Consider the following 115,343-nt stretch of genomic DNA (forward strand, 5'->3'; position numbering starts at 1 on the left):
GACTGGCACCCACCTGCAGCTTCGTGCAGAAGTCGGCATAACGCGAACATCGTCATAATCGACACTATGCCGACGTCGGCATAGCGTCGACAACGGGTCCGCGTTCGTCGATGCGTGGTTGCTGCGGGCCTGCGCCAAGCTCGGGATCAAGCTGACTCACTCCACCCCGGGTCGGCCGCAGGGCCGCGGGAAGATCGAGCGGCTGTTTCGCACGGTGCGGGAGCAGTTCCTCGTCGAGGTCACCGGCGACACGGCGGTCCATGCTGCGCAGCCTGGCCGGCATCTGGTCGACGACCTGCTCACCCTCAACCGGTTGTTCGCTGCCTGGGCCGAGACCGTCTACCACCGTCAGGTGCACTCCGAGACCGGGCAGGCGCCGCTGCACCGGTGGCAGACCCACTGGTCGGACCGGCCGTTACCGCTACCCGCCCCGACCGAGTTGGCCGAGGCGTTCTTGTGGGCCGAGTACCGCACGGTCACCAAAACCGCCACGGTCAGCCTGCACGGCAACACCTACCAGGTCGACCCGGTCCTGGCCGGCCGTCGGGTCGAGTTGGTCTTCGACCCGTTCGACCTGACCACCATCGAGGTCCGCTCCCAGGGCAAACCGATGGGCCTGGCCATCCCGCACCGCGTCAGCCGCCACTCCCATCCCAAAGCCCGACCCGAAACGCCAGCCGACCAGCCGCCTCCGGCAGCGACCGGCATCAACTACCTGCGGCTGGTCGACCAGCAGCACCAGCGGCACCTCGGCGAGCAGATCAACTACACCGCCCTGACCGACCACCCAGCTGCCGACCGGCCCCAGCCCACGGACACGCTGTGACCACCGGCATCGGTGGCCGGCCCACCATCACCGAAATCGCCGGCCTGCTGGCCTGGGCCCGAACGCTCAGCGACACCCGCGGCGACGCCGACCCCGCCGAACGGGCCGCCTACCAGGCCGCCAAGACCACCCTGCTGGCCCGCCTCGCCCACCACAACCCGACGCCCACCCTCGAGGACCCCGCGTGATCGAGAAACTGCAAGGCTTCTACGGATTCACCCGCATGCCGTTCGGCCGCGACCTCGCCCCCGGCATGCTGCACCGCCACGCCGCTCACGGCGAAGCCGTCGCCCGGATCACCTGGTGCATCACCGAACACCGCATCGGCGTGATCACCGGCGAGGTCGGCGCCGGGAAAACCGTCGCCATCCGCGCCGCGCTCGCCGCCCTCGACGCCACCCGGCACACCATCGTCTACCTGCCCAACCCCACCATCGGCGTCCGCGGCATCCACCACCAGATCGTCCAAGCCCTCGGCGGCCAGCCTCGGGTCCACCACGCCACCCTGCTCCCGCAAGCCGCCGACGCCCTCGCCACCGAACACGCCGAACGCGGACGCATCCCCGTCCTGATCCTCGACGAGGCCCACCTACTCGACCACCCGCAACTGGAATCCATCCGCATGCTCACCAACCACGACATGGACAGCCGCAGCCCGTTCGCCTGCCTGCTGGTCGGGCAACCCACCCTCCGACGGCGCATAAAACTCGGCGTCCTGGCCGCCCTCGACCAGCGCATCGGACTGCGCTACACCATGCCACCCATGACCGACCAGGAAACCAGCAGCTACCTGCGCCACCACCTCGCCCTGGCCGGCCGCTCCGACACCCTGTTCTCCGACGACGCCACCGCACTGATCCACCAAACCAGCCGCGGCTACCCCCGCGCCGTCAACAACCTCGCCGTCCAAGCCCTCATCGCCGCCTACACCGCCGACAAAACCATCGTCGATGAATCCTCCACCCGCGCCGCCGTCGCCGAAGTCACGGCAGACTGAACACCACACACGCACCCTGAACACCAAGACCCCGCCCGGCACCCAGCCGGCGGGGTCTTCTCACACCACCACGTCCTCATCCTCAACGCCGCGTTCGTGCTCATTCTCAACGCCGCGCAACAGGCGACGAACAGCACGGCGTGGTTCAAGCGCACCGGACGGATCCTCATGACGCGCGCTCCTCTCGACTACTGCATTGCTCGCTTCGGGGCGGTGATGCCGCCTGAGCGAGCTTTGCGGGCTAGACCAGGCCGAGTGCTGCATGAACCTCAGCTGGCCGTAGGTGAGTTATTTCTCGTTCATCACACGTGTTGTGCCAAATGCTGACAGTGGCCATTTGTTGGCGGCGCACTTCTTGCCGTTAGGTGGGAGGAAGCCGCCTTTGCCGTGCGGCATGGATTGGTGAAACGTGCTGGTGAGGACGCTTGTCACCGCAGTGCGGTGCCCGAGGCTATCCGCATTGGGTCGTTGACGACGCGGGTGTGGGGGCGAAGGCGAACGGGAACTTGAGGTCCTCGATGTGAAGGGCTCACGTGACCATCGGTGTAGTACTGGTCGGGCCAGTGAGCGCGCATGTTCTCCGACTGACTGTCTTGGATCCGGTCCCTCTGCTGGTCGGAGGACAACGAAATCCACACTCGTCGAAGGTCTCCGGGTTGTGTCGCTCTCGATCTGTGTGGTGCGTGTAACGGGTAGCTCCGCGATGGGCCGGTCTCGGCCAGGTTGCCCAACAGCGCGGGCGTGACCGGTGCGAATGCCAGGTCGCCTGCGGCTCCAGCGAGGTATGCAGGGGTGGCCTGGGCCGAAAGCCGGGCCCGCTGAATGTCTGCGGTGGCGAGCGGCGGCCTGGATCGCCGTCTACCGGCCCGGATGCAGGCCGAGCACGCCGGGGCTGGGCGGGCCTTGCACCTCGCCGAAGTAGAGGCTGAAGGTCTGCCGCCAGCGTTCGGCCTCGGCGCGGTCGGCCATGAAGGCCGGGAAGCCGTCGAGGTGGGCGTTGGGGTATTCCCAGATCGGCCGGAGTCCACCTTGGGGCTGGACGTCGGTGCGCACCGCCCAGCCGTCGAAGGAGGCCTGCTGTACGGGGACGGACAGCGACCAGTTCAGGTAGAGCTTCGCGGCGGCGGGGTGTTTGGCCCCGGCCAGGATCGCCGCCCGGTGGCCCCAGGCCATGAACGGGTGGCCGTCGGGGATGACCCACTTCACGCCGGGCGCGACCGGGCCGGTCAGCGAGCCGATGCCGCCGATGCCGACCTTCTTCTGCTTGCTGGCGACGGCCACGATCGGGGTGGGTGTCCCGCGGCCGAACTGGATGTCCTGCGCGGCCAGGCGCGCGACCCAGTCCCAGCCGTACGTCTGGGCGTACAGCTTGTAGAGGTAGAGGATGGCGTCGTCGTCGTTCGGGTAGGAGGACGCGATCGTGCCTTTCCACCGCGGGTCGGCCAGGTCCCGCGGGGTGGCGGGCCCGGCGTTGCCGAGGCTGTCGTCGTACATGTAGCTGAAGGCGACGACGGCGATGCCGACCCAGGCGCCGTCGGGGTCGCGGAAGGCGGGGTACAGCTCGGAGAAGCCGGCTGGTTTGTACGGCTGGAGCACGCCTAGGCTCTTCCATCGGGTGAAGTCCTGCAGGGTCTGCAGCTGGACCAGGTCGGGGACGAGGGTGCCGGTGGCGAGCTGGTTGTCGATGCGTACGTCGTGGAATTTGCTGTAGTCGACGACCATGGTGAGCTTGATGTCCGGGAACTGGGCGAGGAACGCTTGCTTGGTGGCGTCCTGCTGGGTCGGTGTGTCGCCGCCGGCGTAGATGACGAGTTCGCCGCCTTCGCGGAGGGCGTCGGCGTACAGCTGGCCGAGCGACTTGCGCTCCTCCGCCACCGGGCGGCCGAGGCGAGCGGCCGAGGCGCTGCCGGGGATGGCGGCGCCGAGCGCGGCCGCCCCGAGCACTGTGCCGGCCGCGCCGAGCGCCTGTCGCCTGCTGAGTGTGGTCATGGCTGGAGTCCTTTCCGCCGAGGTGATTGGTTGTTCCTACAAGCAACTATCACGCTAGGGCATTGTAGTTGAATGATCAATTGTTGGCCGCGCCACATCTGCGGCCGGGGTGCCGTATCGTCGGCAGGATGGAGAAGGAGCGTCTCGCCGCTGCCGGCGCCGGGTGCCCGCTCTCCGCCGTGGCTCGCCTCCCGCGGCCGGAGAGCCTGCAACCACCTGCGAGAGCCTGCAACCACCTGCGCCGGAAGTGCAAAAAAGTGCACTACTTGAGGATGACCTGGCGTCACCGGCGGCGGCGATCGGAGCCGGGTCCGGCTGGCTCGGCAGGCGCGCCGGTGGACCCCGGACCGGCTGGCGAAGGCCATAGGGGTGAGCCGCCGGATCCTGGTCGAGGTCGAGTACGGCACCACCAACCCCAGTGTGGGCACCTTGCGGAAAACTCGGCGACGCCCTCGGAGTCGGCCTACTGGCGTTGGCCGAAACACTCCAGCACGCGCCCGGTAGGTCCCCGCCGCCGCCCCTGCGCGGCGCCGCAAGCGGCGAGGCCGGTGAACGTGGAATACCGGTCGATGGCGCATCAATTCCTCGAAGGTGCGAAAGCGCGTCACTCTGCTCGAAGCCGATCAGCGACTGGGTCATCGACGCCGCCATCGGTGCCCGGTGGTGATGCTGGTGCAGGCCATCCAGCGGGGCCCGCAACTTCGAATAAAGCCGACAGCCGTCAACCGCTGCGGGGCGTCATGACGGGCGGGGTGACGGGCCCCTCGCGCGGCGGCGCGGAACGCGAGCGGGGTGGTCCCGGTGCGCTGGTGGAAGTATTTGCTGAAGTAGGTGGCGCTGGTGAAGCCGAGCCGGGCGGCGATCTGCGCGGCTGTGTGGTCGCTGTGGGCGAGCAGCCTGCGGGCTTCCAGGATCACGCGGCGGTCGATGAACTCCTTGGCGTTCACGCCGGCGGCGGCCTGCGCGGCCCGGGATAGGGTCCGGGCGGAGTAGCCGAGGGTACGGGCGTAGTCCTGCAGCCGGCGGGTGCGGGTGAAGTCGCGTTCGACGGCGTCGCGCAGGCGCAGGAACGTGTCGTTCGGATCGGGGGCCGCGCTGCCGTGTGCGGCGCCGAGGTGGGCCAGACGCAGCACCAGCACGGCGAGCAGGTGCCGCAGCACGGCCTGGTGGATTTCCAGCGGCAGCGACCCGGGGTCGGCGCAGACGCGGGCGAGGTGCTCGGCGGCGTCGGTGAGCCGCTGCTGCTCGTCGCCGCCGGATTCGTGCAGGACCGGGGCGTGCGGGTCGTCCAATCGTGCGGCGGTGCCGGTGTCCCGGGAGTGTCAAGTTAACGGCTGGTCTCGGTTAGCGCCGATTCTCACATCCGGAGTTCGCCCCTAGTTTGATCTTGTTTGAGGGGTGGACTGGGTGCGGGATGACGGTGTCCCCGGCCGGATGGTGGGGCCGCTTCGCTGCCTGCTGGGCCATGATCGTTTTGGTGTGAGAGTGGTGGTGGTTGATGGCTGCCGGGATCGCGGGTTACCGCGGGCCTGAATGTCGTTGCCTGGCATGGCCCGGTCACTCGAATCGGGGTTATCCGGTATGGGGTGATAGACGTATTTGACGGTGTCTTGTGATGCTGGGTGGGTGGAACAGGCAGCGAATCCGGCCCCGGCCCGCGCGGGTGGCGAGTTCTTCGGGCAGCCTGTTCTGCCCGCTCACCGCAGATACGAGGCGTTACGGGCCTACTTGTGGGAAGGGGTCAGCGCGGCGGAGGTGGCCGCACGGTTCGGCTACACCGAGGCGAGTGTGGTGTCGCTGGCGCGGGACTTCCGGGCCGGTGAACGGGACTTCTTCGCTCAGGCGCGTCCGGGGCCGAGATCAGCGCCGGCCAAGCAGGCCGCTCGGGGCCGGATCATCGAGCTGCGACTGGCGGGGCACTCGGTGGCCGAGATCGCCGTGGTGCTGCGCGCCGAAGGTATCGGGCTCAACCGTACCGGGATCGGTGAGATCCTGGCCGAAGGGCTGCCCCGGCTGTGGCCCCGCCCGCACGCGGCGCGGGGCCTGCCCCGGCGGGAGAACCTGACCCGTACCCGGGTCATCGACTTCAACGCGTGGCCGGCGCAGAACTCGTCCCGGCTGGCCGGGCTGCTGCTGACGCTGCCCGACCTGGTCGCCCTGGACCTGCCCGCCCTGGTCGCCGCGGCCGGCTACCCCGGCACCCGGGTCATCCCCGCGGTCGGCTACCTGCTGTCGTTGCTGGCGCTGAAGCTGACCACCGTTCGCCGGGTCTCCCACGTGGACGATCTGGCCGCGGACCCGGGCGCGGCGCTGTTCGCCGGCCTGACCACGCTGCCCAAGGCCACCGCGCTGACCACCTACTCCTACCGGCTGCAACACCGCAAGCAGACCGCGCTACTGGCCGCGCTCGGATCGGCCATGACCCGCACCGGACTGGCCGCCGGCGACGAGTTCAACCTCGACTTCCACGCCGTCATGCACTGGGGCGACGACCCCGCCCTGGAGAAGCACTACGTGCCCCGCCGATCCCAGCGCACCCGCAGCGTGCTCACCTTCTTCGCCGAGGACCAAGCCACCCACACCCTGGTCTACGCCAACGCGGACCTGTCGAAAGCCACCCAAAACCAGGAGGTCATCGCGTTCTGCGACCACTGGAAAACCGTCACCGGCCGCGACCCGGCCCTGCTGGTCTTCGACTCCCGCCTGACCACCCAGGCCCAACTGGCCACACTGGACGCCCGCGGTGTCCGGTTCCTCACCCTGCGCGGACGCACCCCTCATCCACAGCGTCGCTCAACAGGCGCCGGGACTGTTCCCGAACGAGGTGGACTGGTCCTGGTTCGCGGTGTCGCGTGACGTCCGCCCCCGCGGCTTCTGATTAATTAGAGTGCGATTCTTTCCGCAACCGTTCGGATGAAGGGCGGCCGTCGCCCCGTCTTGTTGACCGCGGGCTCGAGCATGTTGCGCTCGAAGAAGTGGATGAGCTCTGCACGTGCGCTCAGTGGCAGCACGCCCGCGACGTACTGGTCAGGTCGGACGATGACGATCGCCCCCGCGCGGCTGAGCTCTCTGTCGCGGAAGATGTCGCGACCGTGACCCGCGGCGAATATCTGATTCGTGTCGTGCAGACCGTAGGGAAACTTGACCGGTCGGAATGCATGCGGTACCTCGCCCGGGTCAAACTCCGTGTAGTCCTGCTGGTAGATCACCTTTGTGTCGAACACGGCGTCGTCGTCCACGTCGATCGGGGTGTATCTCACTCGCGGGGAAGCGGGGTCGTCGGACCACCAGTTCGCGAAGTCGGCGGTTGGCGTGCCGGACAGGGTGGGGGCGGCCTCGTCGGCGAAGACATAGATGCGCCACCGCCCGTCGGCGTCGTGGAAGTGTCCGATGTGCCGCCACCGGTTGTCCGCCCGGCGGATCGCCTCGGCGGACTTGAACCGTTTCCCCACGGGGTATCCGGGGGCGAGTGCCTGGTGTTGCGTATCGAGGGTGATCATGGATTCGGTGTATCGAGTCATGAACCCGGCGGGGAATTCCATCGTGGCGACGTAGTACCGCTCCAGTTCGGTCGGGTCTTCCCAGGCGTCCACCGGGCGAGCCATCATTTCTGCCCACTCCTTGTCGAAGTCGATGAGGTTCTGGGCAACGACTTTCCGCTCGGCCGCGTAGGTGGACAGCAGCGATGCGGGGGCGCGGCCCTCGAGAACGGCGGCGAGCTTCCAGCCGAGGTTGAAGCCGTCCTGGATCGAGACGTTCATGCCCTGGCCGGCCTTCGCCGAATGGGTGTGGCAGGCGTCGCCCATGATGAAGGCGTGTGGAGCCACCCTTCCCTCGAGGTGGGCGGGGACGTCGTCGAACCCGTCGGTGATGCGATGGGCCACCTCATAGACGGACCACCAGGTTACGGCCCGGACGTCGAGTGAGTACGGGAAGAGAATCCGGTTCGCCGTGTCGATCATCGTTTCGATGGACGTTGCCCTGACTGATCCCGCGTCGTTCGCGTCGACTGCACCCAGATCGACGTAGAAGCGCGACAGGTACCCGCCCTCGCGAGGTATGAGAAGGAGGTTTCCCCCCTCGTGCGACTGGATGGAGCACTTGACCTGGAAGTCGGGGAAGTCGGTGTTCGCCATGACGTCCATCACGCCCCAGGCGTGCATTGCGGCTTCGCCGTGCAGGCGGTGGCCGAGGGACTCGCGGACGGCGCTGCGGGCGCCGTCGCCGCCGATGAGGTACTTGGACCGCACAGTGCGCTCCTCGCCCGCCCGCGGTCCCGCGGTGTGGCGCAGGCGAGACGTCACCGGGTATTCGGCGCTCGGGTCGATCTTGCAGTCCACGAACTCCACGCCGTAGTCGGGCTCGACACGACCCGGAGCGCGGACTGCGTCCCGGAGGAAGTAGTCGAGGATCCGTGATTGGTTGACGTAGATGTGCGGGAACTCGCTGATCCCGGTGGCGTCGTCAGGTACGCGCGAAACACGCACGATCTTTGACGGGTCTGTCGGCGCTGGCTTCCAGAAACACATCTCGACGTTCCGGTAGGCCTCGTCGACAACCTCGTTCGCGAAGCCGAAGGCCCGGAAGGTCTCCACGGAACGAGCCTGGATCCCGTCCGCCTGCCCGACCTCGAGGCGGCCAGGTCGTCGCTCGATCGTCCGGACGTTGATCGACGGGAACCGGGAGAGTTGCGCCGTCACGACGGCGGCCGCCGGTCCCGTGCCGACGATGAGGACGTCCATCTCCTCGGGGAGGTCCCCGGGCCGGTTCATGCCGTACCCGGCGGCCGGCTTGATCCGGGGATCATTCGCCTCATAGCCACGGACGTGGATCTGCATGGGACGACTCCTCGATCTTGTCTCCATCGTCGAGATCCTGGAAATAGTATTCGATACTAAACGGATCGTATCGTTAGGATGGGGCTGCGGCAAGGGAGCGACCTGCGGGTTGTCGCTTCCCGTTCTGCTCGACCCCGCGTACGACCTCGCTGTCATCACCTTGCTCGGCGGCTACGACGGGGAGGTGGGCCGTCGCCCTGGGTGCGAGCGGCGTGGGCTGCAGTGTCGGCGAATCGGCATCCGGGCGACGGTAAGTGCCCTCCGCCCCGGAAAAGCGATACGATCCGTCCCGTACGTGTTCTCGGGCCTGCCTCAGAAGGAGAGACAGTGAGCAAGCAACTCGCCCCCAACGACGCGGTCGTGGTGGCCTATCGGCGCACGCCGTTCGGCCGGGCCCGGAAGGGGTCCTTCCGCGCCGAGCGGCCGGAGGACCTGACGCTTGTGGCACTACAAGGCGCGCTGGCCGACGTACCGGCGCTCCGGGCCGACATGCTCGACGACTTCTACCTCGGTACCGCCGTTCCCGAGGGCGCCCAGGGGGACAACGCGGCCCGCCGCGTCGCGGTGTACGGCGGTTACGACGGGCTCCCCGGCGCGAGCGTGAACCGATTCTGCGCCTCCTCGCTCCAGGCGGTGGCTGCGGCCGCTCGCGCGGTGCGTGCTGGGGATGGAGACGCGTTCGTCGCGGGTGGGATGGAATCGACGTCGAGCACGCCTCCGAACCCGACGAACCGCTACCCGGGTTCCGAGCAGTCGGCCGCTCGAGCGGACGCACTCTTCGCGGCGTCCGCGCCGTGGACCGACCCGCGCGAGGAGGGGCTGCTCCCGGACGTCTACATCGCTATGGGCAAGACCGCCGAGTTCGTCGCCGGTCTGACCGGCACCACGCGCCAGGACCAGGACGCGTGGGCCTTGCGGTCCCAGCAGCGCACGGCCGCGGCGATCGGACGCGGCTTCTTCGACGGGGAGATCGTGCCGGTCACGACCACCGATGGACGGGTGGTCGAGACCGACGACGGCCCGCGCGCCGACACCACGGCAGAAGGGCTTGCCGCATTGCGGCCTGCCTTCCGCCCAGACGGCACGGTCACAGCCGGCAACGCCAGTCCACTCAACGACGGCGCCTCAGCCATGGTCGTGATGAGCGCAGCCAAGGCCATGGCTCTCGGTCTCCCGCCGCTTGCGCGGATCCTCGGGGCGGGTGCCAGCGCCCTCTCGCCGGAGATCATGGGTCTCGGCCCGGTCGAGGCCAGCCGCAGGCTGCTCGGCCGCCTGGGCTTGAGCACGGTGGACTTGGATCTTGTCGAGCTCAACGAGGCGTTTGCCGCCCAGGTCGTCCCCGCGGTCCGTGAGCTGGGGCTCGATCCGGCGAAGGTGAACGCCAACGGCGGCGCGATCGCCATCGGGCACCCGTTCGGCGCGACCGGGGTCCGGCTTGTCGGGACACTCATCCGTGCCCTTCGGGAACGTGACGGAACGCTGGGGCTGGCAACCCTGTGCGTCGGCGGAGGGCAGGGAATGGCATTGGTAGTGGAGCGGATCTCATGAGGCCCGACGACCGGCCCACCGGCCGGCACATCGACCCGGTCATCAAGGAACTGATGCTCGGCGAGTCGTCGCTCGAGTGGTTCGGCTTCGAGATCCTCGAGGCTACCGGCGGTTCTGCGACGGTGACGCTTGTCGCTCGTGACGGGCAGCTCAACGGGGCGGGTGTCGTGCATGGCGGCATCGTCTTCGCGCTCGCCGACCAAGCCTTCGCCGCGGCTGCGCTGACCGTGCTCGGCGCCGCCGTGACCGGTGATGCCGCGATCCAGTACCTCGCGCCCTCCGGTGGTGAGTCGGTTCTGACGGCACAGGCGCGTACGTCGTACTGCGACGGACGCCGTGCTGTGATCGACGTCGACGTCGTCGCCGACGACCGGATCGTGGCGTTGTATCGCGGCACCGCCCGGGCGGTTCGCAGGCCTCGGTGACGGTAAGCCGGCCGGAGCGCCCGTTCCCGGCCGGCCTTCATTCTCGCTAGGCCTTGATGCGACCCTTGACGAACTCACTGTCGGGAAGGTCGGTCACCGGTAGTCCGGACGCGACCAGCGCCGCACGCGCCTGCTTCATCAGCCGGTCAGGGATGCGGGGAGCCGGTGCGCGGAGTGCTCCGCCGTTGAACCCGGCCAGCCATTCCTGGTACTTCCACCCCGTCCGGTTGATGACCGTGGTGCCGATCGCCGATCCCGTGAGGATGGCCGTGTTGGCGGCACGCGCCGGCGCGACCTGCCACCACAGCTCCATCGCCTCCTCGAACCTTCCGCTGCGTGCGAGGCTGAAGGCCTTCGGGAAGTAGTCGCTCATCCAGTTGGTGTTGCTGGTCCCGGAGAACTGGAAGTCCAGCACGGACATGAGCGGGATCGTCTCGCCCTCGATGGGGCAGGAGATGACGACCTCGTCCCGGAAGTGGTGGTACATCTCCATGACCCCGGGGATGCCCGGATTTCCCTGCTCGGCCTTGACGGCCACGATGTTCGGGATCGTGTCGAGCACGTGGCGCACCCACCGCACGGGCATCCCGGCGTTGTCGATTCGCTCGAATCCCCAGGCGGGCAGCCCGAAGAGCATGACACCGAGAGGGGTCGAGTCGGCGAGTGCTTTGGTGTAGTCGTAGACCTCTTCGAGGGTGGTCGGCCAGAACGCGGTCGGGTAGGAGAGCAGCACGCTGTCGGCGCCGGCCTTCTCAGCGAGCCGCAGGGCGGCGATGTTCTCCTCGAGCGTGTTGAACGCGGCGTGGAAGAAGAGCTGGAAGTCCGGTCCGGCAGCTTCGCGGGCAACGGCGGTGACCCGCGCGTTCTCCTCGGGGGAGATCGCCACCTCGGCCACGAGCAGGGTCCCGGAGAAGCCGAGCTCCCTGAGCTTGTGGATGTCGTGACGGATCGCGTTCTCGTTGATACCCGCGAAATCCGGGGTGTAGGACGGTATCGTCACCGCGATGGCACCCTGCCAGTGCTGCCTGGCCCAGGCGCGCGCCTCGTTCTTAGTGTAGTCGACCATGCTGACTCCCTACTTCCGAGTGGTGACGATGCCGGCCGGCAGTTGGATCCCGACCCCGCGTTCGCGGGCGAGGTTCACGAGAGCCTCGGCGACGACGATGTCCTGGAGCCCGCAGCCCGTGGACTTGTAGATGCGGATCCCTCGGTCGACGTCCACAGTGATGTCGCCCAGAAGAACCGAGTTGAGCGAGACGGTGAGCCGGTCGACGTCGATGCCGGCGGCCCGGGCGGCGATCATGTCGCCGCTGCCGTGGACCACCTCGTCGACCCCGTCCGCCACCACGACGCCGGCTCGGGCGATCAGGTCGGCCGGAAGCTCGCGCTGTGCCGGCGTGGTGGACCCGATCGAGACGACGGTCGCGGTGTCCGCCACCCAGTCCGCCTCGATCGTCGGGGACTCATCGCGGGAGCGGGCGGCGCACAGCACGAGATCGGCTCCCCGCGCAGCGGCCTCCGCCGAGTCGACCGCCGCCACCGGGACGCCGAGGCCAGAGGTGAAGCGCTCCGCGAAAGCGAGCCGATTCGCCGGCGTCGGGCTGAAGACCCGCACCGAGGCGAAGGACGCGACCAGGGACAGCGCCGAGGTGTGCGACTGGGCCTCGAAGCCGGAGCCGATGACGCCGACCTGAAGAGGCCGCCGCGGTGTGATCGCCTCCGTGCCGACGGCCGTGGTGGCCGCGGTGCGCAGGCCCGTCACACGGTTGCCGTCCACGAGCGCGACGAGTTCTGCCGTGTCCTTGTCGAACAGCGAGATGAGGTAGCTGACGCGCAGCCCGTCGGCAAAGGAACCGTTGATGGACTTCGCGCCGAACAGCTGTCCGGTCGGGGGCGCCGAGGGCATCACGCGCATCCACTCCCTCCCGCCGTTTGCGAAGATCCTTCCCGGGTTGCGCTTGTCGTCCACGCCGGTGCGGTAGGCGGCGCGGATCACCGCGATGGCGCTCGGCAGGTCCGACAGCGTCTCCACGTCGCTGTCGGTGAGGAACAGGGGGAGCCGGGTCGGCGGCTCGGCTTCAGCGCTCATCGGTCTCTCCTCCGCGGCCTCACGGCCACCGACCTCATCGTAGACGAGACGTACCGTACCGCATGTGCCTAGACTGCGGTCGGATGATGTCGCGCTAAGGAGAGAAGTCGTGGCGATCGCAACCGTGAACCCGTCGACCGGGAAGACCGAGATGGTCATCGAGGCACACACGCCGGCACAGGTGCAGGAACGGATCGGCGAGGCGGCTGCCGCGGCCAAGGCGCTGTGCCGGACCACGTACGCCCAGCGGGCCGGTTGGATGCGCGCCGCCGCCGATCTGCTCGACGACGAGTCCGCCAACCTCGGCCGGCTCATCACGGTCGAGATGGGCAAGCCCCTCGCCCAGGCGATCGCCGAGGTGGCGAAGTCCGCCAGGGCGATGCGTTTCTACGCGGACAACGCCGAGAGCTTCCTGGCTGACGTGCCGCTCGAGGACCCGGCCGAGGTGGGCGCCTCCAGGGCCTGGACCCGCTACGAGCCGCTGGGCGTCGTGCTGGCCGTCATGCCGTGGAACTACCCGCTGTGGCAGGTCATCCGGTTCGCGGCCCCGGCGCTCATGGCCGGCAACGCCGGCCTCCTGAAGCATGCCTCGAACGTCCCGCAGGCGGCGATCTTCCTCGACACGCTCTTTGAGCGGGCAGGTTTCCCGAAGGGCTCCTTCCGCACCCTGCTCATCGGCGGCGCTGAGGTGGGTGCTGTGATCGCGGACCCGCGGGTCAAGGCCGTGACGCTCACCGGTTCGGAGCCCGCGGGTCGCTCCGTCGCCGCGATCGCGGGGGACCACATCAAAAAGACCGTGCTGGAACTCGGAGGCAGCGACCCGTTCATCGTCCTGCCGTCGGCGGACATCCAGCAGGCCGCCGCCACCGCCGTGCGTGCGCGAATCAACAACAACGGACAGTCCTGTATCGCCGGCAAGCGGTTCATCGTCCACGCCGAGGTCTACGACGCCTTCGCGGCGGAGTTCGCCAGGCGGATGTCCGAGCTGAGGGTCGGCGATCCCCTGCTGCCGGGCACGGAGGTCGGGCCGCTCGCAACCGAGTCGGGACGCCGGGAGCTCATCGAGCTCGTCGAGGACGCCCAGGCCAAGGGCGCCACCATCCTCGCCGGCGGCACCGTGCCCGACGGGGACGGCTGGTTCTACCCGCCGACCGTCATCGCAGACCTGCCCTGCGACGCCCGGCTCGTCCAGGAAGAGGCCTTCGGGCCGGTCGCCTGCCTCTATCGCGCGCACGACAACGAGCACGCGTTGCGCCTCGCGAACCAGACGACCTTCGGCCTCTCGAGCGCCGTCTGGACGAACGACCCGCAGGAGCAGGACTACTTCATCGCCCACCTCGAGGCAGGCGCCGTCTTCGTGAACGGAATGACCGTCTCGTACCAGGAACTCCCGTTCGGCGGGATCAAGCGCTCCGGTTTCGGTCGTGAGCTGGCCGCCGTGGGGCAGCGCGAGTTCTGCAACCTGAAGACCGTCTGGGCGGTGTAGGCCCGGCCTGGCCAGCACGGCGATGGGCTCCGGCCGCCGTACTGAACAGGATGTCTCCTTGGCGCCCGGTGGACAGACTTCCGGACCGAAGTTGCCCCGGAGCGGAGGGTCGCCAAGAGGTGTGGCGCGCGTTACGATTCGGCAACCGATACGATACGTATAGAACATGAAGGAGTGCCGATGGCCTACGACGCGGACGTCATCGTCATTGGGGCCGGACCCGTCGGGACCGTGGCTCTGGCCCTGCTCGGTCGCCTCGGTGTCGCTGCCATCGGCCTCGAGAAGGATGTCGAGATGTGGACCACCGCCCGCGCGGTCCATTTCGATGGAGAGACCTTCCGTACGCTCCAGGCGCTCGGTATCGCCGACGAGGTCCGGGCGGTCACGATCCCGATGAAGGACGTGGACATCGTCAACACCGACGGGGAGGTCCTCGTCCACGCGGAGACCCACGAGATCGGTGGCCAGGGCTGGAACGAGCACATCAGCTTCCACCAGCCCGATGTCGAGGCTCTCGTCCGCCGGGTTGTCGAGTCGGCCCCCGGAATCAGCCTGCGGAGGGGCGTGACGGTCACCGAGGTCCGCAACGTTGAAGGCGGTGTCGAAGTCGCCACCGAGGACGACGGCGGTGCGCGGAGCGTCCTGACGGCGCGGTGGGCGATCGCCGCCGACGGCGCACGGGGCCAGTTCCGCCGAGCCTTGGGCATCGAGACCGATAAGTACGGCGAGGACGAGCAGTGGCTCGTCGTCGACGGCCATCTCGTCGGAGCACCCGGTTACCAGACCGACATGATCCAATTCGCGAGCTATTTGCGACCTGCGCTGTGGCTGCGCCTGCCAGGCACCCGCGTCCGCATGGAGTTCATGCTCGTCCCGGGTGACGACCCTGACCACGTCGCCACTCCGGAAGCCGTCGAGCTGATGAGCGCCGGGATCCTCCCGCGGGACAAGTTCACGCCCGACCGCCAGGCGATCTACACGTTCCGCGGCCGGATCGCGCAGCGTTGGCGGGACGGAAACATTTTCATCGCCGGTGACGCGGCTCATCAGGCGCCGCCGCTGTTCGGCCAGGGCCTGTGCGCCGGCCTCCGTGACGTCGCGAACCTTGTCTGGAAGCTGGATCTGGTGAGGCGCGGGCTGGCTGGCGACGAGCTCCTCGACACGTACGAAAGCGAGCGTAAGCCCCATGCGACCTACTGGGTCGAGGTGGCCGCCAACCAGGCAGTCGCCATCCAGACCCTCGATCCCCACCTCGCCCAGGGGCGGGACGAGTTCATGAAGGCCCACCCGGAGGCGTCAGCGGTGCCGATCCCGCCGTCGCTGGGCCCCGGCCTGCACGACGGAGATCGGGACGGCCGTGCCGGAAGGCTAAGCATTCAGCCGATCCGGTCCGACGGCACGCGTCTCGACGATGAGGTCGGGCCCCGCTTCGTCGTCGCCGCCGAAAGATCCCTCTACGAGCAACTGCCGGACGAGGTGAAGGCGGTGCTCGACGAGGACAGCGACACCGTCACGCTGCTCGAACCGGTCGACGCCGGTGTGCTGCTGGCCTCGGTTGACGCCCAAGCCGTCGTGATCAGGCCCGACCACTACATCCTCGGCTGCGCCGACACCGTTGCCGACCTGGAGGGACTGGTCCGCCGGATCCCGTCCATCGCGCACCTGAGCGCACCCCTGCACCGCTGAGCCCGGAGAAGGAGAACCCGGTGGCCTTCAGCCCCATTACACATATCCGTCACTTCGACATCGCTGTGCCCGACTTCGATCAGCAGATCGAGTTCTACAAAAACCATTGGGGGCTGACGGTCCAGCACGACGACGGCGACGTCGTCTACTTCGCCGCCGAGGGCTCGCCGGAGCAGTACATCACCCGCGTGCGCAGGTCGGCCGACAAGCGCCTCGACCTGGTCGCCTTCGGGGCCGCCAACCGGGAGGCCGTCGACACCCTCGGGCGGGATCTCGCCGCCGCGGGGGTTCAGCTGGTCTTCGAACCGAAGGATCTGTCGACGCTCGGCGGCGGCTACGGCTTCCGCTTCTTCGACCTCGAGGGGCGCACGATCGAGGTCTCGACGGAGGTCGAAGCACGTCAGCACCGCAAGATCGAGCCGCGGGAGGCGATCCCGGTACGGCTCTCCCACGTGGTACTGAATTCCAGGCAGCCCGAGAGCATGCGCGCCTGGTACCAGAAGCACCTGGGGTTCCGCCTCTCGGACACCCTCCACCACCCGCAGGCTGGCGACCTCTTCTACTTCTTGCGATGCAGCCCGCAGCATCACTCGATCGCCATTGCCCGGGGGCCGCACGCGTCGCTCCAGCACGCCTCCTTCGAGCTGCGGAGCATCGACGACTACATGTTCGGCAGCGGCCGGATCATTCGCGCCGGCTACCGGAAGATCTGGGGCCCGGGTCGTCACCGCGCCGGGGACAACACGTTCACGTACTTCATCGACCCCAACGGCAACACGATGGAGATGACCACCGACCTGGAAATCCTCGACGAGGACGCGTGGCACCCGCACATCTACGACGTGCGGGAGCCCGCGACCAGTGATCTCTGGGGTACGGGCGGCGACATGAACGAGTTCATCACCAAGGAGATGTTCAACGATTCGGACAACGCCCACCTCTTCGTCGCGCCGCCGGTCTGAGACATGGACAGCTTCGCGATCGGCACCTTCGAGGTCGACGGTGCCCGTTTCCCCGCACTCGTACATGGGGACGACGTCCACGACATCCGCGCCGTCCTCCCGGAGGTGCGACGGACCGGTGACCTCTTCGAGGCCTGGGAGGCGAACCTGGATGTGCTCGCCTCGTTTCTGGCCGAGAGCCCTGCCGCCCCACACACTCTCAGCCGGCGGCTGGATTCGGGACGGCTCCACGTCCTGCCCCCCGTCGACCCGGTCGGCCCGATCCTCGCTGCCGGCGTCAACTACCGGGAGCACATCATCCAGATGGCGGTCGCCCACAAGCTCGGCAACGAGGGCGCGTCCGACGAGCAGCTCCGTGCGGACGCCGCGGCCGAGATCGACGAGCGCGTCGCCGCGGGTGATCCGTACGTCTGGACGGGAATCCCGTCCGCCGTCTCCGGTGCCTATGACGCGGTCCGCCTGCCCGACTTCGGCGGGGACGTCGACTGGGAGGCGGAACTCGGCGTCGTCATCGGCCGGTCGGCACATCGGGTCCGGGTCGAGGACGCCCTCGACGTCGTCGCCGGCTACACGATCGTCAACGACGTCTCGGCGCGATCGCTGATCCCCCGGCCCGACGTCGCCAACATCGGCACCGACTGGTTCCGTGCCAAGAACCAGCCGACATTCTTCCCGACTGGACCCTTCCTTGTCCCGGCGCGTTTCGTGCCCGATCCGATGCGGCTTCGCATCCAGCTCCGCCTGAACGGCCGGCTCATGCAGGACTCCTCCACCTCCAACATGGCTTTCGGGGTGCGAGAACTTATCTCGTATATCTCCTCCGTCGCCGTACTGAACCCCGGGGACGTCATCAGCACCGGGTCGCCTGCCGGAAACGGCTCGCACTGGAAGCGTTTCCTCCAGGGCGGCGACGTCATCGAGATCACGATCGAAGGCCTCGGCGTGCAGCGGACCCCGGTCATCGCCCCGACCGGGGAGCAGCCGCCGTGGCAGGCCTCGCGCGCCTCGAGGACTCGCCGGTGACGCTGCGCATGTCCTACTTCGTCCCTCCGGCTCCGCTTGTCGAGGCCCGGGCCCGCGGAGCGCTCGACGGTTTCGACCTGGAGGAGGTCCGTACGTCGGGTAGCCCCGCGCAACTGGCGGGCCTGCTGGACGGCACTCTCGACCTGGTCGTGACCGCCATCGACAACCTCTTCGAATGGGTCCGGGCGGGAGCCGATGTGCGGCTGGTCGGGCAGGTGGAGCGGACGACCCGGCTCGGTGTCTTCGCCGACGAGAGCGTGGAGTATCTGACCGGGCTGTCCGGTCAGCCGTTCGCGGTCGATGCGTTCACGAACGGTTTCGCTCTCGTCGCCCGGCGCCTGCTTGCCGAAGCCGGAGTCGAGGTGCGGTGGATCGAGGTCGGCGGAGTCGCGGAGCGGCTCGATGGGCTTCTGTCCGGCGCGGTGACCGCGACGTTGCTCGGGCCGCCGTTCGACGGCCAGGCTCGGCGGGCGGGTAAGCGGGAGATCCTCACCGTTCAGCAGGCTTTCCCGGCGTTTCCCGGTCAGGGCCTCGTCGCCCGCACCGACCTGCTGGGTAACCCCGAGTTGGACGACCTGCTCGACGGCCTCGGCGCGGCCGGTCTCCTTCCCGTTGATCCCCAGGGTCTCGCCGTCCTGACCGACATTCGCGACTCACTCGGTCTGCTGCCGCCTGGGGTCGTGCTCGGCGATCTGGTCGCGTAAACCCCGCACGGCAAGCCCTCCGCGCCACGCCGTCCCGCCCCAACGCCGTCCAGGAGGAGTGCCATGTCGTCCCGCACCGCCGCCGAGATCCTCGGCACACCGCTGACGATCAACAAGCTCACCCTGAAAAACCGGATCATCCTCGGGCCGATGGCAGTGCTGCGGCCCACGTCCGATGGCCGCCCCAGTGACCAGTCGATCGCCTTCCTCAGCCGTCGTGCGGCCGGCGGCGTCGGCGCGGTCATCGTGGGCGGCTCCGTCGCGACCGCGCGCGCTTTCCGGGAGTCGCCCTTCGCGCCGAACATCCGCTACGACGACGACATGTTCGTCCCCGGCCTCAGGAGGCTCGTCGACGCGGTGCACGCCGCCGCCCCGGACGTCGCGATCTTCGCGCAGCTCTTTCCGTCGTTCGGCAGGATGGGCGTGCCGCGAGACGGCCACGAGATCGTCTCCGCCTCTCCTAAGCGTGTCGATATGGGCGCCCACGGGCTCCCCGACAACGTCTACCTGCCGGGGGGCCAGGCCACACCGCTACCGAACGAGGCCGGCGTCGATGAGATCAAGGAGTTGGAGCAGGCGGTCGTCGACGCCGCACGGCGAGCCAAGGCCGCCGGCTTCGACGGCATCGAGATCGCGGCACACATGTGCTACTTCTACTCCTCGTTCCTCTCGCCGCTGTCCAACTTCCGGACCGACGAATACGGCGGATCGGTGGAGAACCGCGCCCGAGCCCTACGCGACACCGTCGCGGCGGTCCGTCAGGAGATCGGCCCGGACCTGGCGCTCGGCCTGCGGCTCAGCGCCAACGACCACGCGCCCAGCGGGCAGGGACCGGAAGGCTTCGCGGCCGTCACGGCGGAGATCGCCCGGGCGGGCCTTGACTTCGTCGCCCTCACCGACGGCAACTACGAGTCCATGAGGGACAACGTGCCTCGCGAGTCCGGGAAGATGCTTCGCGAGGGCGAGCCCCAAGCCTTCCGTGACTCGCTAGGACCCAGTGTGGCGCTGTTCTTGAGTAGCACGCCTGACCCGGATCAGGCGGCCGCCGCGATCGCCGACGGCATCGTGGACGCGACGATGCTGGCTCGCCAGATGCTCGCGGACCCCGACTACGCGACCAAGGTGCTCGAGGGCCGTTCCACCGAGATCGTGTGGTGCGACCACGCCAACTCCTGCATGCGGCGGCTGATCCTTCAAGTGGCGGTGCAATGCCACAAGAACCCCGAGATGGGGCACGAGCACCCGTCGGCCAAAGGCTCCAACCCCGCCCAGAACCTGGTCATCTGGGCCGCCGGAAACCGGGCGCTCATGAGGACGGCTGACAAGGCCATCCGCGCCAGCCGACGGCTGCGCCGTAGTGGGCCGGCGGCCGTGCGTACGGGCGAGCGCTGAGCGGGCGCTTCGCGACGTCCTGACGAGACCGTCGCGCGTTCCTGGTCCGGCCGTCGCCGGGTGCTCCCACATTAGGTACTAGACGTTTCGTACAGGATGTGGTTACCTCCTCGCGTGACCCGAGTCACGGTCGTTCAAATCTGACGGGAGAGTCATGTTCAGCAAATCAGCTCCCCTGCACCGCCGCCTCGGCCGTGGACGTGCACTGCTGGCCGGGGTGGGCAGCGTCGCCCTCGCGCTCGCCCTCGCCGCCTGCGGCACCGGTGGCTCGTCAACCTCGGCCAAGGGCACGACGGACGTGGCCGCGCCGGCTGCCGGGCAGTGCGGCTCCGTTCCGGTTCAGGCGCCGCAGGACCCCGGTGGTGTTCTTGCGGCCCTGCCCAAGGAGATCCAGGCCAACTACAACCTCTTCGGCACGCCCGTCGTAGCCAGCGCCTGGGCGGGTTGGAAGCCGAAGCATGACGCGCCGTACACGGTCGGCATCCTCTGGCAGCCTCCGCTCAACCCCTTCGTCACGAGCACGCACGACGCTCTCACGAAGGCGCTCAAGGACTCGGGCAAGGTCAACGTCATCGCTGACCTCGCACCCCAGGGCCCGACGGACGTTCCGGGAAGCTTGCAGCAGTTCGGCCAGATCGTGGCGAAGAAGCCGGACCTGATCATCGCCTTCCCGCTCGCCCCCGAGCCCTTCGTGAAGCCGATCAGCGAAGCGGGCGCCGCAGGCATCCCCGTCGTCACGGCGTGGAGCTCCGTGCCGTCGGAGTACGCGGTGAGCGTCGCTGCGAACACCGCGTTGTCCAGCGCCAAGCAGGCAGCCCAAGTCCTGACGGCGATGGGCGGGAAGGGCAGCGTGCTCCAGATCCACGGCATCCCGGGTATCACGAGCGACAACAACACCTTCGCCGGATTCAAGGCCGCGCTGAGCCTCTGCCCGGATGTGAAGGTCGCGGGTGAGGTCACCGGCAACTTCTCCAGCGCGGCCGCCAAGGCGGCGACGCTGCAGTTCCTCTCCACGCACCCGGCCGGCGTCGGCGGGGTGTTCCAGAGCGGCGTCATGACCCCAGGCGTCGTCCAGGCCTTCGAGCAGCTCGGCAAGCCGGTGCCGCCGATCGCCGACGTCGGCTCCACGCAGGGCAGCCTCGCCTACTTCGCCAAGAACCAGAAGGCGCTCGTGGCCGGCGTGTCGACCCCCGACGAGGCGATCGGGCAGGCGCCCGCCCGAGTCGCGCTCCGCATCCTCGCCGGGAACGGTCCGAAGGTGAACCAGATCATCACGCTGCAGAAGCCGATCACGCGCGACAACCTCGGCGACGTCGTGCAGCCGGGCTGGGACCCGGCCAGCGCCGCGGATGCCTGGATCCCCGGAGACCAGCTGTTCACGGATGGTGAACTCGACAGCTACTTCGGTGCGAAGTGACCCAGCCCGACGGGACAGCGCGCGTCGTCGTCCGCGACGTCACCAAGACGTTCGGCGCGACGCGCGCACTCGCCGGCGCGGACCTGGAGATCCGCGCCGGCGAGGTGCACACGGTCATGGGCGAGAACGGCAGCGGCAAGTCCTCCCTGGCCAAGATCCTCTCCGGCGTTCACCGCCCGGACAGCGGCCAGGTGTACATCGACGGCTGCGCGGCCACCTCGCTGCGGTCTCCGGCCCGGTCGCACGGACTGGGCATCTCGACGGTGTTCCAGGAAGTCCTGACCCTGCCGGGTCAGACGATCCTGGAGAACATCTGGATCGGTGCGAAACGGTCCGCGCTGAGCGCCTTGGAGCGCCGGGAGCGAGCCGCCGGGACCCTGACCGCGCTTCTCGGCGAGCAGGTCGACGTCGACGCGCCCATCGAGGCCCTGTCCCTGTCCGGACGCCAAGCCGCGTGCATCACGCGTTCGCTGGTCCAGGGCCCGTCCCTGCTGGTCCTCGACGAGTCGACCTCGGCTCTCGACATCGCCACCCGCGACCGGCTGTTCGGCCTGGTCCGCGACCTGACCTCGGGCGGCGGCAGCGTGCTGTTCATCTCCCACCGCATGGACGAGGTCTTCCAGATCAGTGACGTGATCACCGTGCTCCGGGGAGGACGAACGGTCGCCGCCCGCCTGGACGCCAGCGCCACGAACCCCGGCGAGTTGGTGAAGCTGATGTCGGGTGTCGATGCCGACGTCACCCGACGAGTCAGCCGTTCGTCCGCCGAGCCCGTCCTGCGTGTCGACCAGGTCAGCGTGGACGGCTCGAACGAGCCGCTATCGGTGACGCTGCGAGCGGGCGAAGTGCTCGGACTGGCTGGCCTGGAAGGCCAAGGGCAGGACGCGTTCCTCAAGGCCCTGCGCGGCGTCGCCGTCAACGGCAACGTCATCCGCCACATCGAGGGTGCCGACCAGGTCGTCGACGGCCCGGCGCGAGCCCGTGCCCTGGGCATCGGCTACGTGCCGCGCGAGCGTCGACGCGAGGGCATCTTCGAGCCCCTGTCCGTCATGGAGAACTTCGGCCTCCCCACGCAGAGCCGGGACACGCGAGCCGGCGTGATCAGGTCTCGACGCACACTGGAGCGGCTCAAGCGGCTGGCCGCGCCGTTACGTGTGAAGATGGGCCACGCGGGTGATCTCATCACGACGCTTTCGGGCGGCAACCAGCAGAAGGTCGTCCTGGCCCGCACCCTGGCGGACGCACCCCAGGTGCTCCTCCTGAACGACCCGACGCGCGGCATCGACCAGAACGCCAAGCACGACGTCTACGCGACACTCGACGACCTCGCCTCCCGCGGCGTGGCGATCGTCGTCCTGTCCAGCGAGGTCGACGAACTGGTGCACCTGGCCGATCGGGTCCTCGTCTTCAAAGACGGGCGCGTCAGCGCGCTCCTGCAAGGAGACGAGGTCACTCGCTCGGCGATCGTCGCGGCCTACTTCGGAAGCCGCCCTTCCGAGCCGGCCACGGCGCCGAGCGGGAAGGAGACGCGCGATGTCAACCACGCACCTTCCGCCGACTGACGTGACGTCCGGGAAGCCCGGCGGCCGGCGGTACGGCTTCCGCCGGTCATTCCTCCGGCAGCCCTGGACCTTCTCGGCGATCCTGGTAGCCGGCCTCCTGGCGGCGAACCTCCTGGCCGAGCACTCGATCCTGGCTCCGCGGTACTGGCCGTCGCTGCTCGGCAACCTCGCGCCGTTCGTCCTGGTCGCTTTCGCCTCCACGCTGCCGATCCTGGGCGGCGGGGGTGGCATCGACATCTCCGTCGGCCCGCAAGCGACACTCACGAACTGCTTGCTGTGCGCCGTCCTCTTCCCGCACGGTCTCGGTTCCCCGTGGGTCTCGATCCCGCTGCTGCTCCTCGTCGGCGCCGCGGTCGGTGTGGTGAACGGCCTGCTGGTGGCGTTCGGCCGGCTGCAACCTGTGATCGTCACCCTGGCGACTTTCTTCGTCGTCAGCGGGCTTGCCCTTCGGGTCTCGCCCGGCCCCGCCGGGCTGGCGAGTGGGAATTGGACCGAGTCCGTGGCCGGCAGGATCGGCATCCTTCCCGGCGGCCTCGTCACCATCGGCGTCGTCGCGCTCGCCTGGTTCGGTCTCAGCCGCACTCGTGTCCTGCGCACGCTCTACGCCGTGGGCGCCGACGACGTCGCCGCGTTCTCCGCGGGTGTCAATGTCAACGCCTTCCGGATCGGGGCGTATGTCGCCTCGGGGGTCCTGGCCACGGTGGCCGGTATCGCGCTGACCGGCGTCATCCAGACCTCGCAGCCGGCGCTCGCACCGACCTATTCGCTGGTCGCGCTCGCGGCGGTCTCCCTCGGAGGCACGTCACTGCTGGGCGGCCGGGGAGGCCTGATGGGCTCCTTCTTCGGCGCGGTTGCCATCTTCCTGCTGCAGGACCTGCTGGCTGCGACGGGCGTTCCGACGAGTTACGTCCAGCTGGCGTACGGCCTCCTCCTTGTCGCCGGTGTGGTGCTGTCGGGCCTGACTTCGCGAGCAAAGGTGAGTTAGCGACATGACAGATCTCGTATCGTCCACCGTGACGCCACCGACCGCGGCGTCGGGCCGGGAGCCGAACGCGGGCCGGCTGGCCCGGCCCGCGGCGCTGGTCCGGCGTTTCCCGATCATCCAGATGGTCGTGCTGGTCGCCGTCTACGCGTGGGGTTCGGTCCGCCTGGAGGGCTTCTCCTCTGCCTCGTCCCTCCGCGCGATGTCGGTGCTCGCCGCGCTGCTCGCGCTTGCCTCTCTCGGGCAGACTCTGGTCATCCTGATCGGCGGCCTCGACCTCGCCGTACCGGGCTACATCACGGTCGGTGCGGTGGCGGCAGCGCAGCTCGGCGGGGACAGGCACTGGCCGCTGTGGCTGGTGTGCGCCTTCACCGTTGCCGTTTGCGGGCTCGCCGGCGCCGCCATCGGCGCGATCTGTCACCTCCTGCGGGTCCAATCGCTCGTGGTGAGCCTGGGCATGTCGTCCGTGCTCATCGGCGGGGTTGTCGTCGCGACGAACGCCACCACCCTGGGGATACCACCGGCGAGCCTTTCCTCGTTGTCCGCGGTCATGAGCACGACCTTCGGGATTCCGGCGCCTCCGGTCGTCGTGGTGACGATCGGCCTTGTGGCCGCGACGTGGCTGTTCCTCTCCCACACGGTCACCGGGCGCCGGCTGTACGCGACCGGGGCCAATCCCCTTGCCGCGGAGGAGATCCTCATCCCCACCGGGCGGATCCGGATCGGCGTGTTCGCGTTCGGGGCCGCGTTCACCGGCCTCGTGGGCATCCTGATCGCCGGCTTCTCCAGCGGGGCCAGCGTGTCGACGGGCGATCCGTACTTCTACTCGGGCCTGGCTGCGGTCCTCGTCGGTGGGACCGCGCTGGGGGCCGCGCAGGGCGATTTCCTCCGCACCGTGCTCGGAGCGCTGACCCTCACCGGCCTCACGACCATTCTCAGCGGCGCGGGTTTGGGGGAGGGCGACACCAGGATCCTGTACGGAGTCGCCATCATCCTCGTCGTTCTCGCCTACGGTCGGGGCCGCCGGCTCCGCGATCGCCTCTGAGCGACGTACGGCCAGGTCAGTCTGCGTACGAGACGACAAGGACCTACGCCGCCAGGACGCGCCCGTGCGGTCTGCTCGGCAGGCGGGAGGGGTGTCTGACGCCGGTCAGCCACCCCTCCGGCGCCGGAGTGTCCGGCGTGCCCGGGGGCCGGTTCAGAGCTGGTTGCCCAGCTTGAAGCCGTGCTGGGTGTCGCCCTCGCGGGTGTAGGAGAAACCATCGGCGCCGACGGTGACGGCCATCTCGGAGTCGTCGGTGCGCTCGACGAGCGGCTGCAGGTTGCCGTCGAGGTCGAGCACCCGGGAGGCCTCGGTGTACCAGGACGGCACGACCTGGTTGCCCCACCAGTCGCGGCGCTGGTTGTCGTGGACGTCCCACGTCACGAGCGGGTTGTCAGGATCGCCGGTCCAGTAGTCCTGGGTGTAGATCTCCACCCGATGTCCGTCCGGGTCGCGAAGGTAGAGGTAAAAGGCGTTGGAGACGCCGTGGCGGCCGGGACCACGCTCGATCACGTCCGAGATCCGCAGGGCGCCCAGCTTGTCGCAGATCGCCAGGATGTTGTGCTTCTCGTGGGTAGCGAAGGCGACGTGGTGCATCCGAGGGCCGTCGCCGCCGGTCATCGCGGTGTCGTGGACGGTGGGTTTGCGGCGCATCCAGGCGGCGAAGACGGTTCCTTCGGCGTCCTCGATGTCCTCGGTCACCCGGAAGCCCAGACCCGCCATGAACTTCATGGCCCGCGGAACGTCCGGCGTCACCTGGTTGAAGTGGTCGAGCCGCACCAGCGTGCCCGGTGTGTGCAGGTCGTACCGCCAGGCAAGACGCTCGACCTTCTCGATGTCGTAGAAGTACTCGACGGGGAAGCCGAGCGGATCCACCACGCGGAGGGAGTCGCCGATCCCCTTCACGAAGCCGTCGGACTTGCGGCGGGTTTCGCAGCCGATGCCTCGGTAGTACGCCTCGGCCTTGTCCAACTCCTCGGGGCTGCGGAGGCGGTAGGAGAACACGGCGACAGCGGGCTCCGGACCCTGCCGCAGCACGAGGTTGTGGTGGATGAACTCCTCCATCGACCGCAGGTAGAACGCGTCCTCTGTCTCCGCGCTGACGACGAGTCCGAGCACGTCGACGTAGAACTTCTTCGACGCCGCGAGGTCGGTCACGACGAGTTCCATGTAGGCGCACCGGACGATGTCGAACGGTGGCTCAGGAAGTGGCGAGGGGTGGGTGACGACGGGCATGTCTCGGCTCCTTTACTTGTCGGTGCGGAAGGACGTGGCGGCCCCGGGCCCCCTGCCGAAGCGTGGGGAGTGGGAGTCGTCGAGGGTGATATGGACGGCCTGGCTGTCGCTGTAGAAATCGATGGAGCGGTAGCCGCCCTCGTGACCCAGTCCGGAGGCCTTCACGCCGCCGAACGGGGTGCGCAGGTCGCGGACGTTGTTGGAGTTGAGCCAGACCATCCCGGCATCGACGTCGTGGGCGAAGTTGTGCGCGCGGCGCAGATCATTGGTCCAGATGTAGGCGGCCAGGCCGTACTTGACGCCGTTCGCGAGAGTAAGTGCCTCCTCCTCGCTGTCGAAGGGGGTGATCGCGACGACCGGTCCAAAGATCTCTTCCTGAAAGATGCGGGCGTCGGGCTTTACGTCGGCAAAGACGGTGGGGGCGACGTAGTTGCCATGGGCCAGCTCGGGAGGAAGGCCGGCCGGCCGGCCACCGCCGGCGATCAGGCGGGCCTCGCGCTTGCCGATCTCGACGTAGCTCATCACCTTGTCGTAGTGCTCGGGGTGAACCAGAGCGCCGACCTCGGTGCGGGGGTCACCCGGGTCGCCCACGACGACGTTTCTCGCGCGCTCGGCGTAGGCCGTGACGAAGTCGTCGTAGACGGCGCGCTCGACCAGGATGCGGCTGCCCGCGGTGCAGCGCTCGCCGTTGAGGGAGAAGACACCGAAGACGGTGGCGTCGAGCGCCGCCTCGAGGTCGGCATCGGCGAAGACGATGGCCGGGGACTTGCCGCCCAGCTCCATGGAGAGGCCTTTGAGGAAGGGAGCGGCGTTGCCGAAGATGATCTGTCCGGTGCGGCTCTCCCCGGTGAAGGAGATCAGCGGTACGTCGGGATGCTTCACGAGGGCGTCGCCGGCGGTCTCGCCGAGACCGTTGACCAGGTTGAAGACGCCGTCCGGAACGCCGGCTTCGCGGAAGATCCCGGCCCACAGCGAGGCCGACAGCGGGGTGAACTCCGCCGGCTTGAGCACGACGGTGTTGCCGGTGGCCAGTGCCGGGGCGAGTTTCCACGATTCGAGCATGAACGGGGTGTTCCACGGCGTGATGAGGCCGGCGACGCCCTTGGGTTTGCGGTTGACGTAGTTCACCTGTCTGCCGGGCACCTTGTAGGCGTCGTCGGCCTGGCCGACCACAAGGTCGGCGAAGAAGCGGAAGTTTTCCGCCGCGCGCTGCGCCTGACCAAGGGCTTGGGTGATCGGCAGCCCGGTGTCCCAGGTCTCCAACCGGGCCAGGCGTTGGTCCTGACTTTCGACCAGATCCGCGATCCGGTGCAGGATCCGCGAGCGCCGCCGGGGGAGCATCCTCGGCCACGAACCGTCGGCGAAGGCGCGTTTGGCGGCAGCGACGGCGAGGTCGATGTCGGTCCGCTTGCCTGACGCCGCCGAGATATAGACCTCGTTCGTCGTCGGGTTGAGGACGTCGAATGTCTCCCCGTCGATGCTGTCGACGAACCTGCCGTCGATGAAGTGCTGGAGGCGGGCCGGAAGGTGATCCGGGACCTGTTGGGGCATGGCAGTCTCCTGGTGACGTCGATTCGGGGGTGGCCGGTGGCTACGCGGGGCGGGCGGCCGCTGTGTGATGGTGCTGTTCTTGGTAGGCGAGAACCGCCTCCAGGGTGTTGGTGCGGTGCCCCCGGGCGGCGACCTCGACCTCGAGCGGTGAGGCGCCCGACTCGAGGAGGACAAGAAGCGCCTCGTGTTCCCGCACGGACTGGCGTGCCCGTCCGGGCACGAACCCGAAGACCGAGTCGCGCAGCAGCGTGAGTCGCTTCCATCCGCGGTGGACCAGGTCCAGGACGTGCGGGTTGGGGCAGAGCTCGAAGAGCGCGGTGTGGAAGTCGCGGTTCAGCTCGGTGATGCGACGGGGGTCGAAGTCGGTGACCGCGGCGCTGAGCTCCTTGTTGATCGCTCTGGCCCGCCGGATGCGGTCAGCGTCGATCAGGCCGACGGAGAGTGCGATCGCGGCGCCCTCCAGGACCGCGAGGGTCTGCATGGTGTAGCGGTACTCCTGCTCGTGCATGAAGGCGACCTGCGCGCCGACGTTGCGCTCGAACGTGACCAGTTGCTCTGCCTCGAGGAGCCGCACCGCTTCGCGTACCGGCACGGTGCTGGTCTGGATCTCCTTGGCGATGACGTCGAGGACCAGGCGGTAGCCGGGGGAGAAACGGCCGTCCTCGATGCGGTCCTTGATGAAGCGGTAGGCCCGCTCGGTCTTGCTTTCCGTCATGGCTGCACCTCGCTCCAGGCCTGATAGCGCTCACGCCAGGTGCCGGTGGGCGGGAACAGCCCGTCGACGGGCTGCCCCTCGGCGACACGCTGGGAAACCCACGCGTCCTGCCTCTCCTGCTCGAGGGCCGCTGCGGCGATCTCCCCGACCAGATGCTGCGGGATCACGACCACGCCGTCGTCATCCCCGACGATCACGTCGCCGGGTTGTACGGTCGTGCCGCCGCAGGTGATCGTGCCATCGACCTCCCAGGGGACATGGCGGCGGCCGAGGACCGACGGGTGGGCTCCCTGAACGAAAGCCGGGATGCCGATCGCGGCGACCGCGGCGGCGTCTCGTGCTGGTCCGTCGCTGACGATTCCCGCGGCCCCGAGGGTCTTGGCGCGCAGCGCGAGGATGTCGCCGACGGTTCCCGCGGATGCGTCACCACGAGCCTCGATGACCAGCACCTCGCCGGACTTCAGAGAATCGAATGCGCGTTTCTGGGCGTTGTAGCCGCCGCCGTGGGACTCGAAGAGGTCGGGGCGGTGGGCGACGAACCGGAGGGTACGGGCAGTCCCGACCAGCTTCGTGCCTGGAGCGAGGGGGCGGACGCCGTCCACGGAGCTGTGGGAGTAGCCCCGCCTGCGCAACTCGGCACTGACGGTCGCGACCGCACACCGGCGTAGGGCGTCACGCGCCTGCTCGCTGAGCGAGCCCTTGGCGGGCACGGTGATGCCGGCGGACTCGGCGTCCCCCCAGGCCTCTATCCGCTGGATGTCGTCGACGACCGGCTGGGCGCTGTAGGGCGGCAGCGGCGTGGTGCCTTCGACCACGCGGGTGACGAGCCGGCCGCTGGAGGGCGCGCCGGGAGCCGAGGGCGCGTCGACCTCGACCTCGACGACGTCGCCCGGTACGGCGACCGAGGACCCTGCCGGTGTTCCGGTGAGGATCACGTCACCGGGCTGCAGAGTGATGAGCTGAGAGAGGTCGGCCACCAGCACCCCGAACGGGAAGACGAGATCAGCGGTGGTGTCCTCCTGGACGAGGCGACCGTTCAGCCAGGTCCGCACACGCAGTGCGGTCGGATCGATGGCCGCCGCGGCGATGACTCGCGGGCCCAGCGGGGTGAATCCGTCGCCTCCCTTGTTGCGAAGATTGGCTCCCTTGTCGGCCGTGCGCAGGTCGTAGACGCCCCAGTCGTTGGCCGCGGTGACGCCGGAGACGGCGGCCCAGCCCTCTTCGGGCGTGACGCGCCGGGTGCGCCGGCCGATGACGAGGGCGACCTCGCCCTCGTAGGCCAGCAGTTCGGTGCCCAGAGGCCGTTCGATGACGTCGCCGCTGGCGGACACGGACGAGGTCGGCTTGACGAAGTAGGACGGGTAGGCGGGTTTGCGGCCTCGCTGGGCGATGCGGGAGGGGTAGTTCAGGTGCAGCGCGATGACCTTCCCCGGAGGCTCCAGAGCGCTCACGGCATCTCCTTGATGTAGTCAGCAGCGAGTTTCTCGCTGCCTCGGGCGAGCAACTGGACGTCGGCGCCGACGAGGATGAAGTCGGCGCCGGCGGCCAGGTAGCGCCGCGCGAGTGTGGGGGCGAAGGCGTTGACGCCGACGGGGGTGTGCGCGCGGCGGCCGGCCGCGATGCACCGCAGCACGCTGTCGACGACGTCGGGGTGGTCCTGCTGGCCGAGCATGCCCATCGAGGCGGCCAGGTCGGAGGGGCCGACGAAGATGCCGTCGATGCCGGGCGTCCGGGCGATGGCGTCGACGTTCGCGACCGCCGTGGCGCTCTCGATCTGGACGTAGACCGACAGCGTGTCGCGCGCCGTCGCGAGGTAGCCGTCCACCCGGTTCCATCGGGAGGCCCGGGCCAGGGCGCTTCCGACGCCGCGGATTCCCTCGGGTGGGTAGGACGTCGCCCGGGCCACCTCCGCCGCCTGCTCGGGCGTATCGACCATCGGTACGAGGAGGTTCTGGACGCCCAGGTCGAGGTACTGCTTGATGGTCACGGCGTCCGCGACCGGAGGCCGGACGATGGGCGTCGCCGGGAGCCCGTGCACCGCCTGGAGCTGGGCCAGGATGGACTCCAGGCCGTTGGGGCTGTGCTCGGCGTCGACGAGCACCCAGTCCACGCCGCTACCGGCACAGATCTCCGCGACGAGCGGGCTGCCGCTGCAGACCCAGATGCCGACGAGAGGGCGGTCGGTCGCGGCGAGCGCCTGCCGGAAGGTCGGGTCGAGGCTCAAGCGAAGCGGCACGTGATCGCCCCCAGCGTTCCGTAGTCAGCGTGGACGGTGTCGCCGCGCTCGACCCACATCGGACGGGTGAAGGAGCCGGCCAGAATGATGTCGCCGGCCCGGAGGCTGGTCTGATGGTGCTGGAGTTTGTTCGCCAGCCAGGCCACGCCGCTCGCGGGGTGATTGAGCACTCCCGCGGCGACGCCGGTCTCCTCGATGGTCTGGTTGCGATAGAGCAGGGCGCCCACCCAGCGCAGGTCGACCGCGTCGACGGCGACGGGGCGACCGCCCAGGACCATCGCGCCCATGGCGGCGTTGTCACTGATCGTGTCGACTATCGTTCTGCCGCTCAGCTCGATGTGCGAGTTGAGGATCTCCAGCGCAGGGACGACGTATCTGGTCGCCGACAGAACGTCGAAGACCGTGCAGTGCGGGACGTCGAGCGGTTGGTCGAGGACGAATGCGAGCTCAACCTCGACCCGTACGTTGGAGTAGTTGGCGAAGGGCACGACGGCGCCGTTCTCGAACACCATGTCGTCGAAGATCACGCCGTAGTCGGGCTCGGTGATGCCGGTCGCGGCCTGCATCACCCTCGACGTCAGACCGATCTTGCGGCCCACGACCCGATGCCCGGCGTCGGCTCGACGCCGGGCCCAGAGCGCCTGGACGGCGTAGGCGTCCTCGACCGTCATGCCGGGGTAGCGAGCGGTCAGCAGCGGAACGACCGAGCGCGTTCGGTCCGCCTCGAGCAACTCGTCGGCGATGCTCTCGATCTGGGAGGGTCCGAGCATGGGTTATCCCTTCAGCGTCAGGACGAGCAGGAGGAGGTTGAGAGTGACGATCCCTAGGGCGACGACCGTTCCGGCGATGCGAAGGGCGGCTCGGTTGGCGAAGGAGCCCATCACCTCGCGGTCTGCCGTCAGGCGGATGAGGGGTATCAATGCCAGCGGAATGCCGATGGACAGGACGACCTGGCTCAGCACCAAGGCCCGAGAGGGGTCGACGCCGGTGGCGAGCACAACCAGGGCGGGGATGATCGTCACGACCCGTCGGGTGATGACAGGCACGCTGACCTTCAGCAGGCCCGCCATGATCTCGGACCCGGCATAGCCGCCGAGCGTCGTCGACGCCAGACCGGACGCCAACAGGCCCACCGCGAACACCAGGCCGACGCCCGCGCCGATATGGGCGGTCATCGCGCTCGCGGCCCCTTGGAGGGTATCCGTATCCCCGATGCCTCGCAGGGCCGCGGCGGCCAGCAGAAGCATGGCGAGGTTGACGCTCCCGGCCACAGCGAGAGCGGACCCGACGTCCCAGCGAGTCGCCCTGAGCAGCTTGTCGGCCAGCCCCGAGGGTACGGGGACGCCGGGTGCGCAGTGGCGGTCACGCGCGAGGCTGGAGTGCGCGTAGATCGCGTGCGGCATCACGGTGGCACCGACGACCGCGGCAGCGAGGAGCACCGAATCGGTCCCCGAGAAGCGCGGTGCCACACCACCCAGCGCGCCGAGCCAGTCGACGTGGCTGACCGCCAGGCCCGAGGTGAAACCGATCACGATGACGGCCAGCATGCCGATGAGCACAGCTTCGAACGTCCGCTGCCGGCGGCGCGATTGAAGCGCCAGCATCCCGAAGGAGACGGCACCGACGATCAGCCCTCCCAGGACAAGAGGGAGGCCGAACAGGATCCGCAGAGCCAGGGCGCCGCCGATCACCTCGGCCACCTCGGTCGCGACGATGGTCACTTCGGCCTGGGCCCAGTACAGCAGCCGCCAGCGGCCGGACAGGCGCGCCCGCATCTGCTCGGGGAGGCTGCGGCCAGTGACGATCCCGAGCTTGGCGGACAGGTACTGCGCAACCACGGCGGCGATATTCGCCAGCAGCAGCACCCATACGAGCAAGAAGCCGTACCGGGCACCGGCGGTCAGGTTCGTCGCGACATTCCCAGGGTCCACGTACGCGATCGACGCGACGAACGCGGGCCCCATCAGCCGGACCAAGTGTCCACCGTTGAACGACCGGCCGCGTTTCTCTGTCGGCCAAGCAGTCGCCTGGACCTCTTCCTGAACCGTCATGGTGGCCCTCCCTCCTGGTCCGGTTCTCGTATATGAAATCGTAGATGCGGTTCAGAACGTAGCGTATCGAATGAGATCCGGGAAGAGTGACTAGGAACCGATACGGGCCGTACCGTATAGTGTGGCCAGGTCAACCGAAAGGGAGTCACCCATGAAGTTGGGACGGATCGAGGTCCAAGGCCCGGACGGCGCCGAGCCCCGGGTCGTGGCGGCGGAGCCGGAGAACGCAAGGGTCATCGACCTGAAGAAGGCGTACGCCCTCGCGCTTCAGAAGGGCGGCGCCACGGTCGAGGGGTCACGGCACCTCGCCCACGCGACCTTCCGTGACCTCACTCAGGGCATCTCGACCGGCGACTTCTTCCTCCAGGCGGCGCACGAGGCGCTCAAGGCAGCTGACGACGCCTCCTTGCCGATCGCAGAGGTCACCTGGAAGGCCGCGATCAAGCCGCCGGTGATCCGGGACAGCCTGACTTTCAACGGGCACATCAAGAATTTCTTCGGCAACGTCATGAAGTCCGTCCCGACGCGGGCCGTCTACGAGCGGCCGGGGTTCTTCAAGGGCTCGACGGCGACGATCTACGGAACGAACGAGACGATCCCGTACCCCGACATCACCGAACAGCTCGACTACGAGCTCGAGATCGGCTTCATCATCGGCAAGCCGGGCCGGAACGTCACGCCGGAGGACGCGTTCCGGCACGTCTTCGGTATCACGATCTTCAACGACTGGTCCCTGCGCGACGTGCAGGTGCTGGAGAGCCCGATCGGCATGGGGGCGCAGCACTCGAAGGACTTCGCCTACGGGATCGGCCCCTGGATCGTCACCCTCGACGAGATCCCGTCGGTCATCGGTCTCACCGGCCAGGTGCGCGTCAACGGCGCGGTCTGGTCCGATACCAAGGTCGAGGATTTCATCTGGAAGCCGGAGGAAACCGTCTCGTACGTCTCGCAGTTCGACGGCCTCCAGCCCGGCGACCTCATCGGCTCCGGCACCATGGCGTTCGGCGCGGGCGTCGAGCTGAGAAAGTTCCTGCAGCCCGGCGATGTGCTCGAGCTCGAGCTGGAGCGCGTCGGGATCCTTCGCAACCCCATCTCGGCCAGCAAGGAGTCCGCGTCCTGGTGGCCGACCCCGCAGCCGTTCCCCTTCGAGGAGGCCTGAGCATGTCGTCGATCATGCCCCGCCCGCCGGTCCGGCGCGTTGTCACGGGCCACGATGACCGAGGCCGAGCGGTCATCCTCTCCGACGGGCCGGCGCCCAACACGTTCCGCTCCGCCGCCATCGCCGGATTCGGTGCATCCGTCGCCTGGTTTACGGCCTCTCCGCAGATCGACATGGTCACGCACGATGACAGCGCACCCGCCGAATCCATCGAGAACATCGGTTTCCCGACGCCCGGCCAGACGGTCTTCCGTGTCGCCGACTTCCCGCCGGACGCCAGCTACCCGAAGAACGCGGGGGACACGATCTTCGATGAGATCGACGGCCACGAGGAGCGGGTGACGAGCGACGACGGCGCCGACCAGAAGCATTTCTGGTTCCACCGAACCGACTCGCTCGACTACGCGATCGTCCTCGACGGCGAGATCACTCTGATCGTCGACGAGGGTGAGGTGACGTTGAAGGCCGGCGACGTGGCGGTTCAGCGCGCCACAGCCCACGCCTGGTCGAACCGCACGGACAGGATCGCCCGGGTCGCCTTCGTCCTGATCGGTACCGAGCCGATCAGTCCGGCCGAGATCGCCGCCCAGCGCACGGGGGCGCAGGCCTCCTCGCCGGCGTGATCGTCGACGACTTCGCGGCCGACGGCGACATCATCTGGCGGCCGTCGGCGGAGACGATCGAGAGCGCCCAGACGGAGCGGTTCGCCGCCTTCGTACGAGAGCGCGGCCAGCACCTCCGGCCTGGCTACGAGGGACTCTGGCGCTGGACCGTCGACGAGCCGGACGCGTTCTGGGCCGCGTTCGCAGAGTGGGCGGGCATCCGCCTCGGCGGGGCGCCGGGGCCGGTGACCAACGGCGCCGGGATGCCCGGAACCCGTTGGTTCCCCGGGCGGACGGTCAACTTCGCACGCCACCTGCTTGCGGGACGCGCGGGCGCCGCGATCGTCGCGGTCTCCGAGGACGGGGCAACCGAGGAGTGGTCGTTCGACCGCCTGCGCGGCGAGGTCGGGGCCCTGGCCGCGCACCTGCGCTCTCTCGGAGTGACGCCCGGGGATCGCGTCGTCGCGGTGCTCCCCAACATCCCGGAGGCCATGGTCGGGCTGCTCGCCGCCGCCTCCATCGGAGCGGTGTGGTCGGTGTGCGCGCCGGAGTTCGGGCCCGGTGCGATCGTCTCGCGGTTCCAGCAACTGCGTCCGAAGATCGTCATCGCCGCTCCGGGCTACCGGCTCGGCGGCAAGGAACGTGACCGCCGGCCCGAGATCGCTGACGTGCTTGCACAACTGCCCGGCGTGGTTGAGGTCATCTGGGTCAGCCACCGCGCCGCGACGCCTTGTCCCGACCAGGCGGGCGTTGCGGCCGTGGACTGGTCCGAGGCCGTGGGCTCCTGGCGGGAGCCGGACTTCGTCGACGTGGAGTTCAGCCACCCGCTGTGGGTGCTGTTCTCCTCGGGCACCACCGGTATCCCGAAGGGAATCGTCCACGGCCACGGCGGAGCGCTGTTCGAGGAGCTACAGATGCTCTATTTCGGCGGCGACCTGCGCCCCGGCGACCGTTACCTCAGCGTCGCCTCGACGAGTTGGGTCGTCTGGAACTCGCTCGTCTCGTCGATCGGCGTCGGCGCCACGCCGGTGTTGCTCGACGGCAACCCCACCTACCCGTCGCTGGACCGGGTGTGGGAGGTGACGGCCGCCACCCGGGCTGCCGTGCTCGGCGTCGGCGCCGGCTTCCTCCACGCCTGCGGCAAGTCGGAACTCGTCCCCCAGGCGGACCATGACCTCTCGTCGCTGCGGGAGATCCAGGTCACCGGCTCCCCGCTGTCCGTCGACGGCTTCAGGTGGGTTTACCGGAACGTTGGGGACGTCTGGCTGGTCTCGATGAGCGGCGGGACGGACATCGCCGGCTGCTTCGTCGGCGGAGCACCCACCGAGCCTGTGCGGGTCGGCTACATCCAGGCGCCGGCGCTCGGCGTCAAGGTCGAGTCATGGGACGACAAAGGGAGGCCCACGCCCGGGACGGGCGAACTCGTCGTCACCGCGCCGATGCCTTCCATGCCGCTCTACTTCTGGAACGACGAGGACGGGGCCAGGTACGCGGCGAGCTACTTCGAGACGTATCCAGGCGTATGGCGGCATGGTGACTTCATCACGATCTCGGACAAGGGCATCCAGATCCTGGGGCGGTCCGACTCCACGTTGAATCGCAACGGCATACGCCTGGGATCCGCGGACATCTACGCCGTCGTCGAGTCGCTCCCCGAGGTGGCCGAGGCGATGGTCGTCGGTGCCGAGATGGGGCCGGAGGCCTATTACATGCCGCTGTTCATCCAGCTCAGCCCGGGTACCGACCACGAGAGCGCGCGGGCGGCGGTGGAGAAGGCGATCCGGTCAAACCTCTCGGTCCGGTACCTTCCCGACGACCTGGTCGTCATGCCGGCGGTGCCGCACACGAAGACCGGCAAGAAGCTCGAAGTGCCTGTCAAGCGACTCCTGCAAGGCGCGGCCCTCGCCGATGTGGTGGACCTCGACGCCGTCGACGACCCCGCGCTCCTGCAGAAGTACGCCGCTTTCGCCGCCGCTGCGGCAAGGGCTCGCGCAAGGGGCTGACGCGTTTCGTTCGGGAACGTTTCGCCCGGGTTCCCCATGTACGCGGGTCGGAAACTCCGGAGATCCAGGAGCCCTGGCTTCGTGTCGGACCGGAAGAATCCCTATGCTTCTGGCTGTGGCAGTCAGGAGCGAACAAAGTCGCCAGGCAATCCTGGACGCAACGATGAAGCTGCTCGACGAGCGCGAACCCGGGTCGATGTCCCTCCAGCAGTTATCGATCGAACGGATCGCCCGGGAAGCCGGCGTCAGCAAGACCACGATCTACCGGTGGTGGCCGAATAAGGCTGCCGTGGTAATCGACACGTTCCTCGAGAACCACATCCTTGCCACGCCGCTGCGTGAGGACCTACCCGCGGTTGACGCCCTCCGCGAGCACATCCTGGCCCTCGCAGCCCTCTACGGCGGCCACGAGGGTCGTTTGATGGCCCAGCTCATCGCCGAGGCGCAGTACGACCCGCCGACGCTCGAGGAGTTCAAGAAGCACTTCTGGCGCCCGCGTCGCGAACTGGTGAATCGTCTGATCGAGCGGGCAATGTCCGAGGGTTCCATCCGGAGCGACCGTCACCCGGACCAGATTGCCGAGCGCGTGTACGCGCCGATCTATTTCAAGCTGCTCTTCCAGGAGGGCTCGTTCGACGCTGAATCCATGGCGGCCGGCTTCGATCTTGCCCTTGAAGGCATCGCGAAGCAGTGACACTCCGGACGCGTTGAGCTCGTGCTTCGTCTTCTGCGCAGATTCTCGTGCCCTGGCTCGACCAGCGCCGGCCCAGTTACGGCAGCGAGCCGAAGCAGGCATTCGACACTAGACGTTTCGTATCGGTTCGCCTAGCATTCGATGGGAGCGCTTGAGGTCTGGTGAGCGGATGGGCGTGGCGATGCGACCATGGAGGAGACCGAAGTGGGTGCACATGGGCCGGGCCGGATAAGCGTCCACATTCCCGGCTTCACACACGCCAACCCCATCCCCGCGGCCAGCATGATCGGGCCCTTCCTGTGCTCAGGAGCGATCACCGGCCGCGATCCCGCGACCGGCGAAATGCCAGCGAGCCCAGACAACCAGTGCGCGAACGTGTTCGTCCATGTCCGCGCGCTGCTCGAAGCGGCAGGCGGCACAACGGACGACATCCTCAAGATGACCTTCCACCTCGCCGACCGGAACGACCGAGACGCGCTCAACCGTGAATGGCTCGCGATGTTCCCCGACCCCGCGAGCCGTCCCGCGCGCCAATCGCTCGCCGCCCGGCTGGATGGTGCGGCGCTCATCCACTGCGATCTACTGGCCGTCGTCCAGGCATCGCCGAGATGACGCAACGGCTTGCCGCCCACCTGGCGCTCCGCGCCATGACCCGATTCTTGCCCGTCCCGTGGCGGTCGGCTCAAGCGCCCGGCTGAGATTGATGTGCAGCCTTCGGACCGAGAGGGTCCAGGAATGACTGCAGGGCTACAACGCTGGCGCCGGTGGTGTGTCGGCCGTCGTGGGTTCCGGTGACGGAGGCGCTGGCTTCAAGGACGCCGCCGTGTTCCTTGGTTCTTCGCTGTCGCGGTGACCTCGAGGTGCCGGCGATCAGCCGGGTGAGAGGCTCGTGACGACTGTGACGTAGCACGAGCCGGTGGCGTACCTCGGCCGCGTACTCGAGGCGTTGCTCTGCGGGGGCAGCCGTCATTCGGGCGGGCGACTCGGGCTTGGGTCGGGCGCGGGTAGGCCGGCCTGGAGCCGCGTCAGGGAGTCGTGGATCAGGTCGGCCAGAGCGGCGTCGGTCGTCGGCCGCGCCCAGTGCGTGATCGAGGTGCTTATCGCAGTGATGGCGGCGCCGGCGAGCAGGTTGGCGTAGGTGTCGGTGCGCGGGTCGGTGCCGGTGCGCTCGGCGATCACCTCGGCCAGGGAAACCCGGCTGCGGTCGAGCACCAGCAGGTTCTCGGCCAGCAGCGTGGGGTTCGCCACGATTGCCCGCATCAGCGTGGCGAATTCGGTTCGGTTGCCGGCGATCTCGGTGACGGCTTGGGGTAGGACCCGCAGCAGACCGTCCCAGATCGGCTCCCCGGCCGGGCGGGCCCGGAGCCGGGCGGCCAGCGTCAGCTGCTGCTGGGCCAACTCGTCGAGGATCGCCTCCTCCCGGTTGCGGAAGTGGTAGCGGAACGTGCGCGGCGCCATGTCGGCCGCCGCCGCGACGCTCTCCGGGGTGACCGCGTCCAAGCCCTGTTCCAGCATCATCGACCACGCCGTACGGCTGAGTGCCGCCCGCGTCGCCGCCTTCTTGCGCTCCCGCAGGCCGGGCTCCGATGTCATGCCTCTACCCTCCAATTTCGCTGCCAATATTGCAAGCTTGCAAATTTTGCAGTTATTGTGGCCGGGCGTCGCACGGCACGCCCATCCATCCGCATGACGGAGGACCATCATGACCACGTTTCCCGTCGGTTTTCTCTGGGGTGCGGCGACGGCGCCGCACCAGGTCGAGGGCAACAACCTCAACAGCGACTTCTGGCAGGCGGAGAGCGCCGTGCCGGGCATGGAGCGCAGCGGCGACGCCTGCGACAGCTATCACCGGTACGCCGAGGACATGCGCCTGCTGGCCGAGGCCGGCCTGAACTCCTACCGGTTCGGCATCGAGTGGGCGCGCGTCGAACCCGAGCCGGGCCTGGTCTCCCGGGCCGAGCTGGCGCACTACCGGCGCATGATCGACACGGCGCTGGGGCTCGGCCTGACGCCGGTCGTCACGCTGCACCATTTCACCAACCCGCGCTGGTTCGCCGCCGAGGGCGGCTGGACGGGCGGGCGGGCGGTCGACCGGTTCCGCTCGTACGCCGAGACGGTGACCACCATCCTGGACGGGGTGCCCTGGGTCTGCACCATGAACGAGCCCAACATGCTCGCCCTGATGACCATGATGGCCCGCTTGGCCGCCGATCCGGAGCGGCAGAAGCAGTGGCAGAGCCCGACGCTGGAGGACAAGGACGGCCGGGCGCCGCTGCCCGACCCCGACCCGGGCATCGGGCGCCGCCTGGTCGAGGCCCACCACGCGGTCCGGGAGATCGTCCGGGAGCGGACCGGCGCCGCGGTCGGCTGGAGCATCGCGAGCCAGGCGCTGATCGCCCGCCCCGGTGGCGAGGAGAAACTGAAGGAGCTCCAGTACGTACGGGAGGACCTGTACCTGGACGGCGCGAAGGGCGACGACTTCGTCGGGGTGCAGTCCTACTCCAGCCAGTGGGTCACGGCGGAGGGCATCGAGGCACACCCGCCGCACCCGGACAACACGCTCGTCGGCACGGCGTACCGGCCCGATGCCCTCGGCCTGGCCGTGCGGCACACGTGGGAGGCGACCGGCGGCATCCCGATCATGGTCACCGAGAACGGCATCGCGACCGCGGACGACGAGCGGCGCGTCGCCTACACCTCGGTGGCGCTGGAGCACCTGGCGGCGGCCGTCGCCGACGGCGTCGACGTGCGCGGCTACCAGCACTGGAGCCTGCTGGACAACTACGAGTGGGGGCACTGGCGGCCGACGTTCGGGCTGATCGCGGTGGATCGCGAGACGTTCGTGCGGACGCCGAAGCCGAGCCTCGCCTGGCTGGGCGGCGTCGCCCGGCGGAACGGACTGTGATGCTGAGGCCCCGACCCACCGCGACCCGCGAGCAGCTGAACCTCGACGGCCTCTGGCGCTTCTCGCTCGACTACGCCGGGGGTCCGCTCGACGGGACCCTCGAGGCCGCCGTGCCGGCCAGCTACAACGACCTGTTCACCGATCCGGCGATCCGCGACCACGTCGGCTGGGTCTGGTACCAGCGCACCGTCCGGGTTCCCCGGGGCTGGGCCGGCGAGCGCGTCTTCGTCCGCGTCGACGCCGCCACCCACCGGGGCCGGGTCTACGTCGACGACATCGCGGTCGCCGAGCACGCCGGCGGCTACACGCCGTTCGAGGCCGACGTCACCGACCTGGTCCGCGCGGGCGAGGAGTTCCGGCTGACCATCGGGGTGAACAACGAGCTCACCGAGGTCACCATCCCGCCGGGCACGGTCACCATGGGCCAGGACGGCCGCCCGAGGCAGAGCTACCAGCACGATTTCTACAACTACGCCGGGTTGCACCGCTCGGTCTGGCTGCACAGCGTGCCCGAGGTGCACATCACCGACGTCACGGTGGTCACGGCCCTGGACGGCACGGTTTCCTACGAGGTGGCGACCAGTGCCGACGCCGAGGTGCGGGTGCGCGTGCTCGACGACACCGGGGCGCAGGTCGCCGTGGGGGAGAACGGTGTCGCCAAGATCGACGATCCGATCTGGTGGCGGCCCGGCGCGGGTTACCTGTACACGCTGGTCGCCGAGATCGACGGGCGGGACGTCTACGAGCAGCCCTTCGGGGTGCGCACCGTCGAGGTCCGCGGCGCCGAGTTCCTGATCAACGGGGAGCCGTTCTACTTCACCGGCTTCGGCAAGCACGAGGACACCCCGGTCCGGGGCAAGGGGCACGACGACGCCTATCTGGTGCACGACTTCCAGCTGATGAACTGGATCGGGGCCAACTCGTTCCGCACTTCGCACTACCCGTATGCGGAGGAGGTTCTGGATTTCGCCGACCGGCACGGCATCGTGGTCATCGACGAGACCGCCGCGGTCGGGCTGAACCTGGCGATCGTCTCCGGCCTGACCGGTGCGCCGCCGCGGCCGACCTTCTCCCCGGAGACCTTCGGCGACGAGACGCGGGCCGCGCACGCGCGGGCCGTCACCGAGCTGATCGCCCGGGACAAGAACCATCCCAGCGTCGTCATGTGGAGCCTGGCCAACGAGCCGGCGTCGAACGAGGACGGCGCCCGCGAGTACTTCCAGCCGCTGGTGGAGCTGGCCCGCACGCTGGACCCGACGCGGCCGCTGACCTACTCCGTGGTCATGTTCGCCACCTTCCAGAACGACAAGATCGCCGACCTGTTCGACGTGCTGTCGATCAACCGCTACTACGGCTGGTACGTCGCCGCCGGCGACCTCGCCGCCGCCGAGCAGTACCTGGAGGGCGACCTGCGCGGCTGGGTCGCGACGTTCGGCAAGCCGGTGATGATGTCCGAGTACGGCGCGGACACCATGCCCGGCCTGCACGCGGTGTGGGACACGCCGTGGACCGAGGAGTACCAGGCCGCCTACCTGGCGATGAACCACCGCGTCTTCGACCGGATCGACGAGTTCGTCGGCGAGCACGTCTGGAATTTCGCCGACTTCCAGACCTCGCACGGCATCCACCGGGTCGACGGCAACCGCAAGGGCGTCTTCACCCGCGACCGCCGGCCCAAGGCCGCGGCTCAGGAGCTGCGCCGCCGCTGGCGCGGGCTCGACGGTGGCAAGCCCAGCCGCTGAACCGCCGGCGGCGCGGTTCCCGGCCCCCCGACCGCGCCGCCGGTTCCCCCTGCAGAAGGAGATCTCTTATGTCCACCGCTGATGTAGCGGGCAGATCCCTGGCCGAGCTGACCGCCCTGACCGGCCGGCGCGCCGTCGTCACCGGCGGCGGCCGAGGACTGGGCCGAGCGATCGCCGCGCGCCTGGCCGAGGCCGGCGCCGACCTGGTGATCGGCGACCTCGACGAAGGGCTCGCCGGGGTCGTCGCCGAAGACCTGGCGAGCCGCCACGGCGTACGGGCGATCGGCGCCGCCATGGACGTCGCCGACAGCGCCTCCGTCGCCGCGGTGGCGGAGCGTGCCGTCACCGATCTCGGCGGCTTGGAGATCTGGGTGAACAACGCCGGCGTCTTCCCGAGCGTCCCCCTGCTCGACCTGACCGACGAGACCTGGGACCGGGTCTTCGCGGTGAACGCCCGCGGTGTGTTCGCCGGCACGCGGGAGGCGGCCCGCCGGATGCGGGGCGGCGGGGTCATCGTGAACATCGTCTCCACCGCCGGTTTCCGCGGCAGCGCGCCGGGCCTGGCCGCGTACGTCGGCTCGAAGCACGCCGTCCGCGGCATCACCCGCGAGATGGCCCTCGAGCTCGCCCCGCTGGGCATCCGGGTACTCGGCGTCGCACCGAGCTTCGTTCCCACCGAAGGCACCATGGCCGCGGCCGCCGAGGCGGGCGTGCCGGCCGGCGACGTACCGACGCCGCTCATGCTGACCGGCCCGGTCGGCCGGGTCGGCGTCCCGGACGACATCGCGCGCGTGGTCCTGTTCTGCGCGTCGGACCTGTCGACCTTCATGACCGGCAGCACGCTGCTCGCCGACGGCGGCGACACCGCCTGACTGAAGAAGGAGGCCCTCGTGGCCGAAGTCAGCCTCGAACCGGCGGTCCTCTCGACCCCGCCGCTGCGGCGGGTCACCCGGAGCCACGTCGCCCTGCTGATGGCCGCCAGCTTCGGCGGCTCCATCGCGTTGCTGGTCCCCCTGACGTACGCGCTCGCGCTACGCATCTCCGAGCTCGCGCCGGACAACGAGGAGGTTCTGGGGTACGTCACCGGCACCGCGCAGCTGATCTATCTCGCGTTGAGCCCGCTCATCGGCATGTGGAGCGACCGAACCCGGTCGCGGTTCGGCCGGCGCGGGACGTTCATGCTGGCCGGCGCGGCCCTCGGCCTGGTCGCCCTGCTCCTGGTCGCCGCCGCGCCGACGATCCCGTTGATCGGCCTCGGCTGGGTGTTCGGCATGATCGGCTGGGCGACCGCCGGCGGGGCCGTGCAGACCCTGCAGGCCGACATCGTGCCCGAGGAGCAGCGCGGCCGGGTGTCGGCCCTCACCAGCCTCGCCACCCAGATCGGCCCGGTGGTCGGCATCGGCATCGCGTATGTGGTCTCGTCGAGCACGCTCCTGGTCTTCCTGGTGCCCGGGGCGATCGGCGCCGTGCTCCTGGTGCTCCTGCCGATTCTGCGGCCTGAGGCCGGCTCCCGCGAATTCGTGCCCGCCACCCGGATGGGCGCGAAGGAACTGTTCGCCGGCTTCGTCTTCGATCCGCGGAAGCACCCGGACTTCGGCTGGAACTGGCTTGGCCGCTTCGTCTTCTTCCTGGGCCTGTATCTCAACACGACCTTCGGCACGTTCTTCTACGCCCAGCGGCTCGACCTGCCCGTGCGGGAGGTCGCCGGGGTGGTCGCCTCGATCGGGATCCTGGGTGTGCTCGCGGCCGCCGTGGGAGCCATCGCCGGCGGTTTCCTCTCCGACAAACTCCGCCGCCGCCGGCTGTTCTCGTTCATCGGCGCGGCGCTGTTTGTCGCCGGCGCCTGCGTCGACGCCTTCGCTCACTCGCTGCCGCGGCTCATCGTCGGCACGGTGCTGATGCAGCTCGCCATCGCCGTCTTCGCCGCGGTCGACCAGGCGATCGTCTTCGCCATCCTGCCTGACCGCACGCAGGCCGGGCGGTACATGGCCGTCGTCGCGTTCGCTCAGAAGATCCCCAGCGCGGTCGCCCCGCTCATCGCCCCGCTGATCATCACGATCGGCGCGGCCGGCGCCGAGAAGAACTACACCCTGCTCTACCTGTCCGGGGCCGTGCTGGCCCTGTGCGGCGGCCTGATCGTCCTGTGCAAAGTCAAGTCGGTGCGGTGATCTGAATGAGCCCTTCCCCCTACGACCTGCGGATCGACAGCGGCGGAGACCAGTTCGCCGTCTCCGGGCCGGCGCCTCGGCTGTCCTGGAAGCTGCCGCCCGGCAGCGGGCGCCAGACCGCGTACGAGCTGGCCGCCACCGTCGACGGCGAGGCCCGGTCGGCGACCCGCCGGGGCGACCCGGACCACCTTTACGTGTCCTGGCCGTGGACGCCGCTGAGCAGCGGTCAACGCGTGACGTGGCGAGTCCGGGTCACCGACCCCGGCGGCGTCGCGTCGGACTGGTCGCCGTGGAGCACCTTCGAGACGGGCCTGCTCGACGGGGACTGGCAGGCCCGCTGGATCTCGCCGGTCGAGACCACCGATCCGGGCTACGGGAAACGGCCTGCACACACCCTGGCGACGGCGTTCGAGGCGACGGGCGAGGTCGTCTCCGCCCGGCTGTATGCGACCGCGCTCGGTGTCTACGAGGCGTTCGTCAACGGTGAGCGGGCCGGCTCCGCCGAGCTGTCGCCTGGTTCGACCTCGTACGACCGTACGCTCTACGCGCAGGCGTCCGACGTGACCGCCGCCGTCCGGCCGGGGCTCAATCGGCTGGCGATCCTGCTGTCCGACGGCTGGTACCGCGGCCAGGTCGGCGCGTTCCGGCGGCCCGCCGGCTGGGGCACGGAACTCGGCGCGCGGGCGGAGCTGCACCTGGCGTACCGGGACGGCTCCCGCCAGGTGGTGTGCACCGACCGGGGCTGGACCAGCGCGGGATCGGCGATCACCCGGGCGGATCTGATGGACGGGCAGACGGTCGACTTCTTCGCCGGCCCGGGCGCCCAGCGGCCGGTGCTGGTGGATCGGGTCACCGCGCCGCCGGTCGAGTGGTCCCCGGCGCCGCCGGTACGGGTCGTGGAGACCCGTCCTGCCGTGTCGGTCGACAAGGTCGGGGACGGCGCCTGGGTGGCGGACTTCGGGCAGAACGCCTCCGGGTGGGTGACGCTGACCGACCTCGGCCCGGCCGGAACCCGCACTGTGATCGACTACGGCGAGTACGTCGGCGCCGACGGTGATCTGTCGACCGCGCACCTGGACACGCACGGCGCTCCGGGCGAGGCGCCGATCAGTTTCATGCAGCGGGACGAGGTCGTCTCCGCCGGCGGCGAGGAGACGTTCGAGCCGAGGCACACGGTGCACGGCTTCCGGTACGCCCGGATCCGGCGCGACGGCGCGCCGCTGGACGCGGCGAGCCTGGCGATGCGGGTCGTGCAGACCGATCTGCGGCGCACCGGCAGGTTCGCGTGCAGCGACGACGACCTCACCAGGCTGCACGAGATCGCCGAGTGGAGCTTCCGGGGCAATGCGGTGGACGTCCCGACCGACTGCCCGACCCGGGAACGCCTGGCCTGGACCGGTGACTATCAGATCTTCGTGCCGACCGCGACGCGGCTCTACGACGTGCTCGGCTTCAGCCGCAAGTGGCTGCGCTCGGTCCGCGACGACCAGCTGCCCGACGGCCGGATCACGAACTTCTCGCCTGACGGGCGCCGCATCAAGCTCCACCTCGACGATCAGTTCGCCGCGATGACCGGATCCGCCGGGTGGGGCGACGCGATCGTGGCGGTTCCGTGGGAGCTCTACGAGTCGTACGGGGACCGGCAGGTGCTCGCCGAGAACTGGGCGGCGATGGTCCGCTGGGTGCAATGGGCGCTCGGCGCGGCCGCCACGGCCCGGCACCCGTCCCGCGTGGAACGCTCGGCCGAGCCTCGGCCGCACGAGCGCTACCTCTGGGACGGCACGTTCCACTGGGGAGAGTGGGCGGAGCCGAAGCCGCGCGCCGCCGACGGGACGCTCATCGATCCGATCAAGACCAACCCGATGGCCTGGTTCCTGGCCGACAAGGGCGAGGTGGGTACGGCCTACCTCTACCGCTCGACGGCCACGCTCGCCCGCGTCGCGCGGTTGCTCGGCCACACGGACGACGCCGCCCGGTATGCCGAGACCGCGGACCGCGTCCGCGCGGCGTGGCAGACCGAGTTCCTCGGGGCCGACGGACGGACGAGCGGCGACACGCAGGCAAGCTACGTGCGCGCACTGTCCTTCGGCCTCGTCCCCGACGACCTGCGGGTGGCCGCCGCGGAGCGGTTGGCCGAGCTGGTCCGCGCCGCCGGCACGCACCTCACGACCGGCTTCCTGTCGACCGGTGACCTGCTGCCCGTGCTCGCCGACACCGGGCACACCGATCTCGCGTACGAGCTGCTCCTTCAGCGCACCGCGCCGTCCTGGCTCACCATGCTCGAACGCGGCGCTACGACGATCTGGGAGGACTGGGAGGGCATCGACGCGAACGGCACGGCCCACGACTCGCTGAACCACTACAGCAAGGGCGCCGTGATCCGCTTCCTGCACACCCACACCCTCGGGCTGCGGCAGGCGCCCGGCTCGGCCGGCTGGCAGTCGTTCGTGGTCGCCCCCGTCCTTCATCCGTCGCTCACCTGGGCGGCCGGCACCCACGAGACCCCGCACGGCACGATCCGCGTGTCCTGGCAAACGGACGGCCGCGAGCTGCGCCTCGCGGTCGACGTGCCGCCGGCCACGACCGCGAGCATCGTGTTCCCCGACGGCACCACCGAAACCGTCAGGGGCGGCACCTTCAACACCGCCCGGCGGCTCAGCTGAGACCGCGCGCCGCGATCACCATGGCGTCGCGGACGGTCGCGCGGAGGCCGTCCGGGTCGGCCTCGGCCGGCTCGGTGGTGAACGCGTAGTGCTCCATCGCAGCCCGGAGTGCGCCGTTGAAAGCGGCGGCGTACACCCGGATGGCCAGATCGGGGGCGGGCAGGCCGGCGCGGCCGGCGAGCGCGTCGGCGATGACCGGCTCGGCGTCGTCGACCGAGTGGATCCACACCAGCCGCAGGCCGGGCTCCGTGCGAGTCAGCCGCACTAGATCGAGCAGGGCTGGGATGTCGGCGCCCATCCGGTCGGCGGCGATCGCGTCCGCGGTCTGCCGCACCATGGCCTCGAACAGCTCGTCGGCGTCACCCCCGGGGCGCCACCGGCGCAGCGCCTCCGCCGTGACCGCGAGCGGCTCGGACAGCAGCGGCATGACGCAGTGTTCCTTGTTGGGGAAGTGCCGCCACAGGCTGCGCACGGAGATCCCGACCGCGGCGGCGATCTCCTCCGCCGAGGTTGCGGCCACGCCCTTGGCCAGGAACAGCCGCACCGCCTGCCGGGCGATCTCGCGCCGGATCGCCGCCTTCTGCTGCTCGGTCTGCGGTGGCCGGCCCGCCTGCCGGCCGGTTGCCACCCGTTGCCCGCCGCCCGACACCCAAGCCTCCCGCCCATCGGTCCGTCCGGCCCCATCCTAGGCCGTACCTGCGGGAAGTTTCTGTCAATCGAATGCCAAAATTTAGAGGAGGGGCTCACATGCCCGTACGCTGGGCTGTCGTCGGCACCGGAGCGATCTCGCAACGCTTCGTGCCCGACCTGCGCTCGATGCCCGGCGCGGAGGTCGTCGCGGTGTTCGGCCGGTCCGGGTCCCGTGCGTTCGCCGCCGAGCACGGCATCGCGGCCGCGTTCGACGACTATCCCGCGCTGCTCGCCGATCCGGTGATCGACGCCGTCTATCTCGCGACCCCGTTCGGGACGCACCGCCGCATGGCCCGCGCCGCCCTGGAGGCCGGCAAGCACGTTCTCGTCGAGAAACCCATGGCACGGACCGCCGCCGAGGTGGCCGACCTGTTCGCTCTCGCGGCCGAGCGCGGACAGTTCCTCATGGAGGCGATGTGGATGAAGTTCAACCCAGGATTCCGGGACGTGTTGCGGGTCATCGCCGAGGGGCTGATCGGCGAGCCGCGCAGCATCCGCGCCGGGTTCGGTGTTCCCTTCCCGGGCGATCGGGCCGGCAGCCGGTGGGATCCGGAGCGTGGCGGCAGCACCCTGCTCGACCAGGGCATCTACCCGGTGACCCTGGCGCATGCCGTGTTCGGGCCGCCCGCTGCCGTGCACGCTTCCGGGATGGTGGAACCGAACGGCGTCGACGTGGCCGAGCACATCACGCTCGACTACGCGGGCGGCGGGTTCGCGCACCTGGCGGCCTCGATGGTCGAGTTTGTGGAGCCGTCGGCGGCGATCAGCGGCACCCACGGGTGGGTCGGCATCCCGCCGATGTTCTGGGCCACCACGTCGTACACGCTGCACGCCGGCTCGCGAGAGGCGTTGTTCGGCAACCCGCCGCGCACCGAGCTTCCGCAGGAGGGCAACGGCTTCGTGCCGATGCTGCGCGCGGCCGGCGAGGCCATCGAGCGGGGATGGGTGCAGCACCCCGAGCACAACGCGGCCACGACGATCGAGGTCTTCCGCACGCTCGACGCCATTCGCACGCAGCTGACAGGCAATTTACGGCAACCGCTTGCCAAGCCAGCGGCGATCAAGGTCCAGTGATCACATGCTTCGTCCTCAGGAAAGCGTCACCCGCGAGCGTAGGAGCCTGAACGGTCTGTGGACCTTCCGGCTGGACCCGGACGGCGCGGGCCGTGCCGAGCAGTGGTGGCGGGCCACCCTGGCCGGGGCGCGTGAGATGCCCGTGCCGGCCAGCTACAACGACATCGTTCCCGACCTCGCCTTCCGCGACCACGTCGGTGACGCCTGGTACCAGACCACGGTCCGGGTGCCGCGAGGCTGGGCCGGTCAGCGGATCGTGCTGCGCTTCGACGCGGCCACGCACCGCGCGGTGGTGTGGGTGAACGACGTTCAGGTCGCCGAGCACGAGGGCGGTTACACGCCCTTCGAGGCCGAGGTGACCGAGCTCGTCGAGCCGGGCGGCGCGGCGCGGGTGACCGTCGTGGTCAACAACGAGCTGACCTGGGCCTCGCTGCCGCCCGGCATCCTGCGGGAGACCGCCGCGGGACGTACTCAGCAGTATTTCCACGACTTCTTCAACTATGCCGGGCTGCACCGCTCAGTCTGGCTGTACGCCACGCCGCGCACCCACGTCACCGACATCGCGGTCGACACGGAGCTGGACGGCGGCACCGGCACCGTGCGGTACACGGTCGGCCAGGTGGGCTCCGCCGCGCAGCGGATCGTCCTGCGGGACGCCGCCGGGGTCGAGGTGGCCACGTCCGAGGGCGCCGAGGGGGTGCTCACCGTGCCGGAGGTGCACCCGTGGGCGCCGGGCGACGGCTACCTCTACGAGCTGGAAGCGAGCCTTCATGACGCGGCCGGCGTCCTTCTCGACCGCTACGCGCTGCCGGTGGGCGTGCGCACGGTGGCGGTGCACGGCACCGAGTTCCTGATCAACGGCGAGCCGTTCTACTTCCGTGGCTTCGGCAAGCATGAGGACGCGCCGGTCCGGGGAAAGGGCCATGACGACGCGCTCATGGTGCACGACTTCGAGCTGATGGAGTGGATCGGCGCCAACTCCTTCCGCACTTCGCATTACCCGTACGCCGAGGAGGTCCTCGACTACGCCGACCGGCACGGCATTGTCGTCATCGACGAGACCGCGGCGGTCGGGCTGAACCTGAGCGTCCTCGTCACCTACGGCCGTACCGACCTGCCACCGACCTATTCCGAGCACACCCTCGGGCCCGCGACCCAGCGCACCCACCTGCAGGCCGTACGGGAGCTGATCCGCCGCGACCGCAACCACCCGAGCGTCGTGCTGTGGTCGATCGCCAACGAGCCCGACGCCGCCGGTCCGGCGGCCCGGGACTACTTCGCGCCGCTGTTCGCCGAGGCGCGCAAGCTCGACCCGGGCCGTCCGGTCGGCTACGTCAACATGATCGCGAACGGCCCGGACACCTGCACGCTCACCGATCTGGCCGACGTCGTCATGGTCAACCGGTATTACGGCTGGTACGCGAACAACGGCGACCTCGCGGGGGCCGAGCCGGCGCTGGAGGCCGACCTGCGGGCCTGGGCCGAGCGGCACGGCAAGCCGATCATCGTCACCGAGTACGGCGCGGACGCCGTGACCGGGCTGCACGCCGTCGTCGACACACCGTGGTCGGAGGAGTATCAGGCCCGGCTCCTGGAGATGTACCACCGAGTGTTCGACCGGGTCGACGCGGTCGTCGGCGAGCACATCTGGAACTTCGCCGACTTCGCCACCCAGCCCGCGATCGTGCGGGTCGACGGCAACCGGAAGGGGATCTTCACCCGAGACCGCCGGCCGAAGAGCGCCGCGTTCACCGTGCGACGCCGCTGGCGGGGCGCGGAGTGACCACCGGCCCCGGCGTCACCCCGTTCTCGTTGAAGGCGTCGACGGCGAACCAGTACGGTTCGCCCGCGTTCAGGGTGCGCAGGTCGAGGGACGTCTGCTCGTAAAGGAGCCAGCTGTGGTAGAGCTTGCCCGGGTGGTTGCCGTAGCGGACGTTGTAGCCGTGTGCGCCCTCGACCGACTTCCACGCGAGACGGGCGGTGCGTTCGTCGATCCGGTCCACGGCGGGCGTGACGGCGGCCGGCGGGGTGCTGTTGCCGTGGCCGAAGAGGCGCAGCCCGCTGACCGCGAAATGCCCGTCGAAAGGCAGGCGGCCCGCGGTCACCCGGACGAATCGCACCCGGCGCGGCTCGTCGAGCACGGCCAGGGCGTGCGGTGCGTCGCGGCCGGTGCCGCGGGTGTCCACGACGGTCTCCCAGCCGGTCCCGTCGGCGGAGACCTCGAGGTGGAACTCCGCGGGTTGCACGCCGGTGTAGATGCCGCGGTACTCGTAGTTGCGCTGGGCGCCGTCCGCCGGCTCGGGGGCATGCGCGGCCAGGTCATGATCTGCGACGTTGATCTGGATGGCGTGCACCGTCCGGAGCTCGCCGAGGTCGAGCCGCAGCCAGGCGCCCGGTTCGCGGGACGCCGCCGCCCACCAGGTTCGGACGTCCTCGTTGACCGCGAGCTCGGGCGGGTGGCCGTCCAGCGTCGAGGACGCCGTAGCCGCCGCGCGGTAGGACAGCAGCATCCAACCCGGTGCCATCGTCCACGGGTCGAATCGGCCGGCCGGGACGTGCCGGGGGTAGTCGGCGAAGTTCTGGTTGCAGAACAGCACGCCGTCCTCGTCGAACCCGGCCGGGAACAGACCGATACGGCGTTCGAACTTGTGGTTGACCGAGACCCGCATGGTGGCGGCGTGCCACCAGTTGCCGTGCGCGTCCTGGAACGTGCTGCCGTGACCGGCCCCAGTGATGAAGCCGCCCGGCTTGGCGGAGAACGGGCTGTTCGCCGAGTACGCGAACGGGCCCAGTGGGGAGGTCGCGGTGTAGTAGCCGTCGGCGTAGCTGTTGTACTGCGTCCCCGGGGCCGAGTACTGCAGGTAGTAGGTGCCGTCGTGCTTGGTCATCCACGCGCCCTCGATGAAGGGCGCGTCGCCGATGTGCTCGGCGATCAGCCGCTCCATCTCCGTACGCGGGGGTTGCTTGACGTTGTCCTCGCCGTTCTGCTCCCAGCCGTGGGTGTCGGTGTCGGATCCGAACAGCGCCACGGGCTCGCCGAGCGGCTCGAACGTATCCGGGTCGAGTGCGACGCCGTACAGCGGCTCCTTGTTCGAGCAGCCCCAGTAGAAGTAGACCGATCCGTCGTCGTCTTGGAACAGATTCGGGTCCCAGAACGGGAAGGCGCCGGGCGTCACCTCGGTGAAGTCGTCGGCGAGCGGGTCCTCGCTGCGGAAGAAGGGGCAGTTCTCCCCGTGCCGGGAGGCCGAGATATACAGGGCGCCGTTCACCTCGCGTACGTCGGGGGCGTAGTCGAACGGCGGCAGCTTCTCCGTCGGCTGGTAGGTCCAGTCGACCAGGTCCGCCGAGTGCCAGAAGCCCCGCGACATGGAGGCGAACATATAGTACTGGCCGCGGAACAGGACGACCGACGGGTCGGCCGCCTCCCGCTGGACGCCGTGCTCCAGGTCGCCCAGCCGGACCTGCTGGTAGCGGTAGGCGAGATCCAGCGGGTTGCAGATGATGCGGCTCACGGGTGGCCCTCCAAGGCGAGCCGGCGGCGTTCCTCGCGACGCCGGCGCTGTTCGACGGGGTCGGCGACGGGAGCGGCGACCAGCAACTTGCGGGTGTACGGGTGGTCGGGGGCGGACGTCACCGTCGCCGCCGGCCCGGTCTCGATGAGGTCGCCGCGGTAGAGCACGGCGACCCGGTGGCTGATGTGCCGGACGACCGCGAGGTCGTGCGAGATGAACAGGTAAGCCGTGCCGGTGCGGCGCTGGATGTCGATGAACAGGTCCAGCACAAGGGCCTGGGTGGACAGGTCGAGCGCGGAGACCGGCTCGTCGCAGACGATGAGCTTGGGCTCCGGGGCGATCGCGCGGGCGATGGCGATGCGCTGGCGCTGCCCGCCGGAGAACTCCGCGGGCCGGCGGTCGGCGGCGTCCGCGGGCAGTCCCACCTGATCGAGCAGCGCCCGCACCCGGGCGCGGGCGTCCCGCACGGTCGCGCCCTGCACGACGAGCGGTTCGGTGAGGATGTCGCCGACGGTCATGGCCGGGTTCAGCGAGCTGTACGGGTCCTGGAAGACGACCTGGATGTCCTTGGCCAGGGCCCGGCGTTCCTTCGCGCTCAGCTCGCCGATCTCCCGGCCCGCGAAGCGGATGCTACCGGCGGTGGCCTTCGCCAGGCCGAGCACGGTGCGGCCGATCGTGGTCTTGCCCGATCCGGACTCGCCGACCAGGCCGAGCGTCTCACCGGCGCCGACCTGGAGCGATACGCCGTGCAGCACCTCGACGGGCTTGGCGCGGAATCCCCGGCGGGGGAACGCGACCCGCAGGTCGGTGACGTCGAGCAGACTCATCGATCGGCCCCTTCGGTGATGGCCCCGGGCGGCGGGTCGGTGCGGACCGTCGTGTCGTCGAGGATCGCGTCCAGCAGAGTCCGGGTGTACTCATGCCGTGGGTCGTTCAGGACCTTCTGGACGTCGCCCGTCTCCACGATCTCGCCGCGGGACATCACCGCGATGTGGTCGCAGATGTCGGCGACGACGCCGAAGTTGTGCGTGACGAGCAGCACCGCCATGCCGAGCTCGGCCTGCAGGTCGCGCAGCAGGTCGAGGATCTCGGCCTGGACGGTCACGTCGAGCGCGGTGGTGGGCTCGTCGGCGATGAGCAGCTTGGGGCGGCTGGCGACGGCGCCGGCGATGAGCACCCGCTGCGCCATGCCGCCGGAGAGCTGATGGGGGTACGAGTCGAAGGTGCGCGGGGGATCGGCGATGCCGCACCGTCCGAGCAGCGCCAGCACTCGGGTTCTGGCCTCCTGCTTGGAGACGCCGAGCGCGGACCGCACGCCTTCGACAAGCTGCGCGCCGACTTTGTACGAGGGGTCCAGATTGGACATCGGCTCCTGCGGGACGTACGCGATCTGCTTGCCGCGCAGGGGCCGCATCTCGCCATCGGTGAGCCCGACGAGCTCGCGGCCCTCGAACACGATGGAGCCGCGGGTGATGACGGCTTCGGCCGGCAGGACGCCGAGCACCGCGAACGCGGTCTGTGTCTTGCCCGATCCCGACTCGCCGACGAGCCCGAGCGTCTGCCCTCGGTCGATCCGCAGCGCGGCCCCGCGCACCACCTCGCGCGACTCCCCGCCGGGCCCGGGATAGGCGATCGTCAGGTCCCGGATCTCGAGCAGCGCCGCCGTGCCGGCCACGGGCGCAGGGCCGGTCCGTACGTCGGTGCGCTGCCCCTGGCCGACCTTCGCCGGCTTGGGCCGGGAACCCTCCAGGGTGTCGCGCAGCGCGTTGCCGAGCAGCACGAGCGACGCGGTGATCAGCCCGAGCAGCAGGCTCGGCCACAGGAACTGCGCCGGTGCGAGGTAGAGGTTCCGGAATCCGGACGAGATCATGTCGCCGAAGCTGGGGATCTCCTTCGACCCGACGCCGAGGAAGGCCAGCCCCGATTGGGTGGCGATGGCGGCGCCCATCAGGAACGCGGTGGCGATGATGATCGGCCCGCGCACGACCGACAGCACGTGCCGGCCGAGGATCCGGGTGTTGCCCAGGCCCGAGACGCGGGCGGCATCGACGTAGAGCTCGTTCTTCACGCCGAGCACGAGGTTGCGCACGATCCGGTAGATGCCCGGCGACAGCAGCACCCCGAAGATGAGCATCGTGAACCGGTAGTCGCCCCCGGTGACCGGCATCAGGATGATGAGCAGCAGCAGACCGGGGAAGGTCATGACGAGGTTGAACAGCCACTCGGTGGCGCCCCGGGTGCGCGCGCCGAAATAGCCGCCGACCAGTCCGGCGGTCACCCCGACGGCGAGCGCGACGCCCGTGCCGATCAGCGCCGAGACGGCGCTGGTGTTGATGGAGTGCAGCAGCCGCGAGAAGATGTCGCGGCCGCTCTCGTCGGCGCCGAGCAGATAGCCGGGGGTGCCGGCCGGCGCGTTGACCATGCCGAGGTCGGAGTCGTTGGGCCCGTGCTGCGCGAGGAACGGGGCCAGCAGTCCCAGCGCGACGATGACCAGGAGGATGCCGGCGGTGACGACCGCCTGCGGGTCGCGCAGGAGCCGCCGCCAGGTGCGGGTCCGGGTGCTCAATGGAGTCTCGCCTTCGGGTTGAGCCAGCCGTTGGCCAGGTCGGTGCCGAGGTTGACGACGGTCACGAGCAGCACACCGAAGACCGTGATGCCCATGATGACGGGGATGTCGCCCTGCAGCGACGCGTTGAATGCGTAGCTGCCGTATCCGGGCAGTGCGAAGACGTTCTCGATGATGAGCGCGCTGCCGAACATCTGGATGAATTCGAGCGACAGGACGGTCAGGGCCGGACCTGCGGCGTTGCGCAGGGCATGTCTGACCACAATGGACGTAGTGGAGACGCCGCGGGTGCGTAACGTCCGCACGTAGTCACGCCGCAGCTCGTCGATCATGCGGCCGCGAACCTGCGCGGCCATGTTCGCGACGCCGCCGATGACGAGCACGATCACCGGGATCGTGATGCTGTGCAGCCAGGCCGCCGGGTCGGTGCTCAGCGGCGTGTAGCCGGTCGCGGGCAGCAGTTTCGCCCGCACCGCCAGCAGGTAGACCAGCACGATCGCGATCAGCAGGCCCGGGACGATGTAGCCCACGAGCGACAGGCCCTGCGCGATACGGTCCGCGACGCCGCCACGGGTCGCCGCCCACACACCGAGGCTGATGCTCAGCAGCACCGTGATGAGCAATGCGGGCACGATGATCGACAGTGTCACGGCGAGCCGCTGGACTACCGACGGGCCGACCGGCAGCGAGGTGTAGACCGAGGTGCCGAGGTCACCCCGCAGGAGGTGCAGCAGCCAGTCGCCGTACTGGACCAGGACAGGCCGGTCGTAGCCCATCTGTTTCGTCATGGCGGCGACCGACTCGGGGGTCGCCGACTGGCCGAGGAGGGTCCGCACGACGTCCCCGAACGACAGGCTGAGCATCAGGAAGGTTACGAGCGTTACCAATAGGGCGAGGACGAGTCCGGCGCCGATCCTCCGCAAGACATAGGCAAGCATGGTCGCTCCCGGTCGGACGGTGGCGGCCGCCCGGCCGCCACCGTGGCCTGTTACTGCTGGGCGAGGCCGAACTGCCTCGTGGTGGACAGGCCCTTGCCGTCATCGAGCATCGCGACGCCCTTGCTGGTCGCCCAGGTCGAGCCGGTGAAGACGATCGGAGCTTCGAAGGCCTGCTTGACCGCGTACGCGTTGAGCTCCTGATAGGCCGGCAGCGCCTTGTCGAAGTCGACCGTGGTGTTGATGACCTTGAGGAGCCGGTCCGTGGTGGCGTCCTGGTAGTGCTGGGGGTTCGCGTAGCCGTCGGCCGCGTAGTGCTGGGCGGCGTCGGCGGCGTCGTTGTTGAAACCGAGGATCTGGAAGGAGAGGCCGTACTGGCCGGACAGCAGCGCCGACTGGGTCTGCTGGGGCGGCACCGAGACCCAGTCGAGTCCCAGGCCGATGTCCTTGAACGCCTGGGAGATGCTGGACTCGAAGGACGTGGAGAGGAACGTGCTCGGGATCTTGAAGGTCGTGCCCGCATAGCCAGCCTCCTGCACGAGGGCCTTGCCCTTCGCCGGATCGTGCGGGTACGTGACGTCCAGGGCCGGGTCGTTGACCTTGCCGAACGGGCTGAAGATCTGGTCGGTCACCTTGCCGTTGCCCTGAAGGATGCCCTTGAGAATGCCTTCGCGGTCGATGGCGTAGTTGATCGCCTGACGGACCCGGACGTCGCCCAGGGCCGGCCACTTCGCGCCCTTGCGGTCGAGGATGTCGAGGAACATGATCGCTTGGGCGTCGACCTTGGTGATCGTGAAGGTGCTCTTGTCGAGCTTCCCGACCAGCTGCGAGTTGACGGTCGCCGCGTTGATCTCGCCGGCCTGCAGCGCGTTGAACGACGCCGTCGGATCCGGCAACGCGCGCACCGTCACCGTGGTGAACGGGTACGCGGCGGCGTTCCAGTAGTCGTTCCGCTTCTTCAACACGTACTTGGAACCGGGCACCGTGGCGGCGGTGTCCAGGGTGTACGGCCCCGAGCCGACCGGGTCGGTCGCGGTGCGCTTGTCGGCGAGGGTCTTCGGGTCGCCGATAGCTCCCGCCCCACCGGCGAGGTTCGGCAGGAACTGCGGGTCGAAGTGCTTGAACTCGATGAGCACGGTGCTGTCGTCGACGGCGGTCACCGACTTCACGGCCGCGAGCTTGACCTGCAGAACGCCCGGCGTGGCCATCGTGCGCTGCATCGTCGCCGCAATGGCCTGGGCGTTGACCGGCGTGCCGGTGCTGAACGTCATGCCTTTGCGGATCTTGAGGGTCAGCTTGGTGCCGTCCCCGTTGTACTGCCAGCTCTCGGCCGCGTTGGGCTTGAGGTCGCCGGTCTTGACCTTCTTGTAGAGGAGCGTGTCGAGGATCGACCCCCACACGTACATCTGCTGGCCGTCGGCGAGCTGAGCCGGGTCCAGCGAGTTCGGGGGAGTGACGACGGCTATGGCGAGGGCGTGCGTGGCGGCGCCGGTGCTGTTCGGGGTGTCGGTCGAACATGCGCCGAGCGCGAGGGCCGTCGCCGCCGCGATGAGGGCCACTACTCGGAGGCGCGGGTATTTGTGGGGCATGGAGGCTCCCTTGGAAGAACACAGGGCGTATTTGGCAATCGGTTGACTTCGGCGATCCGCCGGCCGGTGCAGATGTCCCGCGTATGTCCCCCGTGTTGCCAGCCAGCTCAACACGTGGTCGACTTCTTGTCAACTGGTTGCCATAATTAGGGAGTGTCCTGTTGGCAATCGGTTGCCGACCTCCGGGCGCGGCATGCCACGATGAACCCACGCAGAGCACCTCGAGGGAGAACCGTGAAGCAGCGCGGCAACACCGACCGGAAGCCGGCCGCGACGATCTACGACATCGCCCGCCACCTAGGCCTCAGCCCCTCGACGGTTTCGCGCGCGCTCAACAAGCCCGGCCGGATCAATGCCAAGACCGAGCAGCGCGTACGGGAGGTCGCGGCGGAACTGAACTACCGGATCAACCCGATGGCTCGGGCCCTGCCCACCGGCCGGACGAACACCCTGGGCCTGATCCTCACCGACATCACCAACCCGGTCTACTTCCCCCTCGTCCGCGGCGCCGAGCGGATCACCGCCGGGGCGGGCCACACGCTCGTGCTCGCGGAGTCCCAAGAGTCCGGCACGCTGGAGGCGGAGACGGCGCGACGGCTGCTTCCGTCCATCGACGGTCTCGTCCTGGTCGCTTCGCGCCTCGACGACGAGCAGATCCGGGAGCTCGCCGAGGTGAAACCGCTTGTGCTGGTCAACCGGGCGGTCGAAAGTCTGCCCGCGGTGGTTCCCGACGTGCTGCCCGGCATCCGCGACGCGCTCGACCACCTCGCCTCGCTCGGCCATGCCTCACTCGCGTTCCTCTCCGGGCCGAGTGCGTCGTGGATGAGCCGGCTGCGGTGGGAGACCCTGCTCGACGAGGCGCCGGCCCGCGGGATGACGATCGTCGAGATCGGACCGGGCGCGCCGACGCTCGACGGGGGCGAGCAGGGTCTGCGGCGGGTTCGGGCATCGGGCGTCACGGCGGTCGTCGCGTACAACGACCTGATGGCGATCGGCCTGCTCCGGGCCTGCCGCGCCGCAGGTGTCGAGGTGCCGTCGTCGCTGAGCATCGTCGGTTTCGACGACATCTTCGGCTCCGACTTCACCTCGCCGCCGATCACGACGATCCGGACGCCGCTCGACCTGGCCGGCGAGGAGGCGGTGCATCAGGTTTTCGCCGCTCTCGGCGACGACGACGTCCCGGCGCCGAGACGCGTCAGCGCCCAGTTCGTCGAACGGGCGTCGACGGCGGCGCCGGCGCGCTGAGCGGCCGGACACCTCGGTTCAGCGGCGCGTGCTGCCGCCGTCCGCGACGATGATCTGGCCGGTGATGAAGGCGGCGTCGTCGGAGGCGAGGAACGTCACGACACCCGAGACGTCGGCCGGCATCTGGACGCGCTTGATGTTCTGGATCCGTACGGTCTGCTCGAAGAATGCCTCGCTCGTGGTCGCCGCGGCTGTGGCTGTCCGGACCAGGCTGGCTGCGACGCCGTTGACGGTGATGTCGTGGGCGGCGAGGTTGGCGGCCAGCACGGAGGTGAATCCGTTCAGCGCGCCCTTCGCGGAGACGTAGGAGACGAAGGGTGGTGGGGGAGTCCAGTAGCTGGAAGACGTGATGTTGATGATCCGGCCCGCCCCGGACTCCTTCAGGTCTGGCAGGAACGCCTTCGTGGCCAGGAAGGCGCCGTCGACGTTGACGGCGAAGGTGCGGCGCCATTCGTCGAGGGTCACGTGCTCGAAATCGGCCAATAGCACGACGGCCGCGTTGTTCACCAGGATGTCGGCGGCGCCCAGATCACGCCGGACACGCGCGGCGAACTCGTGGATCGCGTCCTCGTCGGTAATGTCGACCTTGTCGCCGAGGAATCGCCGGCCGGTCTCCGCGACGAGTTCCCGCGTCTCGTCGGCCGGGTTGACGTCCGCGACCGCGATGTCCGCACCCTCCGACGCGAGCCTGCGGGCAATCTCCTGCCCGATTCCGGCACTGCCCCCGGTGACGACCGCGGTCCGGCCCGCCAATCTCCCCGCCATAACTCCCCCTGCCTGCTCGATCGGTCCCAGGCCAGGATTTTGCGCGCCGAGCCGACGGTCGAGCGGCGGTCTGTTCGTCCAATGAACATGCCCGTTGAGTGTGACCGGGGCCGCACCCAACGCTGTCGCTGCTCGACACCACCCATCGCGATAGCCGCGCTTCGGCGCGCAAGGAGCCGTCCATGGTCAAGATCGATTCACTCGGTGCGGCGAGGGCCGAGGGCGGGAGATACACGCTCAACTCACGGACTCTGGCGGCGGTGGCTCTCGCCGTGTGCCTTGCCCAGATGGCCCTTTCCGTCCCCTCGCTCATCACCGGGCTGATCCAGCAAGACCTCGCGCCGTCCTCGGCCCAGCTGACCTGGATCGTCGACGCCTTCTTCCTGCCCGTCGCCGCGCTGGAGCTGGGCTTCGGCGTGTTCGGCGACCTGTTCGGCCGCAGGCGCCTGCTCGTCGGCGGCGCCGCGCTGATCGTCGTAGGCTCCGCGCTCGCCGTCCTGGTGCCCGGCGCGGGATCGTCGACCGACACCCGGGTGACGCTGTTGACCCTCGCCCAACTCCTCAACGGCATCGGCGCCGCCGCCATCTTCCCCACCAGTCTCGCCATGGTGGCGGCCGGCACCCACACCACGGCCACCCGCGCGCGTGGCGTCGCCATCTGGGCGTCCGCGCTATCCATCGGCGGCTTCCTCGGGCCGCTGCTGGCCGGGGTCGCCGCCAAGATTCACAGCGGGTGGGCGGGGACCGCGAACTGGCGCTGGGCGTACCTCGGTGTCCTGGTCATCGCCGCGGTGAGCGCGCTGCTGTCGCGGACGCTCGCCCAGAACTCCGCCGCGCCCGAGGGACGATCCATCGACTGGCCGGGTCAGATCACCGCCGCGATCGCCCTCTTCGCCCTGCTGTACGCCGTGATCCAAGGCCCGGAGAGCGGCTGGGGGAGCCCTCGGATCATTCTGGCGTTTGTCGTCGCGAGCGTCTTCCTCGTGTTGTTCGTCGTCGCCGAGAACCGCGTGGCCGAGCCGCTGCTGCTGCTGAGCGCGTTCCGGAACCGGGCGTTCGCGATGAACTCGGTGGTCACGCTGATCGGCATGTTCGGCTTCCTCGCGATCATGTACTCGACCAGCATCCGGCTCAGCACCATCCAGGGACTCAGCCCGCTGCGCAGCTCCGTCGCGTACCTCTTCTTCGGCGGCATCGGCCTCGTGCAGCTGCCGCTGACCTCGAAGCTGCTCGAGCGCTACAACGCGCGGTGGGTCCTGTTCAGCGGCCTGGTCCTGGTCGGCGCCGGCGGGCTGTGGTTCGCCACGGTCCCGGCGAGCAACCGGGCGCTGAGCGCCATCGTCGTGCCGCTGATCCTCGTCGGCGTCGGCTCCGCGCTCGCCATCTCGGCCGTCAGCGCGGTCGCGGTCAACACGCTGCCGAACCACCTCGCCGGCATGGCGAGCGGAGCCACCAGCACCTTCCGTGACCTCGGGTTCGCCCTCGCCCCGGCGATCGTCGGCGCCGTCGCTCTGGGCCAGGCGGCGAAGGAGATCGCCCGCAACGTGGCCGGGAATCCGGGGCTGAGCAACGCGTACGCGGCCTTCCAGGCCTCCGCGGCCCAGGCGCCCCCGGCGCAGAGACCGCAGCTCGAGGCGGCAGTTCATGCCGTGGCCTCGGGGCCGCTCGGGGCCAACTCGGTGCCGGGCAGCATCACGTTGCCGAATGGGCAGGTCATGCCGTTCAACCCGATCAAGGACGTCGCCTTCCACGCCCTCAGTCACAGCTACTCCGTTGCCTATGTGCTCGGCGGTGTGGCCGCGCTCGTCGCGGCCGCCCTCACCGTCCTGATCGGGCGCGACGGCGGCGCCCGGAACCATCTCGACGACTGACGCGCGATGACCAGCGCCGGGAGACGTCACGAGGTGCGGATGGGTACGCCCGGCCGCCAGCCCAGCCGCCGGGACAGGCCCAGCCCGCTCGCGACCAGCGAGGGTACGGCCGTCTCCAGGTTGATCGAGCCGGCGGCGACCACGACGGACAGGGCCGCGACGACTCGGCCGTGGCCGTCGACGATCCGGGTCGCCACTGACTCGGCACCCTCGCTCAGCTCCTCCCGGACGACCACCGTCCCGGTCGAGCGGCACGAAGCCAGCTCGCGGCGCAGCACGGCCGGGTCCACAATGGTCCGGGCCGTGAAGCGCCGCAGCCGGCCGGCCAGCACCTCGTCGATGAAGGCCGGACTGCTGTGGCTCAGCAGCACCTTGCCCACGCCCGAGCAGTGCAGCGGCAGGTGGCCGCCGATCTGCGAGGTCAGGCCGACGGCGTTGACGGCGGACAGCCGCTCGATGATCACGGCTCGGTCGCCCTGGAGGACGGCGAGCTGCACGTGCTGGCGCAGGGCCGTGTACAGATCCTCCACGAACGGCTGCGCCGCGCTGCGCAGCGTCTCGGCCCGGGGAGCCAGGGTGCCGAGGCGCCACAGCGGCAGGCCGATCGCGAACCGGTTGTCGCTGGTGCGCTCCAGCGCGCCCGCCGCCACGAGGTCGAGCGTGAGGCGCCGGGCGGTGGCGTGCGGCATGCCGGTGCGCCGGACCAGGTCGGCGAGGCTCAGCTCGGTGTGGTCGGGGTCGAAGGCGAACAGCAGATCCCACAGCCGGGAGCTGACCGAACGCCCGGGCTCGTTGGCGCGGGGCATGATCGACACCGTACCCCGGATGTTCGTTGGATGAACAGCATTGTTCTCACAACGACCAGTCGTCGTCAGTCTGGGCGCATGATGCGTACGGAAGACGGCCCGGAGATCGCGATTCTCGGCGGCGGCATCGGCGGCCTGGCCGCCGCGGCCTTCCTCGGCGCCAAGGGTTTCGACTGCGATGTGTACGAGCAGGCGGACGCCCTGACCGAGGTCGGCGCCGGCCTGGTGATCGCGCCCAACGCCGCCCGGCTGCTCCGGCGGCTCGGCGTGCTGGACCGGTTCGCCGGGCGGGCGGTCCGGATGGAGATCGGCTGGGAATTCCGGCGCTGGGAGAACGGCGCGGTGCTGTCCGCGGAGAACCTGGCGGAGGGGTGCCTGCGCCTGTTCGGCGAGCACACCTACACCGCGCACCGTGCCGACCTGCTGGACGCGCTGCGGTCGGCGGTCCCGGAGCGGGCGATCCATCTCGGCAAGCGCTGCGTCGACGTGGAGTTCGAAGGCGATCAGGCAGTTCTGCGTTTCGAGGACGGCGAGACGGTGCGCCCGGGGATCCTCATCGGCGCCGACGGGGTCCACTCCCGCGTGCGCGCCGCCGTCGCCGGGCCGACGGCGGGCCGGGAGTCCGGCATCTGCGCCTTCCGGGCTCTCGTACCGGCGGAGCGGTCACCAGGCTTCGCCAGGCGGCACGCCCAGACGCTGTGGATCGGGCCGGGCCACCATCTCGTGCACTATCCGGTCTCGGGCGGGGAGTATGTCAACCTGGTCGCCTTCGCGCCGGCCGGGTCGGACAGCGTCGAGTCGTGGACGGCCACCGCGACGGTCGAGGAGTTCCTCGCCGAGTTCGCCGGCTGGGATCCGCGGCTGGTGGAGCTGATCACGGCGGCCGGCACGCCCGGGCGCTGGGCGTTGCTCGACCGCGAGCCCCTCGATCGCTGGAACCGGGGGAACGCGACCCTGCTGGGCGACGCGGCCCACCCGATGTTCCCGTTCTTCGCCCAGGGCGCGGCCCAGGCGATCGAGGACGGCGCCGTCCTGGCGCTGTGCCTGGCGGCGGACCGGGACGACCCGATCGCGGCGCTGGGGCGCTACGAGGAGCTGCGGCGGCCCCGTACGGCACGCCTGCAGGAGGTGTCGCACGGAAGGTCGCACATCAACCACCTCCCGGACGGTCCCGAGCAGCGGGCGCGCGACCTGGGTTACGCGCAGGCCGACCCGCTCGAGGCGAACAGCTGGATCTACGAGTACGACCCGGAGCACCTGGAGAGAGGCGGATCGAAGAATGGCAGCGGTAACCGGTAGCGCGCTCGTCGTGCGGACCCTGCAGCGAGCCGGGGTCGAGGTGGCCTTCGGCCTGCCTGGGGCGCACATCGACAGCATTCTTCAGGACGCCCTGGACGCCAAGCTGCGGATCGTCGACGTGCGGCACGAGATGAACGCCGGGCACGCGGCCGAGGGCTACGCCCGGGTCACCGGACGTCTGGGCGTCGCCGTCGTCACGGCCGGCGGTGGCTTCACGAACGTCCTGACCTCGATCACCAACGCCTACCTGGACCGGACACCCGTCCTCTACCTCGCCGGCTCCGGCCCCCTGGAGCGGGACGACACCAACGACCAGCAGGCCGGGTTCGACCAGGTAGCGATGGCCGCCCCGGTGACCAAGTACGCGCACCGTGTCACCCGCGCAGAGCTGATCCCCCGGCTGCTCGCCCAGGCGATCCGCACCGCCCGGTCGGAGCCCCAAGGCCCGGTACTCCTCGACATTCCCTGGGACGTCCTCCGCCAACAGGTCGACGCCGACCAGGCGGGGGAGTACCGCGTGGAGATCGACGGCACCGGCGCCGCCCCCGCCGGTGCCGTCGATCGAATCCTCGAGGCGCTGAGCGCCGCCCGGCGGCCCGTCGCGCTGGTCGGCAAGTCCTTCGTCACCGCCGAGGCACGGGCCCAGCTGCACGAGTTCGCGGCCCGCGCCGCCGTTCCCCTCCTGTCCGACTGGGAGGGCCTCGGGGCGATCGTCGGCTCCGAAGATCACGTCGGCCTGGTGCAGACCCTGGCCACCCTGGGTGCGGACGAACGGCCCGACGTGGTCCTTCTCCTCGGGCTGCGGTTCGGCATGACCACCCAGTTCGGCACGGGGAGGTTGCTGCCGAAGAGCGCGCGGATCTTCCAGATCGACCCCGACGGACGCGAGCTCGGCCGGCTGCAGGACATCGAGCTCGGCATCCAGGCCGACCCGATCGGCACAGTCCGTGCGCTGAACGAGCGGCTGGGCGACAGGCCGGTCCCGGCGACGCGCGACGACTGGCTTGAAACCTTGCGGGACGTCGCGGCCGCCCGGCGCTCGGCGCTGGCCGCCGAGACCGAGAAGCACGAGGGCGCGATCCACCCGTACCTCGCCGTCCGTGCGATCGCCGAGAGCGTCCCCGACCAGGCCACCGTGCTCGTCGACGGCGCCCTCACCGAGCTGTGGCTCGCCGAGACGATCGCCCTCGCGCCGCTGGCCCACTACCTCGGGCACGGCTACCTCAGCTCGATGGGGTGCAACTTCGGCGTGGCCATCGGAGCGCAGTACGCGGCTCCCGACCGGGCGACGATCCTCGTCACCGGCGACGGCGCCGTCGGCTACAGCCTCGCCGAGTTCGATTCCCTCGTACGGGCCGGACTGCCGGTCATCGTGATCGTCCTGAACAACCGGGCCTGGGGCGCCACGCTGCACACCCAGCAGTTCTTCTACGGGCAGGACCGGGTCATCAACAACCGGCTGGAGAACGGCTCCTACAGCGGCGTGGCCCGAGCCCTCGGCGCGGTCGGCGTCGACGTCACCGAACTGGATCAGCTTCGCCCGGCGATCGAGGCGGCCCTCGCGGCCCGCCGGCCGGCCTGCATCGACGTACGGGTGAGTCTCGAGCCCATTCCGCCGGAGGAGCGCGTCATGAACGGCGAACCCCCATTTGGCGGCATCGATGGCGAGTGAATCTCCGCGGCTCGAGGTCCGCAACCTGTCCAAGACGTTCGCCGGCGTCACGGTCCTCGAGAAGGCGAGCCTGGCGCTCGCCCCGGGCGAGGTGCACGGCCTCGTCGGACCGAACGGCTCCGGCAAGTCGACGCTCATCAAGCTGATCTCCGGCGTCTACTCGGCGGATCCGGACGGCGAGATCCTCCTCGACGGCGAGCGGATCGGCCCGCCGATCAAAGCGAGAGCGCTGCACGGACAGGGTCTCTCGTTCGTGCACCAGGACCTCGGTCTCGTGCCCGACCTCTCGGTGCGCGACAACGTGCGGGTCGGCCGGCACGCGGTCAACCCGGCCACCCGCTGGATCCGCACCGCCCAGGACGCCGCCGCCGTCAGCGAGACGCTGAACTATCTGCGCACCGACATCGACCCGTCGGCCAAGGTCTCGACCCTGCTGCCCAGCGAGCGGGTCGCCGTCGCGGTCGCGCGCGCCCTGCAGGACCGCACCCCGGGCGCCGGCGTCGTGGTCTTCGACGAGTCCTCGCGCGCCATCCCGCACGAGGCGCTCCCGGCGTTCTACGACATGATCCGCCTGCTCACGAGCGAGGGCACGGCCGTGCTGTTCGTCAGCCACGACCTCAAGGAGGTGCTGGAGGTCGCCGACCGGGCGACCGTGCTGCGCAACGGGCGCGTCGTGGAAACCGGCATTGCGACGGCGGGGCTCGACGAGGCCAAGCTGACCAGCCTCGTCCTGGGCCGCGCCGCGGAACTCGGCGACATCATGACGAGCCTGCCACCCACGCCCCGGCTCGAGAAGGTGGAACTGGTCGACGTCACCGGCGGACGGGTCGAGGGCGTGAGCGCCACCGTCCACCGCGGCGAGGTGGTCGGATTCACCGGGACGGTCGACTCCGGCCTGTCGGACGTCGGGCCGGTTCTCGGCGGGGACCGGCGAGGCGCCGGCCAGGTCAAGCTCGGCGGACGCGTCGTCGACCTGGCCCGGGCCACGGTAGTCGACCTCCTCGACGCCGGGATCGCCTTCATCCCCGCCGATCGGCACGACAAAGGCATCGCCCTCGAGCTGTCGGTCGAGGAGAACGCCACCCTCCCGCACCTGCGCAGCCGGGGAAAGCCCTGGTGGACCGGGCTGAGGTGGCAGCGCGCCGAGACCGAGGGCATCATCGCCCGGTTCGACATCCGGCCGCCGAACCCCAGAATGCCGGTCGCCGCGATGTCCGGCGGCAACCAGCAGAAGGTGCTGCTCGGCAAGTGGCTCCTCGGCACGCCCGACCTCCTCGTGCTCGACGACCCCACCCAGGCGGTCGATGTCGGCGCGCGGCACGCGATCCTCACGGCGAGCCGACGGGCCGCCGCCGACGGATCCGCGGTCATCGTCTGCTCCGCCGAGGTCGACGACCTCGCGGCGATCTGCGACCGCGTCCTCATCCTCCAGGACGGCCGGACCGTCCGCGAGCTGACGCGACCGTTCGACGCGGACGCCATCCTCGCCGCGATCTTCGCGGTCGACGACGCAACCACTCCCGCAGGCGAGGCCCGATGACAACCACACGGTCACAACCCACCCTCGACACGAACGCCGCGCGTGTCGCTCGCCGGCGGACGGGCATCCCGTTCGCCCGGGCAACCGCCTACGTGCTTCAGCGCTACAGCCTCGTGCTGCTCTGGGCCGTCATGGTGGTGCTCTTCCTCCTGCTGCTCCCGAACGGCGTCGACCTCGCCAACGCCTCGCGGGCGGTCCTGGGCCAGCAAACACCGGTGGTCTTCCTCGGCCTCGCGGTCATCGTCACCATCGCCGTCGGCGAGTTCGACCTGTCGTTCGCCTTCGTCTACGGCTTGGCCGGAACCGCGTTCCCGGCTCTCGTCGTCCTGGACGGCTGGCCGGTCCCGCTGGCGCTGCTCGCGGCCCTCGCGGCGGCGCTGCTCGTCGGCCTCATCAACGCCGTACTCGTGGTCATCGTCGGGATCAGCTCGATCGTCGTCACCCTCGGCACCGGCAGCGTCGCCCTGGGGATCGCGCTGTTCCTGTCGAACCAGTCGAACGTGAGCGGCCTCGACCCGGCGCTCGCGCAGGTCGCGCTGGGCCGCTTCCTGGGCCTCCCGGCGGTGTTCTGGTACGGCGTCGTGCTCGTCATCATCACCGCGTACGTCATGAGCGCCACCCCACTCGGCCGATCGATGCTGTTCGTCGGCTCCAACCCGAACGTCGCGCGGCTCGCCGGCATCCCCGTCCGTCGCGTCCGGTTCGGGGCCTACCTGGTGGCCGCCCTGCTCAGCGGCGCCATCGGCATCATCCTCGCCTGCGGCGTCGGCGGGTTCAGCACCGCGACGGCTCAGGTGCAGCTGATGCCGGCCCTCGCCGCCGTGTTCCTCGGGACGATCGCAGTGGTCCCGGGGCGCCTCAACGCGATCGGCATGCTCATCGCCGCCTACTTCCTGCTATCGGGCGTGTTCGGGCTGCAACTGCTCGGGCTGTCCGGATGGGTGACCAACGTCTTCTACGGCGCGGCGCTGATCGTCGCCATCACTGTGTCGCTTCTGCTGCGACGCCGCGCCCGAGCCTGATTCCAGTGGAGGAAAATTTATTATGATAAATACAGCTAAACGCATGCTTGTCGTGGCGTCGGCACTCGTCCTCGCCGGCTGCGGCAGCACCTCGGCGGCCTCGGGCCCATCCGGAAACGCGGCGAGCGCCGTTCCGGCCGCCGTCACCGAGGCGGTCACATCCGCGAGCCAGCCGATCGACACTTTCGTCGCGCCGGGCCCGGCCATCGACACGTCGAAGATCACCGGCGGCAAGGTCTACGTCATCGTGCCGGCGCTCGAGGTGCAAGACTTCTCAGTCGTCGCGAACGAGATCAAGACCCGTCGCGCCACAGGTAGATCTGCGGGAAGCCCGTCCGGATCATGAAGAGATCGGGAAGGAGCTCGTGGATCTCCGTCGTTCGATCGTCCATGGGTGCCTCACACGCCCGCGGGAGCGAGGACGATATCGAAACGCACCCGGCTCCAGGCGCCGTCGACGACGCGACCGTCGGGCGTCGGCGTTCCGGCGGGCTGCCGCTCGAACCTCTTGATCAGGGAGTCCTTCACGCCGAAGACGGTGTCCTTGCGGCCGATCGGGTCGTCCTCCGGGAAGATGTGCGTCACGAGCGTGCGCGCCTCCTCGTGAGACACCATGAAGTGCAGGTGGCTCGCGCGCAGCGGGGAGCGGCCGACCGCGTCGAGCATCGCGCCGACGGGTCCGTCGTTCGGGATGGGGTACGGCGTCGGGGTGAGACCCCAGAAGCGGTAGCCGCCGTCGTCCGCGGAGAACAGGTGCCCTCGGGCGGCGCGCTTGCCGGCGTCGTACTGCACGTCGTAGAGACCGTCCTCGTCGGCCTCCCAGATCTCGATCCGGGCGCCGGCCAGCGGCTTGCCGTCGGTGCCGGTGACGGTGCCCTCGACCCAGCAGGGCTCGCCGGGGGCGCCGAAGGACAGATCGCCGCCGGCCTCGATCGGCGGGGAGTCGGCGACGAAGAACGGCCCGAAGACGGTCGCCTCGGTGGCGCCCTGGTAGGCCTGGTTGTTCACGTTGATCGTCTGCATGCTGGCGCCGAGGGTGTCGGAGAGCAGGATGAATTCCTGCCGTACGTCGTCGGTGATGTGACCGGCCAGGGTGAGGAACTCGATCGCCGCGGCCCACTCCCGTTCGGTCAGCCGGACCTCGCGGATGAACGCGTGCAGATGCCGGACCAGGCTCACCATGAGCTCCTTCAGCCGCGAGTCGGGGCAGGTGTCGAAGGACGCCACGACGGCGTCGACGAGGCCCTGTTCGACGGCCTGCTGCTCGGGTGACACCTCGCGCTGGGTTGCCATGGCGGCCTCCTTCAGTTGATCGGTTCGCCGGCCCACGCGGCCTCCAGCAACGCGGTCAGGCTTTCCTCGGTGACGGGGGCCGGGTTGCCGGCCGGGATCGCTCTCATGACCGGTCCGACCGCCTTGGCGATGCCGTCCTCGGGCATGCCGTGGTCGCGCAGGGCCCGCGGCGCGTCCAGCACCTCCCGCAGCGCGGCCAGGCCGGCACTCGCCGTCCGAGCGCCGAAGGCCTGGGCGATGCGGGCCTCCGCCTCGGGGGCGTTCGGGGCGTTGAAGGCCAGCACATAGGGCAGCACCACGGCGTGGGTCTGGGCGTGCGGGAGGTTGAACATGCCGCCGAGGACGTGGCAGATCTTGTGATGCATGCCGGATCCTGCCGAGGCGAACGCGACCGCGGCGAGGTAGGCGCCGTACAGCGTCTGCTCGATGCCCTCGACGCCGGCCGGATCCTTTGCCACCGCGGGCAGGCCGGCCGCCAGCCCGCGGATCGCCTCCTGCGCCAGCGCCCGGTCGATCGGGTCCGTGCGCGGACCCCACATCGCGTCGACGCCGTGCGCCAGCGCGTTGAGGCCGCTGGCCACGGTCATCTCGGCGGGCAGCGTGGTCAGCAGGGCGGCGTCGTAGACGACCGACGCGGGCAGCACCTTGCGGTCCGCGCCGGTCGTCTTGGTCCGGCCCCGGGTCAGGCCCCAGACATTGGTGGCCTCGGAGCCGGCGTACGTGGTGGGCACGGCGACGATCGGCAGCCCGGTGATCATCGCGACCGCCTTGGCGAGCCCGGTGGTGGAGCCGCCGCCGACGCTGACCAGGATGTCCGCGCCCGCGCCGGCCGCCGCGTGCCGGGCGCGTAGCGCGACCTCGACCGGTACGTGCATCACGACCTCCTCGTGCCGCAGCACGACCGGGAGCTGCTCGGCGATCGGGTCGGCCAGGTCCTTCTCGCGGTCCGAGGCGATCAGCATGACCTTGGCGCCGCCGAGCGCTTCGACCTCGGCCGCCACGGCGGCGGGCGACTCGCCGGCCGCGAACACCACTCGCTGGCCGAGGGTCTCGTGGGTGAACCGCATTCAGCCCTCCGCCAGCCATCGTGCGCCCTCGGCGTAGAGCCGCTCGACGGCCGCACCGGTCAGGCCGGGCAGTCCGTCCCGTACGGTGAAACCGGTCTTTGTCTGTAGATAGGCCAGGTGCCGGTAGCCGATCGGGAACCGGTTCAGCAGCCCGGGGTCCAGCGTCAGCGAGGCGGCCGGGTCGACGACGTCGAGCCGGTCCTTCTCGTAGATCGGCTGCCGCCGAACGATCGTCCAGCGGGCCTCGTGGCGGGCGAGGAGGTCGTAGAAGCGGCCGGTGCAGACGACATCGGCCTCGACGCCGTCGATCGTCGCGCGCTGGTTGATGGTCATTTTGGTCTGGGCGATGGCCCGGTCGCCGGCGACGTCTGCCGTGTGGCCGCCGAGGAAGTGCAGGATGCTGACGCCGTTCTCGAAGCCCTCCCGGCTGGCCTTGATGAAGTCGGCGGCGCTGCCGTGGAACCAGGTGGCGCTCATCCGGCCGTCGCGCGGGTGCCAGACGGTGGCGAACCGGTCCCAGTTCCCGGCGTCGCGCCACAGCGCCCAGTTCTCGACGAGCTGCCGGATCTCGGCGCGGTCGTCGGTCATCAGATGGGGTAGTGCCGGGAGCCGGACTGGATGGTGATCCAGCGCAATTCGGTGAACTCCTCCAGCGCGGCGCGGGAGCCGAACCGGCCCCAGCCGCTGGCGCCGACGCCGCCGAAGGGCATCTGCGGCTCGTCGTGCACGGTGGCGCCGTTGATGTGGCAGATGCCGGACTTGATCCGGCGGGCGACGTCGAGCGCCGCGGCGGCGTCCCGGCCGAAGACCGCGGCGGAGAGCCCGTACTCGGTGTCGTTGGCGACCGCGACGGCCTCGTCGACCGAGTCCACCTCGACGATCGAGACCACCGGGCCGAAGGACTCCTCACGGTAGATGCGCATCTCCGGCGTGACCCCGCGCAGTACGGTCGGCCGCACGAACAGGCCGTCGTTCGTGCCACCGGTGAGGATCTCCGCACCCTTGGCCCGGGCGTCCTCGATCAGCGCGATCACGTGGTCGCGGGCGCCGGCGTGCACCAGCGGCCCGATCTGCGAGGCGGGGTCGCTCGGCGGGCCGACGATGAGTTTGGCGGCCCGCTCGGCCAGGCGGGTGGACAGCTCGTCGGCGATGTCCCGGCCGACGATGACGCGCTCGGTGGACATGCAGATCTCGCCCTGGTTCATGAAGGCGCCGAAGCTGGCCGCCGCGGCGGCCTCGTCCAGATCCGCGTCGGGGAGCACCACGAGCGGCGCCTTGCCGCCGAGCTCGAGGACCACCCGGGTCAGGTGGCGGCCGCCGAGCTCGCCGATGATCCGGCCGACGCGGCTGGATCCGGTGAAGTTCACCCGGGTCACGGCGGGGTGCGCGATCAGGGCCTCGACGACCGCGGGGCCGTCCTCGGGCGCGTTGCTGATCAGGTTCACCGCCCCGGCCGGCACGCCGGCGTCGTGCAAAACCTGGACGATCGCGGCCTGGGTGAGCGGCGTCTGCTCGGAGGACTTCAGCACCACCGTGTTGCCCCAGACCAAAGGCCACACCACCGCGCGTACGCCGAGGATCAGCGGAGCGTTCCACGGTGCGATGCCGACCACCACGCCGACCGGCTGCCGCACGGCGAGGGCGGTGAGGCCGGGCACGTCGGACGGGATGACCTCGCCGACGGCCGCGTAGGCCTGGGCCGCCGCCTCGGTGAGCATGCCCTTCGCGACGTGCACGTTGAAGCCGCACCAGGGCAGCGTGGCGCCCATCTCGCGGCTCATCGTCGCGACGATCTCGCCGGCGCGCTCACCCAGCAGGGCGGCCGCCCGCTCGAGCGCGGACCGGCGGGCGGCCGGCGGCAGGCCCGACCACTCGGCGAGGGCGGCCGACGCCGCGGCCACCGCGCGATTGACGTCCTCGACGGTGGCCGCGGCGACCCGCGCGATCGGTTCGCCGCTCAGCGCTTCGGTCGTGGTGTAGTAGCGGCCGTCACCGGCCGGGACGTGCTTGCCGGCGATGAGTAGATCGCTGGTCCGGACCTCTGTTTCTGTGGCTGACATTCGCCCTACCTTCATGACAGCGGCGATCGCCGCACGAACCGGTCGCGTGGAACTTTCCGTGACTCCGGACCTGCCCTGAACCCCGGTGTTCGTTGATCGAACACCGCTCAGACCGGGGGGAACCGCCTGGCCATGTGCATGTGCGCCACGCGCCAGCCGGCCGGGGTCTGCGCCCAGACCCGGGTGACCGTCTCCTGCATCGGGAACGGCGTGCCGCTCTCGTCGAGCACGGTGTACATCTCCTGGAAGCAGGTGGCGATCGCGATGCTGCCCCGCACCGTGATGCTCAGCCGCGTGGCCCGCCCGGAGACGGAACGGCGGCGCTGCAGGTGGAAGCGGGCCCAGGTCTCCCGGTCGTCGACCTTCCCGGCCGGGCCGTGGACGACGGTGCTGTCCGGGAGCATGAGGGCGATCAGCGCTTCCTCGCCCTCGACGAGAGCCTCGATCCAGGCGGCCTCGGCGTGCTCGATCGCCTGGACCGCGGCGGTGGAGATGGTGGTCATAGATCGAGCTCCAGAATCGGGGAGAGTGCTCGGGAGGAGCACGTGGTGAACAGGCCGTCGGCGCGCTCGCGGTCGGTGAGGACGTCGTCGCGGTGGTCCGGCTCCCCGGCGAGCACGCGCACCACGCACTCGCCGCAGATGCCCTGCTGACACGAGTACGGGGCGTCGACGTCATGGGCGAGCAGGACGTCCAGGACGCTCTCGCCCCCGGCCACCTCGTACTCGGCGCCGGTGCTGGCGAGGCGCACCGTGAACGCCCCGCCGACGGTGTGCGCGGCGACGTCGTCCACGGGGGCGAAGCGCTCCTTGTGGATCGCTTCGGCCGGCCATCCCGCCGTACGCGCGGAGGAGATCACGAAATCCATGAAGCCCGCCGGACCGCAGACGTAGATCGCCGTGCCGGGGTCGGGCCGGCCGATCGCGGCCGGGTCGAAGCGCTGCTCCGCCGGACCGTCGTCGACGTGAAGCCGGACCCGCGGATGGTGCTCCAGTTCGTCGAGGAACGCGGCCTCCGCCCGGCTCCGCGCGCAGTAGTGGAACTCGTACTCGGCGCTCCCGGCGTCCAGCGCGTGCGCCATGGCCAGCAGGGGAGTGACGCCGATGCCGCCGGCCAGCAGCAGATGTCGGCGCGCCTCGGCGGCGACCCCGAACCGGTTGCGCGGCGGGGAGATCCGCAGCCGGTCGCCCTTGCGGAGCCGGTGCATCGCCAGCGAGCCACCCCGCGACGCCGTTTCCGCCAGCACGGCGAGCCGGTAGCGGCTGCGGTCGTGCGGCGGCCCGCACAGGGAGTACTGGCGTACCAGCCCCGCGGCGCCGTCCACCAGGACGTCGACGTGGGCGCCGGCGGCGAACTCGGGCAGTTCGGCGTCGCCGGGGCTGACCAGGTCGAGCACCACGATCCGGCCGGTCGCGTCGCGCCGGTCGTCGACGACGGTGTCGAGCCACTCGGTGCTCATGGTGCGGCTCAGACCCCGGCGGAGGCCGAGGCGCCGGCGCGGTCGCCCGCCGGGCGCTCGCCGAGGGTGAACAGGCCGGTCTCGACGTGGTGCACCTCGGCCGGGTCGCGGATGATGTTGATCGGATCGCGGCCGGCCTCGACGTCGGCGGCCATCGTGAGCAGCATGCGACGCAGCATGACGACGCCGCGGTCCCCGGTCGCCAGGGTCTCCTCGGAGTCCAAGGTGATCGCCCCCTGCGAGCCCTGCGCCTCCGCGTCGCCGGGGAACCGGTGCCGCTCCTCCTCGGTCAGCTCGAAGTTCTGCTTGCCGTTCTGGGTGATGCCGATGACGAAGCGGACCATGCGCTCGGGATCGTTGGTGCGGATCGAGAAGAACAGCCGGTGGCTGGTGTCGTCCGAGGGCACGACCCACAGCAGCTGGTCGGGCCGCGCGTCGGGGGTCACTTTCACGTAGTCCGGAAGCCCGAAGACGTTGGGCAGGTGCTGGTCGACCGCGAAGCCGTACTCGGCGCCGTCGACCTCGAACCGCTGGGTGTACTTGAGGCCGTGGTCGGTGCGCTCGTACGTCAGGCGCTCGGCGATGGTGGCCGGATCGAAGAAGTTCTCGGGGTAGCCGAACGTGCCGACGCCCAACATCTGGTAGCCGCTGTGAGTGGAGTGCAGCCAGGTGACGTGCGTCGGGTCGGCCGAGTTCTCATAGATGTTGAGCCAGCTGAAGTCGGCAGGCATGCCGAGGACCGCAGCGTGCGGCACCGGCCAGCTGGCGAAATACCGCTCGTCCCCGGCGGGGTCCTCCAGCGCGTCGTAGCGGGGCAGCTCGGGCTTGAGCTCGGGCGGTCCCATGTAGACGAACACCAGGCCGTAGCGCTCCGCGACGGGGTACCACGGCTGGCGAGCGGCGTCCCGCTTGCGGCCCAGGCCCGGCTCGCATGCCTGCTCGATGCAGTGGCCCTGGGTGTCGAACTTCCAGCCGTGGTAGCAGCAGCGGATGCCGTCGTCCTCGACGCGGCCGTAGTAGAGGCTCGCGCCGCGGTGGGCGCAGCGCTCGAACACGACACCGGGCGTGCCCTGCCCGTCCCGGAACACGACCAGGTCCTCGCCCAGCACACGGGTCTTCTGCGGGAGGGCCCCGGCGACGAGCGCCTCGGAGCTGGCGATCGGGTGCCAGTAGCGGCGCAGCGCCTCGCCCATCGGCGTGCCGGGACCGACCTCGCGCAGCCGGGCGTTGTAGGAGGGCTTCGGCCGGCCGTAACCCGTGCCGGTGTCGATCTCTGAGGTGGTGGTCATGGTTCTGTCTCCCGGGCGTCACGAATGAGATCCGAAATTCACATTCGCATTATCGCGCCGGTGTGTCAACCGTCACCGGCCGCAAACCCGTACGCTGGGTCGATGAGTACCGAGTCGTCGCTCGATCTGCCGCCGCCGCAGCAGGCGCGCAGTTGGCGTACCCAGCAGCGGATCCTTGAGGCCGGGACGGCCCTCCTGGAGGAGGGTGGCACCGAGGCGCTCACCATCGCGGCCGTCGCGGCCCGGGCCGGGGCCTCGGTGGGCGGCGTCTACCGGCGCTTCGGCGACAAGGACCGGCTGATCGCCGCCCTGCAGCGCGAGATGATCGAGCACTTTCGCGCCGACATCATCCGCCGCTTCACCCCGCGGCGCTCCGATCCCGCCGCGCTGGTGGCCTCGGCGGTCACCGGGCTCACCGACACCTACCAGGCGCACGAGCGCCTGATGCGCGTCTTCTTGGTCGCCGGCGCCACCGACACCGCCGTGGCCAAGCTCGGGTCCGAGGCCAGCATCGACGCCGCCCGCGTCTTCCGGAAGTTCCTCGATCCCATCCTTCCGGCGATCGACTCGCCAGAGCCCGAGTTGCGGATAGATGTCGTCTATCGCCTGGTGTACGGGGCTTGCCACAACCGCATCCTGAACGGCGAACGATTCGAGTCCGACCGGCCGCTGACCTGGCGCCAGCTCACCGACGAACTTGTCACCGTCGCCTGCCTCTACCTCCTCGGCGCGCCGGCGAGCTAAAGCCGTCGTGCGAATGCGACTGCTACTTCACATTATCTCGGGGAGGCGACATACTGGGCGCTTGACCGGCGTGGCCGGGATCGACGGAGGGACTGCTCCATGCGAGAGCCGCTCAGCTACGACATCGCCTACGGCGCCGCGCTTGCCGCCCTGCAGGCGGCAAGAGCCGACGGGCACCGGGTGTGCGCCGTCGTGGTCAACCGCAGTGGCGTCACGAAGGTTCTTCTGAGCGACGACGGCGTCGGCCCGCTCGGCGTCGAGACCGCACGACGCAAGGCGTACACCTCGGCCGTGAGCGGTGTCCCGACGGCCAAGTTCGCGGCCTTCGCCGCGTCCCCGCGGATGCAGGTGGCACCGCCCCATCTGGTCGATGCCAACCTGCTGCCGGTCGCCGGCGGCATACCGCTCGTGACTGCCGATGGAGAGGTCATCGGCGCGATCGGCGTGGGCGGGGCGGACGACGTCACCGACGACCGCATCGCGGGTCTGGCGCGCGATGCGGTCGCCGAGCTCGTCGCGTAGGCCGGTGTTCCTGAATTCAGCGTAGGGGCAGGAGCCACCGATAGACGGTGACGGCTATGGACGCGAGTGCCAGGTGCATGAGCATGAGAGCCGAGACGGCGTCCCAGCTGACTCCCGGGCTGCTGCCGGCGGCGCCGTCGGCGATGTCGGGGACGAGGGAGAGGGCGACCGCGGCGGGAACGAGCCACCGGAGGACAGCCGCCGGCCGGGCCGCCCGCCGGCGGATGATCTGCCAGCCGATCGCGCCGGCGAGGACACCCAGCACGGTCACCGGAAGGTAGCTGCTTGGCCACAACGGCCGAAAATCGTGCGACGCTCCCGCGGCCCGGGCGATCAGGGCGATCGCGGTTTTCGTCAGGCCGGCGGCCGCAGCGCCGACGACGGTGGAAAGGGCCACAGCGGTAACCGTGCGGCCCACCGAGACGCGGGCTGAGTTGGAGGTGACGGTCATTGCGGTCTCCTGTGCTGGTCGGTGCGGACGGTCGGGTTCATCGGCCGGGATGCAGGCCGAGCACGCCAGGGCTGGGCCGCGGGGATCGCGGCGCCGAATGCGGCCGCGCCGAGCACCGTGCCTGCGGCGCCGCGCGCCTGGCGCCTGGCGCCTGCTGAGCGTGGTCATGGAGATCGTGTCCTCTCCGTCAGGGAATTTGGTTGTCCCTGCAAGCAGATGCCACGCCAGGGCCATATCGTTGAACAGTCAATATTTGCGCGCGCCACACCGGCGGTCGCGTATCGTCACTCCGATGGAGCAGGTGCGGTGGTTGACCGAGCGCGAGGAGCGGGTGTGGCGGCTCTTCGCGGTGGTGCTGAGTTTCGTGCTCGACGAGGTGGAGGGGCAGCTGCAGCGCGACGCCGAGCTCACCCACTTCGGGTATGTGGTCTTGTCCGCGCTGTCGGAGATGCCGGATCGTTCGATGCGAATGAGCGAGCTGGCCGAGATGGCGAACGGTTCGCGGTCGCGGCTGTCCCACCTGGTGGCCGCCCTGGAGCGGCGCGGTCTCATCCGCCGGGAGCGGTTCCCGCACGACGGGCGGGGCAGCGTCGCCGTGCTGACCGAGCAGGGGTACGCCAAGGTGGTGGCCGCCGCGCCGGGCCATGTGACGGCGGTGCGGTCCGCGGTCTTCGACGCGCTCAGCCCGCAGGGCCTCGGCCAGCTGGAGGTGGCCTGCACGGAACTTCTGGGCACGGTCGGCTCGAGGCGCGCACTCCCGCCCTGGCTCGCCTCCCGGCTGGCCGAGGGATGGGCGGATGCGCAATATAGTGCATCATACGGCGATGACGCCACGGCCCTAGTGCCGGCGATCGGGGACCGGGTCAGGCGCGGCCGGCAGGCGCGAGGGTGGACGCTGGATCGGCTGGCCGAGGTCGCCGGGGTGAGCCGCCGGATGCTGATCAACGTGGAGAAGGGCGTCGCGAACCCCACTGTGGGCACCTTGCAGAAGCTTGGCAGCGCGCTCGGCGTCGGCCTCCCCGCGCTTGTCGAGCCGCCCTCACGTACGGGATGAAGTCTGTGCGTGAACCTGTCATCTGAAGATTCCGCCGGTCCTAATGGGGCGATGAGTCGGCGGCGCCGAGCCGTTCTGCTAGGTCGACGAAGTCGGTCGCGATGACGTCCCAGTCCGATTCGGCTTGTAGGTCGCCGGACTGCGAGGGTCCGAACTCGGTCGAGCGGAGCACGAATGCGGTTGCGAATCCGGCTTGGCGGGCAGCCGCCAGGTCGTGGTTGTGTGCGGCGGCGAGCATCACTTGCTCGGGCTCCAACTCCAGCAGGGTAGCGGCGTGCAGGTAGGCCTCGGGTTGTGGTTTGTACCGGCGGGTGACGTCGGCGCCGATGATGACGTCCCATGGCAGGCCGGTGTGTTTCGCCATCCGGGTGAGCAGGGCGACGTTGCCGTTGGAGAGCGGGCCGACGATGTAGCGCCGGCGCAACATGGTCAGTCCTGCGACGCTGTCGGGCCAGGGCGGCAGCTGCTCCCAGGCGTGGGTGAGGCGTTCGATCTCGGGGTCCGGCAGATTCACGCCGAAGTCTGCCAGGGTCGCGGTGAGGTTTTCCCGATGCAGTCGCGTCAGGGTGGTGAACTGCCGGAGCCCCTTTCGAACACGATCCATGGACGGCTCGTACTTCGCCCGCCAGGCATCCGCGAAGGCCTCGGCGTCGCGGGGGACGCCGTGCACCGCGGCCGTGCGCCGCACCGCCGCGGTGATTCCGGAGCGCCAGTCCACGACGGTGCCGAAGGTGTCGAACAGCACCGCCCACACCGCGCTGACGGCGTCGCGGGCAGGTCGCGTCGAAGTCAACGGTCGTCCTTTCGCCAGTTATGCGGAGACGTGGTTTCGCCAGGAATGCTTGGGCTCCCAGCCGAGCAGACGCTTGGCCTTCTCGACCGAGATCAGCGAAGCGGTTCCCTCGATCGGCTTGCGGAACACGGTGCCGGGGAAGAATTCTTTCATGAGCTCGGCGGAGGGCCGGCTCATCACGCTGTCCGCGTTGGCGATGATGAAGTTGTCGAAGGCCGGACCGTTTGTAGGCCAGAGCGAGCACCACCGCCTGGGCGCCTCGCGGACGTCGATGTAGGTCCATAGATTCCACTTGCGGGATACCGGATCGGCCTCGAAGGAGGGGAACTCCGCGTAGGCGGAGGTCTCCATGACGTTGGAGAAGCGCAGGCCGATCATCTTCTGCTGTGGGTCCCAGCGGCAGAACTGCCGGGCCATCTCCTCCTCGAGGTCCTTGGCGAGTGCGTAGACGACCTCGGGCGTCATCGGGATGTCTTCGTCGAGGGGCACGTAGGCGGGTGGGTTGTCGAAAGGGTAGCCGAGCACGGTCTCGCCGGATGCCCACACCAGGTTGTGGATTTTGAAGAGCTGGGCGGCTTGGAAGACGTGGAAGGTGGAGATGAGGTCGTTGTCGAAGGTCGCCGCGCCGGGGGCGAAGGTGGCGCCGGGGATCGCGGCGAGGTGGACGACGGCCTCGACGCCGCGGTGCACCTCCTCGATGCCGGAGAAGGCCGGCGCCGACCTCGTCGGTCTGGCTGCGGCAGGTCGCCTCGTCCCAGTCGCGGGTGAGCCGGCCGCGGGCGAGCGGGCTCCACGGGATGACGCCGGCGCCGAGGTCGGCGCCGAGCGGCAGCATCTCCCGTTCCTCCTCCCGCTTGAGCAGGTTGTAGTGGTTCTGCATCGACACGAACGGGCTGATGCCTGCCCTTTCCGCCAGGTAGTGCGCCTTGGAGAACTGCCAGGCCGCCATGGACGACGCGCCGACGTAGCGGGCTTTGCCGGAGCGCACCACGTCGTCGAGGGTGGCCAGCGTCTCCTCGATCGGGGTGTGCGGATCCCACCGGTGTATCTGGTACAGGTCGATGTAGTCGTTGCCCAGCCGGGCGAGGCTGGCGTCGACCTGGCTGAGGATCGCTTTGCGGGACAGGCCGGCGCCGGTCGGGCCGGCCTGCATCCGGCCCTGGACCTTGGTGGCAGTGACCAGCTCGTCACGGCGGCCGACGTCCTTGATCAGCCCGCATTCGTGCGTAGCGCGACGCGCTGCGCGGCAGATCGGGCTCGCCGAGCAGTGGTGAGGCGGGAGGGAGACCAACGGAACCGTACTTGGTGAGCACGATGCCCTGCGTCCAGGTGAGCCGCCCGGGTCGCGGCTTGATCAGCCAGGTCGAGTAGCCGGCATGGGTGACTGGGAGATGCCGAGGATCTGTCCGGTGAGCGGGCTATGGCCGGAGCAGGTGGGCGTTGATGTCGCGGACTCGGTTTCCGAGAGAGGGGATCTCGATCACCTCGACGCCGTGCCGCATGAGGGTTTCGACGCCGTGGCAGTCCGCGAACAGCAGCGGCTCGCGCAGGGCGAGGACCACCCGGGTGATGCCGGCGGCGAGGATCAGTTCGGTGCAGGGTGTCGGGCGGGACTTGCGGACCGTGCACGGCTCCAGCGAGGTGTAGAGGGCGACCGAATGGTCGGTGGGGCCGAGCTTGGCGAGGGCGGCCTCTTCGGCGTGCACCTGGGGGTCGGTTTCGCCGGTGTATCCGGTGGCGAGCACCGCGCCGGTGTAGTCAGCCAGGAGGGCGCCGACGGCGTAGTGGGTGGGTGCGGGCGGCGACAGCCGGGACAGGTCGATCGCGGCGGTGAGCAGGAGGCGGTCGGTGTGCGTGGGGCGTTGGGTGGTGGGGAGGCTCATGCGGGCTCCAGGGTGTGCGTGGCCGGCCCGGTGGTCAGGGGATGCTGACGGTTTTGTTATGGGTGCGGCCGGTGTGGGCCTGGTAACGGCGGCCGGCGCCTGTTCGGTCGGGGTGTCGGCGGCGTTGCGGGCGCCGAGCGCGGTGGTGGTGGCGGTGCGGCCGGCGAGGGTGCCGAGGTCGGTCGGGACGGGTTCGGGGGGCGGCTTTCCTGGCGGTCTCGGTCAGCCGGCCAGGGCCATGGTGTGGTGGGTGTGTTCGATCTTGGTCTGCAGGTAGCGCAGGTTGCTTGCGGTGGCGTGCACGCCGGTGGGCACGGTCGCGGCGACGGTGATGCCGAGGTCGCGCAGCTGTCGTACCTTGTCGGGGTTGTTGGTCAGCAGGTTGAGCTCATTGATGCCGAGGGCGGTCAGCATTTGGGCGGCGGCGGTGTAGTCGCGGGCGTCTTCGGGCAGGCCGAGGGCCAGGTTGGCTTGGTAGGTGTCGAAGCCGGCGTCCTGCAGGGCGTAGGCGTCGAGCTTGGCGTAGAGGCCGATGCCGCGGCCTTCCTGGCGCAGGTAGAGCAGCACTCCGCCGGTGTTGTCGATGCGCTGGACCGCCTCGCGTAGTTGCGGGCCGCAGTCGCAGCGGGCCGAGCCGAAGACGTCGCCGGTGAGGCATTCGGAGTGCATGCGGACCAGCGGGGTGCCGACACCCGGGTCGCCGAGGACGATCGCGAGGTGCTCGGCGCCGTCGGCCAGGCCGTGGAAGGTGACCACGTCAGCGGTGACGGTGTAGCCGTCGGCGAAGCGCAGCGGGACGGTGACCCTGGTACGCACGGTAGCGGTCGGCACGGGGAACTCCTATTGGTCGCGAAGATCGGCAGGAAGACGTCGTACAGGTCACCACCGCCACGTCGCCGTGGGGCCAGCCATCCCACCGTGACGGGGTAGGGATGGCTGCGACCCGAGTGTTGCTTGGAGTGCTGCGCTGGGTTCTAGCGGCTTGCGGTTCAGTAGGTTTGGGTGAGACGTGGCGCGGCGAAGTCGAGCGTTCCGTGCAGCACCTTCGGGGTGTGTGGCTGGGCGAAGCCGGCGTTGGTGATGTAGATCTGGTTTCCGCGTACCGCGACGGATGTCGGTGAGGCGAGGCCGTCGGAGGCGTCCAGGACGGTCTGGGCGGTTCCGTCGGGGTAGACGAGCGCGAGCTGGTCGAGGCTGCTCTGCGCGGCGAACACGACGTCGGAGCGGTCGCTGAGGAAGGTGAAGTCGTCGACGCCCGGGAGGCCGCTGGTCACGACCTTGATAGGGCCTGGTGCGCCGGTCGCTGTGGCGACCGCCGCCGCGAGCAGGGCGAAGCGTGTTCTCGCGGGAAGTGCTGCAGAGACTCTCATGTGGCCATTCCGGTTTCAACGGGCGCAGATCGACTGTGCGGATGGGGGATGTCGGGCCTGACCGAACCCGTGTTCGGACTTAAATGTTCAAGTCAAACTAGCGACCTTGACTTCAAGATTCAAGTCAGATGTGACCTGGTTTACTTCAAGCGTGAAGCGTGAGTAGATTGGGGGGCATGACGAGTACGCCCGCCGGTGAGGCGCCCCGCTGGCTGGATGAGGAGGAACGTCGTGCCTGGCTGGCCCTGCTCGGCCTGATGCGGCGCCTGGAGCCCTCGCTCGACGCGCAACTGCGTGCCGAAGGTCTGACACTCTTCGAGTACGGGGTGATGGCGGCGCTGTCCGAGTCGCCACGGCACGAAATGCGGATGAGCGAGCTCGCCGCCTTTGCCGAGGGGTCGCTGTCCCGTCTTTCGCAGGTCGCGGCCCGGCTCGAGAGCAAGAAGTACATCAACCGTCGCCCCGACCCGGCCAACGGCCGTTACACCCTCGCCATACTGACCGAGGAGGGGTACGACAAGCTCGTCCGCGCGGCTCCGGGCCACGTCGCCGAGGTACGCCACCTCGTGTTCGACCAGCTGACCAGGGCGCAGGTCGGGCAGTTGGCCCGCATCGGCCAGCGCGTACTGCGCGCCATCACCTCGGGCAACGGCGGGAGCGATCGAGGGTGAGCAGTCCGTCCCTCCGCCAACTCCTGCTGTTCCACGACCGCCCCGGGCCACCCGAAAGGGCCGCCGAGAACAAGCTCAACCGTCCGGCGTGATCGTCAAGCGGGTCTTGGATCGCACAGGGATACCACCGTCCGCGCGCCATCACGCTCGGTGGTTGTTGAACGCCCGATCGCCTTCCGGGCGAACAGCCGGGAGCGGATGTGGGCAGCTTGTCCGTCGTGCCGTCGCGAGGGCGTCACAGGGGTGGTCGACGACGGCGGTGGTCGATGACGGAGGTGCGAGTTTCGCCAGGGCGGCGCCCCCTCGACCACCCGTTCCGACCCCTGCGCCGGGCTCATACCGCGGTGGGACAAATTCCGCGCATGAAGATAATTGTCTATGGAGCGACCGGCCGGATCGGCAGTCGGGTGGCAGCCGAGGCGGTCACGCGCGGTCATGACGTGACCGGCGTGAGCCGCTCGGGTGGCGACCTGCCGCCCGGCGCGGTTGCCGTTCGCGGCGACGCTTGCGACCCCGTCTTCGCCAAGGGCATGGCATCGACCGCGGAGGTCATCGTGGCGGCCATCGCGCCGGACCGGTCCGGCGGGAATTGGCAGGGTTACCTGGACGGGCTGAGCAACCTGGCCGCGACGGCCGGTGATGCCCGGCTGATCATCGTAGGGGGCGGCGCCTCTCTGACCCTGGCCGGCCATCGCATGATCGACCTGCCCGGCTTCCCGGCGCCCCACCGGAAGGAGGCGATGGCGGGAATAGAGGGCTACGAGCTGATCCGTACGCATCACGACGACATCGACTGGACGTTCATCTCACCTGCCCCGCTGGTCGGGCCCGGCGAGCGGACCGGCAGCTACCGCGTTGGCGTCGACCATCCGGCCGGCGAGGGCATCTCCTTCGAGGACGTCGCGGTCGCCCTGATCGACGAGATCGAGAAGCCGGCCCACCGGCGCGGCCTGTTCAGCGTTGCCCATTGACCGGTCGGCCCCGAGTTCCGCGGTGATCCGTCAAGGCCCCCCAACTCCCCGGCCGGCGCCGACCAGAGCTCGGTCGCGGTAGGCGTCCACCCGCCGCGCGCTGAACTGTTGAGCGACGCTACTCGTGACGATCGCGGTGTTTCCGGGCGACACTGATGGGTGACACCGCTCACCAGCGGCGAAAGGTAGAAGAACAGCTTGGCTGTACGGCAGCGGGTCGGGAGGTGACTGGTCCGAAGCGTCGGCCATCGGGAGGGGTCGGCCACGCCGGAGGTCGGAGTCGCCCGCGTGGCCTGCGAGGCGGGTGATGGCCGGTCGGACCCGGTCATGCTGCACGAGGACGCGGTTCGGAGGCGTAAAGCTCAGCGGAGGCGGGGTGCGGTCGATGAGAGGCAGGTGAGCTCTGCGTCGCCCCACTCCGAGATTCTTTACGACAGTGAGCGGACCCGGGTGGTGCGGGTCCACCCGGACGGCGCTGGGGTTGCGGTGGTCCGTAAGCAGCCACTGGGTCCCCATGCCGCCGAGCGGTTGCGTAACGAAATCGCCGTGTTGCATCGGCTTGCGGGCCTCGCGGGTACGCCACGGCTGGCGCGGGACACCGCCGACGGCACGCTGGATTTCGTCGACACCCCCATCCGTACGCTGTCCGCGTTGGCGGCCCCCTGGGATCTCGCTCCGCTGCTTGATTTGGCGGTCGGTCTTGCCAACACGATCGCCGGTATCCACCGTCGTGGTGTTGTGCACCGGGACGTCAGCCCGGCGAACGTCCTGGTTCCCCTTGTCGACGGTGTGCCGGCGCCGGGGCTGCAGCCCATTCTGATCGATTATGAGCTCGCCACTACGGTCGCCGCCGAGGATCCGGACGCCGGTCTGCCGGAGAACGGCTTGGTCGGCACGCTGCCGTATCTGGCGCCGGAGCAGACCGGACGGACCGGTCGGCCGGTGGATCACCGGGCCGACCTGTACGCTCTCGGCGCCACCCTGTACGAGTTGGAGACCGGTGAGCCGCCGTTCGGCCGGGGCGGCGATCCGCTGCGCCTGGTGCACGACCATCTGGCCCGGGTGCTGGCTCCGCCCGCTGAGGTCAACCCACGAGTCCCGGCGTTGCTGTCGGACATCACTCTGCGGTTGTTGAGCAAGGAGCCGGAGCAGCGCTACCAGAGTGGCGAGGGGCTCGCCTACGACCTGGACCGGCTGCGCGCCGCGATCGCTCACGGCACCGGCTCGTTTCCCCTGGCGGAGCGGGATTTCCCGATGCGGCTGGCTGCGCCGGCCGGGCTGATCGGGCGGGACGTGCCCCTGGCGACGCTGCGTGGTCTGTTCGCTGAGGCCGTCGCCGGCAACCGTGGGGTCGCCCTGGTCACCGGACCGCCAGGGGTCGGCAAGACGGCGCTGATCGACCGGCTGCGGCCGGCCGTGGCCGCCGCCGGCGGCTGGTTCGTGACGGGCAAATTCGACCAGTACCGGCGGGACCTCGGCGCGGACGCCGTGGGGCAGGCGTTCAGCGCGCTCGGCGGCCAATTGCTCGCCGGATCCGACGAAGAAATCGCGGGCTTGCGCGAACGTCTCCTCGCCGCGCTCGGGTCCAACGCTCCGCCCGCCGCGGCCATCCTGCCGCCGTTCGCCGTGCTGCTCGGCGTACCCCCGGAAGCGCCGGACAACGACTCGCGCCTCCTCGCCGCGCGGATTCGTCAGGTCTATCTCGATCTGCTCAAAGCCGTGGCGAGTTGCGCGCATCCGGTGGTGTTGTTCGTCGATGACCTGCAGTGGGCCGGGGCCGCCGCGTTCGGGTTCCTCGACGCCGTCTTGGCCGAGCCGGACCTGCCCGGTGCGCTGATCCTCGGCGCGTTCCGCGAGTCCGAGGTGGATCAGGCGCATCCGCTGACCGCTGTCCTGGCCCGATTGCGCCAGGACGGCGAGGGCCAGGGTGAGCTGCGGCTGGCCAATCTGCTATCGGGTGACCTGTGCACGTTGCTGGCCGAGATGCTGCGCCTGCCCGCATCGGTGGCGGCGCCCCTGGCGGACGCGCTTGCCGCCCGCACCGGTGGCAATCCGTTCGACACCGTGGAGTTGGTCAATGCGCTGCGGCGCGAGGGCCTGCTGATGCCCGAGGGCGGCGGCTGGCGGTGGGATCCCACCTCGCTTCGCCAGTTCGTCGGCGTCGGCGACGTGGTGGATCTGCTCGGTGCGCGCATCGAGGCGTTGCCCGCCGCTGCCCGGGAACTGCTCGAGGTGATGGCCGGCATCGGTGGTGAGGTCGACCTGGAACTGTTGCGGGTCGCGTCCGGCCGGACCGCCGACGATGTTGCCACCGCGCTGCGGCCGGCGGCGGAGGACGGCCTGGTGGTGGTGCATCGGGAGGGTCCTTCGCGGGCGGTGTTCCGGCACGACCGGGTTCAGCAGGCGGCGTACGGCCTTCTGGATCCCGGCGCCCGGCGGCTGCTCGCGCTGGCAGTGGCCCGTCGGCTGGCTGGCGAACCGGCGTATGCCGCGGTAGCGGCGCAGCAGTACCTGACCGTGTGGGAAGAGCTGTCCGACGTGGACGAGCGCCTGGTGGCGGCTTCCCTGATGCGGCAGGCGGCGTCCGCGGCCTGGCTGGTGACCAACTATGTGGCGGCCGAGGCGTTGCTGGCGGCGGCGTTGCGACTGCTGCCGGCCACGGATCCCGTCCGTTCGCATGTGCGGGCGGAGTGGCACGCCGTGCTGTGCGGACTGGGCCGCTTCGCCGAGGCCGACGAGGTGTTCCGGGCCTTGGCCGAGCAGGTCCCTGATCCGGTGGTCCACGCGCCGGTCGTGTGCGAGCAGATCGTCGCGCTGACCAACCGCGGCATGCTGGCCGAGGCGCTGACGCTCGGGCTGGACCTGCTGCGCCGGCTGGGCACCGACGTGCCCGGGCCCGAGCGGGTGGGGCCGAGTGTGGGCGCCGGCCTGGAGAACCTGTACGCGTGGCTGGCGAAGGGGGATGCCGCGGACGACCTGAGCCGGCCCGAGGTGACCGATCCACGATTGATCGCGACCGCCCGGGTGATCAATCGGCTGATGGCTCCCGCTTTCTTCCACGACCAGGTCACCATGGCCTGGCTGGTGCTGGAGGCGGCCGCGCACTGGGCCGCCGGGGGACCGGCGGCCGCGCTGGTCGGACCGCTGGCCCATGCAGGTTTCGTCGTCATTGCGGTGCGCGGAGACTACCGGGCCGGCTACCGGGCGACGCGACGTGTCCTCGAGGTCAGCGAGGCGCGCGGCTACGAGCCGGACACGTCCCAGGCCCGGTTCCTGTACGCGATCGCGGCCGTCTTCTGGTTCGAACCGTTCGGGCAAGCCGTGCAGATCGCGCGGGAGGCTCGCGTCGGCCTGTTGCGCGGCGGCGACCTGCAGAACGCGGCCGCCTCCTACTTCGCCTCGGCGCCTGCCCTGCTCGACTGTGGTGCCAGCCTGGACGAGTATGCCGCCGAGGTGGACGCCGGGCTCGCGTTGTGCGACCGGATCGGTCATCGCCAGGCCGCCGCCGGTCTGCGGCTCTTTCGACAGCTGGTGGGGGTGCTCCGCGGCGACGCCGACTTCGACGAGCAGGCACCGGCCGCGAGCCCGGCCATTGTCGCGAACCTTCACCTCGTCCGTTCCCTGGCCGCGGCGGTCTTCGGCGACCGCGACTCGCTGATCCGGCACAGCGCTGCTGCGGTAGCGCACGCCCCGGCCGTGGCGGGCACCTACAGCATCGTGTCGGTGCATCTGCTCGGGGCGCTCGGCGCGGCCGAGCGAGCCCGTGACGGCGAGGGCGTGCTACGCGACGAGGCCCTGGCCGAGCTCGACCGCAGCGCCGAGTTCCTGGCTGCGCGCGCCGCCGACCAGCCCGGCAACTTCGGTCACCTGTACCTGCTGACCCAGGCCGAACAGGCCTGGGTCGTCGGCGATTTCCCGGCGGCGGCGGCGTCCTTCGACAACGCGATGACCAAGGCCGCCGAGGTCGCGCACCCCTGGCAGGCCGCGCTCATCACCGAGCGGGCCGCTCTCTTCGTACGCGCGCAAGGGATGGAACGCGTCGCCCGGCACTTGCTGGCGGAAGCCCACCGCGGGTACGCCGCGTGGCGTGCGCCCGCCAAGGTGAGCCAGATGGAGCGAGACCACCCGTTCCTCGTATCCCTGCCGTCGCCGCCACGCGCCGGCGACGGCACGAGGCGACACGTGCCGCCCAGCGTGAACCTCTCCACCGAAGTGATCGACCTGCTCGCGGTGCTGGAGGCCGCCCGGGCACTGAGTTCCGAGACCGACCTCGACAGCCTGCGCCATCGGGTGGAGCGGATACTCAGTGCCATGACCGGGGCGACCGCGGTCCGCATGCTGCTACGCGATGACCAGACCGGCGGCTGGATCCTGCCGGCCGACGGGGGACGCCCGGCCCTCACGGCCGCTCAGGCCGGCGAACGCGGGCTGCTGCCGATCACCGCGGTCCGGTACGCCGAGCGAACCCAGGAACCCATGCTGGTCGACGACGCGTCCCGCGACGACCGGGTGTCCCGCGATCCCTACCTCTCGGGGATCAGCCGGTGCTCGCTTCTGGTGGTGCCAGTGCTCAGTCACGGCGCGCCCCGAGCGATGCTGGTGCTGGAGAACCGGCTGACGCGCCACGCCTTCTCGGCCGCCCGGCTCGACTCGGTTCTGCTGATCGCCGGGCAGCTCACCGTGTCGCTGGACAATGCCCTGGTCTACGCGTCGTTGGAGCGTAAGGTCGCCGAGCGCACCGCGGAACTCGCCGAGGCGAACCGTCGGTTGGGGCACCTGGCGCTTACCCACCCCCTGACCGGGCTGGCCAACCGGCGCGGACTCGCCGTAATGCTGGATGCCGAATGGTTGAGGCTACAGCGCTCCGGAGAGCCGGTCGGCCTCGCCATGATCGACATCGACCACTTCAAGAAGTACAACGACCATTACGGCCACCAGGGCGGCGACGAATGCCTCCGGCGCGTGGCAGCCACGCTGGCCGCCAGTGTCCGCACCACCGACCTGGTCGCCCGATACGGCGGCGAGGAGTTCTGCGTCGTCATGCCCGGCGCGGACGCGGCTAGCGCCATCGCAGTCGCCGAACGGGCCCGCCGCGCGGTCGCCGCCCTGCGCGAGCCGCACCTGCTCGCCGACAACGGTATCGTCACCATCAGTGTGGGCGTGACGACCGCCGTGCCCGCCGCCGGACTCCCGCCGGACGAGCTGATCCGGGCCGCTGACGAGGTCCTCTACGAGGCAAAGCGCGACGGCCGGAATCGAGTGGCCGCCGGCTGAGCGGGGGGCGCCGATCACCGAGCCTGGGGCCAGGGCCGAGGAGACCATCGAGGCGGTCCCCCGGCGCCGTGCGACGGCATGGCACCAGGGCTGGACGTCTCGGTCAGCATCGGAGGCGGGCGGCCACCGACCAGCTGCTGAATGCGACGGGGCGGCCGGGGGCCGGCCCCGCCGCATGGTCGCTTCGACCTCTACGGAGGGGCCGCCTACTCAATTACCATCGGCACAGTCCGACGGTGCCTGCAAGTTACGCCGGCAGTGCCGGCGGCGGTCGGGTGGCGGTCAGCTTGTCGTACAAGGAGCCCGTCGCCAGCGCCACGGGCTGTCTACATCCGGGATCTGCCCCTCACACCCGAGCGAGTCTGGCGCCATCTGCGCCACGACGGGTGAGGCCGGCCGCGACAGCTCGGCTGCCCTGGCGGCGCCGCGGGTGCCGGAAGCCTCATCCATTCCCGCCACGGCCGCGAAGCCGACGGCGTCGTGACGCCAGAACAGCGCCGTCGCGGTCTCGCGCATGACGAACGTACCTCTGCGTCGAGCACGAGGTCCAGCAGCGCTCTGCCAGCGACGCTCACCCGGGATGGTGACCCGCTGACCGGAAAATGAACGGGCTGTCGTCGTGTGCTGGTGCGATGTCGGTCACGGCGGGCGCGGCGGCGGCCACGTTGAGGCGGCGGGTGGCTGCGTCGTCGATCGGGCTACCCGCCTGGTGGTATTTGGTCGGACGTGACGAGCGGGTGGGTGCCTCCGAAGACTTGGGTGAATGCCCAGGCGACCTCGGCCACGCTGTAGGGGGCGATGTAGGTCGCGGTGGCGCCGAATTTGCTGAGTCGGTGTCCGGCGAAGGTGGCGGCCAGGACGGGTGATCTGGTGACGCGTTCGACGTTGGTGATGGTGGTGTGTCGGAACCAGTGGGTGCTCAGGCTGATTTCGTCGGCCCAGGGCAATTCACGGCGTATGCGCAGCCAGAGGCTGTCGAGCCGGCGGCGGGTCCACTGGTAGATGGGGCAGGTGGGCTGCTGCAGGTATTCCATCATGAGCTGCGAGACGGGTTGTTCGCGGATCCGGCTGCCTTTCTCGTCGAGCAGGACGGTTTGCCTGGCCGGGTGCAGCTTGTCTGGTGTGAGGCCGAGCAGGCCTTCTCGCCTGCATGCGGTCTCGAGCAGGAATCTGAGCAGTCCGGTCTCCTCGTCGCGGACCGCGCGGAAGACGTCGGCGACCTGGTCGTCGGTGAGTGCGGTGCGTCGGCTGTCGGCTCGTGGGGGTTTGCGGACGGCTTTGGCAGGGTTGTGCTGTAGGTAGCCGTCGGCGATCGCGGTGTCGAACAGCCTCCGGCAGGCGGCGATGGCGTGTTCTCGGGCGCTGGTGCCGTTGGCCGTGCTGCGGCGTCGGGCTGCCATCGTCTGCGCCCAGACCCCGAGCTCGGTGATGTCCGAAACGACCAGCTGGTCGATCTTCCGGTTGCCGTGTCGTTGGGCCAGCAACCGCAGGTAGTAGGCGTAGAGATCACGGCTGTTCGGTGCGAGGCCGACCAGCGCGCGGGGAATGGCTTCCTCGACCGTCGGTGTCCGTCTACGCATCATGGGCTCCGGCGATGGTGATCTCGACCGGGGTGCCCGAGGCCCAGGGCAATGGCCGATCGAGGTGGCCGTCCTCGCCGATCACGCGGCGTACGGACATGCCGCTGATGCTGGGTAAGGGTTGCGGCCGGTGCTGGACGACGGAGTACGGGTGCGCGTCGTCGTCAACGGGTTGTTGTGGAATCTGTGGTGGTTCGAAACGAGTCATACCGACCCTGTCGGCCACCTGGCACCGGGCTTCAGCTCGGTTGCGGTTCGGTTGCTGTGCGCCGCAGCAACCCGCCTGAACACGAAAACTGGGCATCCGTGCGTCACGGAAGTGGCGCAAGCAGTGCTTTGACACGAAAATCGGGTCTAAGCTGCGGCTCAAACCCGACATTCTAGGACAAATCTGTGTCCGGAGGGGGACTTGAACCCCCACGCCCGATAAAGGGCACTAGCACCTCAAGCTAGCGCGTCTGCCATTCCGCCACCCGGACCTGCACTGTCAGCCTACCGGTGCCGTACCCGTGTTACCCACCGGGTATCGGCGGCCCGGCGGGCCGCACAGGAGAGAACTTTACACGGCCTCGGGCTGGGGCTGCAGGGAGGGTGGGGCCGGGAACAATCCCGGCCATACGGCCGCCTTCGCCTGGCGTTATGCGGGTGTTCCGGGCAGCATGGCGGGCGTGTCGCAGCCATCCCCACTTACTCCGGCCCGGCAGCGGGCTCAGGTGCTCGCGGATTCGGGTGATCTGACGGGTGCCATTGCTCTGCTGGAGCGGGCCGTTGAGCTGGGGAAGATCAACCTCGCCGAGGATGATCCGGATGTTTTGCGCACTTCGTACCTGCTTGGGCAGATGCTGCGGCGGGACGACGACCCCAGCGGGGCGCGGCGGGTGCTCGAGGATGCCTACGCGGCGGGGATGTGGCGGCTGGGTGAGTCCGATGCGCTGATGTTGGAGATCTCGCACGACATCGGGGTGGTCGCCGAGGAGCTGGGGAACCGGCACGAGGCGCGTAAGGCGTTCGGGCGGGTTGCGGAGTTGGGGCCCGCGACGTTGGGTGCGGGGCATTGGGCCGTTGCGCGGGCGCGGGCTTATCTCGGGCAGGATCAAGAGGCTGCCGTACGGGCGGGAGACCCGTCCCCGGCCGTTCCCGCAAGTGGGCCGCCCGCGGACGAGGCGACCACGACACTGCCGATCCAGCCGGTCGTGCCCGACGAGGAGGCGACCGGGCCGATCCCGGCTCTGCCCACGCCCGGCAGCCAGGTGCAGCCGCCCACCCCGGCCAACCAGCAGCACTGGCCGGCCCCGGCGGGCCCGCAACCGCCGCGGGCCTGGCACGAACAGCCCCCGATCTGGGAGGCAACGCCGGCTCAAGCGCCCGCGCAAGAAGCCCAGCAGCCGCCGTGGCCCGCTCCGGCCCACCCGCAAGCGGCTCAACTGCCGCCATGGCCGGGGCCTCCCCAGCCGTACGGGCAAGAAAGGCAACCGCCGCAATGGGCCGGGACTCCCCACCCGTACGGGCAAGACACACCGCAACCACCCCCGAAGCGCACCCTCGGCATCTTCGCGGCGATCGCCGCGGTCCTCGCGGCTGTGATCGCCGTCTCCGCTCTCGTCTTCGTGCTCGCCAATCGGTCGGGTGACAAACCCGACTCGGATGTGCCAACTCTGGGCGGCAATCCGCCGACCGATGTCGCCCTGCGCGACGAGGGCTCGCGCATCCGGGTGACCTGGGCCGACCCCGCCAACGGCAAGGTCTCCTTCCTCGTCGCGATGGCCCAGCCGGGGCAGCAGCTGAGGCCGGTGAGCACGCTCGGACCAGGCACGACGTCCTTCGAGATCACGGGGCTGAACGCGAATCTGAACTACTGCTTCGCGGTGGTCGCCGTCTACCGGAACGACAAGTTCGCGACCTCGCAGCAGGCCTGCACGAACCGGTCCACCTCGACCAAATAGTGGATCACGCTCGGCGACGATACTTATCCACAGGCGTGACTTCCGGGTATCGACCGCCACCGCGATCCCCCTATGATGGCCAGCGTCCTTGCGGAGGGGGTCCGTCAAAGGGAGAGGGTTTGCGGTTGTGACCAGCGCAGACAGCGGCGCGCCACGTCCGAAGTGGCGCAGTCGCGGCTACCTCGTCACGATGGGGACCGTCCTCGTGCTCGCGGGTGGGCTCGGGCTCACCGCGTTCGGGCTCGGCTCGGCCGATCAGGCGGTGGCCAGTTTCGACTCGGCGTCGTGGGTGTTCAGCCGGTCCAAGTCGGAGGTCGCCCGGATCAACGGGGTGACCGCCAAGGTGGACACCCGGGTGACCGTGCCCGACGCGCGCGGGCACCAGCTCGAGGTCAGCCAGACCGACCGGTTCGTGATCCTGCGGGACGTGACCACCGGGCGGATCGGGTCGATGGATCTCACCACGCTCAAGCAGTTCTGGAGCGACTCCACCGCGAGCCCGGGGCTGGGCGTCCAGGTCGCCCTCGATGACGATGCCGCCTTCGTCGTCGACTCGGTACAGGGCAAGGTGCAGCAGATCGACCCGCGCACGCTCGGGCCGCTCGGGCCGGAGCTGCGGTTCCCGCCGGGCATCACCGGCGGGGTCTTCGACGGCAAGGGGCGGCTGTGGGTCGCGGCGCCGAGCGAGGGCACGGTCACCGCGATCGCACCGGCGCCGCTGGCGTCCGAAAATTCCCAAGATCAAAAAGGCCCATCGGTCGTACGTACCGAGGCCGTCGCCGCCGGCAGCCACGACCTCGTGCTCTCCACGCTGGACGACGGCGTCGCGGTGCTGGACAAGACGACGGACGTGCTCGCCACGATCCACGGCGACGCCAAGGCGACCAGCGTGACGCTGCCGCTGGCCGGGCCGGGCACGATGCCGGCGCACACCGACGGGCGCTCGGTGCCGGTCACCGTCACCGACTCGCGGCACGTCTACGTGGTCGGCGACCAGGGCATGCGGGCCGACTTCACGGTCCCCGGCAGCGGCCCCGACCTGCAGGCGGCCGTGGCCTGGCAGGGCTTCTTCTACGTGGCCGACGCGGCCGGCCAGGCGGTCCACGTCTTCGACTCGGCCGGCAAGGCGCAGCCGGACATCCCGTTCAAGAAACCGGGCGGCCCGCTGGAGCTCGAGGTCCGCGAGGGTTACCTGTTCATCAACGCGCCCGGCGCGCCGACCGCCCGGGTGGTCGACGACGCGCACCACGTGCGCACGGTCGACAAGTACGCCGACGACGTGCTCGGCGGCGACCCGCCGAAGACGCCGCTGGAGCAGCCCCCGCCCCCGCCGAAACCGCCGAAGCCGGTCGTGGCCAAGCCGGGCGCGCCGCGGAACGTGCGGGCGGCGGCCGGCAACGCCGAGGCCCGGGTGACCTGGCAGGCGGCGGCCGACAACGGTGCGGCCATCACGCGCTACGTGGTGCAGGGCGCGGGCAGGACCTTCCAGGTGGGCGCCGATCAGCGGTCGCTGACCGTGCCCAGCCTGGTCAACGGACAGACCTATCAATTCACGGTGTACGCCGTGAACAAGAAGGGCGACGGCCCGCCCCGTACGAGCAACAGTGTGAAGCCGACGGCCGAGGTGCCGGACGCGCCGACCGCGGTCACCGCGGAGGCGAAACCGGACGGCACGGTCGTGGTGAGCTGGCCGCCGGCCAACGGGCAGGGGCTGGCGATCACGCGGTACACGGTGACGGCGATCTCCGAGGGCGGCAGCGCGCCGGTCGGCGACTCGGCCGCGCCCGCGCTGACCATTCCGGCCGGCCAGCTCGCGTACGGCAAGCAGTACGCGTTCACCGTGGTCGCGGTCAACGAGCGGGGCGCCGGGTCGAAGGCGTCGCCGGTCAGCGCGAGCGTGGTGCCGTACACGACGCCGGGCGCGCCGGCGAACGTCTCGGCGGCCACCGCCGGCGACCAGGCCGGCGCGATTCAGGTCAGCTGGCAGGCCCCGGCCGACAACGGGCGGGCGATCACCAAGTACGTGGTGACCGCAGGCGGCAAGTCGACCGACGTCACCGACGGCACGGCGGCGACGCTGACCGGCTTCGAGAACGGCGCGACCGTCGCGGTCGAGGTGCGCGCGGTCAACGACGCCGGCCCGGGCAACCCGGGCACGGCGACGGCCAGGACACTCTCGGCGCCGCGGGTGACGATCACCGGGGTCAATCCGGCCACCACCTCCGCGACCGTGTCGTTCACGGTGGACGCGGGCGGCGGCACGGCGAGTTGCTCGCTGGCCGCGTCGGGCGCCGGGTCGGCCTCGGGCAGCTGCGGGTCGCTTACCGTGAGCAAGCTGACCGCCGGTACCGAGTACACCTTCACCGTGACGGCCAAGAACGCGGCCGGCACCGCCACCGCCACCAGCAAGAAGACGACCGACCACCTGTCCGGCACGGCGACCTGCAACGACGGCCAGAACGGCGACACCGCGACCTATTGCGACTCCGATGTCGCCGGCCGGAACGGCAACGAGATCTTCAGCATCACCAAGCAGGAGGACAGCAAGCAGGTCGGCTGGGCCAAGCCGGGCACCCGGCTGGAGGCGTACTGCAAGAAGGCCGGCGACGAGGTGTTCGCGTACATCTACAACAACGGCAAGCGCAGCACCTGGTGGGTCCAGGTCAACTACAGCGGCAAGAACTACATCCCGTGGGCGTGGCTGAACCTCGACAGCGGCGACGACATCAACGACCTTCCGACCTGCTGAGGACCGGCTCCCGTGCACACCGAACCCCTCCCGCCGCAGCACATCCAGGGCTTCGCCCAGGTCGCGGCGCAGCTCGCCGACCGGATCGGCTCGGTCGTGCTGGGCAAGCCGGAGGTGGTGCGGCTCGCGCTCACCGCGCTGTTCGCGCAGGGGCACGTCCTGCTCGAGGACGTGCCCGGCGTGGGCAAGACGACGCTGGCCCGGGCGCTCGCCGCGTCCGTCCAGGGCCAGTGGCGGCGCATCCAGTTCACGCCCGACCTGCTGCCCTCGGACGTGTCCGGGGTGACCATCTTCAACCAGGCGAGCCGCGGCTTCGAGTTCCACCCGGGCCCGGTCTTCGCCAACATCGTGATCGCCGACGAGATCAACCGGGCCTCGCCGAAGACCCAGTCGGCGCTGCTGGAGGTGATGGAGGAGCGGCGGGTCACGGTGGACGGCGTGCCGCACCCGGTGCCGCAGCCGTTCCTGGTGGTGGCGACTCAGAACCCGGTCGAGATGGACGGCACCTACCGGCTGCCCGAGGCGCAGCTCGACCGGTTCCTGGTGAAGCTGTCGGTCGGCTACCCGAGCGAGGAGGTGGAGATCGAGGTCCTGCGCGGCGCCGCGATGCGCTCGCCGGACGCGCTCGAGCCGGTCACCGACACGGCGACGGTCGGCGAGATGGTGCGGATGGCGATGCACGTGCACATCGCCGACCCCCTCTACGGGTACGCCGTGCGCCTGGCCGCGGCGACCAGAAACCATCCGCAGGTACGGGTGGGGGTCAGCCCCCGCGGGGTGATCGCGCTGACCCGGGCGGCGTGCGCGTTCGCGCTGATCCATGGGCGCGGGTATGTGCTGCCGGAAGACTTGAAGGCGCTGATCGGGCCGGTCTTCGCGCATCGGGTGCTGCTGTCGGCGGACGCGCAGCTGCGCGGGGTCACGGCGGCCGAGGTGCTCGACGACGCGGTCCGGTCGGTGCCGGTGCCCCTGCCGGACGGCCAACACGTCCCGGCCGGGGCGTGACCTCGCTCGAAGGCGACCCGTCCGGGGCCGCCGCTCCACCTCCCGGCACTCGGCCGGGAGTATCCGCCGAACCGCCGCGGCCGGTTGGCAGCGCTCCGCCGCCCGGCCGCGGCCCGGCGCGAAGGGGTGGCATCACCGCCCGCGGGGCGGGCCTGCTGGTCGGCGCGGTATGGCTGCTCTTCATCGGGTTCCGGTTCGGGTATCCGGATCTGGCGTTGCTGGGGGCGGTCGCGGTGGTCGCGTTCGGGTGCGGGGTGGTCTTCGCGCTGTGGCGGCCCCGATTGGGCGTCGACCGGGTGGCCGATCCCGATCGGGTCGCGCGCGGGGAACCCGCCCGGATGACGCTCACCGTTCGTAATACCAGCAGGCTGCGGGCGGCCAACCTGATCGCGACCGATCGCTGCGGCGGGCGGAGCGTGCCGGTTCCGCTGCTGCGGCTGCGGCCGGGCCGGGACACCACCGTGGACTATCCGGTGCCGACCAGCCGCCGCGGCGTGGTGCCGATCGGGCCGTTGCGGGTCACCCGCGGCGATCCGCTTGCGCTGATCACGCTTTCCCGGACGTACGGTGGGACCGCGGCGGTCTGGGTGCACCCGCGCATCCATCTGCTGCGCGCGGTGCCGGCCGGCATCTCCCGCAGCCTGGACGGGCGTATCGACAAGGTGCCGCACGGGACGATCACGTTCGACTCGCTGCGGGAGTACGTGGTCGGCGACGAGCTGCGCCGGGTCCACTGGCGCAGCTCGGCCAAGGTCGGCGAGCTGATGGTGCGCGAACAGCTGGACACCTCGGAGCCGACGATCGTGGTGCTGCTCGACGACCGGGCGGTCGCCCACCCGGAGGTGCGGGACGGGGTGGCCGACTCGTTCGAGGCGGCGTGCGAGGCGGCGGCGTCGATCGTGGCGGCGGCGGTGCGCGAGGACCTGCCGGTCGGCCTGCACCTGGTGACCACGGTGGCGACCGGCCCCTATCTGGACGTGCTGACCGAGGCGACGCTGCGCGAGGGCGACCTGGCGGCGACGCTGCGGCGGCTGCGGGCGCAGCGGCTCGGCGACACGCTCGTGTTCCTGACCGGCCCGGGCGGGCGCGCCGATCTCGGGGCGGTGAGCGGGTTGCGGGGGCCGTACCCGGTGGTGCTGGCGGGGCTGTTCGGCGACCGGGACGCGGCTCCGGTCTCCTCCGGCGACGGCCTGATCGTGATCGAGACGGAGACCGGCGAGGAGTTCGCGGCGGCCTGGGACGGGGTCCGCGGATGGTGACCGGGGTCCGCGGATGGTGACCGTGGCGCCCGAAGCTTCCCACCAGACCGCGACGACCGGTGGACCGGGGAGGGGCGCGCGGCGGGCGGGCTGGGTGCGGGCTGTCGTCGTGGGGGCTGCGCTGGCGGGGATGATCTCCCTGACCGGGGTCGTGCTCGGGAGCATCTACGCGGACTCGCTGCTCGTCCGCCTGGTCGCCGGCGCCGCGGTCGGGTCCGTCGGGCTGGGGGTGGCGGCGCGGCGGCTGCCCAACTGGACGGTGGCGCCGCTGTCGGCGGGGCTGCTCGCGGCGTACACCCTCTTCTGTTTGTGGTTGACGGCCGGGCGCGCGGACGTGGCCGGGCCCCTCACGCAGATCGCGCGGGATTCGCTGGTGAACGGGATTCCGCGGCTGCTGACCGCGATGATCCCGGTGGAGCCGGCGCCGGACACGGTGGTGGTGCCGGTGATCGCGGCCTGGGTGGCGGGGCTGGCCGGGGCCGAGGTGGCGGTGCGCGCGCGGCGGGTGCTGCTGGGGCTGGTGCCGGCGGTGGCGCTCTACGCGGGGGCGCTGTATGTGGTCGGTCCCAATGCGAAAGCGGCCGGGTGGACGACGCTCGCCTTCGCCGGGCTGGCGATCGCGGCGCTGGCGACGAGCGCGCGTCCGGCGAACGCCGGAGGGCCAGGGAGCGCGGGAGACCTGCCGCGGCCGGAATTGCCGGCCAGGGTGCGGGCGAGGGCAATCGCCGGTGCGGCGGCCGGGCTGGTCGCGGTGCTCGCGCTGGGAGCGGCGGTCGGGCCGTGGGTCGGCGGTCGGGTGTCCAGCACGCCGGTCGATCCGCGACGATACGTGCAGCCGCCACAGGTGGACAGCCTCGACGAGAGCCCGCTCAACCGGATCTCGGGATGGGCGCTCAGCCCGCAGCAGCGACTGCTCGAGGTGTCCCCAGCGGCCGGGCTCGCACCGGGCGAAAGCAGAGCCAAGACCGTGCGGCTCAGGCTGGCGGTGCTGCCCGACTACGACGGGATCACGTGGCGGGTCGGGGCGACCTACCGCAACGCCGGACGGGTGCTCCCGGAGCCGGCGAAACTCGCCGACGCGACGACCGCCGAGGTCCGCCAGCGGATCACCATCGACGGGCTGACCGGGCGGCTGCTGCCGGTCCTGCCGACGCCCACCGAGATCACCGGGGCGCGGGTGGCCTTCGACGCGGCGACCGGGACGCTGATCCGGCCCGAACAGCTGTCCACTGGCCTGCGCTACGACGTGGTGTCCCAGGTGCAGACGCCCGATCTCAACCTGCTGCCCACCGCCGACGTGCCGGCCGGCGACGCGGTGGCCCGGTTCCTCGCCGTCGGGCCGGAGGGGCCCGAGCAGCTCCAGATCAAGCGGCTCGCCGACCAGCTCGCCGAGGGGAACGGCGCGGCGTTCGACCGGGCGACGGCGATCCAGGACTTCCTCGCCGAGCACTATCGGAAGGTCGCCGACGCGCCGAGCGGCCACGCGTACCCCAATCTGGCCTTTTTCCTCTTCGGACGCCGGGACCAGGGCGGGCAGCGGGGGACGTCGGAGCAGTTCGCGGCGTCGTTCGCGGTGCTGGCGCGGCTGACCGGGCTGCCGAGCCGGGTGGTGGTCGGCTTCGACGCGCCGGCGAGCGGTGGCGCGGTCACCGCGGGGGACGCGATCGCCTGGCCGGAGGTGCTGTTCGACGGGCTGGGGTGGGTGCCGTTCGACCCGATGCCGAAGAGCAAGAATCCGCGCCCGGTCGAGGAGGACTTCACCCCGAAGCCGACCAAGCCGCCGACCCCGCCGTCCGAGCCGCCCACCTCGGCCGACCTGTCGTCCTCGTCGCCGCCGCCGGCCGCCCTGGCCACCGCCCCCGGCGGTGGGCCCGGCCCGGTGATCGTCGCGAGCGGCGCCTCGGGCTCGGTGGTGCTCCTGCTGGTGGTGACCGCGTGCACGCTGGTCACGATGCGCCGCTCGCTGCGCCGCCGGCGGCTGACCGCGGGCACGCCGGACGATCGGATCGCCGGTGCCTGGGCCGAGCTGAGCGATGCCTTGCGCTTGGCGGGCCGCCCGATGCCGTCGCACCTTGCGGCTACTGAGGCGGCCGCGTACGCGAAGGAACCCGGCCCGCCCCTCCGCCGGGCGACGCCCCCGGACGGCGGCCCGGCGGGTGCCGAGCTGCCGCCCCTCGACGACCTGGTCGAGGGGATCAACGCGGTCGGGTTCGCGCCGGGCGCCGCCGACGAGTCACAGGCGGATCGGGCGGGGCGTCAGGTCGTCGCCTACGCCACCGCGCTGCGCGCCCGCCGGTCGTGGTGGCGCCGGATGTGGTGGAGCCTGCGGCCGGGTCCGCTCCGCTGGCGCCGTGGCACATAGGAGCACGGTGTCGGATCCTTGGCAGCCCGACTTGCCCCGGCCCGACATCATCGTTGGTGACCGGCGACGAACGGTGGAGGACGTGAGCCGACACGAACGACCGGGGCCCGAGCGCGACCTCGACGACCGATCCGCAACCCGCGTCCCGGCTCCCGCGCGGCCGGTCGCGGCCGGCCGCAACGCCGACATCCTGAGCCTGCAGAGCAGCGCCGGCAACCGTGCCGTGGCGCGTATGCTCGCCACCGACCACGACGCGGCCGACGGCGGCACCGGCGGCACCACCCGCCGGGCGGCGGTCCCGAGCGCGCCGATCCGCCTGTCGGCCACCATCCGCCGAGCCGACCACGATGCCGAACCCGGCGCCGACCAGACCGGGGTGCTCGACCCGAACGCGGTGACCGCCACGCTGCTCGGCGTCGCCGCGCCCGCCCCCGAGGCGGCCGAGGGCCAGACGGTGCGGCTGCCCGACATCGTGGTGCCGCAGGGCACCGTGGTCGACACCGACGCGGTCGGCGGCGCGGTCGCCTACAACGGCACCGTCACGCAGTCCGGCGCGGTCGACCCGTTCGGCGCCACCTCCTGGGCCACCTTCACCCTCACCGGCATCACCGTCACCCCCAACCCCGGCGTGTTCACGGTGGCCGCCACCCTCGACAACCCGATCACGTTCAACGTCGCCTCCGGCGGCCGCGCCGACATCCCCTCCGAGACCGCCGGGGCACTCACCAACGCCAACTGGGCGACCGCCGCGAGCGACCTCACCCCGGACATGACCGACCTCGGCGGCCGGCCGCCCCGCACCCAGTTCTGGGCGCAGGACCTGACGATCCGGCACGAGCGCTTCCACGCCGTCGAGCGGCAGGGCCACGGCCGGTCCGGCACCGCGGCCGCGCAGGCGTGGCTCACGGCGCAGAACGCGGGCAGCGTCGCTGACATACAGGCACTGCTCGCCCAGGTTCCCGGCAAGGTGATCGCGTTCTCCCAGGCGGCCATGCCGTACCCGGCCAAGGAGGAGCGGGCGTACGGTGACGGTGCACCCGCGTACCGGGCCAGGGCGGACGCGATCCGGGCGAAGGGCGCCCACGGCGACTACCCGTAGCGCGCACCCGGTCTGGAGGACCTGACGTGGAACCGCAACGGCTGCCCGACATCCACTTCGAAGCCCCCGTCCTGGACGTGCCCGATCCGCCGCCCGGCACCCCGTACGCCGAGATCGACGACTTCCACGATGCCGAGCTGCTGCGCGTCAACGGCATCACACCCGACCGCGAGGGCGTCCTCGACGCGCTGCGCACCCGCGACGGCCTGCTGCGCGCGGCGGCCGCGCACACCGCGGGTCACCTGGGGCTCACCGAGGCCGTCCCGCTGCTCGAACCGATGCTCGCGAGCGGCGACGAGACCGCGGTGGAGGCGGCGTACGCGCTCACCCGGCTCGGCGACGACCAGGCCGGCCGGCCCGCCCTCGAACGCCTGGTCCGCGACGGCGGCCCGGTCGACCTGAGCCGGCCGCGGGCCGCCGGCTACCTGGCCCGGCTGGGCGACCGGAGTGGACGTCCCGCGATCGAGGACGGGCTACGCAGCGACCACGTCCCCATCCGGATGACCGCCGCCCGGCAACTGCACGCGTTCGCCGCGCCCGACCTGTTCCGCGACGCCCTCGCCGACCCCTCCACCGACGTCCAGTGGCAGGCCCTGGTGCAACTGCGCCACCTCGAGCTCACCCCGGAAATGCGCGACGTCCTGCGCGATTACGCGCGGACCGCCGCCGACGACAACCTCCGGCGGATCGCCCGGGAGCTCGTGGGCTGACCGGGCCGTCACGCGTCCACCTTCGGGCGAGCCGGCGGGGCCGGCCGACGGGAGCGGCGGAGGCTGGCAACGGTGGTCACGGCCAGGACGGCGACGATGACCGCCATCGACAGCGGCAGCGGGATGGCGGGCACGGCCGGCCAGACGCCGTGCAGGTAGTGCAGCACGAGTTTGACGCCGATGAAGCCGAGCAGGACCGCCAGCCCGTAGTGCAGGTAGACGAGCCGGTCGAGCAGCCCGATCAGGAGGAAGTACAGCGCCCGCAGGCCGAGCAGGGCGAAGGCGTTGGTGGTGAACACCAGGTAGGCGTTGTCCGTGATGCCGAAGATCGCGGGGATCGAGTCGAGCGCGAAGACGATGTCGACCGCGAGGATCGCGACCGTGGCCAGCAGCACCGGAGTCGCCCGCAGCCGGCCGCCGGCGCGGACCAGCAGCCGGCCCGAACTGCCGTCATCGGTCATCGGCACGAACCGCCGCAGCAGCCGGATCGGGCGGCTGTTCCGGATGTCCGGCTGCTCGCCGTGCGAGCGGAACAGCCGCACGCCGGTGAAGATCAGGAACGCGCCGAAGAACAAGAACGTGATGGCGTACGTCTGAATGGCGGCGGCGCCGACCGCGATGAACACGCCGCGCAGCACCAGGGCGCCGAGCACACCGATCATCAGCACCCGCGCCTGGTGCCGGGCGGCCACCCCGAACTGGGCGAGCACGACCGCGAAGACGAAGAGGTTGTCGATCGACAGACTCTTCTCGACCAGGTAGCCGCTGAAGAACTGGACCCCGGCCGGTCCGCCCGAGGTCAGCAGGACGCCGGCGCCGAAGAGCAGGGCGGCCGCGACGTAGACGGCCGACCACACGGCGGCCTCGCGGAAGCCGATCTCATGCGGCCGGCGGGACTGCCACAGGTCCACCGAGATCAGGACGACGATGCCGGCCACGGTGGCCAGCCACATCCAGAGAGGCACTGTCATGCATCGAGCGTGCCGGCCCGGACCCCGCCCAGCACGGGCGGAACCGGCCGTCTTCGACCCGTCAGGTTGCCGGACCTCGGCAAGGTACGCTCGTCGGATGCCGGACTGGGAAGAGGCCGCCGCGGCGGCCGCCGACGACGCCCGACGCGCGGCGGCCACCGCCGGCGGCCCGTCGGCCGAACTGCTCGGCGCCTTCCTACCGGAACTGGCCCGCGCCTGCGACACCGGTCGACGGCTCGACGCCGCCGCGCTGGCCGGCTTCCGGGCGCTGGGCGCGCGAGCCGCCGACGAGGCGGTGCCGCTCCGCGCCCTGATCGACCTCTACCTGTCGGCCGCCTGGCGGGCCTGGCGGCAGCTGCCCGCGGTGGGGCAGGACGACCCGGAAGCCATCCGCGCGGCCGGCGAGGTCGTGCTGCACGCCATCGACGATGCGGTCGCCGCGATCGCCGACGGCCACGAGACGGCCCGGCGTACCGCGCTGCTGCTGGAGGAGTCGAACCGGCGGGAATTCGTCGACGACCTGCTCGAGGGAACCGGCGACCCGGCCGCCCTGCTGTCGCGCGCCGAACGCTACGGGCTGGATCTCACCGGCACCCATGCCGTGGCCGTGATCCGCGGCGCCGCGCCGGTGTCCGACACCAGCCCGCTGCTGTCGCAGACCGCGTCGGCGCTGACCGCGATGGCCGCGACCGACTTCCTGATCACCACCCGGCACCGCCGGATGATCGCCATCCTCCCCACGCCCGGCCTCGTCACAGCGCTGCCCCGCGGCGCCGGGGACCGGGTCGGCGTCGGGCGCTCGCATCGCGGCGTCGCCAGCGTCGCGCTGTCGTACCGGGACGCCCTCGACGCCCTCGACCTGGCCGAGCGCCTCGGCCTGACCGATCCGGTGGTGCACGCCGAACACCTGCTGGTCTACCGGGTCCTCACCCGCGACCGCGAGGCGATGAGGGACCTGATCGACGCCGTGCTCACCCCGCTCGAAACGGCCCGCGGCGGCGCCGGACCCCTTCTGGACACGCTCGACGCCTACTTCGCGACCGGCGGCAACACCACCGCCACCGCCGCGCGACTGCACCTTTCCGTACGCGCGATCACCTACCGCCTGCACCGCATCCGCGACCTCACCGGCCACGACCCGGCGGCGCCCGCCGACCGGTTCGTCCTGCAGACCGCCCTGCTCGGCGCCCGCGCCCTCGGCCCGGGCCCGTCGTAGAACTTTGCCGGAACCCGGCAACGACCGGCCGCCGACATTGTCCGGCTACGAGCCGGGCGACGCCCTCGCCCGCTGCCATCCTCGAAGCATGACAACCATCACCGAACGCCTTCTCCGATTCTTCCGCAGCCCGCAGGGCCGCCGCCTCGCCCAGCAGGCCCAGGAGCTCGCCGCCCGCCCCGAGAACCGCCGCCGCCTCGACCGGCTACGCCGCCGCCTCGACCGCCGCTCCCGCTACCGCTGATCCGGTCGGCGGCCGCTCGGGCGGCGGGACCGTCGGGATCAGGTTCCGTCTCGGTGGCGGCGAGCTTCGATGTCTCGCAGCACGTCGGGGTCCCATTGGCCGGCGTTCCAGTCGTCGCTGGTCGGCGTCGGGGACAGCGGCCACGCCGGGTCCCCGCCGGCGACCGGCGAGCGGTGTCCGGCGCCGTCGCGGTTGGCCTGGGCGATCAGCCGGAGGATCCGCGCCCGGCTGTGCAGCACGCCCCCGACCAGGGCGGCGGCTCCCAGGGTGCGCAGGGCCGCCTGGGTGAACAGGACAGCCCGGGCGGTTCGGTCGGTGGCCGGCCAGGTCAGGGCGACGCTGAGAACGAGGCAGAAGGAGTAGACGCGGGTGCCCCAGTGCCGGCTGTACGAGCGGCCCGAGGAGCCGTGCGCCTCAGCGAGCTGGCGGGTGCCGCGGGCCCAGATCAGTCCGCTGATCACCAGGCCGACGACGGCGGCGAGCAGCATCAAGCTGGCGAGCAGGAAGCCGATCGCGGTGCCGGTGCCGGCCGCGGGCAGCGGCGCGGCCTGGTCGTTCAACGCACTACCGAGGAGGGCCACGGCGATCGCGGCCAGGGCGAAGAGGACGCCGAACCCGACCATGAACCAGGTGGCGACGGTCCAACCCGCCGTCCTGAGCGCGGGCGGAGGTGTCGTGGATCGGCACGTGTGGCCCTGGCCCGGGTGTTCCAGTTCGGTCCCGCATTTCGTGCAGCGCAAAGTGTTCTCCCGGAGCAGCGCGGCGGAGACCCTCGTCGCGCGAGGACAGGATCCGGTGGGATCGGCGGGCAGAATCATGCTCCGGTCGCCGCCGATCCCGCGACCCCACGTTGCGCGAAGCGCCTCAAATGTGGCAGGAAGCGTGGCCCGCTCAGCGTTTGGTCATGCTGGCGCGGGCCGCGTACTCGCCGCTGGCAGGTTTGCAGTCGAGCAGGCCCCCGGCGCCCGTCCCGCGCAGCGACGCTCACGGTGCCAGGCCGGAGAAGTCCAAGACGTCGCCGAGGGCGGGCTCGGGTGCTGGCCCGGCTCGGTAGCGCGGGCGCATATCGCCGCGGTGACCTGGTACCGGGCCACCCGTGGTTCAAGTCCCCTCCGGACATTCAGTTGGATGGGCGGTCCCTGCTCTCGGAAAGCGCGGGTTCAGCAAGATCGCACGAACAGAGGCACGGCACCACCACCCTGCTCGCTGCCCTGGAGGTCGCGGTGCAGAAGGGCAGGGCGACGGTCAGGCTCAGAACGGCAGATGGAGCGCGGCCCAGGCGGCTTCCGTGTCGACACCGTCGACCGGTGGGGCGGTGACGGTCCGTGCTCCCGGCACACCCCCGATGACTACCGTCCGGTACGACACGTTGTTGTCCCGGGTGGTCTCCAGCAGCTTGTGCTCCGGGTCGGCGGTGATCTGGATCCGGTAGGTGCCGTTGGGCACGGAGCTGATGTCGAGCTCCTGGCCCGGCTTGACCTGGTCGTACTCGTCGCCCCAGCCCACGTCGAGGCTCTCCTGCACCGATCGGGACGGTAGGGAGCCGCAGTCGCCGAAGCCCACGAAGTCGGGGGTGGCGAAGCCGGGCAGGCTCGCGTCGATCTGGTGCACGTCGGCCATGCAGAAGCCGATCTTGCCACTGCTCGCCACCGCCGCACCCTCGGCGTCGACGAGCCGGTAGTCAGCGAGGTGGTCGAAATGCCAGTGGAGATGCTCCGGGTCGTAGACGAGGGTGCCGGCCGAGCGCCGGGAAACCTCGGCTCCACCATGGAACAGCAGCTGATAGGCGGCCATCTGAGGGCTGGTCAGGTCGGAGCGGAAGCCCGCCAACCGCAGCGGTCCGCGGCCGAGATTGGCCACAGTGGAGTTGAAGCGCAGGAAATCGCCGTTCTCCTGATGCCGGGCGGCGATGTTCTCGCTCGGCAGCGGCACGAGATCGGGCAGGTCGGCCTGGCCGCCGGCCCCCGTCACGGCTGCCGACGCCCTCGCGCCGACCGGGCTCGGAGTCGCCGTGCCGGCGCGACCGGCGGCGACCTGCCCGGCCCGCAAGCCCGCGGTCAAGTCGAGGACCTCGACCGGCATCCGGATATGGTCGTCGGCGCGGGTCGACTCGCGGATCGCGCCGCCCGGATTGACCGTCGCCTCCAGCACGTACGACCCGGGCGGCGTGGCGTCGGGCACCTGGATGTGCATTTGCACCCCCCAGCCGCTCGGGAAGCCCCAGCGCGCTCGAGTGGTCAGCGGGTCGCCGCACTCCTGCGGGTACGGGAAGACAGCCGGCGTGCGGGGGTTGGCCGGGTCGAGGTTGACCGGCCCGAGGAAGCCCCACGCGGTCAGGCTGAACACGGTGCCCGGCATCGGGCAGGCGTCAACCGCGGCAGAGGCTGCGACGCTGCCGTCGGCCCGGACCAGCTTCCACTCGAAATACCGAGGGAAACCCTGAACGACCGACTTCGGGTGCACCGGCAGGATCACGCCGTCCTGCCGCACCGACACGACCCCGCCGGAACGGCTCACATCGAGTTCCAGCGGACCGCCGGTGACCGCGAACACCGGGCTGGCCGACAGCGCCCGCTGGCCGTCACGCGGCGGGAAGTCCGCATCGGCGCCCATCAGCAACTGGAGGTTCGTGGCCGCCGGACGCGACGCCGGCCCAGCACCGGCCGCCGGCCGCGATGCCGGCCCGCCGGCACTCACCGCCACCACGCCCATGGCCGCCAGGACCGTGATCCATCGTCGCGGTGACCCGCCCATGTATCCCGCCTCCCCCGAACAGCAGAGCAATCTGGCGCGTCCGAACCTAACCGGATCGAGCAGCCCGTCCTAACGGGTATCCGACAGACAACCGAACCCGGCGGTGCCCGGCAGCTCCTGAGTTGCTCACGATGGGCAGCCGCACGCCAGTTCTCCAGCAGGTCCCGCGCCCGCAGAGTGCCGTCGCTGAGTGCCCGGAGCGGGGGCTGCGCTTCTGCGGCGCCGGCCCCAGCGTGCGGAGCCGCAGTGGCTGCTGCTCCGATCGCGGCAGTCTCCGCGGAAACTTGGGATCGAGCGGGTGGCGGCTGGGTAATGATGGGTGGCGTGGCCCCCGCATCCGCGCGCCGGGCGGCAGGTGACGTCGCCGCGGTACTGAGCTATCTGCTGCTGGCCGTCTGGATCATGCGGGCCCTGTGGGCCGCGCCCGCGGGGCAGGTGCTCCTGCACGGCGACGACCACGAGTTCTTCCTGGCCATGATGGCGCACGGCGAGCGGGTGGTCTACCACGGCGAGACGCCGTTCTACTTCACCCGGCTCAACGTCCCGACCGGCGTGAACATGATGGCCAACACCTCGGTGCTGGCGATCAGCATCCCGCTCGCTCCGTTCACCCACGCCTTGGGGCCGGCCGTCGCCGTGGCGCTGATGGCCACCGGTGCCCTGGCCGGCACGGCGACCGCCTGGTGGTGGGTGCTGCGGCGGCACCTGCTCGGCAGCGGGCCGGCCGCCTGGATCGGCGGGCTCTGGACCGGCTTCGCCCCCGGCTTCCTCGCCCACGCCAACGGCCAGCCGAACCTGGCCTGCGGGTTCGTGGTCCCGTTCATCGTCTGGCAGGTGATCCGGCTGCGCGAGCCGGGGCGGCTGCTGCGTGGCGGGTCGGCCCTCGGCGTGCTGATCGCGCTGCAGGCCTTCGTCGGCGAGGAGTTCCTGCTGCTGCTGGCGATCACCATGGCGCTGGTCGGCGTCGCGTACGCGGCCACGCGCTGGCGGGAGGCGCTCGAGGCGGGCCCCCGGTTCGTGGCCGGCCTGGCGGTCGCGGCGCTGGTCGCCGGCCTTCTGCTGGCCTACCCGCTCTACCAGCAGTTCCGCGGGCCGGGCCACTACACCGGGCTGCCCTTCCCGGTCGGCACGTCCCCCACCACGCTGCGCTCGGTCGCCGCGTTCCCGCGCAGCGCCATCGCCGGCAGCGTCGCCCGGGCGAGGGAGGCGAACGGCGGCAGCGTCACCGAGGAGAGCGTCTTCTGGGGCCCCGGCGCCTGCCTCATGATCCTGGTGTCGATCGCGATCCTGTGGCGGTCGGCCGCCGCCCGCGCCGCCGCCCTGGCCGGCCTCGTCATGCTGGTCCTGTCGTTCGGCACCCAGTTCCGCCTCGACCGGACCACAACCACCGGCCCCGGCTCGCCATTCGCCTTCGTCACCCGCGTCCCGCTGCTCGACTTGGTGACCACGCCCCGATACGCGCTGGCGAGCACCACGATCGCCGGCGTGCTGATGGCGCTGGCAGCCGACCGGGTGCACAGTTACCGGTGGTTCGCCCGGCTGCCGTACTGGACCGGGATCGCGCTGGCGTTCGTGCCGCTGTTCCCGAAGCCGCTGCCGACCTCGCCGGCCCCGCCGATGCCGGCGTTCTTCGCCGACGGCACCTGGCGGTCGTACGTGCACGGCGACCAGACCGTAGTGATCGTGCCCCTGCCGAGCATGCGCACCGGCGGGACGGCCATGCGGATCGCGGCGCTGAACACCTTCGCGTTCCCGGTACCGCGCGGATACTTCATGGGCCCGCGGAACCCGCCCGCGGACGACCAGGGCTCGTGGTCGCCGCCGCCGCGCTTCACGGTCACCGTCCTCGACCAACTGCGCCGCACCGGGACGCTCCCGCCGGCCAGCGTCGACCTTCGCCGGACGATGCTGGCCGATCTGCGCTACTGGCACGCCGGCGTGGTCGTCCTGCTGCCGCACACGTCGCATCAGGCTGCCGTACGCCGAGTGCTGGCCTATGTCCTCGGCACCCCCGAGGATTACGGCGACGTAGCCGTGTGGCGGATGCCCCCGCCCTGATCACGTGCAGGAGACAAATGCCGGCCGTCGCCGCCCGGGCTCGCGCGGGCCGGCGAGTCGACGCGATGGGGCAGTCTGTGGGGCATGACCGACTACGCGTACTCAACCGCGGCCGAACTGGCCACGGCGATGGAGAACGGCGAGGTATCGGCGGTCGAGCTCACCACGGCTGCGATCGCCCGGATCGAACGGCTCGACGGCGACATCAACGCGATCTGCGTGCCCGACTTCGACCGGGCCCTCGCGGCGGCGGGCGCGGCCGACGCGGCGCGAGCCCGGGGCCAGGCCGGGCCCGTGCTGGGCGTCCCGATGACCATCAAGGACTCGATCGACATCGCCGGGCTGCCCACGACCTGGGGATTTCCGCCGTTCAAGGACCATCTGGCGGCAGCCGACGCGGTGGTGGTCGCCCGGCTCGAGGCGGCCGGGGCGGTGCTCCTCGGCAAGACGAACGTGCCGCTCGCGCTCGGCGACTTCCAGTCTTACAACGCGATCTACGGCACCACCAACAACCCCTGGGACCTCGGGCGTACGCCCGGTGGCTCGTCCGGCGGCTCGGCCGCCGCCCTCGCCGCCGGCTTCGGCGCCCTGTCGATGGGTTCGGACATCGGCGGCTCGCTGCGCATGCCCGCGCATTTCTCCGGGGTGTACGCGCACAAGCCCTCGTTCGGCCTGTTCCCGTTGCGCGGGCACACGTTTCCGGGCACCCGGCCGCTACCCGTGCTCGGCGGCGACCTGGGTGTCGTCGGGCCGATGGCCCGCGGCGCGGCCGACCTCGCGATGCTGGTCCGCCTGCTTTCCGATCCCGACGAGGCCGGCCTCGGCCTCGCCTACCGGACCGCATTGCGGCCGGCCCGGCACGACGACCTGGGCACGTACCGGGTCCTGGTCCTTGATGCGCACCCGCTCGTCCCGGTCTCCTCCGAGGTACGCGCCGCGATCGACGACCTGGCCACGCGGCTGGAGGCAGCCGGGGTGACGGTCCGGCGGCACAGCCCGAATCTGCCCGATCTGGCCGAGGGCGCCCGCGTCTACATGCGCCTGCTCCAGTCGAGCATGGCGGCCAACTTCCCGCCCAAGGTCTACGCGTCGGCTCTCACGGCCGCGGCCGCCCTCGACCCGTCCGACACGTCGCTGTCCGCCGAGCGCGCCCGGGGTATGGTCCTGAGCCACCGCGAGTGGGTCGCGGCCGACACCGTCCGCGCCGTCCAGCGGGCCCGGTGGGCCGAAGTGTTCACCGACGTCGACATCGTGATCGCGCCGGTGTCCTCGACCCCGGCCTTCCCGCACGACCACAGCGAGCCGATGTGGATGCGTACGATCCCGATCGACGGCGAGAAGCACGACTACCTTGACCAGCTGGCGTGGGCCGGCATCGCGACGGCGCCCGGCCTTCCGTCGACCGCCGTGCCGGTCACCCGGTCGGCGCAGGGGCTGCCCATCGGCGTCCAGCTGATCGGCCCGCTCTTCGAGGACCACACACCGATCCGCTTCGCCGAGCTGCTCGACCGCGAGTTCGGCGGCTTCACCCCACCCCCGATCGGCGCGCCCGCTTAGAGCGAAGCGAACCGGCGGGGTGGTCGGTCGACCACTCCGCCGGTTCTCGATCGGGCTCAGAAGGCCACCCGCCGTCCCGTCTTCGCCCCGATGACCTTGTTGGGACCTCGAAGTCGGTCGGCGCCGGAGCGTTGCCCGTACAGCTCAGCGTGCTGGCTTGCGCCGGGCGGTTATGCCCGTATGACGGGCAGAGAGCGCTTTCTATTTCTCCGGGTGCACTGATAGGTCACCGGACACGCCACCGTTTCCATATCCGGCGGTGGATCGAGGCTGAGTGCCCTCGGTAATCTGTCGGCCTGCCGACTGTATCGAGTCGATGCACCTGCCTTTCAGCGCCGTATCAGCCCCACTTCAGTCCTCGCTGCGATGGTTCTGACAACAGGCGGCGACCCGGTCGGAAACGGCCGCCCCGCAGCGGAAGGCAGGACATGAATCAATGGATGGTTTACTGATGTGTGCGCCGGCGGGATCAGCCGGCCCGCACTCTCCGCCGAATCGATCGTCGGTTCATTCGTACAGAAGCGCAAATGAGTATCTGTCGGCCGGAGAGCGAGCACGTGGGCACAACTTTCTCCTCGAGCCCGGGCCGGGCCGGATCGCCGGATTCTTTCCCGGCCTCGGCAGCCGAACTGCCTACCGAAGTCTCGGCACCTCGCTGCTGGACAGCAACGTCCCCGAGGTCGTCGCCGTCTACCGCGCGGGAGCACTGGCGTCGGGCTTCGCGGACCGGCCGGAGACACTCGCGATCACGCCGGAGAACCTGCCCGCCGGGAAGATGGCCCGGCAGGGATTCATCGGGGCCGCGATGACGGTGCACAACCTCGCGCTCGAGGCATACCTGCGCGCCGAGGCCAAGCGGCATGGCGTGCCTCTCACCCCGGTCGCGTACACCGGGGAGAGCCTTGGCATGGTCGCGGCGGCCGTCGCCGCCGGCTCGTTGTCGGTGGTGGACGGCGTCAAGATCGCGCGGGCTTTCACGCCGCTGTCTCTCACGGCCGCCGAAGGTCTCGTCTCCGGCGAGCCGATCGTTCAGGAGGCCATCGCCTACCTGCCCGACTCTGCCCGCGGGCAAAGCCTGGTGGACGAGCCCTTTCACGTCTTGGCTCTGCGGGGCAGTCCCGAAGACCTCAGCGACATCCTCGGCCGTATCGCGAAAAGCTACTCGAAGTCGGACGTGGAAGTGCACAAGCTCTACTCGATCCGGCAGACGAACGTCTACGTCCGTGCCGCGGTCCGAGTCGGGTTCGATGAATTGATGTCCGGCGTCCCGGCGATCGAAATCCGGGAGCTGAAGCCCCCCACCACGTTTCTCGCCCATTCGGCGCGGATGGGTGTGGTCCGGAAGGCCCTTGCCCGGTTCATCGCCGAGAACGGGATCGTCTTCGGCGAGCCGCGAGTCCCGGTGGTCGCGAACAACGCCGCCGGCGTGCTCACCACGGCCACCGAGATACGTGACGCCATCCTGGCCATGACCAACGAGATCATGGCGTCCCGGGCGACTGCGGAGACGCTGGACGCTCTGCGGCCCGACCTGATTGTCGAGCTGGGACCGGGTGGCAAGTCCGTTCAGCTGTTGCTCGACAACGACGTCGAGTCCCCGGTGATGGCGTACACGGGCGACCGGGTGGAAACGAATGCGATTCTTCGCCCGATAGAGCTGGTCAATACTCTGAAGGCGGAGCTGGCGCACCTGCACGCCGGCGGGCAGCTGACGTCCCGCCACCACGACCTGCTCCGCGACGTCTTCCGGGAGGCCGCCGCCAACCCTTTCGGTGTGCAGTACCTGCTCCGCACGATGACCGGCGTGATCGCGGGCGAGATGCTCCATCCGGAACGGCATGAGGTTCCCGGGTTCTCGCGACTTCTCGAAATCTTCCAGCACACCTATGCCCACCGCGACCGGATCGACATCATCGGCGGCGAGCTGGTCGCCCAGGCCCGGCTCAAGAAGCAGATCGTGGGGCCACCCGACCGCCTGGGCCGGGCGTATACCGAGCTGATGGTGCTCGATGCCGACGGCGTCGCGTCGGGCCGGAGCCTGATCACGGCCGACACGGCCGAGGCCGTGGTCTTTCATTTCAGCCGGCCGTCCGACCTCGAGGCCGTCGACCTGGTTCGCGGCCTGCGGTCGGTGGGGGAGACGGAGCCGTCCGTCTGCCGGATCTACAACGAGATCATGCGGCTCGATCCCGATCGGCCGGGCACGGCGGCCGAGCACTGGGAGATCGCCCATCTGGTGTACCAGCACACGCTGTTCCAGATCTTCCGCCAGCATCGCCCGGCCCTGTTCGCGCAGAACGACTGCTATCTCGAAGGCAGCGACCCGATGGGGTGGCTCGTCGCTCTCGCCGCCTCCGGAGCGGCTCCCCTCACGAGCGTCGCGCGGTTGTACCGGGCGTACCTCGGCGCCGATGCCACCAGCGTGCTGAATCAAGCACTTTCCTCGCTCACGGATGCCGCCATCCCGGTCATCTCGCCCGACGGCGTCCCCGTACAGCTCAAGAAGGATCTGGAGACCGCTACCCGTGTCATCTTCGGTTGATGTCGTTCTCGATTCCAACGCCCGCAGCATTCACCTCAACGGAGACTGTCAGATCTTCTCACTCGGCTCCGTTCTCGACCCGGCGCGGATCAATCTGGGAGACCATCGGCCGCGGGTCGTATCCGTCCTGTCGCCGGCGGACATTCGGAGAAGGCGTCTCAACCCCGCGCTCGATGCCTTCGAGGAACGGTCGGTACTGCGGCTCACCGTCGAGAACGAACGCGTCCATCGCCACGCCCGGGCCCGTCGCCTGCTGAGCACCACCGTCTTCGCCTACATCCACTGCGGGGAAACGGTGGTCGGCTTCGGCGAAGGCGGCAGCGAGTCCATGACGATCTTCGTCCGGAAGGACGGCGAGGCCGGGATCACGGTCCGCAAGATTCTCAGCGAGGCCCTGACAACGGCCCGCTGGGACCCGGACGGCGTGGGCGTCATGCTGCCGCCGTTCGCGAAAGCACACCGGCAGGCCCAGTATCTCCACGCGTTGCCGCCGTCCGTCCGGGAGTTCTTCCCCGCCGTACACGACGTCATCGAGCGGGACATTCCGATCCCACCGCGAGGGAGAACCACTGTCTGGGCGTCCCACCGCGAGGTCATCTACGAGATGAGCTACGTGCCGGGGGAGGAAGTCAGTCGCTACGTCGCGAGATGCTCGCCGCCGCCCGCGGTGATCGCGCGGCTGTACGAGCAGATCCACCGGCTGCTTCACGAGAAGGTGCACAGCTTCGGCCGCACTCCCGCTCCGGGACCGACGGTCGATGTCTCGTACCTGCGGAAAATCGAGGATCGGCTCGGCCTCTGCCGGGCCACCGCACCGATGACGTTCGGCCCGGACCTGCTGGACAGCGAACGCATCGTGATCAACGGCGTGTCCTACCTCAACTCGTCGACGCTGCTCGCGCGGTTTCGGTCCCGGCCGGACTTCCTCCGCGTGCTGGAGCCGCGGTTTCACTCGCTCGTCATGGGCGACACGAATACCGAGAACATCAAGCTGACCGACACCACCCCGCTGGAAAACGCCCGCCGGCTCATCGAGGCGGGCGCTTCCCGCGACGCGATCGACCGGGCGCTCGCGGCCATCACGTACGAGTCGACGGGTATCACCTTCCTGGACCCGCGGGCGATCGGCTTCCAGGGCGAAGGCGGCGAGACCCGGGACGACCCGATGTACGACAACAAGCCGTGGCACAACTCGATCGGTCACTACGACGAGATCCACGCCGAACATTTCTCGATGCGGGTACGCGGCGGACCCACGCCCCAGGTGGACATCGAGTTCGTCCCCGGAAATCCGTACCAGGCTGCCTACCGGGTCCGGGACGTCACGGTGCACGGGGAAGCCGTCGACGAGTCGGCACCGCGGGGCATGGAGGACTACTTCAAGCGCGTCATGACCGACGTGTACGACCTCGGCAACCCGGAATCGCCCTGTCTGCGTGACGATCCGTACTGGCTGATCCGTTTCGTCTTCATCATGGGCGCGCACTTCACCGCGATGCCGCCATTCCACTTCCACGCCGAAATGAATGGCACCCTGCGCGACACATACCACGCCCAACGCCGGCCCGTTGCGATCTACTGCGAAGGTGTCAAATGGCTGAACTGGGCCCTCGAAATGCTGGAGGGAACGAGGACGGAATTCCTGGGGATCCGTGTTCCGTCGTTGCCCTGAAGACCGAGTCGGGAAAGAGGAAGGCAAGTCCATGAAGATTTCGCCGCTCACGCCGCGGGTGCACGGACTGAATGAGCTGTCGACCGAATCACGGATCATTTCGACGCCCTGGAGCCGGATGGTGCGGGGCATCGGACTCGGGCAATACCCCATCGACTACGACCCGGCGATCGCCGGGCACCTCCGGGACACCTTCGATCAATTGATCGGCAAGGTGCCGCCGTCCGACTTCTACACGCTGTTCTGCCGGGCCCTGACCGACTTCGTCCTGAGGGTGACGGACCCTGCCATGGTGTTCGGCCCGGCGCAGATCGAGCAGGCGGTCGGTCCCCTGGTGGAAGCCGCCCGGGCCGAGAAGAACCCGTACTACCGGCTGCTGGCCGGCTGCCTCGTCATCGACGCCTGGGCCAAGCTCGACCTCGATGCCTCGCTGCTGGTCAACGCCGAACTGGACTTCCCAGCGGAGATCTTGGACCTGGCCGCCGGCATCGCGCCGGACCAGATCAACGATGACAACCGAGGCCGGCACGGTGACTACGAACGCATCTCCGCCTACACCGCGGTCTTCCTGGCCCTCGGCCAGATCGGGCTGAAGGACCGGCTGGTCACCGACGAGCGAAACTACATCGTCGAGGCACTCGACCTGTTGCAGAACGTCCCGGCACCGTTCTACCGGGGCCGGGGTGGTTCGATGCTGCTCTCGGTGGTCGCGCTGCTCGGTTACGACAAGTACATCTTCGACGGCGACCGCGACTACATGAAGGAGACCCTGGACTATCTTGCCCGGGCGGACGAACTTCAGATCTTTCCGTCCCTCCCGCAAGAGATCGCGGTTGCCTGGGCGAAGGTCTATCCGCTGCTGACCATGCTCAACGCCATAGCCACCGGCGGCCGGGCCGAGTATCTCCACGACCCGATCGACTGGTTGGCCGAGGCGAAGTCGCTGCTGGCCGACATTCCATCGGCGGAGCGCAGCCACATGAGTCAGTACTACATCGTCGCCCTCCACAACCTGGGCCGCCTGCGGGACGAGTTGCCCGACCTGGATGCCTACGTGGCGGAGGTCGTGGCCGAACTGGACGTGGTGGACCCGGGGGCCGACTTCTTCACCAGCGGCATCGCCTATCCGTACATCATCGAGGCGGCGATGCTCGCCGGTCGGCTCGACCTGATCCCGCAGGAGGCACTCGACCGCATGGTCGATTCCTTCGCGGACTTGGAGCGAACCGCCGTCGACCGGGCCAACCGGGCCTTTCCCGTCAGTTATGCGCTGAACATTTTGGGCGAGATCGGCGCCGCCGACATGGTCTTCACTCCTCGATCCCGGTACGGCGGCATCTCGGCGATGAACTGGGTGATCGATCGCATTTCCGACGGTGCGCAAGAAGAAGGCACCAAGCTTTACCTGCTCAACCATGCCCTGGTCAGCTACGCGCTGCGGC

At 70.1% G+C, this 115,343-nt stretch carries 95 protein-coding genes, 1 tRNA gene and 1 pseudogene (1 of these 97 running past the window's edge); 57 read left to right on the plus strand and 40 right to left on the minus strand.

The window, feature by feature from the left end:
- Positions 1-118 precede the first annotated feature (118 nt).
- From IH26_RS0118240 to IH26_RS0118250, 3 genes are read left to right on the plus strand one after another with little or no spacing between them, the layout of a single operon-like run.
- On the plus strand, positions 119-826 hold the full coding sequence (locus IH26_RS0118240) for a Mu transposase C-terminal domain-containing protein (RefSeq protein ID WP_084598902.1): 708 nt from the start codon (positions 119-121) through the stop codon (positions 824-826).
- Positions 823-1,014 (plus strand): hypothetical protein, encoded by a 192-nt coding sequence (locus IH26_RS0118245; protein ID WP_030437411.1) that lies wholly within the window; start codon positions 823-825, stop codon positions 1,012-1,014. The genes IH26_RS0118240 and IH26_RS0118245 overlap by 4 nt, the downstream gene beginning before the upstream one ends.
- The gene (locus tag IH26_RS0118250) at positions 1,011-1,823 is read left to right on the plus strand and encodes an ExeA family protein (protein WP_030437412.1); all 813 of its coding nucleotides are present in this window, start codon (positions 1,011-1,013) and stop codon (positions 1,821-1,823) included. The genes IH26_RS0118245 and IH26_RS0118250 overlap by 4 nt, the downstream gene beginning before the upstream one ends.
- A gap of 858 nt (positions 1,824-2,681) precedes the next feature.
- Here IH26_RS0118250 and IH26_RS0118255 read toward each other — a convergent pair.
- The gene (locus IH26_RS0118255; protein WP_030437413.1) at positions 2,682-3,812 is read right to left on the minus strand and encodes an ABC transporter substrate-binding protein; all 1,131 of its coding nucleotides are present in this window, start codon (positions 3,810-3,812) and stop codon (positions 2,682-2,684) included.
- Between the two features lie 315 nt (positions 3,813-4,127).
- Between IH26_RS0118255 and IH26_RS64510 the strand changes: the two genes are divergently transcribed.
- Positions 4,128-4,316 carry a helix-turn-helix transcriptional regulator gene (locus IH26_RS64510; RefSeq protein ID WP_211268684.1) on the plus strand — a complete coding sequence of 63 codons (189 nt, stop codon included), beginning with the start codon at positions 4,128-4,130 and terminating at the stop codon, positions 4,314-4,316.
- A 131-nt stretch (positions 4,317-4,447) separates the two neighbouring features.
- Here IH26_RS64510 and IH26_RS63915 read toward each other — a convergent pair whose 3' ends face one another.
- Entirely contained in the window at positions 4,448-5,104 is a 657-nt protein-coding gene (locus IH26_RS63915; protein ID WP_281179753.1) for an AraC family transcriptional regulator, read from the minus strand.
- A 334-nt stretch (positions 5,105-5,438) separates the two neighbouring features.
- Between IH26_RS63915 and IH26_RS0118265 the strand changes: the two genes are divergently transcribed.
- Complete coding sequence (locus IH26_RS0118265; protein ID WP_169789767.1) at positions 5,439-6,668, plus strand: helix-turn-helix domain-containing protein; 1,230 nt, start codon at positions 5,439-5,441, stop codon at positions 6,666-6,668.
- Positions 6,669-6,694: 26 nt separating this feature from the next.
- Here the strand turns inward: IH26_RS0118265 and IH26_RS0118270 are convergent, their stop codons facing one another.
- Positions 6,695-8,650: an FAD-dependent monooxygenase gene (locus IH26_RS0118270; RefSeq protein ID WP_030437415.1), complete on the minus strand. Its 1,956-nt coding sequence runs from the start codon at positions 8,648-8,650 to the stop codon at positions 6,695-6,697.
- A gap of 327 nt (positions 8,651-8,977) precedes the next feature.
- Here IH26_RS0118270 and IH26_RS0118280 point away from each other — a divergent pair, with 327 nt between their 5' ends.
- Both IH26_RS0118280 and IH26_RS0118285 read left to right on the plus strand, forming a co-directional pair.
- A complete protein-coding gene (locus IH26_RS0118280; protein WP_030437417.1) occupies positions 8,978-10,198 on the plus strand; it encodes an acetyl-CoA C-acyltransferase in 1,221 nt (406 codons plus the stop codon).
- Positions 10,195-10,623, plus strand: coding sequence for a PaaI family thioesterase (locus tag IH26_RS0118285; protein ID WP_051808252.1), 429 nt, complete (start codon positions 10,195-10,197; stop codon positions 10,621-10,623). The genes IH26_RS0118280 and IH26_RS0118285 overlap by 4 nt, the downstream gene beginning before the upstream one ends.
- A 46-nt stretch (positions 10,624-10,669) precedes the next feature.
- Here IH26_RS0118285 and IH26_RS0118290 read toward each other — a convergent pair whose 3' ends face one another.
- Positions 10,670-11,689 (minus strand): dihydrodipicolinate synthase family protein, encoded by a 1,020-nt coding sequence (locus IH26_RS0118290; RefSeq protein WP_030437419.1) that lies wholly within the window; start codon positions 11,687-11,689, stop codon positions 10,670-10,672.
- A 9-nt stretch (positions 11,690-11,698) separates the two neighbouring features.
- Positions 11,699-12,712 carry an ornithine cyclodeaminase family protein gene (locus IH26_RS0118295; RefSeq protein WP_030437420.1) on the minus strand — a complete coding sequence of 338 codons (1,014 nt, stop codon included), beginning with the start codon at positions 12,710-12,712 and terminating at the stop codon, positions 11,699-11,701.
- A 109-nt stretch (positions 12,713-12,821) separates the two neighbouring features.
- On the opposite strand from IH26_RS0118295, the gene IH26_RS0118300 reads away from it, so the two are divergent.
- From IH26_RS0118300 to IH26_RS0118345, 10 genes are all read left to right on the plus strand, one after another.
- Positions 12,822-14,198 carry an aldehyde dehydrogenase family protein gene (locus IH26_RS0118300; RefSeq protein ID WP_030437421.1) on the plus strand — a complete coding sequence of 459 codons (1,377 nt, stop codon included), beginning with the start codon at positions 12,822-12,824 and terminating at the stop codon, positions 14,196-14,198.
- Positions 14,199-14,378: 180 nt separating this feature from the next.
- On the plus strand, positions 14,379-15,884 hold the full coding sequence (locus IH26_RS0118305) for a bifunctional 3-(3-hydroxy-phenyl)propionate/3-hydroxycinnamic acid hydroxylase (RefSeq protein ID WP_030437422.1): 1,506 nt from the start codon (positions 14,379-14,381) through the stop codon (positions 15,882-15,884).
- Between the two features lie 20 nt (positions 15,885-15,904).
- Entirely contained in the window at positions 15,905-16,846 is a 942-nt protein-coding gene (locus tag IH26_RS0118310) for a VOC family protein (RefSeq protein WP_030437423.1), read from the plus strand.
- Between the two features lie 3 nt (positions 16,847-16,849).
- Positions 16,850-17,869 carry a fumarylacetoacetate hydrolase family protein gene (locus IH26_RS0118315; RefSeq protein WP_063763702.1) on the plus strand — a complete coding sequence of 340 codons (1,020 nt, stop codon included), beginning with the start codon at positions 16,850-16,852 and terminating at the stop codon, positions 17,867-17,869.
- Positions 17,833-18,573 (plus strand): ABC transporter substrate-binding protein, encoded by a 741-nt coding sequence (locus IH26_RS0118320; RefSeq protein WP_051808253.1) that lies wholly within the window; start codon positions 17,833-17,835, stop codon positions 18,571-18,573. Before IH26_RS0118315 ends, IH26_RS0118320 begins: the two co-directional genes overlap by 37 nt.
- A gap of 63 nt (positions 18,574-18,636) precedes the next feature.
- Entirely contained in the window at positions 18,637-19,965 is a 1,329-nt protein-coding gene (locus IH26_RS0118325) for an oxidoreductase (RefSeq protein ID WP_051808254.1), read from the plus strand.
- Positions 19,966-20,119: 154 nt separating this feature from the next.
- A complete protein-coding gene (locus tag IH26_RS0118330; RefSeq protein ID WP_084598905.1) occupies positions 20,120-21,382 on the plus strand; it encodes a substrate-binding domain-containing protein in 1,263 nt (420 codons plus the stop codon).
- Complete coding sequence (locus IH26_RS0118335) at positions 21,379-22,944, plus strand: sugar ABC transporter ATP-binding protein (RefSeq protein ID WP_051808255.1); 1,566 nt, start codon at positions 21,379-21,381, stop codon at positions 22,942-22,944. The genes IH26_RS0118330 and IH26_RS0118335 overlap by 4 nt, the downstream gene beginning before the upstream one ends.
- On the plus strand, positions 22,916-23,929 hold the full coding sequence (locus IH26_RS0118340; RefSeq protein WP_084598906.1) for an ABC transporter permease: 1,014 nt from the start codon (positions 22,916-22,918) through the stop codon (positions 23,927-23,929). The genes IH26_RS0118335 and IH26_RS0118340 overlap by 29 nt, the downstream gene beginning before the upstream one ends.
- Positions 23,930-24,050: 121 nt before the next feature.
- Positions 24,051-24,971 carry an ABC transporter permease gene (locus tag IH26_RS0118345; protein ID WP_169789768.1) on the plus strand — a complete coding sequence of 307 codons (921 nt, stop codon included), beginning with the start codon at positions 24,051-24,053 and terminating at the stop codon, positions 24,969-24,971.
- A 153-nt stretch (positions 24,972-25,124) separates the two neighbouring features.
- Here IH26_RS0118345 and hpaD read toward each other — a convergent pair whose 3' ends face one another.
- Genes hpaD through IH26_RS0118380 form a run of 7 tightly spaced genes read right to left on the minus strand, consistent with a single transcriptional unit; the run spans position 25,125 to position 32,757 of the window.
- A complete protein-coding gene (gene hpaD / locus IH26_RS0118350) occupies positions 25,125-26,204 on the minus strand; it encodes a 3,4-dihydroxyphenylacetate 2,3-dioxygenase (protein ID WP_051808257.1) in 1,080 nt (359 codons plus the stop codon).
- Positions 26,205-26,216: 12 nt separating this feature from the next.
- Positions 26,217-27,755 carry a 5-carboxymethyl-2-hydroxymuconate semialdehyde dehydrogenase gene (gene hpaE, locus IH26_RS0118355; RefSeq protein WP_034215600.1) on the minus strand — a complete coding sequence of 513 codons (1,539 nt, stop codon included), beginning with the start codon at positions 27,753-27,755 and terminating at the stop codon, positions 26,217-26,219.
- Between the two features lie 40 nt (positions 27,756-27,795).
- Positions 27,796-28,470 (minus strand): GntR family transcriptional regulator, encoded by a 675-nt coding sequence (locus IH26_RS0118360; RefSeq protein ID WP_030437433.1) that lies wholly within the window; start codon positions 28,468-28,470, stop codon positions 27,796-27,798.
- Entirely contained in the window at positions 28,467-29,921 is a 1,455-nt protein-coding gene (locus tag IH26_RS0118365; RefSeq protein WP_030437434.1) for a fumarylacetoacetate hydrolase family protein, read from the minus strand. The genes IH26_RS0118360 and IH26_RS0118365 overlap by 4 nt, the downstream gene beginning before the upstream one ends.
- Positions 29,918-30,706: an HpcH/HpaI aldolase family protein gene (locus tag IH26_RS0118370; RefSeq protein ID WP_030437435.1), complete on the minus strand. Its 789-nt coding sequence runs from the start codon at positions 30,704-30,706 to the stop codon at positions 29,918-29,920. The genes IH26_RS0118365 and IH26_RS0118370 overlap by 4 nt, the downstream gene beginning before the upstream one ends.
- On the minus strand, positions 30,691-31,476 hold the full coding sequence (hpaH, locus tag IH26_RS0118375) for a 2-oxo-hept-4-ene-1,7-dioate hydratase (protein WP_030437436.1): 786 nt from the start codon (positions 31,474-31,476) through the stop codon (positions 30,691-30,693). Before hpaH ends, IH26_RS0118370 begins: the two co-directional genes overlap by 16 nt.
- 3 nt (positions 31,477-31,479) lie before the next feature.
- Positions 31,480-32,757, minus strand: a complete 1,278-nt coding sequence (locus IH26_RS0118380) for an Nramp family divalent metal transporter (protein WP_084598908.1) — start codon at positions 32,755-32,757, stop codon at positions 31,480-31,482.
- Positions 32,758-32,908: 151 nt separating this feature from the next.
- Here IH26_RS0118380 and IH26_RS0118385 point away from each other — a divergent pair, with 151 nt between their 5' ends.
- The 5 genes from IH26_RS0118385 to IH26_RS0118405 all read left to right on the plus strand — a co-directional run bounded on the left by IH26_RS0118385 (position 32,909) and on the right by IH26_RS0118405 (position 37,827).
- Positions 32,909-33,916 carry a fumarylacetoacetate hydrolase family protein gene (locus IH26_RS0118385; protein ID WP_030437438.1) on the plus strand — a complete coding sequence of 336 codons (1,008 nt, stop codon included), beginning with the start codon at positions 32,909-32,911 and terminating at the stop codon, positions 33,914-33,916.
- 173 nt (positions 33,917-34,089) lie between these two features.
- On the plus strand, positions 34,090-34,539 hold the full coding sequence (locus IH26_RS0118390) for a cupin domain-containing protein (protein ID WP_211268677.1): 450 nt from the start codon (positions 34,090-34,092) through the stop codon (positions 34,537-34,539).
- The gene (locus IH26_RS0118395; protein WP_051808260.1) at positions 34,536-36,521 is read left to right on the plus strand and encodes an acetoacetate--CoA ligase; all 1,986 of its coding nucleotides are present in this window, start codon (positions 34,536-34,538) and stop codon (positions 36,519-36,521) included. Before IH26_RS0118390 ends, IH26_RS0118395 begins: the two co-directional genes overlap by 4 nt.
- Before the next feature lie 103 nt (positions 36,522-36,624).
- Entirely contained in the window at positions 36,625-37,215 is a 591-nt protein-coding gene (locus tag IH26_RS0118400) for a TetR/AcrR family transcriptional regulator (RefSeq protein ID WP_051808261.1), read from the plus strand.
- Between the two features lie 189 nt (positions 37,216-37,404).
- Positions 37,405-37,827, plus strand: coding sequence for a RidA family protein (locus IH26_RS0118405; protein WP_030437442.1), 423 nt, complete (start codon positions 37,405-37,407; stop codon positions 37,825-37,827).
- Positions 37,828-38,181: 354 nt separating this feature from the next.
- Here the strand turns inward: IH26_RS0118405 and IH26_RS0118410 are convergent, their stop codons facing one another.
- Entirely contained in the window at positions 38,182-38,808 is a 627-nt protein-coding gene (locus IH26_RS0118410) for a TetR/AcrR family transcriptional regulator (RefSeq protein ID WP_030437443.1), read from the minus strand.
- 109 nt (positions 38,809-38,917) lie between these two features.
- Between IH26_RS0118410 and IH26_RS0118415 the strand changes: the two genes are divergently transcribed.
- From IH26_RS0118415 to IH26_RS0118435, 5 genes are all read left to right on the plus strand, one after another.
- The gene (locus tag IH26_RS0118415) at positions 38,918-40,120 is read left to right on the plus strand and encodes a glycoside hydrolase family 1 protein (RefSeq protein ID WP_030437444.1); all 1,203 of its coding nucleotides are present in this window, start codon (positions 38,918-38,920) and stop codon (positions 40,118-40,120) included.
- Positions 40,120-41,862, plus strand: a complete 1,743-nt coding sequence (gene uidA / locus IH26_RS0118420) for a beta-glucuronidase (protein ID WP_030437445.1) — start codon at positions 40,120-40,122, stop codon at positions 41,860-41,862. Before IH26_RS0118415 ends, uidA (IH26_RS0118420) begins: the two co-directional genes overlap by 1 nt.
- A gap of 68 nt (positions 41,863-41,930) precedes the next feature.
- Complete coding sequence (locus IH26_RS0118425; protein ID WP_030437446.1) at positions 41,931-42,734, plus strand: SDR family NAD(P)-dependent oxidoreductase; 804 nt, start codon at positions 41,931-41,933, stop codon at positions 42,732-42,734.
- A gap of 18 nt (positions 42,735-42,752) precedes the next feature.
- Positions 42,753-44,030, plus strand: coding sequence for an MFS transporter (locus tag IH26_RS0118430; protein WP_211268678.1), 1,278 nt, complete (start codon positions 42,753-42,755; stop codon positions 44,028-44,030).
- Positions 44,031-44,035: 5 nt separating this feature from the next.
- Positions 44,036-46,693: a family 78 glycoside hydrolase catalytic domain gene (locus IH26_RS0118435; RefSeq protein ID WP_030437448.1), complete on the plus strand. Its 2,658-nt coding sequence runs from the start codon at positions 44,036-44,038 to the stop codon at positions 46,691-46,693.
- Here IH26_RS0118435 and IH26_RS0118440 read toward each other — a convergent pair.
- A complete protein-coding gene (locus IH26_RS0118440; RefSeq protein ID WP_211268679.1) occupies positions 46,686-47,342 on the minus strand; it encodes a TetR/AcrR family transcriptional regulator in 657 nt (218 codons plus the stop codon). The two genes, IH26_RS0118435 and IH26_RS0118440, sit on opposite strands and share 8 nt — an antisense overlap.
- 98 nt (positions 47,343-47,440) lie before the next feature.
- On the opposite strand from IH26_RS0118440, the gene IH26_RS0118445 reads away from it, so the two are divergent.
- Together IH26_RS0118445 and uidA (IH26_RS0118450) are read left to right on the plus strand one after the other, a co-directional pair.
- Positions 47,441-48,457: a Gfo/Idh/MocA family protein gene (locus IH26_RS0118445; RefSeq protein ID WP_051808262.1), complete on the plus strand. Its 1,017-nt coding sequence runs from the start codon at positions 47,441-47,443 to the stop codon at positions 48,455-48,457.
- Between the two features lie 4 nt (positions 48,458-48,461).
- Complete coding sequence (gene uidA, locus IH26_RS0118450; RefSeq protein ID WP_030437451.1) at positions 48,462-50,240, plus strand: beta-glucuronidase; 1,779 nt, start codon at positions 48,462-48,464, stop codon at positions 50,238-50,240.
- Here the strand turns inward: uidA (IH26_RS0118450) and IH26_RS0118455 are convergent.
- From IH26_RS0118455 to IH26_RS0118475, 5 genes are read right to left on the minus strand one after another with little or no spacing between them, the layout of a single operon-like run.
- A complete protein-coding gene (locus IH26_RS0118455) occupies positions 50,206-51,969 on the minus strand; it encodes a family 43 glycosylhydrolase (protein WP_030437452.1) in 1,764 nt (587 codons plus the stop codon). The genes uidA (IH26_RS0118450) and IH26_RS0118455 overlap by 35 nt on opposite strands.
- Entirely contained in the window at positions 51,966-52,796 is an 831-nt protein-coding gene (locus tag IH26_RS0118460; RefSeq protein ID WP_030437453.1) for an ATP-binding cassette domain-containing protein, read from the minus strand. Before IH26_RS0118460 ends, IH26_RS0118455 begins: the two co-directional genes overlap by 4 nt.
- On the minus strand, positions 52,793-54,535 hold the full coding sequence (locus tag IH26_RS0118465; RefSeq protein ID WP_030437454.1) for a dipeptide/oligopeptide/nickel ABC transporter permease/ATP-binding protein: 1,743 nt from the start codon (positions 54,533-54,535) through the stop codon (positions 52,793-52,795). Before IH26_RS0118465 ends, IH26_RS0118460 begins: the two co-directional genes overlap by 4 nt.
- Positions 54,532-55,473, minus strand: a complete 942-nt coding sequence (locus tag IH26_RS0118470; protein WP_030437455.1) for an ABC transporter permease — start codon at positions 55,471-55,473, stop codon at positions 54,532-54,534. Before IH26_RS0118470 ends, IH26_RS0118465 begins: the two co-directional genes overlap by 4 nt.
- Before the next feature lie 50 nt (positions 55,474-55,523).
- Complete coding sequence (locus IH26_RS0118475) at positions 55,524-57,059, minus strand: ABC transporter substrate-binding protein (RefSeq protein WP_030437456.1); 1,536 nt, start codon at positions 57,057-57,059, stop codon at positions 55,524-55,526.
- A 234-nt stretch (positions 57,060-57,293) separates the two neighbouring features.
- On the opposite strand from IH26_RS0118475, the gene IH26_RS53665 reads away from it, so the two are divergent.
- Entirely contained in the window at positions 57,294-58,304 is a 1,011-nt protein-coding gene (locus IH26_RS53665) for a LacI family DNA-binding transcriptional regulator (RefSeq protein WP_051808263.1), read from the plus strand.
- An 18-nt stretch (positions 58,305-58,322) separates the two neighbouring features.
- Here the strand turns inward: IH26_RS53665 and IH26_RS0118485 are convergent, their stop codons facing one another.
- Positions 58,323-59,069, minus strand: a complete 747-nt coding sequence (locus IH26_RS0118485) for an SDR family NAD(P)-dependent oxidoreductase (RefSeq protein WP_030437458.1) — start codon at positions 59,067-59,069, stop codon at positions 58,323-58,325.
- 182 nt (positions 59,070-59,251) lie between these two features.
- Between IH26_RS0118485 and IH26_RS0118490 the strand changes: the two genes are divergently transcribed.
- The gene (locus tag IH26_RS0118490; RefSeq protein WP_030437459.1) at positions 59,252-60,940 is read left to right on the plus strand and encodes an MFS transporter; all 1,689 of its coding nucleotides are present in this window, start codon (positions 59,252-59,254) and stop codon (positions 60,938-60,940) included.
- A 26-nt stretch (positions 60,941-60,966) separates the two neighbouring features.
- Here IH26_RS0118490 and IH26_RS0118495 read toward each other — a convergent pair whose 3' ends face one another.
- Positions 60,967-61,746, minus strand: a complete 780-nt coding sequence (locus IH26_RS0118495) for an IclR family transcriptional regulator (RefSeq protein ID WP_030437460.1) — start codon at positions 61,744-61,746, stop codon at positions 60,967-60,969.
- A gap of 78 nt (positions 61,747-61,824) precedes the next feature.
- Between IH26_RS0118495 and IH26_RS0118500 the strand changes: the two genes are divergently transcribed.
- Genes IH26_RS0118500 through IH26_RS0118520 form a run of 5 tightly spaced genes read left to right on the plus strand, consistent with a single transcriptional unit; the run spans position 61,825 to position 67,625 of the window.
- Positions 61,825-63,045 (plus strand): FAD-dependent monooxygenase, encoded by a 1,221-nt coding sequence (locus tag IH26_RS0118500; RefSeq protein WP_034215624.1) that lies wholly within the window; start codon positions 61,825-61,827, stop codon positions 63,043-63,045.
- On the plus strand, positions 63,026-64,717 hold the full coding sequence (locus tag IH26_RS0118505) for a thiamine pyrophosphate-binding protein (RefSeq protein WP_034215604.1): 1,692 nt from the start codon (positions 63,026-63,028) through the stop codon (positions 64,715-64,717). The genes IH26_RS0118500 and IH26_RS0118505 overlap by 20 nt, the downstream gene beginning before the upstream one ends.
- Positions 64,707-66,257: a sugar ABC transporter ATP-binding protein gene (locus tag IH26_RS0118510; protein ID WP_034215606.1), complete on the plus strand. Its 1,551-nt coding sequence runs from the start codon at positions 64,707-64,709 to the stop codon at positions 66,255-66,257. Before IH26_RS0118505 ends, IH26_RS0118510 begins: the two co-directional genes overlap by 11 nt.
- A complete protein-coding gene (locus IH26_RS0118515) occupies positions 66,254-67,279 on the plus strand; it encodes an ABC transporter permease (RefSeq protein WP_030437464.1) in 1,026 nt (341 codons plus the stop codon). Before IH26_RS0118510 ends, IH26_RS0118515 begins: the two co-directional genes overlap by 4 nt.
- Before the next feature lie 43 nt (positions 67,280-67,322).
- Positions 67,323-67,625: a hypothetical protein gene (locus IH26_RS0118520; protein ID WP_030437465.1), complete on the plus strand. Its 303-nt coding sequence runs from the start codon at positions 67,323-67,325 to the stop codon at positions 67,623-67,625.
- Positions 67,626-67,678: 53 nt separating this feature from the next.
- Here IH26_RS0118520 and IH26_RS0118525 read toward each other — a convergent pair whose 3' ends face one another.
- The 7 genes from IH26_RS0118525 to IH26_RS0118555 all read right to left on the minus strand — a co-directional run bounded on the left by IH26_RS0118525 (position 67,679) and on the right by IH26_RS0118555 (position 74,447).
- On the minus strand, positions 67,679-68,572 hold the full coding sequence (locus IH26_RS0118525; protein ID WP_034215625.1) for a dioxygenase family protein: 894 nt from the start codon (positions 68,570-68,572) through the stop codon (positions 67,679-67,681).
- Between the two features lie 11 nt (positions 68,573-68,583).
- Positions 68,584-69,639, minus strand: coding sequence for a maleylacetate reductase (locus IH26_RS0118530; protein ID WP_030437467.1), 1,056 nt, complete (start codon positions 69,637-69,639; stop codon positions 68,584-68,586).
- Complete coding sequence (locus tag IH26_RS0118535) at positions 69,640-70,227, minus strand: nuclear transport factor 2 family protein (protein WP_030437468.1); 588 nt, start codon at positions 70,225-70,227, stop codon at positions 69,640-69,642. It lies immediately after the preceding gene.
- Positions 70,227-71,699 (minus strand): aldehyde dehydrogenase, encoded by a 1,473-nt coding sequence (locus IH26_RS0118540; RefSeq protein WP_030437469.1) that lies wholly within the window; start codon positions 71,697-71,699, stop codon positions 70,227-70,229. Before IH26_RS0118540 ends, IH26_RS0118535 begins: the two co-directional genes overlap by 1 nt.
- 107 nt (positions 71,700-71,806) lie before the next feature.
- Positions 71,807-72,202, minus strand: coding sequence for a YybH family protein (locus tag IH26_RS0118545; RefSeq protein ID WP_030437470.1), 396 nt, complete (start codon positions 72,200-72,202; stop codon positions 71,807-71,809).
- Positions 72,199-73,158: a PDR/VanB family oxidoreductase gene (locus IH26_RS0118550; RefSeq protein ID WP_030437471.1), complete on the minus strand. Its 960-nt coding sequence runs from the start codon at positions 73,156-73,158 to the stop codon at positions 72,199-72,201. Before IH26_RS0118550 ends, IH26_RS0118545 begins: the two co-directional genes overlap by 4 nt.
- A gap of 8 nt (positions 73,159-73,166) precedes the next feature.
- A complete protein-coding gene (locus tag IH26_RS0118555; protein WP_030437472.1) occupies positions 73,167-74,447 on the minus strand; it encodes a Rieske 2Fe-2S domain-containing protein in 1,281 nt (426 codons plus the stop codon).
- Positions 74,448-74,549: 102 nt separating this feature from the next.
- Between IH26_RS0118555 and IH26_RS0118560 the strand changes: the two genes are divergently transcribed.
- Together IH26_RS0118560 and IH26_RS0118565 are read left to right on the plus strand one after the other, a co-directional pair.
- On the plus strand, positions 74,550-75,191 hold the full coding sequence (locus IH26_RS0118560; RefSeq protein WP_030437473.1) for a TetR/AcrR family transcriptional regulator: 642 nt from the start codon (positions 74,550-74,552) through the stop codon (positions 75,189-75,191).
- 99 nt (positions 75,192-75,290) lie between these two features.
- Positions 75,291-75,713 (plus strand): GlcG/HbpS family heme-binding protein, encoded by a 423-nt coding sequence (locus IH26_RS0118565; RefSeq protein ID WP_030437474.1) that lies wholly within the window; start codon positions 75,291-75,293, stop codon positions 75,711-75,713.
- Between the two features lie 16 nt (positions 75,714-75,729).
- On the opposite strand, the gene IH26_RS0118570 is transcribed toward IH26_RS0118565, so the two are convergent.
- Positions 75,730-76,164 (minus strand): DUF6069 family protein, encoded by a 435-nt coding sequence (locus tag IH26_RS0118570; protein WP_030437475.1) that lies wholly within the window; start codon positions 76,162-76,164, stop codon positions 75,730-75,732.
- Between the two features lie 292 nt (positions 76,165-76,456).
- On the opposite strand from IH26_RS0118570, the gene IH26_RS62120 reads away from it, so the two are divergent.
- The gene (locus tag IH26_RS62120) at positions 76,457-77,218 is read left to right on the plus strand and encodes a helix-turn-helix domain-containing protein (protein WP_211268680.1); all 762 of its coding nucleotides are present in this window, start codon (positions 76,457-76,459) and stop codon (positions 77,216-77,218) included.
- Positions 77,219-77,258: 40 nt separating this feature from the next.
- Here IH26_RS62120 and IH26_RS0118580 read toward each other — a convergent pair whose 3' ends face one another.
- The 6 genes and pseudogenes from IH26_RS0118580 to IH26_RS0118600 form a co-directional block, all read right to left on the minus strand.
- Positions 77,259-78,011, minus strand: coding sequence for a haloacid dehalogenase type II (locus IH26_RS0118580; protein WP_051808264.1), 753 nt, complete (start codon positions 78,009-78,011; stop codon positions 77,259-77,261).
- Between the two features lie 18 nt (positions 78,012-78,029).
- Complete coding sequence (locus IH26_RS61315; RefSeq protein ID WP_051808265.1) at positions 78,030-78,701, minus strand: NAD-dependent epimerase/dehydratase family protein; 672 nt, start codon at positions 78,699-78,701, stop codon at positions 78,030-78,032.
- Between the two features lie 70 nt (positions 78,702-78,771).
- Positions 78,772-79,218, minus strand: a pseudogene (locus IH26_RS61320) (aldo/keto reductase); the annotation flags it as partial.
- Positions 79,219-79,429: 211 nt separating this feature from the next.
- Positions 79,430-79,894: a cytidine/deoxycytidylate deaminase family protein gene (locus IH26_RS0118590; RefSeq protein ID WP_030437479.1), complete on the minus strand. Its 465-nt coding sequence runs from the start codon at positions 79,892-79,894 to the stop codon at positions 79,430-79,432.
- A gap of 222 nt (positions 79,895-80,116) precedes the next feature.
- The gene (locus tag IH26_RS0118595; RefSeq protein WP_030437480.1) at positions 80,117-80,725 is read right to left on the minus strand and encodes a GTP cyclohydrolase II; all 609 of its coding nucleotides are present in this window, start codon (positions 80,723-80,725) and stop codon (positions 80,117-80,119) included.
- 158 nt (positions 80,726-80,883) lie between these two features.
- Positions 80,884-81,168: a hypothetical protein gene (locus IH26_RS0118600; protein WP_030437481.1), complete on the minus strand. Its 285-nt coding sequence runs from the start codon at positions 81,166-81,168 to the stop codon at positions 80,884-80,886.
- A 272-nt stretch (positions 81,169-81,440) separates the two neighbouring features.
- Here IH26_RS0118600 and IH26_RS0118605 point away from each other — a divergent pair, with 272 nt between their 5' ends.
- The 3 genes from IH26_RS0118605 (at position 81,441) to IH26_RS63920 (ending at position 88,180) form a co-directional block, all read left to right on the plus strand.
- Complete coding sequence (locus IH26_RS0118605) at positions 81,441-81,935, plus strand: MarR family winged helix-turn-helix transcriptional regulator (protein WP_030437482.1); 495 nt, start codon at positions 81,441-81,443, stop codon at positions 81,933-81,935.
- Between the two features lie 362 nt (positions 81,936-82,297).
- A complete protein-coding gene (locus IH26_RS0118610) occupies positions 82,298-82,906 on the plus strand; it encodes an NAD(P)-dependent oxidoreductase (RefSeq protein WP_030437483.1) in 609 nt (202 codons plus the stop codon).
- 546 nt (positions 82,907-83,452) lie between these two features.
- Positions 83,453-88,180 carry a diguanylate cyclase gene (locus IH26_RS63920; RefSeq protein ID WP_211268681.1) on the plus strand — a complete coding sequence of 1,576 codons (4,728 nt, stop codon included), beginning with the start codon at positions 83,453-83,455 and terminating at the stop codon, positions 88,178-88,180.
- A 698-nt stretch (positions 88,181-88,878) separates the two neighbouring features.
- Here IH26_RS63920 and IH26_RS0118620 read toward each other — a convergent pair.
- Positions 88,879-89,760: a tyrosine-type recombinase/integrase gene (locus IH26_RS0118620; protein WP_051808266.1), complete on the minus strand. Its 882-nt coding sequence runs from the start codon at positions 89,758-89,760 to the stop codon at positions 88,879-88,881.
- 130 nt (positions 89,761-89,890) lie between these two features.
- Here IH26_RS0118620 and IH26_RS59835 point away from each other — a divergent pair, with 130 nt between their 5' ends.
- Entirely contained in the window at positions 89,891-90,100 is a 210-nt protein-coding gene (locus IH26_RS59835) for a hypothetical protein (RefSeq protein WP_157437254.1), read from the plus strand.
- A gap of 54 nt (positions 90,101-90,154) precedes the next feature.
- On the opposite strand, the gene IH26_RS0118630 is transcribed toward IH26_RS59835, so the two are convergent.
- Positions 90,155-90,239, minus strand: a tRNA-Leu gene (locus IH26_RS0118630).
- A 189-nt stretch (positions 90,240-90,428) separates the two neighbouring features.
- Between IH26_RS0118630 and IH26_RS0118635 the strand changes: the two genes are divergently transcribed.
- The 7 genes from IH26_RS0118635 (at position 90,429) to IH26_RS0118665 (ending at position 100,887) form a co-directional block, all read left to right on the plus strand.
- Positions 90,429-91,703 (plus strand): tetratricopeptide repeat protein, encoded by a 1,275-nt coding sequence (locus tag IH26_RS0118635; RefSeq protein WP_169789770.1) that lies wholly within the window; start codon positions 90,429-90,431, stop codon positions 91,701-91,703.
- 127 nt (positions 91,704-91,830) lie between these two features.
- Positions 91,831-94,452: a fibronectin type III domain-containing protein gene (locus IH26_RS0118640; RefSeq protein ID WP_030437487.1), complete on the plus strand. Its 2,622-nt coding sequence runs from the start codon at positions 91,831-91,833 to the stop codon at positions 94,450-94,452.
- 12 nt (positions 94,453-94,464) lie between these two features.
- A complete protein-coding gene (locus IH26_RS0118645) occupies positions 94,465-95,457 on the plus strand; it encodes an AAA family ATPase (protein ID WP_030437488.1) in 993 nt (330 codons plus the stop codon).
- Between the two features lie 131 nt (positions 95,458-95,588).
- Complete coding sequence (locus tag IH26_RS0118650) at positions 95,589-96,716, plus strand: DUF58 domain-containing protein (RefSeq protein ID WP_030437489.1); 1,128 nt, start codon at positions 95,589-95,591, stop codon at positions 96,714-96,716.
- Positions 96,717-96,729: 13 nt separating this feature from the next.
- Positions 96,730-99,078 (plus strand): transglutaminase TgpA family protein, encoded by a 2,349-nt coding sequence (locus IH26_RS0118655; protein ID WP_030437490.1) that lies wholly within the window; start codon positions 96,730-96,732, stop codon positions 99,076-99,078.
- Positions 99,079-99,160: 82 nt separating this feature from the next.
- Positions 99,161-100,177 (plus strand): hypothetical protein, encoded by a 1,017-nt coding sequence (locus IH26_RS0118660; RefSeq protein WP_030437491.1) that lies wholly within the window; start codon positions 99,161-99,163, stop codon positions 100,175-100,177.
- 26 nt (positions 100,178-100,203) lie between these two features.
- Complete coding sequence (locus IH26_RS0118665) at positions 100,204-100,887, plus strand: HEAT repeat domain-containing protein (RefSeq protein WP_030437492.1); 684 nt, start codon at positions 100,204-100,206, stop codon at positions 100,885-100,887.
- Between the two features lie 8 nt (positions 100,888-100,895).
- Here the strand turns inward: IH26_RS0118665 and IH26_RS0118670 are convergent, their stop codons facing one another.
- A complete protein-coding gene (locus tag IH26_RS0118670) occupies positions 100,896-101,858 on the minus strand; it encodes a TerC family protein (RefSeq protein WP_030437493.1) in 963 nt (320 codons plus the stop codon).
- Positions 101,859-101,955: 97 nt separating this feature from the next.
- On the opposite strand from IH26_RS0118670, the gene IH26_RS0118675 reads away from it, so the two are divergent.
- Positions 101,956-103,074, plus strand: a complete 1,119-nt coding sequence (locus tag IH26_RS0118675) for a PucR family transcriptional regulator (RefSeq protein ID WP_030437494.1) — start codon at positions 101,956-101,958, stop codon at positions 103,072-103,074.
- Positions 103,075-103,162: 88 nt separating this feature from the next.
- A complete protein-coding gene (locus tag IH26_RS59840) occupies positions 103,163-103,318 on the plus strand; it encodes a hypothetical protein (RefSeq protein WP_157437256.1) in 156 nt (51 codons plus the stop codon).
- Between the two features lie 38 nt (positions 103,319-103,356).
- On the opposite strand, the gene IH26_RS0118685 is transcribed toward IH26_RS59840, so the two are convergent.
- Positions 103,357-103,941, minus strand: a complete 585-nt coding sequence (locus IH26_RS0118685; RefSeq protein WP_245665291.1) for a hypothetical protein — start codon at positions 103,939-103,941, stop codon at positions 103,357-103,359.
- A 628-nt stretch (positions 103,942-104,569) separates the two neighbouring features.
- Entirely contained in the window at positions 104,570-106,072 is a 1,503-nt protein-coding gene (locus IH26_RS55915) for a lysyl oxidase family protein (RefSeq protein ID WP_157437257.1), read from the minus strand.
- Positions 106,073-106,396: 324 nt separating this feature from the next.
- On the opposite strand from IH26_RS55915, the gene IH26_RS0118695 reads away from it, so the two are divergent.
- The 5 genes from IH26_RS0118695 to IH26_RS0118715 all read left to right on the plus strand — a co-directional run.
- Positions 106,397-108,130, plus strand: a complete 1,734-nt coding sequence (locus IH26_RS0118695) for a hypothetical protein (RefSeq protein ID WP_157437258.1) — start codon at positions 106,397-106,399, stop codon at positions 108,128-108,130.
- Positions 108,131-108,214: 84 nt separating this feature from the next.
- Positions 108,215-109,687 (plus strand): amidase, encoded by a 1,473-nt coding sequence (locus tag IH26_RS0118700; protein ID WP_030437498.1) that lies wholly within the window; start codon positions 108,215-108,217, stop codon positions 109,685-109,687.
- 775 nt (positions 109,688-110,462) lie between these two features.
- A complete protein-coding gene (locus IH26_RS62125; protein ID WP_211268682.1) occupies positions 110,463-112,229 on the plus strand; it encodes a hypothetical protein in 1,767 nt (588 codons plus the stop codon).
- On the plus strand, positions 112,213-113,901 hold the full coding sequence (locus tag IH26_RS62130; RefSeq protein ID WP_051808270.1) for a hypothetical protein: 1,689 nt from the start codon (positions 112,213-112,215) through the stop codon (positions 113,899-113,901). Before IH26_RS62125 ends, IH26_RS62130 begins: the two co-directional genes overlap by 17 nt.
- Before the next feature lie 31 nt (positions 113,902-113,932).
- Positions 113,933-115,343 carry the 5' portion of a hypothetical protein gene (locus IH26_RS0118715; RefSeq protein WP_030437499.1) on the plus strand. The gene runs 68 nt beyond the window's last position, so the window shows 1,411 of its 1,479 coding nt (coding positions 1-1,411); it begins with the start codon at positions 113,933-113,935; the stop codon falls past the right edge of the window.

The organism is Actinoplanes subtropicus, from assembly GCF_000721705.1.
GTDB classification, from domain to species: Bacteria; Actinomycetota; Actinomycetes; order Mycobacteriales; family Micromonosporaceae; genus Actinoplanes; species Actinoplanes subtropicus.

Excerpts from the sequence above, each read along its gene's own strand:
- IH26_RS0118255 (WP_030437413.1), bottom strand. The coding sequence starts at position 3,812 with ATGACCACACTCAGCAGGCGACAGGCGCTCGGCGCGGCCGGCACAGTG.
- IH26_RS0118270 (WP_030437415.1), bottom strand. The coding sequence starts at position 8,650 with ATGCAGATCCACGTCCGTGGCTATGAGGCGAATGATCCCCGGATCAAG.
- IH26_RS0118285 (WP_051808252.1), top strand. The coding sequence starts at position 10,195 with ATGAGGCCCGACGACCGGCCCACCGGCCGGCACATCGACCCGGTCATC.
- IH26_RS0118290 (WP_030437419.1), bottom strand. The coding sequence starts at position 11,689 with ATGGTCGACTACACTAAGAACGAGGCGCGCGCCTGGGCCAGGCAGCAC.
- IH26_RS0118295 (WP_030437420.1), bottom strand. The coding sequence starts at position 12,712 with ATGAGCGCTGAAGCCGAGCCGCCGACCCGGCTCCCCCTGTTCCTCACC.
- IH26_RS0118305 (WP_030437422.1), top strand. The coding sequence starts at position 14,379 with ATGGCCTACGACGCGGACGTCATCGTCATTGGGGCCGGACCCGTCGGG.
- IH26_RS0118315 (WP_063763702.1), top strand. The coding sequence starts at position 16,850 with ATGGACAGCTTCGCGATCGGCACCTTCGAGGTCGACGGTGCCCGTTTC.
- IH26_RS0118325 (WP_051808254.1), top strand. The coding sequence starts at position 18,637 with ATGTCGTCCCGCACCGCCGCCGAGATCCTCGGCACACCGCTGACGATC.
- IH26_RS0118330 (WP_084598905.1), top strand. The coding sequence starts at position 20,120 with ATGTTCAGCAAATCAGCTCCCCTGCACCGCCGCCTCGGCCGTGGACGT.
- IH26_RS0118340 (WP_084598906.1), top strand. The coding sequence starts at position 22,916 with ATGTCAACCACGCACCTTCCGCCGACTGACGTGACGTCCGGGAAGCCC.
- IH26_RS0118345 (WP_169789768.1), top strand. The coding sequence starts at position 24,051 with ATGGTCGTGCTGGTCGCCGTCTACGCGTGGGGTTCGGTCCGCCTGGAG.
- hpaD (WP_051808257.1), bottom strand. The coding sequence starts at position 26,204 with ATGCCCGTCGTCACCCACCCCTCGCCACTTCCTGAGCCACCGTTCGAC.
- hpaE (WP_034215600.1), bottom strand. The coding sequence starts at position 27,755 with ATGCCCCAACAGGTCCCGGATCACCTTCCGGCCCGCCTCCAGCACTTC.
- IH26_RS0118360 (WP_030437433.1), bottom strand. The coding sequence starts at position 28,470 with ATGACGGAAAGCAAGACCGAGCGGGCCTACCGCTTCATCAAGGACCGC.
- hpaH (WP_030437436.1), bottom strand. The coding sequence starts at position 31,476 with ATGCTCGGACCCTCCCAGATCGAGAGCATCGCCGACGAGTTGCTCGAG.
- IH26_RS0118380 (WP_084598908.1), bottom strand. The coding sequence starts at position 32,757 with ATGACGGTTCAGGAAGAGGTCCAGGCGACTGCTTGGCCGACAGAGAAA.
- IH26_RS0118385 (WP_030437438.1), top strand. The coding sequence starts at position 32,909 with ATGAAGTTGGGACGGATCGAGGTCCAAGGCCCGGACGGCGCCGAGCCC.
- IH26_RS0118390 (WP_211268677.1), top strand. The coding sequence starts at position 34,090 with ATGGTCACGCACGATGACAGCGCACCCGCCGAATCCATCGAGAACATC.
- IH26_RS0118400 (WP_051808261.1), top strand. The coding sequence starts at position 36,625 with ATGCTTCTGGCTGTGGCAGTCAGGAGCGAACAAAGTCGCCAGGCAATC.
- IH26_RS0118405 (WP_030437442.1), top strand. The coding sequence starts at position 37,405 with ATGGAGGAGACCGAAGTGGGTGCACATGGGCCGGGCCGGATAAGCGTC.
- IH26_RS0118410 (WP_030437443.1), bottom strand. The coding sequence starts at position 38,808 with ATGACATCGGAGCCCGGCCTGCGGGAGCGCAAGAAGGCGGCGACGCGG.
- IH26_RS0118415 (WP_030437444.1), top strand. The coding sequence starts at position 38,918 with ATGACCACGTTTCCCGTCGGTTTTCTCTGGGGTGCGGCGACGGCGCCG.
- uidA (WP_030437445.1), top strand. The coding sequence starts at position 40,120 with ATGCTGAGGCCCCGACCCACCGCGACCCGCGAGCAGCTGAACCTCGAC.
- IH26_RS0118425 (WP_030437446.1), top strand. The coding sequence starts at position 41,931 with ATGTCCACCGCTGATGTAGCGGGCAGATCCCTGGCCGAGCTGACCGCC.
- IH26_RS0118435 (WP_030437448.1), top strand. The coding sequence starts at position 44,036 with ATGAGCCCTTCCCCCTACGACCTGCGGATCGACAGCGGCGGAGACCAG.
- IH26_RS0118445 (WP_051808262.1), top strand. The coding sequence starts at position 47,441 with ATGCCCGTACGCTGGGCTGTCGTCGGCACCGGAGCGATCTCGCAACGC.
- uidA (WP_030437451.1), top strand. The coding sequence starts at position 48,462 with ATGCTTCGTCCTCAGGAAAGCGTCACCCGCGAGCGTAGGAGCCTGAAC.
- IH26_RS0118460 (WP_030437453.1), bottom strand. The coding sequence starts at position 52,796 with ATGAGTCTGCTCGACGTCACCGACCTGCGGGTCGCGTTCCCCCGCCGG.
- IH26_RS0118470 (WP_030437455.1), bottom strand. The coding sequence starts at position 55,473 with ATGCTTGCCTATGTCTTGCGGAGGATCGGCGCCGGACTCGTCCTCGCC.
- IH26_RS0118475 (WP_030437456.1), bottom strand. The coding sequence starts at position 57,059 with ATGCCCCACAAATACCCGCGCCTCCGAGTAGTGGCCCTCATCGCGGCG.
- IH26_RS0118485 (WP_030437458.1), bottom strand. The coding sequence starts at position 59,069 with ATGGCGGGGAGATTGGCGGGCCGGACCGCGGTCGTCACCGGGGGCAGT.
- IH26_RS0118490 (WP_030437459.1), top strand. The coding sequence starts at position 59,252 with ATGGTCAAGATCGATTCACTCGGTGCGGCGAGGGCCGAGGGCGGGAGA.
- IH26_RS0118495 (WP_030437460.1), bottom strand. The coding sequence starts at position 61,746 with ATGCCCCGCGCCAACGAGCCCGGGCGTTCGGTCAGCTCCCGGCTGTGG.
- IH26_RS0118500 (WP_034215624.1), top strand. The coding sequence starts at position 61,825 with ATGATGCGTACGGAAGACGGCCCGGAGATCGCGATTCTCGGCGGCGGC.
- IH26_RS0118505 (WP_034215604.1), top strand. The coding sequence starts at position 63,026 with ATGGCAGCGGTAACCGGTAGCGCGCTCGTCGTGCGGACCCTGCAGCGA.
- IH26_RS0118510 (WP_034215606.1), top strand. The coding sequence starts at position 64,707 with ATGGCGAGTGAATCTCCGCGGCTCGAGGTCCGCAACCTGTCCAAGACG.
- IH26_RS0118515 (WP_030437464.1), top strand. The coding sequence starts at position 66,254 with ATGACAACCACACGGTCACAACCCACCCTCGACACGAACGCCGCGCGT.
- IH26_RS0118520 (WP_030437465.1), top strand. The coding sequence starts at position 67,323 with ATGCTTGTCGTGGCGTCGGCACTCGTCCTCGCCGGCTGCGGCAGCACC.
- IH26_RS0118525 (WP_034215625.1), bottom strand. The coding sequence starts at position 68,572 with ATGGCAACCCAGCGCGAGGTGTCACCCGAGCAGCAGGCCGTCGAACAG.
- IH26_RS0118530 (WP_030437467.1), bottom strand. The coding sequence starts at position 69,639 with ATGCGGTTCACCCACGAGACCCTCGGCCAGCGAGTGGTGTTCGCGGCC.
- IH26_RS0118535 (WP_030437468.1), bottom strand. The coding sequence starts at position 70,227 with ATGACCGACGACCGCGCCGAGATCCGGCAGCTCGTCGAGAACTGGGCG.
- IH26_RS0118540 (WP_030437469.1), bottom strand. The coding sequence starts at position 71,699 with ATGTCAGCCACAGAAACAGAGGTCCGGACCAGCGATCTACTCATCGCC.
- IH26_RS0118545 (WP_030437470.1), bottom strand. The coding sequence starts at position 72,202 with ATGACCACCATCTCCACCGCCGCGGTCCAGGCGATCGAGCACGCCGAG.
- IH26_RS0118550 (WP_030437471.1), bottom strand. The coding sequence starts at position 73,158 with ATGAGCACCGAGTGGCTCGACACCGTCGTCGACGACCGGCGCGACGCG.
- IH26_RS0118555 (WP_030437472.1), bottom strand. The coding sequence starts at position 74,447 with ATGACCACCACCTCAGAGATCGACACCGGCACGGGTTACGGCCGGCCG.
- IH26_RS0118560 (WP_030437473.1), top strand. The coding sequence starts at position 74,550 with ATGAGTACCGAGTCGTCGCTCGATCTGCCGCCGCCGCAGCAGGCGCGC.
- IH26_RS0118565 (WP_030437474.1), top strand. The coding sequence starts at position 75,291 with ATGCGAGAGCCGCTCAGCTACGACATCGCCTACGGCGCCGCGCTTGCC.
- IH26_RS0118570 (WP_030437475.1), bottom strand. The coding sequence starts at position 76,164 with ATGACCGTCACCTCCAACTCAGCCCGCGTCTCGGTGGGCCGCACGGTT.
- IH26_RS62120 (WP_211268680.1), top strand. The coding sequence starts at position 76,457 with ATGGAGCAGGTGCGGTGGTTGACCGAGCGCGAGGAGCGGGTGTGGCGG.
- IH26_RS0118590 (WP_030437479.1), bottom strand. The coding sequence starts at position 79,894 with ATGAGCCTCCCCACCACCCAACGCCCCACGCACACCGACCGCCTCCTG.
- IH26_RS0118605 (WP_030437482.1), top strand. The coding sequence starts at position 81,441 with ATGACGAGTACGCCCGCCGGTGAGGCGCCCCGCTGGCTGGATGAGGAG.
- IH26_RS0118610 (WP_030437483.1), top strand. The coding sequence starts at position 82,298 with ATGAAGATAATTGTCTATGGAGCGACCGGCCGGATCGGCAGTCGGGTG.
- IH26_RS0118620 (WP_051808266.1), bottom strand. The coding sequence starts at position 89,760 with ATGCGTAGACGGACACCGACGGTCGAGGAAGCCATTCCCCGCGCGCTG.
- IH26_RS0118655 (WP_030437490.1), top strand. The coding sequence starts at position 96,730 with ATGGTGACCGTGGCGCCCGAAGCTTCCCACCAGACCGCGACGACCGGT.
- IH26_RS0118670 (WP_030437493.1), bottom strand. The coding sequence starts at position 101,858 with ATGACAGTGCCTCTCTGGATGTGGCTGGCCACCGTGGCCGGCATCGTC.
- IH26_RS0118675 (WP_030437494.1), top strand. The coding sequence starts at position 101,956 with ATGCCGGACTGGGAAGAGGCCGCCGCGGCGGCCGCCGACGACGCCCGA.
- IH26_RS59840 (WP_157437256.1), top strand. The coding sequence starts at position 103,163 with ATGACAACCATCACCGAACGCCTTCTCCGATTCTTCCGCAGCCCGCAG.
- IH26_RS0118685 (WP_245665291.1), bottom strand. The coding sequence starts at position 103,941 with ATGGTCGGGTTCGGCGTCCTCTTCGCCCTGGCCGCGATCGCCGTGGCC.
- IH26_RS55915 (WP_157437257.1), bottom strand. The coding sequence starts at position 106,072 with ATGGGCGGGTCACCGCGACGATGGATCACGGTCCTGGCGGCCATGGGC.
- IH26_RS0118700 (WP_030437498.1), top strand. The coding sequence starts at position 108,215 with ATGACCGACTACGCGTACTCAACCGCGGCCGAACTGGCCACGGCGATG.
- IH26_RS62125 (WP_211268682.1), top strand. The coding sequence starts at position 110,463 with ATGGCCCGGCAGGGATTCATCGGGGCCGCGATGACGGTGCACAACCTC.